This is a genomic window from Streptococcus sp. Marseille-Q6488, from assembly GCF_946902925.1.
Taxonomy (GTDB): Bacteria; Bacillota; Bacilli; order Lactobacillales; family Streptococcaceae; genus Streptococcus.
In genome coordinates, this window is sequence record NZ_CAMPPZ010000006.1 from 1 (window position 1) to 115,343 (window position 115,343).

General features: G+C 39.9%; 92 protein-coding genes, 1 tRNA gene, 4 pseudogenes and 2 riboswitches (1 of these 99 running past the window's edge). Of the genes and pseudogenes, 82 read left to right on the plus strand and 15 right to left on the minus strand.

Annotation, left to right across the window (positions count from 1 at the left end; translation table 11 throughout):
• From OVN23_RS02285 to OVN23_RS02320, 8 genes are all read left to right on the plus strand, one after another.
• Positions 1–2,575 (plus strand): DUF1542 domain-containing protein (locus OVN23_RS02285; protein ID WP_267240333.1); only part of this gene is annotated, 2,575 nt, incomplete at its 5' end.
• Positions 2,576–2,722: 147 nt separating this feature from the next.
• Complete coding sequence (locus OVN23_RS02290) at positions 2,723–4,000, plus strand: ABC transporter permease (protein ID WP_267240334.1); 1,278 nt, start codon at positions 2,723–2,725, stop codon at positions 3,998–4,000.
• A gap of 117 nt (positions 4,001–4,117) precedes the next feature.
• A complete protein-coding gene (gene vex2, locus OVN23_RS02295) occupies positions 4,118–4,765 on the plus strand; it encodes an ABC transporter ATP-binding subunit Vex2 (protein WP_267240335.1) in 648 nt (215 codons plus the stop codon).
• 51 nt (positions 4,766–4,816) lie between these two features.
• Complete coding sequence (gene vex3, locus OVN23_RS02300; RefSeq protein WP_267240336.1) at positions 4,817–6,196, plus strand: ABC transporter permease subunit Vex3; 1,380 nt, start codon at positions 4,817–4,819, stop codon at positions 6,194–6,196.
• A gap of 322 nt (positions 6,197–6,518) precedes the next feature.
• Positions 6,519–10,655 carry a hypothetical protein gene (locus OVN23_RS02305; protein WP_267240337.1) on the plus strand — a complete coding sequence of 1,379 codons (4,137 nt, stop codon included), beginning with the start codon at positions 6,519–6,521 and terminating at the stop codon, positions 10,653–10,655.
• Between the two features lie 161 nt (positions 10,656–10,816).
• Positions 10,817–11,473 (plus strand): response regulator transcription factor VncR, encoded by a 657-nt coding sequence (gene vncR / locus OVN23_RS02310; protein ID WP_261010773.1) that lies wholly within the window; start codon positions 10,817–10,819, stop codon positions 11,471–11,473.
• On the plus strand, positions 11,470–12,798 hold the full coding sequence (gene vncS, locus OVN23_RS02315; protein WP_267240338.1) for a sensor histidine kinase VncS: 1,329 nt from the start codon (positions 11,470–11,472) through the stop codon (positions 12,796–12,798). The genes vncR and vncS overlap by 4 nt, the downstream gene beginning before the upstream one ends.
• 140 nt (positions 12,799–12,938) lie before the next feature.
• Positions 12,939–13,820, plus strand: coding sequence for a class II fructose-bisphosphate aldolase (locus OVN23_RS02320; RefSeq protein ID WP_001019001.1), 882 nt, complete (start codon positions 12,939–12,941; stop codon positions 13,818–13,820).
• A gap of 318 nt (positions 13,821–14,138) precedes the next feature.
• Here the strand turns inward: OVN23_RS02320 and OVN23_RS02325 are convergent, their stop codons facing one another.
• The 5 genes from OVN23_RS02325 to OVN23_RS02345 all read right to left on the minus strand — a co-directional run bounded on the left by OVN23_RS02325 (position 14,139) and on the right by OVN23_RS02345 (position 18,394).
• Positions 14,139–15,329 (minus strand): ferric reductase-like transmembrane domain-containing protein, encoded by a 1,191-nt coding sequence (locus OVN23_RS02325; protein ID WP_173270280.1) that lies wholly within the window; start codon positions 15,327–15,329, stop codon positions 14,139–14,141.
• Positions 15,330–15,471: 142 nt separating this feature from the next.
• The gene (locus OVN23_RS02330) at positions 15,472–16,131 is read right to left on the minus strand and encodes an amino acid ABC transporter permease (RefSeq protein WP_050313389.1); all 660 of its coding nucleotides are present in this window, start codon (positions 16,129–16,131) and stop codon (positions 15,472–15,474) included.
• A gap of 9 nt (positions 16,132–16,140) precedes the next feature.
• Positions 16,141–16,818: an amino acid ABC transporter permease gene (locus OVN23_RS02335; protein WP_000131137.1), complete on the minus strand. Its 678-nt coding sequence runs from the start codon at positions 16,816–16,818 to the stop codon at positions 16,141–16,143.
• A 12-nt stretch (positions 16,819–16,830) separates the two neighbouring features.
• Positions 16,831–17,625 (minus strand): transporter substrate-binding domain-containing protein, encoded by a 795-nt coding sequence (locus tag OVN23_RS02340; protein ID WP_138701764.1) that lies wholly within the window; start codon positions 17,623–17,625, stop codon positions 16,831–16,833.
• A gap of 10 nt (positions 17,626–17,635) precedes the next feature.
• Positions 17,636–18,394, minus strand: coding sequence for an amino acid ABC transporter ATP-binding protein (locus tag OVN23_RS02345; protein WP_138701765.1), 759 nt, complete (start codon positions 18,392–18,394; stop codon positions 17,636–17,638).
• Between the two features lie 176 nt (positions 18,395–18,570).
• Between OVN23_RS02345 and recJ the strand changes: the two genes are divergently transcribed.
• From recJ to OVN23_RS02385, 8 genes are all read left to right on the plus strand, one after another.
• Positions 18,571–20,793, plus strand: a complete 2,223-nt coding sequence (recJ, locus tag OVN23_RS02350) for a single-stranded-DNA-specific exonuclease RecJ (protein WP_267240339.1) — start codon at positions 18,571–18,573, stop codon at positions 20,791–20,793.
• 173 nt (positions 20,794–20,966) lie between these two features.
• Positions 20,967–22,628, plus strand: coding sequence for a ribonuclease J (locus tag OVN23_RS02355; RefSeq protein ID WP_000065626.1), 1,662 nt, complete (start codon positions 20,967–20,969; stop codon positions 22,626–22,628).
• 66 nt (positions 22,629–22,694) lie between these two features.
• Positions 22,695–23,474 carry an alpha/beta hydrolase gene (locus tag OVN23_RS02360; RefSeq protein WP_267240340.1) on the plus strand — a complete coding sequence of 260 codons (780 nt, stop codon included), beginning with the start codon at positions 22,695–22,697 and terminating at the stop codon, positions 23,472–23,474.
• A 111-nt stretch (positions 23,475–23,585) separates the two neighbouring features.
• Positions 23,586–24,806 (plus strand): aminoacyltransferase, encoded by a 1,221-nt coding sequence (locus tag OVN23_RS02365; protein ID WP_267240341.1) that lies wholly within the window; start codon positions 23,586–23,588, stop codon positions 24,804–24,806.
• Positions 24,807–24,810: 4 nt separating this feature from the next.
• Positions 24,811–26,043, plus strand: a complete 1,233-nt coding sequence (gene murN, locus OVN23_RS02370; protein ID WP_267240342.1) for a peptidoglycan bridge formation alanyltransferase MurN — start codon at positions 24,811–24,813, stop codon at positions 26,041–26,043.
• Between the two features lie 78 nt (positions 26,044–26,121).
• Positions 26,122–26,823 (plus strand): M57 family metalloprotease, encoded by a 702-nt coding sequence (locus tag OVN23_RS02375; RefSeq protein WP_267240343.1) that lies wholly within the window; start codon positions 26,122–26,124, stop codon positions 26,821–26,823.
• Positions 26,824–26,861: 38 nt separating this feature from the next.
• Positions 26,862–28,709: an excinuclease ABC subunit UvrC gene (uvrC, locus tag OVN23_RS02380; RefSeq protein WP_267240344.1), complete on the plus strand. Its 1,848-nt coding sequence runs from the start codon at positions 26,862–26,864 to the stop codon at positions 28,707–28,709.
• Complete coding sequence (locus OVN23_RS02385; RefSeq protein ID WP_173220035.1) at positions 28,699–29,532, plus strand: metallophosphoesterase family protein; 834 nt, start codon at positions 28,699–28,701, stop codon at positions 29,530–29,532. The genes uvrC and OVN23_RS02385 overlap by 11 nt, the downstream gene beginning before the upstream one ends.
• Positions 29,533–29,597: 65 nt before the next feature.
• On the opposite strand, the gene OVN23_RS02390 is transcribed toward OVN23_RS02385, so the two are convergent.
• On the minus strand, positions 29,598–30,398 hold the full coding sequence (locus OVN23_RS02390) for an amino acid ABC transporter substrate-binding protein (protein WP_173220038.1): 801 nt from the start codon (positions 30,396–30,398) through the stop codon (positions 29,598–29,600).
• A gap of 171 nt (positions 30,399–30,569) precedes the next feature.
• On the opposite strand from OVN23_RS02390, the gene OVN23_RS02395 reads away from it, so the two are divergent.
• The 12 genes from OVN23_RS02395 (at position 30,570) to OVN23_RS02450 (ending at position 46,317) form a co-directional block, all read left to right on the plus strand.
• Positions 30,570–31,175 carry a nitroreductase family protein gene (locus tag OVN23_RS02395; RefSeq protein ID WP_267240345.1) on the plus strand — a complete coding sequence of 202 codons (606 nt, stop codon included), beginning with the start codon at positions 30,570–30,572 and terminating at the stop codon, positions 31,173–31,175.
• Positions 31,176–31,188: 13 nt separating this feature from the next.
• On the plus strand, positions 31,189–32,589 hold the full coding sequence (gene pepV / locus OVN23_RS02400; protein ID WP_267240346.1) for a dipeptidase PepV: 1,401 nt from the start codon (positions 31,189–31,191) through the stop codon (positions 32,587–32,589).
• 53 nt (positions 32,590–32,642) lie between these two features.
• A complete protein-coding gene (locus OVN23_RS02405) occupies positions 32,643–33,221 on the plus strand; it encodes a uracil-DNA glycosylase family protein (protein ID WP_262081771.1) in 579 nt (192 codons plus the stop codon).
• Between the two features lie 3 nt (positions 33,222–33,224).
• Positions 33,225–33,416: a hypothetical protein gene (locus OVN23_RS02410; RefSeq protein ID WP_101784476.1), complete on the plus strand. Its 192-nt coding sequence runs from the start codon at positions 33,225–33,227 to the stop codon at positions 33,414–33,416.
• Between the two features lie 10 nt (positions 33,417–33,426).
• Positions 33,427–33,714, plus strand: coding sequence for a rhodanese-like domain-containing protein (locus OVN23_RS02415; protein ID WP_267240347.1), 288 nt, complete (start codon positions 33,427–33,429; stop codon positions 33,712–33,714).
• Positions 33,715–33,883: 169 nt separating this feature from the next.
• Positions 33,884–35,209: a branched-chain amino acid transport system II carrier protein gene (gene brnQ, locus OVN23_RS02420; RefSeq protein ID WP_267240348.1), complete on the plus strand. Its 1,326-nt coding sequence runs from the start codon at positions 33,884–33,886 to the stop codon at positions 35,207–35,209.
• 202 nt (positions 35,210–35,411) lie between these two features.
• Positions 35,412–36,449: a M42 family metallopeptidase gene (locus OVN23_RS02425; protein ID WP_267240349.1), complete on the plus strand. Its 1,038-nt coding sequence runs from the start codon at positions 35,412–35,414 to the stop codon at positions 36,447–36,449.
• 1 nt (position 36,450) lies between these two features.
• Positions 36,451–36,921: an HIT family protein gene (locus tag OVN23_RS02430; protein ID WP_175880171.1), complete on the plus strand. Its 471-nt coding sequence runs from the start codon at positions 36,451–36,453 to the stop codon at positions 36,919–36,921.
• A 2-nt stretch (positions 36,922–36,923) separates the two neighbouring features.
• Positions 36,924–37,640, plus strand: coding sequence for an LD-carboxypeptidase LdcB/DacB (gene ldcB / locus OVN23_RS02435; RefSeq protein ID WP_267240350.1), 717 nt, complete (start codon positions 36,924–36,926; stop codon positions 37,638–37,640).
• A 122-nt stretch (positions 37,641–37,762) separates the two neighbouring features.
• On the plus strand, positions 37,763–38,188 hold the full coding sequence (rplK, locus tag OVN23_RS02440) for a 50S ribosomal protein L11 (RefSeq protein WP_001085807.1): 426 nt from the start codon (positions 37,763–37,765) through the stop codon (positions 38,186–38,188).
• Positions 38,189–38,394: 206 nt separating this feature from the next.
• A complete protein-coding gene (gene rplA, locus OVN23_RS02445) occupies positions 38,395–39,084 on the plus strand; it encodes a 50S ribosomal protein L1 (protein WP_001085675.1) in 690 nt (229 codons plus the stop codon).
• A gap of 531 nt (positions 39,085–39,615) precedes the next feature.
• Positions 39,616–46,317: a YSIRK-type signal peptide-containing protein gene (locus tag OVN23_RS02450; protein ID WP_267240362.1), complete on the plus strand. Its 6,702-nt coding sequence runs from the start codon at positions 39,616–39,618 to the stop codon at positions 46,315–46,317.
• 521 nt (positions 46,318–46,838) lie between these two features.
• Here the strand turns inward: OVN23_RS02450 and OVN23_RS02455 are convergent.
• Both OVN23_RS02455 and OVN23_RS02460 read right to left on the minus strand, forming a co-directional pair.
• The gene (locus OVN23_RS02455) at positions 46,839–47,180 is read right to left on the minus strand and encodes a type II toxin-antitoxin system RelE/ParE family toxin (protein ID WP_267240363.1); all 342 of its coding nucleotides are present in this window, start codon (positions 47,178–47,180) and stop codon (positions 46,839–46,841) included.
• The gene (locus tag OVN23_RS02460; RefSeq protein ID WP_262081755.1) at positions 47,170–47,457 is read right to left on the minus strand and encodes a type II toxin-antitoxin system RelB/DinJ family antitoxin; all 288 of its coding nucleotides are present in this window, start codon (positions 47,455–47,457) and stop codon (positions 47,170–47,172) included. Before OVN23_RS02460 ends, OVN23_RS02455 begins: the two co-directional genes overlap by 11 nt.
• 326 nt (positions 47,458–47,783) lie before the next feature.
• On the opposite strand from OVN23_RS02460, the gene OVN23_RS02465 reads away from it, so the two are divergent.
• From OVN23_RS02465 to OVN23_RS02490, 6 genes are all read left to right on the plus strand, one after another.
• The gene (locus tag OVN23_RS02465; RefSeq protein ID WP_173226527.1) at positions 47,784–48,776 is read left to right on the plus strand and encodes an ATP-binding cassette domain-containing protein; all 993 of its coding nucleotides are present in this window, start codon (positions 47,784–47,786) and stop codon (positions 48,774–48,776) included.
• A gap of 1 nt (position 48,777) precedes the next feature.
• Positions 48,778–49,596, plus strand: coding sequence for an ABC transporter permease (locus OVN23_RS02470; protein ID WP_130883045.1), 819 nt, complete (start codon positions 48,778–48,780; stop codon positions 49,594–49,596).
• 1 nt (position 49,597) lies between these two features.
• Positions 49,598–50,383: an ABC transporter permease gene (locus OVN23_RS02475; protein WP_267240364.1), complete on the plus strand. Its 786-nt coding sequence runs from the start codon at positions 49,598–49,600 to the stop codon at positions 50,381–50,383.
• A gap of 100 nt (positions 50,384–50,483) precedes the next feature.
• Positions 50,484–50,556, plus strand: a tRNA-Thr gene (locus tag OVN23_RS02480).
• A gap of 764 nt (positions 50,557–51,320) precedes the next feature.
• Positions 51,321–57,998 carry a S8 family serine peptidase gene (locus OVN23_RS02485; protein WP_267240365.1) on the plus strand — a complete coding sequence of 2,226 codons (6,678 nt, stop codon included), beginning with the start codon at positions 51,321–51,323 and terminating at the stop codon, positions 57,996–57,998.
• A gap of 492 nt (positions 57,999–58,490) precedes the next feature.
• Positions 58,491–58,859: a hypothetical protein gene (locus OVN23_RS02490; RefSeq protein WP_267240366.1), complete on the plus strand. Its 369-nt coding sequence runs from the start codon at positions 58,491–58,493 to the stop codon at positions 58,857–58,859.
• Between the two features lie 176 nt (positions 58,860–59,035).
• On the opposite strand, the gene OVN23_RS02495 is transcribed toward OVN23_RS02490, so the two are convergent.
• Complete coding sequence (locus OVN23_RS02495; RefSeq protein ID WP_173253525.1) at positions 59,036–59,395, minus strand: DUF3397 domain-containing protein; 360 nt, start codon at positions 59,393–59,395, stop codon at positions 59,036–59,038.
• A 91-nt stretch (positions 59,396–59,486) separates the two neighbouring features.
• Here OVN23_RS02495 and OVN23_RS02500 point away from each other — a divergent pair, with 91 nt between their 5' ends.
• The 8 genes from OVN23_RS02500 (at position 59,487) to msrB (ending at position 66,954) form a co-directional block, all read left to right on the plus strand.
• Complete coding sequence (locus OVN23_RS02500) at positions 59,487–60,443, plus strand: TIGR01212 family radical SAM protein (RefSeq protein ID WP_173253526.1); 957 nt, start codon at positions 59,487–59,489, stop codon at positions 60,441–60,443.
• Complete coding sequence (locus OVN23_RS02505; RefSeq protein ID WP_173253527.1) at positions 60,427–60,984, plus strand: tRNA (mnm(5)s(2)U34)-methyltransferase; 558 nt, start codon at positions 60,427–60,429, stop codon at positions 60,982–60,984. The genes OVN23_RS02500 and OVN23_RS02505 overlap by 17 nt, the downstream gene beginning before the upstream one ends.
• The gene (locus OVN23_RS02510; protein WP_000361085.1) at positions 60,977–61,231 is read left to right on the plus strand and encodes a hypothetical protein; all 255 of its coding nucleotides are present in this window, start codon (positions 60,977–60,979) and stop codon (positions 61,229–61,231) included. Before OVN23_RS02505 ends, OVN23_RS02510 begins: the two co-directional genes overlap by 8 nt.
• An 11-nt stretch (positions 61,232–61,242) precedes the next feature.
• Complete coding sequence (locus OVN23_RS02515) at positions 61,243–63,297, plus strand: cation:proton antiporter (RefSeq protein WP_267240367.1); 2,055 nt, start codon at positions 61,243–61,245, stop codon at positions 63,295–63,297.
• A 178-nt stretch (positions 63,298–63,475) separates the two neighbouring features.
• Positions 63,476–64,336: a YihY/virulence factor BrkB family protein gene (locus OVN23_RS02520; protein ID WP_267240368.1), complete on the plus strand. Its 861-nt coding sequence runs from the start codon at positions 63,476–63,478 to the stop codon at positions 64,334–64,336.
• Positions 64,337–64,534: 198 nt separating this feature from the next.
• The gene (ccdA2, locus tag OVN23_RS02525; RefSeq protein ID WP_267240369.1) at positions 64,535–65,245 is read left to right on the plus strand and encodes a thiol-disulfide oxidoreductase-associated membrane protein CcdA2; all 711 of its coding nucleotides are present in this window, start codon (positions 64,535–64,537) and stop codon (positions 65,243–65,245) included.
• 19 nt (positions 65,246–65,264) lie between these two features.
• A complete protein-coding gene (locus tag OVN23_RS02530) occupies positions 65,265–65,831 on the plus strand; it encodes a TlpA family protein disulfide reductase (protein ID WP_173282916.1) in 567 nt (188 codons plus the stop codon).
• Positions 65,832–65,841: 10 nt separating this feature from the next.
• Positions 65,842–66,954, plus strand: coding sequence for a peptide-methionine (R)-S-oxide reductase MsrB (gene msrB / locus OVN23_RS02535; RefSeq protein ID WP_267240371.1), 1,113 nt, complete (start codon positions 65,842–65,844; stop codon positions 66,952–66,954).
• 162 nt (positions 66,955–67,116) lie between these two features.
• Here msrB and OVN23_RS02540 read toward each other — a convergent pair whose 3' ends face one another.
• A complete protein-coding gene (locus tag OVN23_RS02540; RefSeq protein WP_267240372.1) occupies positions 67,117–67,347 on the minus strand; it encodes a hypothetical protein in 231 nt (76 codons plus the stop codon).
• Positions 67,348–67,426: 79 nt separating this feature from the next.
• Here OVN23_RS02540 and OVN23_RS02545 point away from each other — a divergent pair, with 79 nt between their 5' ends.
• From OVN23_RS02545 to OVN23_RS02585, 9 genes are all read left to right on the plus strand, one after another.
• On the plus strand, positions 67,427–68,164 hold the full coding sequence (locus tag OVN23_RS02545) for a response regulator transcription factor (RefSeq protein ID WP_267240373.1): 738 nt from the start codon (positions 67,427–67,429) through the stop codon (positions 68,162–68,164).
• Positions 68,161–69,852, plus strand: a complete 1,692-nt coding sequence (locus OVN23_RS02550; RefSeq protein ID WP_267240374.1) for a sensor histidine kinase — start codon at positions 68,161–68,163, stop codon at positions 69,850–69,852. The genes OVN23_RS02545 and OVN23_RS02550 overlap by 4 nt, the downstream gene beginning before the upstream one ends.
• A gap of 114 nt (positions 69,853–69,966) precedes the next feature.
• Positions 69,967–70,530 (plus strand): TIGR01440 family protein, encoded by a 564-nt coding sequence (locus OVN23_RS02555; protein ID WP_173253336.1) that lies wholly within the window; start codon positions 69,967–69,969, stop codon positions 70,528–70,530.
• A 21-nt stretch (positions 70,531–70,551) separates the two neighbouring features.
• Complete coding sequence (locus tag OVN23_RS02560) at positions 70,552–77,547, plus strand: ZmpA/ZmpB/ZmpC family metallo-endopeptidase (protein WP_267240376.1); 6,996 nt, start codon at positions 70,552–70,554, stop codon at positions 77,545–77,547.
• A 60-nt stretch (positions 77,548–77,607) separates the two neighbouring features.
• Positions 77,608–79,329, plus strand: a complete 1,722-nt coding sequence (gene pabB, locus OVN23_RS02565; protein WP_267240377.1) for an aminodeoxychorismate synthase component I — start codon at positions 77,608–77,610, stop codon at positions 79,327–79,329.
• Positions 79,330–79,947, plus strand: coding sequence for an alpha/beta fold hydrolase (locus OVN23_RS02570; RefSeq protein WP_267240378.1), 618 nt, complete (start codon positions 79,330–79,332; stop codon positions 79,945–79,947).
• 49 nt (positions 79,948–79,996) lie between these two features.
• Positions 79,997–80,689 (plus strand): excalibur calcium-binding domain-containing protein, encoded by a 693-nt coding sequence (locus OVN23_RS02575; protein ID WP_267240379.1) that lies wholly within the window; start codon positions 79,997–79,999, stop codon positions 80,687–80,689.
• 110 nt (positions 80,690–80,799) lie between these two features.
• Positions 80,800–81,759 carry an ROK family glucokinase gene (locus OVN23_RS02580; protein ID WP_262081743.1) on the plus strand — a complete coding sequence of 320 codons (960 nt, stop codon included), beginning with the start codon at positions 80,800–80,802 and terminating at the stop codon, positions 81,757–81,759.
• Between the two features lie 96 nt (positions 81,760–81,855).
• Positions 81,856–82,695 carry a thymidylate synthase gene (locus tag OVN23_RS02585; RefSeq protein WP_262081742.1) on the plus strand — a complete coding sequence of 280 codons (840 nt, stop codon included), beginning with the start codon at positions 81,856–81,858 and terminating at the stop codon, positions 82,693–82,695.
• A 5-nt stretch (positions 82,696–82,700) separates the two neighbouring features.
• Here the strand turns inward: OVN23_RS02585 and OVN23_RS02590 are convergent, their stop codons facing one another.
• Entirely contained in the window at positions 82,701–82,871 is a 171-nt protein-coding gene (locus tag OVN23_RS02590; protein WP_262081741.1) for a hypothetical protein, read from the minus strand.
• Between the two features lie 23 nt (positions 82,872–82,894).
• Positions 82,895–83,065, minus strand: coding sequence for a DUF3042 family protein (locus OVN23_RS02595; protein WP_001051780.1), 171 nt, complete (start codon positions 83,063–83,065; stop codon positions 82,895–82,897).
• A gap of 120 nt (positions 83,066–83,185) precedes the next feature.
• On the opposite strand from OVN23_RS02595, the gene miaA reads away from it, so the two are divergent.
• Genes miaA through OVN23_RS02620 form a run of 5 tightly spaced genes read left to right on the plus strand, consistent with a single transcriptional unit; the run spans position 83,186 to position 87,637 of the window.
• Positions 83,186–84,070: a tRNA (adenosine(37)-N6)-dimethylallyltransferase MiaA gene (gene miaA / locus OVN23_RS02600; RefSeq protein ID WP_262081740.1), complete on the plus strand. Its 885-nt coding sequence runs from the start codon at positions 83,186–83,188 to the stop codon at positions 84,068–84,070.
• Positions 84,063–85,301 (plus strand): GTPase HflX, encoded by a 1,239-nt coding sequence (hflX, locus tag OVN23_RS02605; RefSeq protein ID WP_267240385.1) that lies wholly within the window; start codon positions 84,063–84,065, stop codon positions 85,299–85,301. The genes miaA and hflX overlap by 8 nt, the downstream gene beginning before the upstream one ends.
• On the plus strand, positions 85,294–85,917 hold the full coding sequence (locus OVN23_RS02610; RefSeq protein WP_267240386.1) for a cystathionine beta-lyase: 624 nt from the start codon (positions 85,294–85,296) through the stop codon (positions 85,915–85,917). The genes hflX and OVN23_RS02610 overlap by 8 nt, the downstream gene beginning before the upstream one ends.
• Before the next feature lie 14 nt (positions 85,918–85,931).
• A complete protein-coding gene (gene rnz, locus OVN23_RS02615; RefSeq protein ID WP_023936369.1) occupies positions 85,932–86,861 on the plus strand; it encodes a ribonuclease Z in 930 nt (309 codons plus the stop codon).
• 20 nt (positions 86,862–86,881) lie between these two features.
• The gene (locus OVN23_RS02620; protein ID WP_267240387.1) at positions 86,882–87,637 is read left to right on the plus strand and encodes an SDR family NAD(P)-dependent oxidoreductase; all 756 of its coding nucleotides are present in this window, start codon (positions 86,882–86,884) and stop codon (positions 87,635–87,637) included.
• Positions 87,638–87,690: 53 nt separating this feature from the next.
• Here OVN23_RS02620 and OVN23_RS02625 read toward each other — a convergent pair whose 3' ends face one another.
• Positions 87,691–88,599, minus strand: coding sequence for a LysR family transcriptional regulator (locus OVN23_RS02625; RefSeq protein ID WP_001222592.1), 909 nt, complete (start codon positions 88,597–88,599; stop codon positions 87,691–87,693).
• A 63-nt stretch (positions 88,600–88,662) separates the two neighbouring features.
• Between OVN23_RS02625 and OVN23_RS02630 the strand changes: the two genes are divergently transcribed.
• Together OVN23_RS02630 and OVN23_RS02635 are read left to right on the plus strand one after the other, a co-directional pair.
• Positions 88,663–88,932, plus strand: coding sequence for a YqgQ family protein (locus OVN23_RS02630; RefSeq protein ID WP_049539509.1), 270 nt, complete (start codon positions 88,663–88,665; stop codon positions 88,930–88,932).
• Positions 88,932–89,315, plus strand: a complete 384-nt coding sequence (locus OVN23_RS02635) for a rhodanese-like domain-containing protein (protein ID WP_000259257.1) — start codon at positions 88,932–88,934, stop codon at positions 89,313–89,315. The genes OVN23_RS02630 and OVN23_RS02635 overlap by 1 nt, the downstream gene beginning before the upstream one ends.
• 33 nt (positions 89,316–89,348) lie before the next feature.
• Here OVN23_RS02635 and OVN23_RS02640 read toward each other — a convergent pair whose 3' ends face one another.
• Positions 89,349–90,074: a 16S rRNA pseudouridine(516) synthase gene (locus tag OVN23_RS02640; protein ID WP_267240389.1), complete on the minus strand. Its 726-nt coding sequence runs from the start codon at positions 90,072–90,074 to the stop codon at positions 89,349–89,351.
• A gap of 161 nt (positions 90,075–90,235) precedes the next feature.
• Between OVN23_RS02640 and typA the strand changes: the two genes are divergently transcribed.
• From typA to OVN23_RS02710, 14 genes and pseudogenes are all read left to right on the plus strand, one after another.
• A complete protein-coding gene (gene typA, locus OVN23_RS02645; protein WP_000164111.1) occupies positions 90,236–92,077 on the plus strand; it encodes a translational GTPase TypA in 1,842 nt (613 codons plus the stop codon).
• 19 nt (positions 92,078–92,096) lie between these two features.
• Positions 92,097–92,351, plus strand: coding sequence for a DUF3165 family protein (locus OVN23_RS02650; protein ID WP_000262803.1), 255 nt, complete (start codon positions 92,097–92,099; stop codon positions 92,349–92,351).
• 520 nt (positions 92,352–92,871) lie between these two features.
• Positions 92,872–94,893 (plus strand): bacteriocin-associated integral membrane family protein, encoded by a 2,022-nt coding sequence (locus OVN23_RS02655; protein WP_267240393.1) that lies wholly within the window; start codon positions 92,872–92,874, stop codon positions 94,891–94,893.
• Position 94,894: 1 nt separating this feature from the next.
• Entirely contained in the window at positions 94,895–95,536 is a 642-nt protein-coding gene (locus OVN23_RS02660) for an ABC transporter ATP-binding protein (protein ID WP_000571283.1), read from the plus strand.
• Between the two features lie 20 nt (positions 95,537–95,556).
• Positions 95,557–95,766 carry a hypothetical protein gene (locus tag OVN23_RS02665; protein ID WP_267240395.1) on the plus strand — a complete coding sequence of 70 codons (210 nt, stop codon included), beginning with the start codon at positions 95,557–95,559 and terminating at the stop codon, positions 95,764–95,766.
• Positions 95,767–95,791: 25 nt separating this feature from the next.
• The gene (murD, locus tag OVN23_RS02670) at positions 95,792–97,144 is read left to right on the plus strand and encodes a UDP-N-acetylmuramoyl-L-alanine--D-glutamate ligase (protein WP_267240396.1); all 1,353 of its coding nucleotides are present in this window, start codon (positions 95,792–95,794) and stop codon (positions 97,142–97,144) included.
• A gap of 1 nt (position 97,145) precedes the next feature.
• The gene (locus OVN23_RS02675) at positions 97,146–98,204 is read left to right on the plus strand and encodes a UDP-N-acetylglucosamine--N-acetylmuramyl-(pentapeptide) pyrophosphoryl-undecaprenol N-acetylglucosamine transferase (RefSeq protein ID WP_267240397.1); all 1,059 of its coding nucleotides are present in this window, start codon (positions 97,146–97,148) and stop codon (positions 98,202–98,204) included.
• A gap of 9 nt (positions 98,205–98,213) precedes the next feature.
• Complete coding sequence (locus OVN23_RS02680; RefSeq protein ID WP_267240398.1) at positions 98,214–99,434, plus strand: cell division protein FtsQ/DivIB; 1,221 nt, start codon at positions 98,214–98,216, stop codon at positions 99,432–99,434.
• 131 nt (positions 99,435–99,565) lie between these two features.
• Entirely contained in the window at positions 99,566–99,697 is a 132-nt protein-coding gene (locus tag OVN23_RS02685) for a hypothetical protein (RefSeq protein ID WP_007284949.1), read from the plus strand.
• Between the two features lie 12 nt (positions 99,698–99,709).
• Positions 99,710–99,832, plus strand: a complete 123-nt coding sequence (locus tag OVN23_RS02690) for a hypothetical protein (protein ID WP_267240399.1) — start codon at positions 99,710–99,712, stop codon at positions 99,830–99,832.
• A 409-nt stretch (positions 99,833–100,241) separates the two neighbouring features.
• Positions 100,242–101,015, plus strand: a complete 774-nt coding sequence (locus OVN23_RS02695) for a peptidase M50 family protein (RefSeq protein WP_240148720.1) — start codon at positions 100,242–100,244, stop codon at positions 101,013–101,015.
• Between the two features lie 277 nt (positions 101,016–101,292).
• Positions 101,293–101,997, plus strand: a pseudogene (locus OVN23_RS10390) (HesA/MoeB/ThiF family protein).
• Positions 101,998–102,548: 551 nt separating this feature from the next.
• A pseudogene (locus OVN23_RS02705) lies at positions 102,549–103,382 on the plus strand (ABC transporter ATP-binding protein).
• A pseudogene (locus tag OVN23_RS02710) lies at positions 103,375–104,087 on the plus strand (ABC transporter permease). Before OVN23_RS02705 ends, OVN23_RS02710 begins: the two co-directional pseudogenes overlap by 8 nt.
• A gap of 202 nt (positions 104,088–104,289) precedes the next feature.
• On the opposite strand, the pseudogene OVN23_RS10395 reads toward OVN23_RS02710, so the two are convergent.
• Positions 104,290–104,640: pseudogene (locus tag OVN23_RS10395) on the minus strand (IS30 family transposase); the annotation flags it as partial.
• A gap of 192 nt (positions 104,641–104,832) precedes the next feature.
• Between OVN23_RS10395 and pyrF the strand changes: the two are divergent.
• From pyrF to OVN23_RS02765, 10 genes are all read left to right on the plus strand, one after another.
• Positions 104,833–105,534: an orotidine-5'-phosphate decarboxylase gene (gene pyrF / locus OVN23_RS02720; RefSeq protein WP_001206742.1), complete on the plus strand. Its 702-nt coding sequence runs from the start codon at positions 104,833–104,835 to the stop codon at positions 105,532–105,534.
• A 33-nt stretch (positions 105,535–105,567) separates the two neighbouring features.
• Positions 105,568–106,200, plus strand: coding sequence for an orotate phosphoribosyltransferase (gene pyrE, locus OVN23_RS02725; RefSeq protein WP_054392713.1), 633 nt, complete (start codon positions 105,568–105,570; stop codon positions 106,198–106,200).
• A gap of 372 nt (positions 106,201–106,572) precedes the next feature.
• Positions 106,573–108,063: a lysine--tRNA ligase gene (gene lysS, locus OVN23_RS02730; RefSeq protein WP_267240400.1), complete on the plus strand. Its 1,491-nt coding sequence runs from the start codon at positions 106,573–106,575 to the stop codon at positions 108,061–108,063.
• A gap of 624 nt (positions 108,064–108,687) precedes the next feature.
• Positions 108,688–109,824, plus strand: a complete 1,137-nt coding sequence (gene lctO, locus OVN23_RS02735; RefSeq protein ID WP_049531486.1) for an L-lactate oxidase — start codon at positions 108,688–108,690, stop codon at positions 109,822–109,824.
• Between the two features lie 148 nt (positions 109,825–109,972).
• Positions 109,973–110,061: riboswitch (TPP riboswitch) on the plus strand.
• A gap of 217 nt (positions 110,062–110,278) precedes the next feature.
• Positions 110,279–110,947 (plus strand): TenA family protein, encoded by a 669-nt coding sequence (locus OVN23_RS02740; protein ID WP_267240402.1) that lies wholly within the window; start codon positions 110,279–110,281, stop codon positions 110,945–110,947.
• A 128-nt stretch (positions 110,948–111,075) separates the two neighbouring features.
• Entirely contained in the window at positions 111,076–111,858 is a 783-nt protein-coding gene (gene thiM, locus OVN23_RS02745) for a hydroxyethylthiazole kinase (protein ID WP_050262178.1), read from the plus strand.
• Position 111,859: 1 nt separating this feature from the next.
• Positions 111,860–112,489 carry a thiamine phosphate synthase gene (gene thiE, locus OVN23_RS02750; protein ID WP_173217690.1) on the plus strand — a complete coding sequence of 210 codons (630 nt, stop codon included), beginning with the start codon at positions 111,860–111,862 and terminating at the stop codon, positions 112,487–112,489.
• A 208-nt stretch (positions 112,490–112,697) separates the two neighbouring features.
• A riboswitch (TPP riboswitch) is annotated at positions 112,698–112,786 on the plus strand.
• A gap of 157 nt (positions 112,787–112,943) precedes the next feature.
• Positions 112,944–113,504, plus strand: a complete 561-nt coding sequence (locus tag OVN23_RS02755) for an ECF transporter S component (protein ID WP_173217688.1) — start codon at positions 112,944–112,946, stop codon at positions 113,502–113,504.
• Complete coding sequence (locus OVN23_RS02760; RefSeq protein WP_173217686.1) at positions 113,505–114,890, plus strand: ATP-binding cassette domain-containing protein; 1,386 nt, start codon at positions 113,505–113,507, stop codon at positions 114,888–114,890.
• A 1-nt stretch (position 114,891) separates the two neighbouring features.
• On the plus strand, positions 114,892–115,343 hold the 5' portion of the coding sequence (locus tag OVN23_RS02765) for an energy-coupling factor transporter transmembrane component T (RefSeq protein ID WP_173217684.1). 199 nt of this gene lie beyond the right edge of the window; 452 of the gene's 651 nt are visible here — the first part of the coding sequence; it begins with the start codon at positions 114,892–114,894; its stop codon lies beyond the right edge, outside the window.

The window sequence follows — 115,343 nt, forward strand, 5'->3', positions numbered from 1 at the left end:
TAAGAAAGCTATTGACGACGCGACAACTAACGATAAGGTAGATGAAGCGAAGAATAATGGCAATACAGCTATCGATAACATCAACCCAACTGGCGATAAGAAATCTGACGCTAAGAAAGAAATCGACCAAGCAGCTAAGGCTAAGAAAGAAGAGATTGATAAGCGTACCGACTTGACGAAAGAAGAGAAGGACAAAGCGAAATCTGATGTTGATACAGCAGCAAAAGACGCTAAGAAAGCTATTGACGACGCGACAACTAACGATAAGGTAGATGAAGCGAAGAATAATGGCAATACAGCTATCGATAACATCAACCCAACTGGCGATAAGAAATCTGACGCTAAGAAAGAAATCGACAAAGCGGCTGAAGCTAAGAAAGCTGAGATTGATAAGCGTACCGACTTGACGAAAGAAGAGAAGGACAAAGCGAAATCTGATGTTGATACAGCAGCAAAAGACGCTAAGAAAGCTATTGACGACGCTCCAACTAACGATAAGGTAGATGAAGCGAAGAATAATGGCAATACAGCTATCGATAACATCAATCCAACTGGCGATAAGAAATCTGAAGCTAAGAAGGAAATCGACAAAGCGGCTGAGACTAAGAAAGCTGAGATTGATAAGCGTACCGACTTGACGAAAGAAGAGAAGGACAAAGCGAAATCTGATGTTGATACAGCAGCAAAAGACGCTAAGAAAGCTATTGACGACGCTCCAACTAACGATAAGGTAGATGAAGCGAAGAATAATGGCAATACAGCTATCGATAACATCAACCCAACTGGCGATAAGAAATCTGAAGCTAAGAAGGAAATCGACAAAGCAGCTGAGACTAAGAAAGCTGAGATTGATAAGCGTACCGACTTGACGAAAGAAGAGAAGGACAAAGCGAAAACTGATGTTGATACAGCAGCAAAAGACGCTAAGAAAGCTATTGACGACGCGACAACTAACGATAAGGTAGAAGAAGCGAAGAATAATGGCAATACAGCTATCGATAACATCAACCCAACTGGCGATAAGAAATCTGAAGCTAAGAAGGAAATCGACAAAGCGGCTGAGACTAAGAAATCTGAGATTGATAAGCGTACCGACTTGACGAAAGAAGAGAAGGACAAAGCGAAATCTGATGTTGATACAGCAGCAAAAGACGCTAAGAAAGCTATTGACGACGCTCCAACTAACGATAAGGTAGATGAAGCGAAGAATAATGGCAATACAGCTATCGATAACATCAACCCAACTGGCGATAAGAAATCTGAAGCTAAGAAGGAAATCGACAAAGCAGCTGAGACTAAGAAAGCTGAGATTGATAAGCGTACCGACTTGACGAAAGAAGAGAAGGACAAAGCGAAAACTGATGTTGATACAGCAGCAAAAGACGCTAAGAAAGCTATTGACGACGCGACAACTAACGATAAGGTAGAAGAAGCGAAGAATAATGGCACTACCGCTATCAATAACATCAATCCAACTGGTGATAAGAAAGCAGCAGCTAAGAAAGAAATCGACCAAGCAGCTAAGGCTAAGAAAGCTGAGATTGATAAGCGTACCGACTTGACGAAAGAAGAGAAGGACAAAGCGAAAACTGATGTTGATACAGCAGTAACTGTCGCTAAGAAAGCTATTGACGACGCGACAACTAACGATAAGGTAGATGAAGCGAAGAATAATGGCAAACAAGCTATCGATAACATCAATCCTCAGCCTGCTCCTCGTCCAAATCCAACTCCACGTCCTGACGACAGTGCTAACACCAACAGCGGTACTAATGCCGATAACGGTGCTAACACTAATAACGGCGGTACTACCACCCCTGCTGATAGCAATAGCAATAATGCGACGCCAGATAACAGTGGCAACACTCCAGCCCCTGGTGTGACGACAGACGATAGTAGCAACACCACCCCTGCTACTCCATCATCTACTGTTGGACAGGCTCAAGCAAGTACTCCAGCTCAAGAAACACCAGTTTCTACATCTACTTCAAACAATTCAGGCAATACGGTGACTCCTAGTGAGACTCGTTCTGTTGACAAGTCTGAACTTGCTCGATTGGTTGAAGAACTGGAAACTCGTTTGAAAGACTTGGATGGTATTGATCAATCTGTCATTGACGCTGCGAAGGTCATTCTCGGAGAGGGTCAAGAAGCCCTTAGAAATGCTGACTTGACAGAGGCAGGCTTGAGAGAGGTTACTGCTAAGGTCAAAGAAGCACTCGAATCCTTGAAAGGCAAGCAAGCAACTAAGGATGAAGAAGAAAGGAAAGAAACAAGGAAAGAGCAAGGTCATCTTCCATATGGTACGATGATTGGTAGCCTTCTCGCTCTTCTTGGTCTCCTTCTCTTCCTCATCGCGCGTCGTAAGAAAGAGTCAGAACTCAAGAAATTGACCAAGGAATTAACTAAGGTTCTGCAAGAAAACGACCTTACAAATGTAGATGCGAAAGTCCTCGACCAAGCACGAGAAGCTCTCGCTCAAGCAGTTGCCTTCCTAGCCAATGAGAAAGAGTCTGACCACACAGAAGATGAGTTGATTGAGAAACTCAAAGCTATTCTTGCTCAGTTAAGATAAGTCAAGCTTAGACGAGTCGGAAACCAGCTAGAATAGTACTTGAAAGAGCAACGGTGAAAGCCGTTGCTCTTTTTGATTCTTTTTTTGTATTTCATAAACATTTCATATTTGGGTTTTATAATAGTCTTACAAATATGGAGGTGACAAATGAATCCAATCCAAAGAGCTTGGGCTTATGTCAACAGAAAACGACTGAGAAGTTTTATTTTATTTCTGATTTTATTGGTCCTATTGGCTGGAATTTCAGCCTGTTTGACTCTGATGAAGTCCAACAAAACAGTGGAAACCAATCTTTACAAATCACTTAACACATCTTTTTCTATTAAGAAGATAGAAAATGGTCAGACTTTCAAGTTGTCAGACCTAGCATCTGTAAGCAAGATTAAGGGACTGGAAAATGTTTCTCCTGAACTGGAGACGGTCGCAAAACTAAAAGACAAGGAAGCAGTGAGTGGCGAGCAGAGCGTTGAACGTGATGATTTGTCAGCTGCGGACAAGAACTTGGTTAGCTTAACAGCTCTGGAGGATTCATCCAAGGATGTGACCTTTACCAGTTCGGCTTTCAATCTAAAAGAAGGGAGACATCTTCAAAAAAGGGATTCCAAGAAAATTCTCATCCACGAAGAGTTGGCTAAGAAGAATGGTCTTTCGCTTCATGATAAGATTGCCTTAGATGCTGGTCAGTCCGAAGCTGGTAAAGGACAAACAGTAGAGTTTGAGATTGTCGGCATCTTTTCTGGTAAGAAACAAGAAAAATTCACAGGCTTGTCTTCTGACTTCAGTGAAAATCAAGTCTTTACAGACTATGACAGTAGCCAAACTCTTTTGGGAAATAGTGAACCGCAAGTCAGTGCAGCGCGCTTCTATGTAGAAAATCCTAAGGAAATGGACGGACTCATGGAGCAGGTAGAAAACTTGGCCTTGGAAAATCAAGGCTATCAAGTCGAAAAGGAAAACAAGGCTTTTGAACAAATCAAAGACTCAGTTGCAACCTTCCAAACCTTTCTGACCATCTTCCTTTATGGAATGTTGATAGCAGGAGCCGGAGCCTTAATTCTTGTTTTGTCTCTCTGGTTGAGAGAAAGGGTCTACGAAGTGGGAATTTTACTGGCACTTGGAAAAGGCAAGAGCTCGATCTTCCTACAGTTCTGTTTGGAGGTAGTTTTGGTATCTCTCGGTGCCTTGCTTCCAGCATTTGTTGCAGGAAACGCCATCACATCTTACCTACTCCAAACACTACTAGCAAGTGGAGAACAGGCAAGCTTACAAGACACGCTAGCTAAAGCAAGCAGTTTATCAACCAGCATCCTATCTTTTGCAGAATCCTATGTCTTTCTGTTATTGATTAGTTGCTTATCTGTAGCTCTTTGTTTCCTATTCTTATTTAGAAAATCGCCTAAGGAAATTTTATCATCTATTAGTTAATACTCTTCGAAAATCTCTTTAAACCGTGTCAGCTTCGCCTTGCAGTACTCAAGTACAGCCTGCGGCTAGCTTCCTAGTTTAATCTTTGATTTTCATTGAGTATAAGAAGGAGAAATCATGACTTTATTACAATTACAAGATGTTACATACCGTTATAAGAACACTGCTGAAGCAGTCCTATATCAGATCAATTATCATTTTGAACCCGGGAAATTTTACAGTATTATTGGGGAGTCAGGAGCAGGAAAATCCACTCTCTTGTCTCTACTTGCTGGTCTAGATAGTCCTGTTGAAGGTTCTATCCTTTTCCAAGGCGAGGACATTCGTAAGAAGGGGTATTCCTACCATCGTATGCACCATATTTCCCTGGTTTTTCAAAATTATAACTTGATAGATTATCTTTCTCCACTGGAAAATATCCGCTTGGTCAATAAAAAGGCAAGCAAGGATACACTGCTTGAGCTTGGTTTGGATGAAAGTCAGATCAAGCGGAATGTTCTCCAGTTATCAGGTGGTCAACAGCAACGTGTTGCCATTGCTCGTAGTTTGGTCTCAGAAGCTCCAGTTATTCTTGCTGATGAACCAACAGGAAATATGGACCCTAAAACTGCTGGAGATATTGTCGAACTGCTCAAATCACTTGCCCAGAAAACAGGTAAATGTGTCATCGTCGTAACTCACAGCAAAGAAGTGGCACAAGCGTCAGATATTACACTTGAATTGAAGGATAAGAAACTGACTGAAACTCGCAATACTAGTAAATAATTTGAGCTTATTTTGATAGAATGATTAAAACAAAATCTAGAAAGGGAACCTATGTTACACAACGCATTTGCCTATGTTACAAGGAAGTTTTTCAAATCGATTGTCATCTTCCTGATTATTCTCCTCATGGCGAGCTTGAGTTTGGTCGGCTTGTCGATCAAGGGAGCTACTGCCAAAGCTTCTCAGGAGACTTTTAAAAATATCACCAACAGCTTCTCCATGCAAATCAATCGTCGCGTTAATCAAGGAACGCCACGTGGTGCTGGGAATATTAAGGGTGAGGATATCAAAAAAATCACCGAAAACAAGGCCGTCGAGTCTTATGTGAAACGCATCAACGCTATCGGAGATTTGACTGGCTATGAACTCATCGAAACGCCAGAAACCAAGAAAAATCTGACTCCTGACCGTGCCAAACATTTTGGAAGTAGCTTAATGATTACAGGTGTCAATGACTCCTCTAAAGAAGACAAGTTTGTTTCCGGTTCTTATAAGCTGGTCGAAGGTGAGCACCTAACCAACGATGATAAGAACAAGATCCTCCTGCACAAGGACTTGGCAGCCAAGCACGGCTGGAAAGTCGGGGACAAGGTCAAACTAGACTCTAATATCTACGATGCAGACAATGAAAAAGGTGCCAAGGAAACAGTCGAAGTGACAATCAAGGGACTCTTTGATGGTCACAATAAGTCAGCAGTAACCTACTCACAAGAACTCTATGAAAATACAGCTATCACAGACATCCATACGGCTGCTAAACTTTATGGATACACAGAAGACACAGCTATTTATGGGGACGCAACCTTCTTTGTAACAGCGGACAAGAACTTGGATGATGTTATGAAAGAGTTGAATGGCATAAGTGGTATCAACTGGAAGAGCTACACACTGGTGAAGAGCTCCTCTAACTACCCAGCTCTTGAGCAATCCATCTCTGGTATGTACAAGATGGCCAACCTCCTCTTCTGGGGTAGCTTGAGCTTCTCAGTCCTTCTCCTTGCCCTCTTGCTCAGCCTTTGGATCAACGCCCGTCGCAAGGAAGTGGGAATTCTCCTCTCTATCGGTCTCAAGCAGGCAAGTATCTTGGGTCAATTTATCACTGAATCTATCTTGATTGCTATCCCAGCTCTTGTTTCTGCTTACTTCCTAGCCAATTACACTGCCCGTGCAATTGGAAACACTGTCCTTGCCAATGTGACTTCAGGTGTTGCCAAACAGGCTAGCAAGGCGGCTCAAGCCTCTAACCTTGGTGGTGGTGCAGAAGTAGATGGCTTTAACAAGACCTTGTCAAGCCTAGATATTTCCATTCAGACATCAGACTTTATCATCGTCTTTGTCCTTGCTTTAGTTCTAGTGGTTCTCGTTATGGCGCTTGCATCAAGCAATCTCCTCAGAAAACAACCAAAAGAACTTCTGCTGGATGGTGAATAATACTGATGCTAGACTGAAAAATGTGGCTAGCAACTGAAAGTTCTAAAATGATAAATGAAGTAGAAAGCAATGGTGAAAATCATTGCTTTCAGTTGCTTTCGTTGTACTTTAGTGTTTAAATATGATATACTAAAGCTATGGAATTTATTAGAAAGGAGTTTCGCAACTTATATATGGAATTGTGCATAAAAATCTATAGAAATCTTATCTTGAAAATAGATAGATAAATCTGTAGAAGCCTATCCATATCGCAAACATAGGCTAGTAGACCTAGGCAGGGTCTACCTTGGAAAATATAGAATAGTGAGGAAAAATAAACATTATGAGACAAACAAATGTTAGAGGAAGCTTGTCCCTCCGTGGCTTTAGAAAATTGAGAACTGGTGCAATTGTTGCGACAGGTGTGATTTTGCTAGGTCTGGGCTTTTTAGCCCCAACTGTATCAGCCAGTGAACAAGATGGTGTCTGGGTAGCCAGAACAGTTGAGGAAGTGAAAGCTGACCTTCAAAAAGAAGGTGATTTATTTAAGTATGTCATTAAGTGGGGAGATACATTAAGTGTTATCAGCGAAGCAAGCAATATCCCTGTAGATGTACTCCAAGAAATGAATCAAGCTTCAGGCAAGAATTTATTCTTACCGCACAATGAATTGTACTTTACTGAAGCTGAAACGGTTTCAGATACAGTCACAAAACACAAGATTGTCATCAAAGAAAGTGGTGCAAGTGGCGAAGTTCGCACTTACGAAGTCTTGCTCAAGAAAGATCAGGAAACAAAAGCTGTTACCTTTGAATTAACAGATGTCACTGAGAAAGTTGAAAAAATGGCTGTGAACTATAGCCCAGTCTATCAGCCTGTATCAGCACCAGTAGTGGAAAGAGCGGAAGAATCGGGTGAAGAGCCTGCCTCAGAAACATCAGCAGAGACAAGCCCAGAAGTTAAAGAAGAAACATCAGCTCCAGTAGCGCCAAAAGCAGAAGACGCAGCGACTACACCAGCACCAAAAGAAACAGCACCAGAGGTGGTAACACCAGCGCCGAAAGAAGAGAAGCCAGCGACATCGGCACCGAAAGAAGAGAAACCAGCTATACCAGAAGCAGCAGGAGAAGGAGTAAAACCGACACCTAAAGAAGATGCATCAGAAGGAGCAACAGGAACAGAAGTTAACCCAGCTCCAAATGAAGCAGGAACAACAGAAGAAGGAAAAGAAGCGAAAGAGACTGAAGAATCAGAAGCTAACCCAGCTGAACCAAATGCAGAAACTCCAACGCCGAAAGTTGAAGAGCCAGCAACACCAGCGCCGAAAGAAGAGAAGTCAGCGACTCCAGCGACAAAAGTGGAAGAGCCAACAGAATCATCTGAACCAAAAACAGAAGCACCGACAACTCCGGAAAATAAAGAAGAACAACCGGGTGCAACAGAAGCAACGGAACCAGAAGTAACAGAGTCAGAGGTAGCGAAACCAACTGAATCAAACGCAGAAGCTGCAACAGAATCAACAGAAGCTTCAGGAACTTCAGCAGAAACAACACCTAAAGAAAATGAAACAGAAGGAACTACACCAGGTGCAACAGCAGCGGAAGGAAGTTCAGAAGCGACTCCAGGTTCAACAGAAGAAGCTCCAGAAACAACACCAAAAGCAGAAGAAAAAGAAGAAGCGCCAGTAGACGGTACAACTTCAAGTGAAGTAGGCAATGCAGGTGAAACTTCTGTTGAGGAGACAGGAAAACAAGATAGCACAACAAATGTACCGTCAGAAGAATCATCAGAATCAGAATCGAAAGCAGAAGATGCAGCTGCAGGAGATACAACAGTTACAGAAGAACAGCCAGCTACACAACCAGCTAGAGAAGAAGGTAAATCTGAAAAAGAACCGAAAGTAGAGGAACAACCATCAGCTCCAGAAGTATCGAATGAGGGAGCAGAATCAACAGAGCCAGCGACTGAATCAACAGTTACAGAAGGAACAACAGAAAAAGAAAAATCAGAACAAGCTTCAAACGGAGCAGGAACAACACCAGGAGCTGAAGCAAAAGAAACTGAAGAATCAGAAGCCAACCCAACACCTAAAGAAAATGCAACAGCAGAAACAGGAACAGAAGTAAATCCAACTGCAAAAGAAGATGCACCTGAAGGAACAGTTTCAGAAGGAGCTACACCAGGTGCAACAGCAGAGACAGGCACAACAACAGAAGAAGGAACTTCAGACGTAACTCCAGGAGCAACAGGAGCAACATCAGGAGATGAAGGAAAAGACTCAAAAGTCGGAGATACAGATAAAGAAACAGGTTCAAAAGAAGAAGGTAAATCCGAAACAACGGAAGAAGCTTCAACTACTCCATCTGCAGATGCTACAAATGAGTCAGGTAAGTCAGAGTCATCAAGTCCAGTAGCAGACGATACTACTTCAAACGGAGAAACTTTAGACCAACCTGTAGCTCCATCATCTAATTCCGATGATTCAGCACCAAAAGCAGCAGAAACAGGTGCTTCAGGTGAGACTGGTACTACAGCACAGCCAGTTGGAGAAGCAGGTGAATCAGAAAAAGAACCGAAAGGAACAGAGGCAGAGGCGCCAACAGCAGGAACAGAGACGACAGGAGCTTCTAGTACAACAACAGAAACAAACTCAGGAAATCCAGGAACAGAAGTTGAAGAATCAGGACAATCAACTGAAGAAGTTGTAACACCAACTCCAGTAACAGACAATTCCCCTTCAGATACAGGAACTACAAATCAACCTGTAGCTTCGAATCCAAGTTCAGAAGCGCCAACACCGTCAGCTGAGGATTCAGCTACAGGAGATACAACAGCTCCAGAAACCTCGACAAATACAGAAGAATCTGGCAATCAATCAGTTGATTCATCGCATTCAGGAGCAGAATCAGCAACTGAAGTAACAGAAAAAGCACCTTCAGGAGAAACAGAGGAAAATTCACAAAATACTGAAGCTTCGACTGGAGACGTAAACTCAGAGTTACCTAAATCAGATTCAGAAAAATCTCAAGCTGATGCACCAGCTGAAGAACACGAGGATTCAGAGAAGTCTTTAGAGAAAGAAACTGAAGCACCGTTAGAAACAGCAAAAGAAGAAAATTTAAAAACTATAAATGAAGCAGCAAATAGTAGACTAGAAGAAATAGACAAAGTTGATGATGAGTCTAAAAAAACAGAATTAAAAAATGAAGTAAATCGTCTTAAAGAAGAAGGATTAAAATCTATTCAAAATGCTAAAACTAATGAAGAAGCAGCAGTAAAAGCTGAAGAATATCAAGAAAAAATTTACGCTGTAGAAATTCCGAATGAGGAAGTTTCAAAACCAAATTATAGTAATGAAGGATTAACAAATGGTCGAAATGATGGAACAACTATAGATGAAAATAGTTCTGGTAATATCGGTCATGGAGCTAGTACACCTAATAACTCAGGATTCCGAAGTGCAGGAACTTATCAACCTCGAGTAACTCGTCGTGAAAGAAGTGTTGATGAACCGCAAAATAAAGTTTCCATTTATTATAATTATGATGGTATGAAAGATATTCCAGGCTTCTTTAATGATTTAGATGGTAAAAATGAAGTTGAAGTTCCTCAAAAAGCTCCAGCAGAAGCTTTGAAATCTATTTTAAAATCAAAAATTGATCAGAAGAAAGCAGAGCTTGAAAAAAAGGGGTACAAAATTTCTGATGAGTACTTTGTAGGTATTGATCAAGCAGATGCAACTCATTATGACTACGTAGTCACTTTCACTAAGCAAGCTACAGGAACTACAGGTTTTAGAATTGCACCAAAAGTTCAAGTAAGAGCTAAAAAAGTTGTAAAAAGAGATTTGTCTAATAAAACTAAACACATAAATGTCTACTATAATTTAACATCTCTTAAAGATATAGCTGGAGCATTAGGAGAATTAGGTGGAGAAAATGTGCTTACTTTCTCTGGAGAGACATCTAAAGAGGAATTAAAACGAGCTGTTGAAGAAAAAACAAAAGCCCAAATCGAGAAACTTAAAAAACAAGGCTTTACAGTTACGTCAAAAACAGACTTAGATCAAATCATTGAAGGTGGAGATAGCTATGATTATGTTGTAGAATTCACAAAAGAATCCAAAACACAGCCAGTAGGAACTACAGGTTTCAGAATGGCTCCAGCAGTTCAACCACGCGCTAGCAGAAATCGTAGAAGTTTAGAACAGCCAGCTCCTCAAAAGGTCAAAGTAAATGTATTTTATAACTTTGATAAAATGAAAGATATTGCAGGTTTCCTAGGAGATATCGATGGAACTTCTCTTGAAATCGCGGAAGGTTCAACAAATGAACAGGTGAAAGCAGTGGCAAAGAGCCAAGTTGAAGCTAAGAAAGAAGAGTTGAGCAAACGCGGCTACACTTTCAAAGAGGACTATGTCTATCAAGCTAATGGGAAAGATTATAACTACGTTGTAACATTTTCAAAAGCAACCAAATAATCATTCCACAGGGAGTGAAATGCAAGCAGAGAGAGCGATAGGCTCTCTTTGTTTTATCTCGTGGTCAGTTGCTTACAGACAAAAGGCCAGCAAGAGACCATAATAGAAAATAGAGTAGGTAGTTATTCTAAGAAAAATAAAAAATAGAGAGCAGTTAAAGTATGAAAATTTTAATTGTAGAAGATGAAGAGATGATCCGTGAGGGGATCAGTGACTATTTGACGGATTGTGGTTATGAAACCATTGAGGCGGCGGACGGTCAGGAAGCTCTGGATCAATTTTCTAGCTATGAGGTAGCCTTGGTTTTACTGGATATCCAGATGCCCAAGCTCAATGGTCTAGAAGTTCTGGCTGAGATTCGTAAAACCAGTCAGGTTCCTGTTTTGATGTTGACTGCATTTCAGGATGAGGAATACAAGATGAGTGCCTTTGCTTCGCTAGCAGATGGCTATCTGGAAAAGCCCTTCTCCCTCTCCCTCTTAAAAGTGAGGGTGGACGCGATTTTCAAGCGCTACTACGATACAGGACGAGTCTTCTCCTATAAGGATGCCAAGGTGGACTTTGAAAGCTACAGTGCAAGCCTCGCAGGTCAAGAAGTGGCCATCAATGCCAAAGAGTTGGAAATTCTGGACTATCTGGTGAAAAATGAAGGACGGGCCTTGACTCGGTCTCAGATAATCGATGCCGTCTGGAAAGCGACAGATGAGGTTCCCTTTGACCGTGTCATTGATGTCTATATCAAGGAACTGCGGAAAAAGTTAGACTTGGACTGCATCCTCACTGTGCGCAATGTTGGTTATAAATTGGAGCGAAAATGAAACGAACAGGTTTATTTACAAAGATATTTATCTATACCTTCTCGATATTTAGTGTTCTAGTTATCTGCCTTCATTTAGCCATTTATTTTCTTTTTCCTTCGACTTATCTGAGCCACCGTCAGGAAACCATTGGTCAGAAGGCAACAGCCATTGCTCAGTCACTAGAAGGAAAGGATAAGCAGAGCATCGAGCAAGTGTTAGACTTGTATTCCCAGACTAGTGATATCAAGGGGGCCGTTAAGGGTGAGATGACCGAGGACAAGTTGGAGGTCAAGGAAAGTCTTCCTCTGGACACAGACCGCCAGACTACCTCGCTTTTTATTGAGGAACGGGAGGTGAAAACGCAAGACGGTGGCACCATGACTCTCCAGTTTCTAGCTTCCATGGACTTGCAAAAGGAAGCAGAGCAAATCAGTCTCCAATTTCTTCCCTATACCCTGCTAGCATCCTTTCTAATTTCCCTCTTGGTAGCCTATATCTATGCTCGGACCATTGTTGCTCCAATATTAGAAATCAAGCGAGTGACCCGTCGGATGATGGATCTGGATGCTCAAGTACGTTTGCGCGTGGATTCTAAGGATGAGATTGGTGATCTCAAGGAACAAATCAATAGCCTTTACCAGCATCTCTTGACTGTCATTGCGGACTTGCATGACAAGAATGAAGCCATTCTCCAGCTGGAAAAGATGAAGGTCGAATTCCTACGAGGGGCTTCTCATGAATTGAAAACACCGCTGGCTAGTTTGAAAATCCTGATTGAAAACATGAAAGAAAATGTCGGTCGTTATAAGGATAGAGATCACTATCTGGGAGTTGCCTTGGGGATTGTGGATGAGCTCAATCACCACGTTCTCCAGATACTTTCCCTCTCGTCTGTGCAGGAATTGCGAGATGATAGGGAACAAATTGACCTACACCAGATGACGCAAACTCTAGTCAAGGATTATGCCTTGCTCGCCAAGGAAAGAGAACTCCAGATAGACAATAGTTTAACCAATCAGCAAGCTTATCTAAACCCATCAGTTATGAAGTTGATTCTTTCTAACCTCATTAGCAATGCTATCAAGCACTCTATTCCAGGTGGCTTAGTTCGCATTGGAGAAAGAGAAGGGGAATTTTTTATAGAAAATAGCTGTAGTCCAGAAGAACAAGAAAAACTAGCCCAGTCTTTTTCTGACAATGCTAGTCGCAAGGCCAAGGGGTCTGGGATGGGGCTCTTTGTGGTTAAGAGTTTGTTAGAACATGAAAAATTACCCTATCGTTTTGAAATGAAAGAGAATTGTTTAACCTTCTTCATAGCTTTTCCAAAAGTTGGCAAAGACTAGGGAGAGAAAGGGTTTACATAGATGAAGTTAGAAGAAATTCAATCGAAACTGCGGGAAAAACTAGATTTTTTTGTCAAAAAGTGATAAAATGAACAATGTAAATGGGATGACCCATAAAAATATACAGGAGGCCTGATAAAATGGCAATCGTTTCAGCAGAAAAATTTGTCCAAGCAGCTCGTGACAACGGTTATGCAGTTGGTGGATTTAACACAAACAACCTTGAGTGGACTCAAGCTATCTTGCGCGCAGCAGAAGCTAAAAAAGCTCCAGTTTTGATCCAAACTTCAATGGGTGCTGCTAAATACATGGGTGGTTATAAAGTTGCTCGCAACTTGATCGCTAACCTTGTTGAATCAATGGGTATCACTGTACCAGTAGCTATCCACCTTGACCACGGTCACTACGAAGATGCACTTGAGTGTATCGAAGTTGGTTACACTTCAATCATGTTTGACGGTTCACACCTTCCAGTTGAAGAAAACCTTAAATTGGCTAAAGAAGTTGTTGAAAAGGCACACGCTAAAGGTATCTCAGTAGAAGCTGAAGTTGGTACTATCGGTGGTGAAGAAGACGGAATCATCGGTAAAGGTGAATTGGCTCCAATCGAAGATGCTAAAGCAATGGTTGAAACTGGTATCGACTTCTTGGCAGCTGGTATCGGTAACATCCACGGTCCTTACCCAGCAAACTGGGAAGGTCTTGACCTTGACCACTTGCAAAAATTGACAGAAGCTCTTCCAGGATTCCCAATCGTATTGCACGGTGGTTCAGGTATTCCTGATGAGCAAATCCAAGCAGCTATCAAACTTGGTGTTGCGAAAGTTAACGTTAACACAGAATGCCAAATCGCATTCGCTAACGCAACTCGTAAATTTGCTCGTGACTACGAAGCAAACGAAGCAGAATACGACAAGAAAAAACTCTTCGACCCACGTAAATTCTTGGCTGACGGTGTAAAAGCTATCCAAGCATCAGTTGAAGAACGTATCGACGTATTCGGTTCAGAAGGTAAAGCATAATCTAGCTGAATAATACAGATGAAACCTGCCCATTGGGTGGGTTTTTTGATTTCAAGCTACTCGTTTTAGTATAGTAAACTGAAACTAGACTAGCACAATGCTGCTTCTATAGCATTTTGAAACTGGAATAGGACGCCATGACTGCTAAAAGATTTCTATAAATTCATTTGATTTTCCTAATCAATTTGTTCGTATCCTATTTCATTCCACCATAAAACATTCTTATCAATTGATTTGAATGCCAAAATTGCATCGCTCCGGTCTTATTTCATTTGGCTATAAAAAACTCTCCTAGAATTCTCAGGGGAGTATGAGTGGTTATTTGAACTTAAATCCTTCGTAAATAAGCTCTGTTTTTGGATTTTGTTTCTTAATCTGTTTGGCAAGTGACCTCATCATAGAAAGAGGACCACACATATAGATGCTTGCATGTTCGGGCACTTTTTCTTGATCAAAATTAAGATAGCCGTCTTTCCTACTGTCTACTAGATGGAGTTCAAAATTAGGATTTTTCTGAGCATAGTCACGGAGCAAATCTAGATAAACTGCATTTTCCTCTCCACGGAAGCTATAGTAGAAGTGAACCTGTTTATCTAAAATAGGATGTTCACGGATGTAAGAGATGAAGGGGGTGATCCCGATGCCTCCAGCAATCCAAACCTGATTTTCTCGTCCTTCTTCGATGATCATGTGTCCGTAAGCTCTGTCTACGCTTACTTTGCTGCCGACTTGAAGATTATCATAGATATTCTTGGTATGGTCACCTGAATTTTTGACAGTAAAGTAAAGCGTTTGGCCATGACCTCCTGAGATAGAAAAGGGATGCGGAGCACTTTCAAAGCCTTCTTGGAAAATCTTTAGAAAGGCAAATTGTCCTGATTGATAGTTGAAAGGTCTGCTAAGATGGATTTGAATTTCTCTAGTATCGTGATTTAAGCGTTTGAGATTGGTAATTTTCCCTAGATAGGGAAAGAAAATCTTTTGATAAAGGAAGATGATGTAAAAACCAGCTAGCAAGCCTAAAAGGGCATAGATACCAACAAGAAAACTTAGAAGATTAAATGTGAGGAGGCGATTGCCCATCATCATGTAGACGTGAAAGAGCCCAAAAATATAGGCTAGGTAAACCAGACGATGAATCCATCGCCAAGCTTCGTATTGGATGTATTTGCCTAAATAGGCGACAAGGATGATACTGACAAAGATATAGATGGCAAGGTTGCCAAACTGAGCAGCTAAGCGAGAGCCCCACAAACCGCCCATACTAAAATTATGAAAGATGAGTAGGATGATGGAGAGAAAGGCTGTGAATTTGTGGACAGTATAGACCTTCTCCAAACCGTGAAACCAGCTTTCTAGTAGTGGGAGACGAGTAGCTAGGATAAAAGTCAGAGATAGGCTTGTTAAAGCTAGTCCTGGAATCATAAATTGGGAAGAGGTGCTCATCCAAGTCAAAATAGTCAAGATAAAACTAGCTATGATAAAGAGTAGTCCTTTGATTGATTTCATAGAAAATTCCATTTCATTAAGATTTGATTTGTTGTAAACAAATTTGTTACATTTTATCATAGAAAAAGTATGGTGTCAAATCTAGGTGTGTAAATCTCTGTTCTCATCAAAAAACTCTCCAATTTAACTGGAGAGTGGCTGTTTATTCTGCTGCTTGTTGCCAACGTTTGGCTAGCATATGAGACAGGCTAGAAATGGCTAGGTTAAAGCTGAAGTAGATGAGGGCAATCAGGATATAAAGACTAAACACTTGCTCTGGTTCGAAATAACGGCCCATGAGAATTTGGCTGGCTCCAAAGAGTTCTTGTAGGGCGATAACAGAGTAGAGAAGACTGGTATCCTTAATCACGGTTACAAATTGAGAAATGATGGCTGGCAGCATTTTACGAATGGCTTGTGGGAGAATGATGTAGTAGAGGATTTGGGATGAAGTGAAGCCTTGTGACATTCCTGCTTCGTACTGCCCCTTGTCTACGGCATTGAGACCACCTCGAATAATCTCAGCTAGGGCCGCTGATGTAAAGAGAGTGAAGGCAGTGATTCCTGCTGGTGTGGATTTCATCTTGAAAACCAAAAAGATGGTGAAAATCCAGAGAAGGTTGGGAACGTTACGCACAAACTCGATGTAAATGCTAGAGATGATACGTAAGACAGGATTTTTCCCATTTCTCATGACGGCTAGCACTGTCCCGATAAGGGTAGCGAGGACGATGGCAATCAGAGAAATATAGAGGGTCAAGCCAAATCCTTTAAAGATAAAGACTAGGTTATCTGGGGTCAAAACTTCTAAAATGGATTCCATAGTAACCTCCTAAAGTGAATAGGCTTTTTTGTTGGCTTGCTCCATCTTGCGACCAAACTGGGCAACAGGGAAGCAAAGAGAAAAGTAGAGAAGGGCAGCGCCTAAAAATGCTGGGATGTAATTTCCGTTGAGGGCTGACCAAGACTTGGTTACAAACATCAAGTCCACTCCAGAGATGATAGCAACTGTCGAGGTGTTCTTGATGAGGTTGACGATTTGGTTGGTCAAAGGAGGGAGAATGATACGGAAGGCCTGAGGCAAGATAATCAAGCGCATGGCACTGATATAGGTAAAACCTTGTGACAAGGCTGCCTCCATCTGACCGCTAGGAATAGACTGAATCCCTGAGCGAATAACCTCAGCGATATAGGCACCGTGATAGAGTCCCACGCAGAGAACAGCTGTCCAATAAATCGGAATCATGATGATATGGTCACTGATAAGAGGTAGGCCATAAAAAACGATAACAAACTGCACCAAGAGGGGAGTGTTTTGGTAAAATTCCACAAATATTCGAGCTAAAATGCGCAAAATTGGACGTTTGCTGGTTGACATGGCTCCAAAGAAGATGCCCAAGACCATGGCTAGGATAAAGGATCCAATTGCTAGGGCAAGGGTGAAGAGGAAACCATTGAAAAATTGTCCAAAATCCTGAAAATAGGCTGTCCAAGATGATAAATCTGTCATAGGGTGTCCTCCTTAATCTGCGGTATGGCTAGATGGTTTGAGTTTGTAACGGTCATAAAGTTTCTGCAAACTACCATCCTTGCTCCATTTAGTAACCAAGTTATCAAGATACTTGGTTAGCTCGGTATTTGATTTCTTGGTAACGATACCGTAGTCAGATGGCTTGAAACTATCATCTAGTAGTACTGTGCGCTTGCTGATGTAGCCAGACAGAATCGAGCGGTCAACGGAAAAGGCATCGATACGATGAGCGTGCAGGGAAGTAATCAATTCTGGGTAGGAACCAAGTTCGACGAATTTAAACTTCAGACCTTTCTTTTTACCCAGTTCAGTAATCAGGCGTTGGGTGATGGAACCTTGGGCAACTCCGATGGTTTTGCCGTTTAGGTCCTCAATCTTTTTGATTTTGGCAGACTTATTGACCAAAAATCCAGATGCGTCTGTGTAGTAGGGACTGGTAAAGTTGTAGAGTTTTTTGCGTTCGTCTGTGATGGTGAAGGTTGCAATGTCCATGTCAACCTGTTCATTGTCTAGAAGGGGGCCACGTGTCTGAGCGGTAACAGGCACATAGCGAACCTTGACCTTGAGCTCATCAGCGACCATCTTGGCTAAGTCCGTTTCGATACCAGAATAGGTCCCTGTCTTGGGATCCTTGTAACCGAAATTGGGAACGTCTTGTTTGACACCAACAACCAGCTCGCCTCTTTTTTGAATATCTGCGACACTGGTATCAGCCTGAACTGGTTTTGTAGCAGCAAGGCCCAAAAGGCTAATCAATAATGCTGATAAAAAGAATTTCTTTTTCATAGGCGCCTCCTTATTTGACTTTGTCACTTTCGTGGTTGATGATTTTGCTGAGGAATTGTTGGGCACGAGGTTCGCTTGGATTGTCGAAAAAGTCATCAACATCTGTCGTATCCACCAACACTTCTCCATCAGCCATAAAGATGATGCGGTCCGCAACTTCACGGGCAAAGCCCATTTCATGGGTGACGACAATCATATTCATACCATCGTGGGCCAATTTTTGCATAACTGCCAGAACGTCTCCGATAGTTTCAGGGTCAAGGGCGGATGTTGGTTCATCGAAGAGGAGGAGTTCCGGATGCATAGCGAGTCCACGTGCAATGGCAATCCGTTGCTTTTGTCCACCAGACAGCATGGCTGGATATGAATCTTTCTTGTCCCACATATTTACAAATTCCAGATATTTTTGGGCTGTTTTTTCAGCTTCTTTTTTATCAATTCCTAGAACTTTTATGGGTGCAAGTGTTACGTTTTCTAACACTGTTTTGTGAGGGTAGAGGTTAAAATGCTGGAAAACCATGCCGACTTCCTTACGTAGAGGCACTAAAACTTTCTGGCTGGCACCAGCAACTTGGTGGCCATTGACTAGAAGACTTCCCTTGTCGACAGCCTCCAAACCATTGATGGTGCGGATAAGAGTGGACTTCCCAGAACCAGATGGACCTAGGAGGACAACAACTTGCCCTTTTTCAAAACGGAGATTGATGTCGCGGAGTGCGTGGTAGTCTCCGTAATATTTTTCGACGTGTTCAAATTCTACTAAAGCCATAAGGAATCTCCTTTGTGTTAGATTTTATAACATGATTCTACACCAAAAAATTTGTCTTGTCAAATCATATCTGAAAAAATTCACTAAAATTTTATAAAAAAGCAATCTGGATAGAGAAAACGTCTAAATCATGTTATAATGAAGCAATAGAATTCTTAGAAAGAGTGGATGTCTTTTTGATAACACCTACTTATGAATGGCAGTTTGCCCCGCAGGTTGAAGATGCGGATTTTACAAAGATAGCCAAGAAGGCTGGACTGGGTCCTGAGGTGGCTCGGTTATTATTTGAAAGAGGGATTCAGGACCAAGAAAGTCTGAAAAAGTTTTTAGAGCCTTCCTTGAAGGACTTGCATGATCCTTATCTGCTCCATGATATGGACAAGGCAGTGGAACGAATTCGTCAGGCCATTGAAGAAGGGGAAAGTATTCTCGTTTATGGAGACTACGATGCGGATGGCATGACTTCGGCTTCGATTGTGAAGGAAAGTTTGGAACAGCTTGGTGCTGAGTGCCGTGTTTACTTGCCAAATCGTTTCACTGATGGCTATGGACCTAATGCCAGTGTCTATAAATACTTTATCGAGCAAGAAGGGATTTCCTTAATTGTGACAGTGGACAATGGGGTTGCTGGTCATGAAGCAATTGAATTGGCCCAGTCTATGGGAGTGGATGTCATTGTGACTGACCACCATTCCATGCCTGAAACCTTGCCAGATGCCTATGCCATTGTCCATCCTGAGCATCCAGATGCAGACTATCCTTTCAAATATTTGGCTGGTTGTGGAGTGGCTTTTAAGCTGGCTTGTGCCCTTTTGGAGGAAGTCCAAGTGGAACTGCTTGACTTGGTGGCTATCGGAACTATTGCTGATATGGTGAGTTTGACGGATGAAAACCGTATCTTGGTTCAATATGGTCTGGAAATGTTAGGTCATACCCAGCGCATCGGCCTGCAAGAAATGCTGGATATGGCTGGGATAGCTGCCAACGAAGTAACAGAAGAAACGGTTGGTTTCCAGATTGCCCCTCGTTTGAATGCCTTGGGCCGCTTGGATGATCCCAATCCAGCCATTGATTTGTTGACTGGCTTTGATGATGAGGAGGCGCACGAGATTGCCCTCATGATTCATCAGAAAAACGAAGAGCGCAAGGAAATCGTTCAGTCTATCTATGAAGAAGCTAAGACTATGGTGGATTCTGAGAAGAAGGTCCAAGTCTTGGCCAAGGAAGGTTGGAATCCTGGGGTTCTGGGTATTGTCGCTGGTCGTTTATTGGAAGAACTAGGGCAGACAGTCATCGTTCTCAATATAGAGGACGGTCGTGCCAAGGGTAGTGCCCGTAGTGTGGAAGCGGTCGATATTTTTGAAGCCCTAGATCCCCATCGCGACCTCTTCATCGCCTTTGGTGGCCATGCTGGTGCGTCTGGTATGACGCTGGAAGTTGAGAAACTTTCAGATTTATCTCAGGTTTTGGAAGACTATGTCCGTGAAAAAGGCGCAGATGCTGGTGGCAAGAATAAGTTAAACCTAGATGAAGAGTTGGATTTGGAGACTTTGAGTCTTGAAACAGTCAAGAACTTTGAGCGCTTGGCACCTTTTGGAATGGACAATCAGAAACCTATCTTTTATATCAAGGATTTTCAGGTCGAAAGTGCTCGTACTATGGGAGCAGGAAATGCCCATCTCAAGCTGAAAATTTCCAAGGGTGAGGCGAGTTTTGAAGTGGTGGCCTTTGGCCAAGGCAGATGGGCGACAGAGTTTTCTCAAACCAAAAATCTAGAGTTGGCAGTCAAATTGTCTGTCAATCAATGGAATGGTCAAACTGCCCTGCAGTTGATGATGGTGGATGCGCGTGTGGAAGGTGTTCAACTCTTTAACATTCGTGGGAAAAATGCAGTCTTGCCAGAAGGAGTTCCAGTCTTGGATTTTGCTGGGGAAGTGCCAGATTTAGCGACTAGTAACGCGGTTGTTGTAAAAACCATTCCTGAGGATATTACACTGCTGAAGACCATTTTTCAGGAACAGAATTTCTCTGCTGTCTATTTCAAAAATGACATTGATAAGGCCTATTATCTGACAGGTTATGGGACTAGAGAGCAGTTTGCCAAATTGTACAAGACCATTTACCAGTTCCCAGAGTTTGATATTCGCTATAAGCTCAAGGATTTGGCAGTTTATCTTAATATTCAACAAATCTTGCTGGTCAAGATGATTCAAGTATTTGAAGAGCTAGGCTTTGTGACCATCAAAGATGGTGTCATGACAGTCAATAAAGAAGCGCCAAAGCGAGAGATAGGAGAAAGTCAGATTTATCAAAATCTCAAACAAACCGTCAAAGACCAAGAAATGATGGCGCTGGGTACCGTGCAAGAAATTTATGACTTTTTAATGGAAAAAGAGTAGATCATAGGAAAGAGTTGGGAAACCAGCTCTTTTTTGAAAACAAATCTTCATTTTGAAAATCATCAAAAAAATGGTATAATGGTAGGAAAAGATTCGGCTAACAGTAATAGTGCTTTTAGAATAAGAGGGTAAGCAACCCTATAATCAAGATAAACTAAGATTTTGGAGGAAAAATGAGTAATATTAGTTTAACAACACTTGGTGGTGTACGTGAAAATGGGAAAAATATGTACATTGCTGAAATTGGAGAGTCCATTTTTGTTTTGAATGCAGGGTTAAAATATCCCGAAAATGAACAATTAGGGGTCGATGTGGTGATTCCAAAGATGGACTACCTTTTTGAAAATAAAGATCGAATTGCTGGGGTATTTTTAACTCACGGACATGCAGATGCTATTGGTGCTCTGCCTTATCTCTTGGCTGAAGCCAAGGTACCTGTATTTGGCTCTGAGTTGACCATTGAGTTGGCAAAACTCTTTGTCAAAGGAAATGACGCAGTCAAGAAATTTAATGATTTTCATGTTATTGATGAAGATACGGAGATTGATTTTGGTGGGACAGTGGTTTCCTTCTTCCCTACGACTTACTCCGTTCCAGAGAGCCTGGGAATTGTCTTGAAGACAGCTGAAGGGAGCATCGTTTATACAGGTGACTTCAAATTTGACCAGACAGCTAGTGAATCCTATGCGACAGACTTCGCTCGTTTGGCAGAAATCGGTCGTGACGGCGTCCTGGCTCTCCTCAGTGATTCGGCCAATGCGGACAGCAATATTCAGGTGGCTAGTGAAAGTGAAGTTAGAGATGAAATTACCCAAACCATTGCTGACTGGGAAGGTCGTATCATCGTTGCAGCTGTTTCCAGTAACCTTTCTCGTATCCAGCAGATTTTTGACGCTGCGGATAAAACAGGTCGACGTATCGTCTTGACAGGATTTGATATTGAAAATATCGTCCGCACAGCGATTCGTCTCAAGAAGTTGTCTTTAGCCAACGAAATTCTCTTGATTAAGCCGAAAGATATGTCTCGCTTTGAAGACCATGAGTTGATTATTCTTGAGACAGGTCGTATGGGTGAACCTATCAATGGACTTCGTAAGATGTCGATTGGTCGCCATCGTTATGTAGAAATCAAGGATGGGGACCTGGTCTATATTGCTACGGCTCCGTCTATTGCTAAAGAAGCCTTCGTTGCGCGTGTGGAAAATATGATTTATCAGGCAGGAGGGGTTGTCAAATTGATTACCCAAAGTTTACATGTATCAGGGCACGGAAATGCGCGTGATTTGCAGTTGATGATCAATCTCTTGCAACCTAAGTATCTCTTCCCAATTCAAGGGGAATACCGCGAGTTGGATGCCCATGCTAAGGCTGCTATGGCAGTAGGTATGTTGCCAGAACGCATTTTCATCCCTAAAAAGGGAACCAGCATGGCTTATGAGAATGGGGACTTTGTCCCGGCTGGCGCAGTTTCAGCAGGGGATGTCTTGATTGACGGGAATGCTATCGGTGATGTTGGAAATGTGGTTCTTCGTGATCGTAAGGTCTTGTCAGAAGATGGAATTTTCATCGTCGCAATCACCGTTAACCGTCGTGAGAAGAAAATTGTGGCCAAGGCTCGTGTTCACACGCGTGGATTTGTTTATCTCAAGAAGAGTCGCGATATTCTCCGTGAAAGTTCAGAATTGATTAATCAAACGGTAGAAGACTATCTTCAAGGAGATGACTTTGACTGGGCAGACCTTAAAGGGAAGGTTCGTGATAATCTTACCAAGTATCTCTTTGACCAAACCAAACGTCGTCCAGCTATTTTACCAGTAGTCATGGAAGCAAAATAATCGTTGAAATAAACAGGGAGAAAGTCGAGTTTCGGCTTTTTCTTATAGAAAAATAGAGGAAAAATTATGGCAGTAATGAAAATCGAGTATTACTCACAAGTTTTGGATATGGAGTGGGGAGTGAATGTTCTTTACCCCGATGCCAATCGAGTGGAAGAACCAGATTGTAAAGATATTCCCGTCTTGTACCTCTTGCATGGGATGTCTGGCAACCATAATAGCTGGCTCAAGCGGACCAATGTAGAACGCTTGCTTCGAGGAACCAATCTCATCGTTGTCATGCCTAATACCAGCAACGGTTGGTACACCGATACCCAATATGGTTTTGACTATTACACAGCTCTAGCAGAGGAATTGCCAGAGGTTTTAAAACGCTTCTTCCCTAACATGACTAGCAAGCGTGAAAAGACCTTTATCGCTGGTCTCTCTATGGGAGGCTATGGCTGTTTCAAATTGGCTCTTGCTACAAATTGTTTTTCTCATGCAGCTAGTTTTTCAGGTGCTCTTAGCTTTCAAGATTTTTCTCCTGAAAGCCAAGATTTGGGAACACCGGCTTATTGGAGAGGTGTGTTTGGGGAGATTAAAGATTGGACAGCTAGCCCCTATTCTCTTGAAAGTCTGGCTAAAAAATCGGATAAAAAGACCAAGCTCTGGGCTTGGTGTGGCGAGCAGGATTTCTTGTATGAAGCCAATAATCTCGCAGTGAAAAACCTCAAAAAGCTGGGCTTTGATGTGAGCTATAGCCATAGTGCTGGAAGTCACGAATGGTATTACTGGGAAAAACAATTGGAACGGTTTCTAGCAACCCTACCGATTGATTTCAAATTAGAAGAGAGATTGACTTAGTTTGAACTTCAGTATAGGGGGAGTAGGACTAAAATAAAATATGTTTTCACTAGACTTTTCAAACGAAAGTAGTAGAATAGTAATAAGATACTGGAGGAAAGAGAGTAGGAAATGTACCGTTATCAAATTGGCATTCCCACATTAGAATATGATCAGTTTGTCAAAGAACATGAATTAGCTAATGTATTACAAAGCAGTGCTTGGGAAAAAGTGAAATCTGATTGGAATCATGAGAAATTTGGTGTCTATGAAGAGGGGAAGTTACTGGCTGTGGCTAGTATTCTCATAAAATCTCTGCCTTTAGGCTATAAAATGTTTTATATTCCAAGAGGACCTATATTGGATTACAGGGATATAGAACTTTTAAAGTTTGTCCTGCAGTCTATTAAGTCTTATGCTCGCAGTAAGAGAGCGGTTTTTGTGACTTTCGATCCAAGTATTTGTCTATCTCAATATTTGGTCAATCAAGATAAGATAGAATATCCTGAAAATCTTGCTATTGTTGAGATTTTAGGGCAATTAGGAGTGAAATGGTCTGGGCGGACAACCGAGATGGATGACACCATTCAGCCTCGTATTCAGGCGAAAATATACAAGGAAAATTTTGAAGAAGATAAACTTTCTAAATCAACGAGGCAAGCTATCCGAACAGCACGAAACAAAGGGCTTGAGATTCAATATGGTGGACTGGAACTATTAGATTCATTTTCGGAGTTGATGAAAAAAACTGAGAAGCGAAAAGAGATTCATTTAAGAAACGAAGCCTATTATAAAAAATTATTAGATAACTTCAAAGAAGATTCTTATATCACGCTAACGAGTTTGGATGTTTCTAAGCGTTTAAGAGAATTAGAAGAACAGTTAGCTAAAAACAAAGCGTTGGAAGAGGCGATTACTAAGTCGACTCGAACTTCAAAAGTAGAGGCACAGAAGAAGGAAAAAGAGCGTTTGGTAGAGGAAATAGATTTCTTGCAGGGATATATGAATATGGGAAAATCAAACATTCCCTTAGCGGCTACTTTGAGTTTGGAATTTGGTACTACCTCTGTCAATCTATATGCTGGTATGGATGATGATTTTAAACGTTATAATGCACCAATTTTAACTTGGTATGAAACGGCTCGCTATGCCTTTGAGCGAGGTATGTTGTGGCAAAATTTAGGTGGTGTTGAAAACTCTCTCAATGGTGGACTTTATCATTTTAAGGAAAAATTTAATCCAACGATTGAAGAATATTTGGGAGAATTTACAATGCCTACCCATCCTCTCTATCCTCTGTTAAGACTTGCTCTTGATTTCCGTAAAACATTAAGAAAAAAACATAGAAAGTAAGTATATGGCACTAATTACACTCACGAAAGAAGAGTTTCAGGCTTATTCTGATCAGGTTTCTTCTCGTTCCTTTATGCAATCTGTTCAGATGGGGGACTTGTTAGAAAAAAGAGGGGCTCGAATTGTTTATCTAGCTTTGAAACAAGAAGGAGAAATTCAAGTTGCAGCTCTGGTTTATAGCTTGCCCATGCTGGGTGGTCTGCATATGGAGATCAATTCGGGGCCGATTTATACCCAACAAGATGCTCTTCCAGTTTTTTATGCGGAGTTAAAAGAATATGCCAAGCAAAATGGTGTATTAGAGTTGCTTGTAAAACCTTATGAAACTTATCAAACTTTTGATAGTGAAGGTAATCCAATAGATACTGAGAAAAAAAGTATCATTCAAGCTTTAACTGATTTAGGTTATCAATTTGATGGATTGACAAGAGGTTATCCAGGTGGAGAACCAGATTGGTTATACTATAAAGATTTGACTGAATTAACTGAAAAGAATTTGCTTAAAAGTTTTAGCAAAAAGGGTAAACCCTTGGTGAAAAAGGCTGAAACGTTTGGCATTCGGTTGAAAAAGTTACAACGTGAAGAACTATCGATTTTTAAGAATATAACAAAAGAAACCTCTGAACGTAGAGAATACAGTGATAAAAGTTTAGAATATTATGAGCACTTTTATGATTCATTTGGAGAACAAGCGGAGTTTCTCATAGCAACCTTGAATTTTTCGGACTATATGAGCAAATTGCAAGGTGAACAAAGTAAACTAGAAGAAATCTTGGGCAAGTTGCGACTTGATTTGAGTAAAAATCCTCATTCTGAGAAAAAACAAAATCAGCTGAGAGAATATTCTAGTCAATTTGAAACGTTTGAAGTTCGAAAAGCAGAAGCGCGAGACTTGATTGAAAAATATGGAGAAGAAGATATTGTTTTAGCCGGGAGTTTATTTGTTTATATGCCTCAGGAAACGACTTATCTCTTTAGTGGTTCTTACACTGAGTTTAATAAGTTCTATGCGCCTGCACTGCTTCAAAAATATGTTATGTTGGAAAGTATAAAACGTGGAATACCTAAATACAACTTCCTAGGGATTCAAGGGATTTTTGATGGAAGTGATGGTGTTTTGCGTTTTAAACAGAATTTTAATGGCTATATTGTACGCAAAGCAGGTACTTTCCGCTACCATCCATCGCCTTTAAAATACAAAGCTATCCAGTTACTCAAAAAAATAGTAGGACGTTAAGATGAAAAAGTCAGTATTTAGCTTTCTTTCAGCTTCTTTTAGTAAAATAGACTTTATTTACTAGAAAGGTGGAAGGATATGCGCTGGCTTTTTCGTTTGATAGGGGCTTTCTTTTCTTTTGTGTGGCGTTTGTTTTGGCGCCTGGTTTGGATAGTTGTACTCTTATGTGCTCTTGCTTTTGGATTTCTCTGGTATCTGAACGGGGATTTCCAAGGAGCGCTAAAGCAAGCAGAACGGTCAGTAAAAATTGGTCAACAAAGTATTGACCAATGGGAAAGAATAGGGCAACTGCCTAAGTTGAACCAGACAGATAGCCACCAACACTCTGAAGGAAGGTGGCCGCAGGCTTCTGCTCGTATTTACTTGGATCCCCAGATGGATTCACGCTTTCAAGAAGCTTATGTAGAAGCAATCCAGAATTGGAATCAAACTGATGCTTTTAACTTTGAAATTGTGACTGAGTCCAGCAAGGCGGATATCTTGGCTACGGAGATGAACGATGGAAGCACTCCTGTGGCAGGAGAGGCGGAAAGTCAAACTAATCTCTTGACGGGTCAATTCTTGTCTGTAACGGTGCGTCTGAATCATTATTATTTGTCCAATCCAGACTATGGCTATTCCTATGAGCGCATTGTCCATACGGTAGAACATGAGTTGGGGCATGCGATTGGCTTGGACCATACAGATGAGAAGTCTGTGATGCAACCAGCAGGTTCTTTTTATGGTATCCAGGAAGAGGATGTTGAAAGACTTCGAAAATTATATGAGACCAATGAGTAGGGGACTATCTTTCCCTACTTTTTTGCTATAATGGAATTATGAACAACTTGATTAAATCAAAACTAGAGCTCTTGCCGACCAGCCCTGGTTGCTACATTCACAAGGATAAAAACGGCACCATTATCTATGTAGGAAAGGCTAAAAATCTGCGTAACCGCGTGCGGTCTTATTTCCGTGGGAGTCACGATACCAAGACAGAAGCCTTGGTGTCTGAAATTGTGGATTTTGAATTTATCGTTACGGAGTCTAATATTGAGGCACTTCTCCTAGAAATCAACCTAATCAAGGAAAACAAGCCCAAGTACAATATCATGCTCAAGGATGATAAGTTCTATCCCTTCATCAAAATTACCAATGAGCGCTATCCTCGCTTGATTATCACCCGACAGGTCAAAAAGGACGGAGCTCTCTACTTTGGACCTTATCCAGATGTGGGAGCAGCCAATGAAATCAAGAGGTTGCTAGATCGGATTTTTCCTTTTCGTAAGTGTACAAACCCACCGTCTAAGGTCTGTTTTTACTACCATATCGGTCAATGTATGGCCCATACCATCTGTAAGAAGGATGAGGCCTACTTCAAGTCTATGGCTCAGGAGGTTTCTGATTTTCTGAAAGGGCAGGATGATCAAATTATCGATGACCTCAAGGGCAAGATGGCAAGTGCTGCCCAGACTATGGAATTTGAACGTGCGGCGGAATACCGTGACCTAATTCAGGCCATTGGAACGCTTCGAACCAAGCAGCGGGTCATGGCTAAGGATCTCCAAAATCGGGATGTCTTTGGCTACTATGTCGATAAGGGCTGGATGTGTGTTCAGGTTTTCTTTGTTCGTCAGGGCAAGTTAATTGAACGTGACGTCAATCTTTTTCCCTATTACAATGATCCGGATGAGGATTTTCTAACCTATGTGGGACAATTCTATCAAGAAAAATCTCACTTGGTTCCCAATGAGGTATTGATTCCACAGGATATTGACGAAGAAGCTGTCAAGGCTTTGGTGGATACCAAGATTCTCAAACCCCAGCGTGGAGAGAAAAAGCAACTGGTCAATCTGGCTATAAAGAATGCTCGAGTCAGCCTAGAGCAGAAATTTAACCTGCTAGAGAAATCTGTCGAAAAGACCCAAGGGGCTATTGAAAATCTAGGACGCTTGCTCCAGATCCCGACCCCAGTCCGCATCGAATCCTTCGATAACTCCAATATCATGGGAACTAGTCCTGTTTCAGCCATGGTGGTCTTTGTCAACGGCAAACCAAGTAAGAAGGATTATCGTAAGTACAAGATAAAAACGGTTGTCGGTCCAGACGATTATGCTAGTATGCGAGAGGTCATTCGCAGGCGTTATGGTCGAGTTCAACGTGACGGCTTGACTCCGCCAGATTTGATTGTGATTGATGGGGGACAAGGTCAGGTCAATATCGCCAAGCAAGTCATACAAGAGGAACTGGGTTTGGATATTCCCATTGCAGGTCTGCAAAAGAATGACAAGCACCAAACCCATGAATTGCTCTTTGGAGATCCGCTTGAGGTGGTGGAGTTGTCTCGCAATTCTCAGGAATTTTTCCTCCTCCAACGTATTCAGGATGAGGTCCACCGCTTTGCTATCACTTTCCATCGCCAACTGCGCTCCAAAAATTCCTTTTCATCACAATTGGATGGCATTGACGGCCTGGGACCTAAACGCAAGCAAAATCTCATGAAGCATTTCAAGTCTTTGATCAAAATCAAGGAAGCCAGTGTGGATGAGATTGTCGAAGTTGGGGTACCAAGAGCAGTTGCAGAAGCTGTGCAGAGGAAGTTGAACCCGCAGGAAGAAGTGGAATTGGCTCAGGTAGCGGAAGAAAGAGTAGATTATCAAACGGAAGGAAACCACAATGAACCATAAAATCGCAATTTTATCAGATATTCATGGCAATGCGACGGCGCTAGAAGCAGTGATTGCAGATGCTAAAAATCAAGGAGTCAGTGAATACTGGCTTCTGGGAGATATTTTTCTTCCTGGTCCAGGCGCAAATGACTTAGTCGCCCTGCTAAAGGACCTTCCTATCACAGCAAGTGTTCGAGGCAATTGGGATGATCGTGTCCTGGAGGTCTTGGATGGCGAATATGGTTTGGAAGATCCGAAAGAAATTCAGTCAATGCGCATGACCCAGTTTTTGATGGAGCGAATGGATCCTGCAACGATTGTCTGGCTACGAAGCTTGCCTTTGCTGGAAAAGAAAGAAATTGACGGATTGCGCTTTTCTATCTCTCATAATTTGCCAAATAAGAACTATGGTGGTGACTTGCTAGTTGAGAATGATACAGAGAAATTTGACCAACTACTAGATGAGGAAGCGGACGTGGCAGTCTATGGTCATGTCCACAAGCAGTTGCTTCGTTATGGAAGTCAAGGGCAACAAATCATCAATCCAGGGTCGATTGGCATGCCCTATTTTAATTGGTATGCGTTAAAAAATCACCGTGCCCAGTATGCCGTGATAGAGGTTGAAGATGGGGAATTGGTAAATATCCTATTTCGTAAAGTTGCTTATGACTACGAAGCGGAGTTGGGATTGGCTAAGTCTCAGGGTCTTCCCTTTATCGAAATGTATGAAGAACTACGAAGAGAAGATAACTATCAGGGGCACAATCTGGAACTCTTAGCCAGCTTAATAGAAAAGCATGGGTATGTAGAGGATGTGAAGAATTTTTTTGATTTTTTGTAAGAGTTTCCTAAAATAACCAATGCAAACTAAAAACGATTGGCTGGTCCAATCGTTTTTAATATATCTTATTGTAACTGAGATTTATCTGGGAGATAAGAACCACCTAGATAGGTATTGCTGAGTTTTTCAAGGGTTCCATCTTGGTAGAGTTCTTTGAGTGCTTTATCAAATTGCTCTTTAAACTCTTTTTGATCACTTGAGAAAACGATATAATTGCTAGGACTATTAGTAGAAGACAAGTCAACCACAGAAAGGTCTAAGCCACGGTCCTTGATAATCTTTTGAACGGATACCTTGTCAAAAACGAGGAAATCAAATTCGCCGTTAGAGAGGTCTAGGATTCGTTTACCAATATCCTCGCCAGAAAAATCGATGGTAGCAGGATTGTCAGTGTGTTTCTGATTCCAGTTATTGATGAATTGAGCGTTTGAAGTTCCAGTATCCTCCTGTGTTGTTTTACCAGCAATTTGGTCAAGTGAAGTCAAAGGATTTTTCTTGTTGCTGACGAGGACGAGGGGATTGTTTGAAATGGGAAGTGAGTAGAGGTATTTTTCAGCACGCTCTTTTGTGTAACTCAAGTTATTTGCTGCAGCCTGATAGTGACCAGAATCAAGCCCTGGGAAGATGCTCTCCCAAGCAGTTCTTTGGAATTGAATCTCGTAGTCGCTGAGTTTTTCATCTACTGCTTTTAGGACTTCAATATCGAAACCTGTCAAATTGCCCTTGTCTTCGTAGTCAAATGGCGGCACATCGCCGGCTGTAGCAACGACGATTGTCTTTTGAGTGCTGGTCTCTTTGGGTGTGGATTGATTTCCACAGGCAACCAAAAATGGTAGGGTAGCTAGTAATAGGCTAAATTTTTTCATAATGTCTCCATTCAAATGTAAAGTACTTGCTAGTTTATCAGAAACTTTCCTGATAAACCAATATATATCTTTTATGTCTGTGATAGAAAAAACTTAATCATGAAAAATCCCTGCAAGCTCTTTCAAATTATGGTAGAATGGAAGCAGTAGAATTAGAAAAGGAAATCGATTATGAAATTTCTTGAATTAAATAAAAAACGTCATGCGACTAAGCATTTCACTGATAAGCCAGTTGATTCAAAAGATGTGCGTACGGCTATCGAAATTGCAACCTTGGCTCCAAGCGCCCACAACAGCCAGCCTTGGAAATTTGTAGTGGTGCGTGAGAAAAATGCTGAACTAGCAAAATTGGCTTACGGTTCCAACTTTGAGCAGGTATCATCAGCGCCTGTAACCATTGCCCTGTTTACGGATACAGACCTTGCCAAACGTGCCCGCAAGATTGCCCGTGTCGGTGGCGCAAAGAATTTCTCAGAAGAACAACTTCAATATTTCATGAAGAACTTGCCTGCGGAATTTGCCCGTTACAATGAACAACAGGTCAGTGACTACCTAGCCCTCAATGCAGGTTTGGTTGCTATGAACTTGGTTCTGGCTCTTACAGACCAAGGAATCGGATCAAATCTGATTCTTGGATTTGACAAATCAAAAGTCAATGAGGTTTTAGAAATCGAAGACCGTTTCCGCCCAGAATTTTTGATTACAGTGGGTTACACGGACGAAAAATTGGAACCAAGCTACCGCTTGCCAGTAGATGAAATCATTGAGAAAAGATAGAAAGAAGAAAAAAATGACAGTAATTGATTTTACAGCAGAAGTAGAAAAACGCAAAGAAGACCTCTTGGCTGACTTGTTTAGCCTTTTGGAAATCAACTCAGAACGTGATGATAGCAAGGTTGATGCTGAGCATCCATTTGGGCCTGGTCCAGTAAAAGCCTTGGAAAAATTCCTTGAAATCGCAGACCGCGATGGCTACCCAACTAAGAATGTCGATAACTACGCAGGACATTTCGAGTTTGGTGATGGAGAAGAAGTTCTCGGCATCTTTGCCCATATGGATGTGGTTCCTGCTGGTAGCGGTTGGGATACAGATCCTTACACACCGACTATCAAAGACGGTCGCCTTTATGCGCGTGGGGCTTCGGACGACAAGGGCCCTACAACAGCTTGTTACTATGGTTTGAAAATCATCAAAGAATTGGGTCTTCCAACTTCTAAGAAAGTCCGCTTCATCGTTGGAACAGATGAAGAATCAGGCTGGGCAGACATGGACTACTATTTCGAGCACGTAGGACTTGCAAAACCAGACTTCGGTTTCTCTCCTGATGCTGAGTTCCCTATCATCAATGGTGAAAAAGGAAATATCACGGAATACCTCCACTTTGCAGGAGAAAATACAGGCGCTGCCCGTCTTCACAGCTTCACAGGTGGTTTGCGTGAAAACATGGTACCAGAATCAGCAACAGCAGTTATTTCAGGTGATTTGGCTAACTTGCAAGCTAAACTAGATGCCTTTGTTGCAGAACATAAACTTAGAGGAGAACTCCAAGAAGAAGCTGGCCAATACAAGGTGACCATCATTGGTAAATCAGCCCACGGTGCTATGCCTGCTTCAGGTGTCAATGGTGCGACTTACCTAGCCCTCTTCCTTAGCCAGTTTGACTTTGCTGGTCCAGCCAAAGACTACCTTGACATCGCTGGTAAAATTCTTTTGAACGATCATGAGGGTGAAAATCTCAAGATTACTCATGTGGATGAAAAGATGGGTGCTCTTTCTATGAATGCCGGTGTCTTCCGCTTTGATGAAACAAGCGCTGATAATACCATTGCCCTCAACATCCGCTATCCAAAAGGAACAAGTCCAGAGCAAATCAAGTCAATTCTTGAAAACTTGCCAGTTGCTTCTGTTAGCCTTTCTGAACACGGTCACACGCCTCACTATGTGCCAATGGAAGATCCACTTGTCCAAACTTTGTTGAATGTTTATGAAAAACAAACTGGACTTAAAGGTCATGAGCAAGTTATCGGTGGTGGTACTTTTGGTCGCTTGCTCGAACGTGGGGTTGCCTACGGAGCCATGTTCCCAGACTCAATTGACACCATGCACCAAGCCAATGAATTTATCGCCTTGGACGATCTTTTCCGAGCAGCAGCAATCTATGCCGAAGCTATTTATGAATTGATCAAATAAAACGATAGAAGTCTGAGATTGTATGCTTAGACTTCTTTTTGGAGGGAAAGTAGATGTCTCAAATTGAAAGAATCAAGCAGGCTATTATGTCAGATCCACAAAATGCCAGCTATACAGAACGCGGAATCGAACCTCTCTTTGCAGCGCCAAAGACTGCTCGCATCAATATCATCGGTCAAGCACCGGGGCTTAAAACGCAGGAGGCAGGACTTTACTGGAAGGACAAAAGTGGTGATCGTTTGCGGGACTGGCTAGGTGTGGATGAAGATACCTTTTACAATTCAGGTTATTTTGCTGTTCTGCCCATGGATTTCTACTTTCCAGGGCATGGTAAGTCAGGTGACTTGCCACCGAGAACAGGCTTTGCTGAAAAATGGCATCCACAGCTCTTGCAAGAATTACCAGATATTCAATTGACCCTCTTGATTGGGCAATATGCCCAGGCCTACTATTTAAAGGAGAAAATCAGTGGCAAGGTGACAGAACGGGTAAAACACTACCAGAACTACTTGCCAACCTATTTTCCACTAGTTCACCCCTCACCGCGAAATCAAATCTGGATGGTCAAAAATCCTTGGTTTGAGGCAGAAGTGGTGCCGGATTTGAAAAAAAGAATTAAAACTATTTTATAGTCAATGAAAATCAAAGAGCAAACTAGGAAGCTAGCCGCAGGCTGCTCAAAGTACAGCTTTGAGGTTGCAGATAAAACTGACGAAGTCAGCTCAAAACACTGTTTTGAGGTTGTGGATAGAACTGACGAAGTCAGTAACCATACCTACGGTAAGGCGACGCTGACGTGGTTTGAAGAGATTTTCGAAGAGTATTAGGAGAAAAAGAATGAAAGAAATAACCTTTGACGCATTTTACCAGCTTTATCAAAACAATCAACTTTCTCTAGTGGACGTGAGAGAAGTGGATGAGTTTGAAGCTCTTCATTTAGAAGGCGCCTACAACTTACCGCTTAGTCAATTGGCTGATACTTATGCTCAGTTGGACAAGGACCAGTTACATTATGTTATTTGTAAATCTGGAATGAGATCGGCGCGTGCTTGCCAATTCCTATCAGAACAAGGTTATGAGGTTATCAATGTACAAGGTGGCATGTTAGCCTTTGAAGAACTGTAAACATTAGAATTTCTCTTACTTGGTGTGGACTGGGTAGGGGATTTTATTTTTAGACAATTCTCATTTTTGAGAATCTTGAAAACATTCAATATTTACTTCGTGATACTTTTTTCATACTCTTATTCATGATATACTAGGTCAGTATTTTATAAATATGAAGGAGATTTTCATGGCTAAAAAAGGTGCCCTAACAGGTTTACTCCTGTTTGGAATATTTTTTGGTGCGGGGAACTTGATTTTTCCGCCTTCTCTAGGTGCTCTATCTGGAGAACATTTTCTTCCTGCCATCGCAGGTTTTGTCTTTTCAGGTGTCGGTATCGCCGTCTTGACTCTTATTATTGGAACGCTAAATCCTAAAGGATATATTTACGAGATTTCAACAAAGATAGCGCCTTGGTTTGCGACTCTTTACCTCTCAGTTCTTTACTTGTCAATCGGTCCATTCTTTGCCATCCCACGTACAGCTACAACAGCTTACGAAGTAGGGATTAGCCCCCTTTTGTCGGATGCAAATAAAGGACTTGGCTTGATTGTATTTACGGTTCTGTATTTTGCGGCAGCCTATTTGATTTCGCTTAATCCATCAAAAATCTTAGACCGTATCGGCCGTATTTTAACACCAGTCTTTGCGATTTTGATTGTTATCTTGGTTGTTCTGGGAGCTTTCAAATACGGTGGAACAAGTCCTCAAGCTGCTTCAGCTGCTTATCAAGATTCTGCCTTTGGTACAGGTTTCCTAGAAGGTTACAATACCTTGGATGCCCTTGCTTCAGTTGCCTTTAGCGTAATCGCAGTTCAAACCTTGAAACAACTTGGCTTCTCAAGTAAGAAAGAATACATTTCGACTATTTGGGTGGTTGGTATCGTTGTTGCCCTTGCTTTCAGCGCTCTTTACATCGGTTTAGGTTTCCTTGGAAATCATTTTCCAGTACCAGCTGAAGCGATGAAGGGTGGAACACCAGGTGTTTACATCTTGTCACAAGCTACTCAAGAAATCTTTGGTTCAACAGCTCAACTCTTCCTTGCAGCTATGGTTACTGTAACCTGCTTCACAACAACAGTTGGTTTGATTGTGTCAACAGCTGAGTTCTTTAATGAACGCTTCCCACAAATCAGCTATAAGGTTTATGCGACAGCCTTTACCTTGATTGGATTTGCCATTGCTAATTTGGGTCTTGATGCGATTATCAAGTACTCCATTCCAGTACTGGTTATCTTGTACCCAATCACGATTGCCATCGTTATGATTGTCATTGTCAACAAATTTGTAGCTCTTTCAAAACCAGGTATGCAGTTGACAATTGCTGTTGTTACAGCTATTGCTATTGCAAGCGTACTAGGAAGCTCATTTAAAGTTGAGTTTCTTGCAAGTCTTGTCAATGCTCTTCCTTTTGCCAAGGCATCTCTCCCATGGTTGGTACCAGCCGTTGTCGGAATCTTGCTCTCATTGGTTCTACCAAATAAGCAAGAAAGTGATGTTTTTGAAATGGAATAATCACTAATACTCTTCGAAAATCTCTTCAAACTGCTTCAACGTCGCCTTGTCGTACTCAAGTACAGCCTGCGACTAGTTTCCTAGTTTGCTCTTTGATTTTCATTGACTATAAAATCACTTTTGTAGCCAAGTCTACAGGAGTGATTTTCTTTTTTTATCCGATGATAAATGTGTTATAATAGGTAGCAAAAGAGGTGAAGAAATGAATCAAACAGTAGAATATATCAAAGAACTGACAGCCATCGCATCGCCAACTGGCTTCACTCGGGAGATTGCGGACTATTTAGTCAAGACTCTAGAAGGTTTTGGTTACCAGCCGGTTCGCACAGCCAAGGGGGGTGTCAATGTAACTATTAAAGGTCAAAATGATGAAGAGCATCGCTATGTGACTGCTCATGTGGATACGCTGGGTGCCATTGTCCGTGCTGTCAAACCAGACGGCCGTCTCAAAATGGACCGTATCGGTGGTTTCCCTTGGAACATGATTGAAGGAGAAAACTGTACCGTTCATGTAGCTAGCACAGGTCAAAAGCTATCAGGAACCATCCTCATCCACCAAACTTCTTGCCATGTCTATAAGGATGCAGGAACTGCAGAACGCATGCAGGACAATATGGAAGTGCGTTTGGACGCCAAAGTAACAAATGAAAAAGAAACTCGTGCCTTGGGGATTGAGGTCGGTGATTTTATCAGTTTTGACCCACGAACTGTCGTGACAGAGACAGGTTTTATCAAGTCTCGTCATTTGGACGATAAGGTCAGCGCAGCGATTTTGCTTAACCTGCTTCGTATTTATAAGGAAGAGAAGATTGAATTGCCCGTAACAACCCATTTTGCTTTTTCAGTTTTTGAAGAAGTAGGCCACGGTGCTAACTCTAATATTCCTGCTCAAGTAGTCGAATATCTGGCTGTGGACATGGGAGCCATGGGAGATGACCAGCAGACAGACGAATATACAGTGTCTATCTGTGTCAAGGATGCTTCAGGTCCTTATCACTATGACTTCCGTCAACATTTGGTTGCTTTGGCTAAAGAGCAAGGTATTCCATTTAAGCTCGATATCTATCCATTTTATGGTTCAGACGCTTCAGCGGCTATGTCTGCAGGGGCAGAAGTCAAACACGCCCTTCTCGGTGCTGGTATCGAGTCTAGTCATTCTTATGAGCGTACTCATATTGACTCGGTGGTCGCAACAGAACGAATGGTCGATGCTTATCTTAAGAGCGCATTGGTAGACTAATATGTGTTTGATTTGCCAGAGAATTGAGCTCATCAAGAAGGGAGAAAATCCCTATTTTGTCAAAGAGTTGGAAACAGGCTATCTTGTGGTTGGAGACCACCAGTATTTTGCAGGCTATAGTCTCTTTCTAGCCAAGGAACATGTCACCGAATTGCACCATTTGAAAAAGGAAACAAGACTCCGTTTTCTCGAAGAAATGAGTCTAGTCCAAGAGGCAGTTGCCAAGGCATTTGCTGCTGAGAAAATGAATATCGAACTGCTAGGAAATGGCGATGCCCATCTTCATTGGCATCTGTTTCCACGACGGACAGGTGATATGAATGGCCACGGTCTTAAAGGTCGTGGTCCAGTCTGGTGGGTTCCCTTTGAAGAAATGACAGCAGAAACATACCAAGTAAAAACGGATGAGATTAAAAGATTAGTCGAATGTTTATCGTCAGAAGTAGATAACCTATTAGAAATAAAGGAGTAGAAATGAAAAAAAGATACCTTATCTTGACAGCCTTGCTAGCCTTGAGTCTAGCAGCTTGTTCACAAGAAAAAGCAAAAAATGAAGATGGAGCAGCTAAAACAGAACAAACTGCTAAAGTTGATGGAACAGTTGGAAGTAAGTCTCAAGGAGCTGCCCAGAAAAAAGCAGAAGTGGTTAACAAAGGAGACTATTACAGCATTCAAGGGAAATACGATGAAATCATCGTAGCCAACAAACACTATCCATTGTCTAAAGACTATAATCCAGGGGAAAATCCAACAGCCAAGGCTGAGTTGGTTAAACTCATCAAAGCGATGCAAGAGGCAGGTTTCCCCATTAGCGACCATTACAGTGGCTTTAGAAGTTATGAAACTCAGACCAAGCTCTATCAAGATTATGTCAATCAAGATGGGAAAGAAGCTGCCGACCGTTATTCTGCTCGACCTGGTTATAGCGAACACCAAACAGGCTTGGCCTTTGATGTGATTGGGACTGATGGTGATTTGGTGACAGAAGAAAAAGCAGCCCAATGGCTCTTGGACCATGCTGCTGATTATGGCTTTGTTGTCCGTTATCTCAAAGGCAAGGAAAAGGAAACAGGCTATATGGCTGAGGAATGGCACCTGCGTTATGTCGGAAAAGAAGCAAAAGAAATTGCTGAGAGTGGTCTCAGTTTGGAAGAATACTATGGCTTTGAAGGCGGAGATTACGTCGATTAAAAAATAAACTTTTCTCTTGCAATTCCAGATAAATAGTGTATAATAGATGGGTATGTGAAAAACATACTTGTGGGAGGTAAAAATCTCTAATTACCGCCAAAACCACAAAGGAGGATTTAAAAATGGCTAAAAAAGTCGAAAAACTTGTAAAATTGCAAATCCCTGCTGGTAAAGCTACACCAGCTCCACCGGTTGGACCTGCTCTTGGTCAAGCTGGTATCAACATCATGGGATTCACAAAAGAGTTCAACGCTCGTACAGCTGACCAAGCTGGTATGATCATTCCAGTTGTTATCTCAGTTTACGAAGATAAATCATTTACTTTCATCACTAAAACACCACCAGCTGCTGTTCTTTTGAAAAAAGCTGCAGGTGTTGAAAAAGGATCAGGTACACCTAACAAAACTAAAGTTGCTACAGTTACTCGTGCGCAAGTACAAGAAATTGCAGAAACTAAGATGCCAGATTTGAACGCAGCAAACGTAGAGTCTGCAATGCGTATGATCGAAGGTACTGCTCGTTCTATGGGATTCACTGTTGTTGACTAATCAATAACACAGTAGAAAATCTCACAGCAGTCTATTAGTTGCTTTTCATACTAGGCAAGTGACTGATGCTTGTACTTGGGTACAGCAAGGGAGCTTAACGAAGTAGGAAAAGAATCTCATAGACTGATAACCCGCAAGACTTCATCATTTCGAGAAGTGACGTGGGAGATGAAAATCGATTGAACCACTTACAAGGAGAATAGAAAATGGCTAAAAAAAGCAAACAACTTCGTGCTGCTCTTGAGAAAATCGACAGCACAAAAGCATACAGCGTAGAAGAAGCTGTAGCACTTGCAAAAGAAACTAACTTTGCAAAATTTGACGCAACTGTAGAAGTTGCTTACAACTTGAACATCGACGTTAAAAAAGCTGACCAACAAATCCGTGGAGCAATGGTATTGCCAAACGGTACTGGTAAAACTTCACGCGTTCTTGTTTTCGCACGTGGTGCAAAAGCTGAAGAAGCAAAAGCTGCTGGTGCAGACTTTGTTGGTGAAGATGACCTTGTTGCTAAAATCAACGACGGTTGGTTGGACTTCGACGTAGTTATCGCTACACCTGACATGATGGCTCTTGTTGGACGTCTTGGACGTGTCCTTGGACCACGTAACTTGATGCCAAACCCTAAAACTGGTACTGTAACAATGGATGTTGCTAAAGCAGTTGAAGAGTCTAAAGGTGGTAAAATCACTTACCGTGCTGACCGTGCAGGTAACGTTCAAGCAATCATCGGTAAAGTATCATTTGAAGCTGAAAAATTGGTTGAAAACTTCAAAGCTTTCAACGAAACAATCCAAAAAGCAAAACCAGCTACAGCTAAAGGAACTTACGTAACAAACTTGACTATCACAACTACTCAAGGTGTTGGTATCAAAGTTGACGTAAACTCACTTTAATCAGTAGTTAAAGTAATGTAAAAAAGTTGAAGACGCTATGTCTCAACTTTTTTTGATTTCAAAATATCTTCTTGTAAGGTAATACTCAATGAAAATCAAAGAGCAAACTAGGAAGCTAGCCGCAGGCTGTACTTGAGTACGGCAAGGTGAAGCTGACGTGGTTTGAAGAGATTTTCGAAGAGTATAAATTTAAGTTACTGCTGTTATTCTTAGGGTCACGTGTTTCAATACAATACTCTTTAAGCGTATGTAAATTGGTTTTATATTAAAGCATTGATCATCGTTAATGAAAAATAGAAAGATCTCTAATAAAATTAAAAAACACTCATTCAAACTCAATAATTACCAGTTAGAATACTTGAATGCTACAAATATAAATGCTATAATGAACTGAAGCATGTACAATTATTTAGCAATCTTTTTTAAGATGTTCTTCTCTTAATATTACTAAAAAATTTAAGGGGGGGGCTTTTTATTTGCCCTAATGCTTTAAATCAACACGAATAAAATAAATCAAGGAGGTTGAATCTCATGAAGAGAGGTCAACAAGATTTTAGAACTGAAAGATACCTTCGGTATGGTATTCGTAAGTATAGTTTTGGGGCAGCATCAGTGGCGATTGCGGCTGGTTTGATGTTTCTTGGAGCTGGTGCGGTATCAGCAACAGAAGTAGAAGGAGTTAATGAACCATCTTCAACAACGACTCCAACACCGACCATAGGCGATGAAGGTGCTAATCAAGGTGCTAACTCATCTAAACCCACTACTTATGACGCAGAGCCAGTCCTAACTAGGGACGGCGGTGAAGATACTTCCTCATCCCAAGCTAGCGATGAGAATACCGAAGCAGCGGCAACTAGCTCCTCTACAGAAACAGTTGCAGATAAGACGGAACTACAATCGAAAATTTTGACCTTACGTACTGCAATCCAGTCGGCTACTAAGGGGACAGACAGTCTAGCTCTTGACTTTGCTAATCAAACATTGACAAGTGCGCAAGCAGTTTTAGAAGCTAAACCAAGTCAAGAAGAGGTCGCTCAGCAAGTCCAAGCCCTAACAAATGCTATTACTGTAATCGCAGAGGCGTCTAGTCAAGCACAAGCTAATCAAGTCGATACAGCAGAAACAAATCAATCATCTGAAAAAGTAGAGTTAGAAAAGCGAGTGTCAGAGGCGGATGTAACCAATCGTTTAGCAAATAGTTTTTTGGAAAAAGAAGCAAATGATTCAAGCCTTTCTGAAGATGTCAAGAGTGCTATTAGAGCTGCCATAGCCAGCAATGCTGCTAAAATTACAGAAGCAAAGGCTGCTTTAGCAAATGGTGATGCGAGTGCCCAAGCCCTTAACCAATCGATGGCAGAATTGAAGTCATCTATTGAAGCTGTCTATGTTACTCTCCGTAAAGCAGGCAAAGAAGAATTTTCTGTTTCCTTGGCTGATACGCCTCCTGCCGGTGGTGTAATTGTACAACCAAATGCCAAAGATTATATATCCATTCCGCAGGGAGGTGGTACTTATAAGATAGTTTCAACAGATATAACAGAAGCCTCTGCAACAGGTAAGGATATCTATACCTTTGGTGCAACTGCCGCTACAAGAGGAGATGTCTCAACGGATAGAATCAGTGGAGATATTACGACTCTGGAAGCAGTCGTGTACTCTCACCAACGGACAGGTACCGACACGAATCCTGGCAACTCAGGTCAAGGAAATAATAATAAAGGTCGAGTGGATTTTCCTCTAACCAAGGAACAAGCAGAAGCCTTGGCTGCAGAAGCTCCCCTCTGGAAAGGAAAACTCCGTGCAGATGGGTCAACAATTTCAACAGGTAGTAATGTAGTTTTTGGTGCAGGAGGAGGATATGAATACCTTGCAACCCATATCTATCATTATGTTTATGAGCAAGGTACTGACCGTGTCTATATCGAAAAGATTAAGGGACGATTTAGTGTGACAGAGAAAGCAGCCACAGCCGGCTGGGTGGTCTCAAAGGTAGAGCCGACAAACTTACCAACAGGTTTAACCTATAATGCAGCTACAGATACTATTCAGGGGAAGATTGTGACAGATGGTCTGGCAAATGGGGTATATGATACGCGGATGTATGTGACCTATACCAATAAACAGACCAATGCTACTGTGCGTGCAGTGTACCGAAATCTTCGTGGGGGTTGGATTGGTTGGCAAGACACAACTCCACCAAACATTGGAACCAATGGAGAGGTCTTTGAAGGAAAGGTTGGTGAAAGTAGCTTTACCAATGAACAAGGTGACTCTACAAATAGTATTGATATCCACTACTCAGATACTTCAGGTTCTCGTGCCATGTCTGGCGGTGCTAATGTTACCTATACGCTAGCAGATGGGACGAATGTTACAGTCCGTAATCAATACGGGCCAAGTACTACAGGAATCTCGGGTAATATTGTGACAGCTACTGGAACAGCTCGTGCCGTGGATACAGAGATTCCGGGATTGACCTATGCCTTAGATGGTAGTAAAACCCTAACTAGTCCTGATGGCGTGACTACGGGTTATACAGGGAAGGCCTTGATTAGTGGGACTCCAACGGAAGCTGGTATTTATTATGTTACAGCCTATGCTAAGGACTGGAACCAGCCAACAGGTGCAAATGGTTGGACAACCCAGGGGCAAGAAACCCATGCAGGTATCACAGTTAAGGTAGCACCGAAAATTGATGTCCTCAACATTGCTGCATATGGAACAGAAGTCCCAGTGACTATCTCTAAAGGAGCTACCTATGCCAAGGTAACCATGCCTGATGGAAGTGTCACAGCACTTGAAAATAGAGAAGGCAAGTGGTATGTTGCCGCGGAGGGAACTACAAATACAGCAGTGACAGCTGGTGAATTAGTCGGAACAGTTGGTGAACAATTTAAATTAAAAGTTACAAGTGAAATGACAGCAACAGCTGGTGTAAATAAGATATCTGTTTATGCTAAAACAGAAGCTGTTACAGCATCCTTGATGCGTTCATCTGTCACACTCCAAGATAATGATAACTCGTCACATGTTGCAACCTTGAATAAAACAAGTGGACGTTGGGAACTACCAGCTGAATATGCGACTGTTAGAACCGATCACAGAGATGGTACTTATGATGTAACGAATAGAGAAGTTTACACCTCTGTGCAAGCGGATGGCTCTATCAAGTTCTATATTTATGCCTATAACCGTAGTTATGATGCTACAGGAAAGGTTACAGCAGTTAATGATGTGACTCGTAAAGAAACAGTTTATGCGAGAGAAAATACCTTAGCTACAAGAGTTGGGAATGGAACCTATGTAACAGTTTCTTACGATAAAGCTACGAACACATGGTCGTCATCGGATCAGTCAGTAGTGACAGCTAGAAAGACAGATGCTGATCATTGGGAAGTATCTACTTCATCAGGATTTTCTGGTGTGGTTAAGGCTACTACAGCAGAATCAACGGACGAAGCTACGATTATCAATAGAAAACCAACTGTTACTTCGACTTCTTATACAACTAAGATGAATACAACTGTAGACTTAGTAGATCGCAGTTTGGACGGAGTAAGTACGGTAACAACTAATGCTCATGTGACAGTAGCTGATGCAGAAGATGACTCACTTCCATCTACAAGTGATGCTGAGAAAACTTTCAAGACTAGTCACAATACCAAGATAACAACTATTACAGTAACTGATCCAAATGGTGGGGTGGTTGCATCTTACACAAAGACTGGTGATGCTCATAATTACCCAGATGCAACAAGCTTAAAATTGACAGAAGTTGGTGTTTATACGGTTACAGTAGATGTTATGGATAGTAATACTAACCTAGTTGATGAGACAAACGTTGGTGAGACAACAGCAGGGACAGATCATGGTGCAAACACATCCACGGCAAGAACAGTCTACACTATTACTGTTACTCCTCTGGATATAGAGGGTCAACCTACGAAATCATTGGCTATTCAAGGACGTCCACAATCAGGTAACCCAACATTTGAGTTTAAAACAGATACCGAAACTGAGACTGAGAAAGAGACAGAGATTGATCAGGGAACAAAACTCTATAGCCTTGAAGGAGCGATAGATGGCTCTGTAACGGCTACAAAAGATGGTAAGACAATAGGTACTTACAAGATTGATAAAGATACAGGATTGGTCACTTTCACTCCTGAAAAAGACTTTACAGGGGAAGCACCAGCAGTTACAGTACGTTTGACAGTAACATTTGCTAATGATACTACTGGCAACCCACTCACTGCAACTGCGACAGCTACCTACACCCCAACAGTTATTCCAGTAACTCCAAGCTCTGAAGCTTCTAAGACAACTGGGCCGCAAGGACAAGCCCAGACTTCAGTTATTAAGTATGACACTGCAGATACAGACGCTAGCACTGTGAACTTTACTAAAGGTAGTGCTCTGGTTGAAACTGTTGAGAAGTCTGTCGATCTAGATAAAGGAACGGTAACGCTTCTTGATGCCAATGGAGCAGAAACTACAACTGTCACAGTGGCCAATCAAGGTACCTATAGTCTAAACAAAGACACCAACACCATCACCTTCCAACCTCTTTCAAGTTTCGTAGGAAAGGCAACTCCAGTAACAGTTCAAGTGAAGGATGACAACGGAACAGCGACAACAACGACTTACACTCCAACGGTAACAGCTGTGACCATGACATCTGAAGATGCTACATCGACTGGTATTCAAGGGGCTACTCAAAGTGGAACTCCAGAATTTGAAACATCAGATCCATCAGTAACGATTGCAACACGTCAGTTGCTTGATCCATCAACGATGCAACCAACTACTAGTGTTACAATTGCAAATGAAGGAACATACACAATTGAACCAACAACAGGTCTTGTGACCTTCGTACCAGATCCATCATACAAAAAGAAGGGGACAGGTGTTACTGTTCAAGCAACGGACTCAAATGGTGAAACCTCAACCGCTACCTACACTCCGACAGTTACTCCAGTTTCTCTAACGTCGACTGATGTGACATCGAAAGATATTCAAGGGGCAGAACAAGAAGGAACTCCAACCTTTGCCTTGTCAAATGGAGCAGAAGCAACAACGACTATCACAGGCTATAAGCTTGTGGATCCAACTACAGGCCAAGCGACAGATGAAACATCTGTAGTTGTTCAATCAGTTGGTAAGTATACAATTGATTCAACGACAGGTAAAGTAACCTTCCAACCAGATGGTGCGTATAAGGGGACACCAGATGCCATCAAAGTTGAAGCAACTGCGACTGTTAAAAATGCCAAGAATGAAACTGCAAGCATTACGAAAGAAGCTACCTACACCCCAACAGTTATTCCAGTAACACCAAGCTCTGAAGCTTCAGAGACAACTGGACCGCAAGGACAAGCCCAGACTTCAGTTATTAAGTATGACACTGCAGATACAGACGCTAGCACTGTGAACTTTACTAAAGGTAGTGCTATGGTTGAAACTGTTGAGAAGTCTGTCGAGCTAGATAAGGGAACGGTAACGCTTCTTGATGCCGATGGAGCAGAAACTACAACTGTCACAGTGGCAAATCAAGGTACCTACAGTCTAAACAAAGACACCAACACCATCACCTTCCAACCTCTTTCAAGTTTCGTAGGAAAGGCAACTCCAGTAACAGTTCAAGTGAAGGATGCCAACGGAACAATTACAACAACGACTTACACTCCAACGGTAACAGCTGTAACTCCAACAGGTGCTTCATCGGTTACTGAAGGAGCTCGTGGAACTATTCAAACATCTCCTGTAGTATTTGATACGCCAGATCAAGATAATACAACAGTAAACTTTAATAAAGGTCATGAAAAAGTTGAACTTGATAAGTCTACTCTAACATTAGTTGATAAAACTGGTAAAGAAGTGAAAGAAGTTGTAGTTCCAGGAGAAGGAACATATGTACTCAAGGATGGAGTCGTTGAATTTACACCAGAAAAAGATTTTGTAGGGAAAACTTCTGGAGTAACAGTTCAAGTGAAAGACGTCAATGGTAAGGTAGTTTCTGAAACTTATACTCCAACTGTGCGTCCTGTAACGGAGTTTAAAGATACAGATGGGAATGTTGTTTCAGGAAGTACTACAGAAGATGGCAAAGTTGATAAGAAGGACTTCCCAGGTTATAGATTTGTTGAAACTAAAGTTGATAACAAGGGTAATACTACTCATATCTATGAAAAAGTAACAACAACATTCAAGGATAAGGAAGGCAATCTTATTACTGTTGATAAAGACAACAACCCTGTGAAATCAACAGAAGAAGGAGAAACTCCGGCTAAAACGATTCCAGGTTATAAATTCGTAGAGACTAAGAAACTTCCAAACGGAGATATCGAACACATCTACGAAAAAGTAAGTACCTTCTTCAAAGATAAAGAAGGCAAAGAGATTCCAAACTATCCAAGTGAGCCAGGTACAGTCGATAAGAAAGACATCCCAGAATACAGATTCGTAGAAACGAAGAAACTGTCAAATGGAGATACTGTTCATGTTTATGAAAAAGTAAGTACCTTCTTCAAAGATAAAGAAGGCAAAGAGATTCCAAACTATCCAAGTGAGCCAGGTACAGTCGATAAGAAAGATATTCCAGAATACAGATTCGTAGAGACTAAGAAATTACCAAATGGTGATACTGAACATATCTACGAAAAAGTAAGTACCTTCTTCAAAGATAAAGAAGGAAACGAAATTCCTAACTATCCAAGTGAAGCAGGAACAGTAGATAAGAAAGACATCCCAGGCTACCGCTTCGTTGAGACTAAGAAACTGTCAAATGGAGATACTGTTCATGTTTATGAAAAAGTAACACCACCAGCTCCAACACCTTCACCTGTTCCTCAACCAAATCCAGGTAAGCAAAATACAACTACTTGGACTGATGAGGGTGGAAATCCATTGAAACCAACTGAGCCAGGTTCTAAAGAACCGGGAACAATTCCAGGTTACGAATATGTGAAGACTGTGACAGATTCAAATGGAAATATCAGACATATCTTCCGCAAAGTTGAGATGCCAACTCCAACACCGGTTGAACCGACTCAACCAGCACAACCGGTAGAGCCAGCTAAACCTCAAATGCCAGCAACACCTAAATATGTTGATGGTCAAAAAGAATTACCTAACACAGGTACAGAAGCTAATGCTAGTCTAGCTGCACTTGGACTCCTTGGAGCTTTGAGTGGATTTGGATTTCTTGCTCGCAAGAAAAAAGAAGACTAATCTTTCTAATGGGTATAATTTGTTTGCAATGAACAGATTGTCCTTAATGAGGATGGGCAAAAACTTCATTTCAGGATAAAATGAAGTAAATATTCCCACAATAAAACGCATAGTATCAAGTTTTTCAAGACCTGATATTATGCGTTTTTAATTTTAAAGACTTTTTTCAGTCTCACTTATTGTATAGTGAAATGAGATAAAAAATGGACAAATTGATTGGGGGATTTAAACCAATTTCTAACAATGTTTTAGAAAACTCGGCGGACTATTCCAGATTCAATCAACTATAATGTTAAAAGTTATTGGATCTGTAGAGGTCCACAATTTCGTCATTTTGAGTCTAAAAAGAGAATGGTTTCCATGCTTTGATTACTGTTCTCTACAAACGTGAGCTTGTGCATGAGTAGAACGTTGGGGAGCTCCTCGATATGTTAGAGGATTGGGAGTTTTAAAAAATCCTTGTTTATGCTTTTTCATATGCAATTGATTTACAGTAGATAAAAAGACTGAGAGATTACTTCTCAGTCTTGGATATATTGAAAGAGGTGGTCGAGTTGGTTTAGGTAGTCGGTGCGTGAGTTGATAATTCTCAGGATATGGACTTCTTTTTCATGAATGAGGTAAAAGAGTAGGTATTGTTTAGAGACAATCATTCTGAGCATATTTTCTGGATAGAGGGAGTATCCGATTTTATGGTCAAAGTTAATACCGCCCTCTGGTGAGAAGGTGAGTAGGTTGGTAATTTGTTGGAGACGAGTGAAGACTTTCTTGGCTATGTTTTCACTGAAGTCTGTGGAGTAGTAGATGAAAATAGCGTCCAAGTCTTGTCTGGCTTGTTCTGTAAAGCGTACTTTATAGTCCATACTTTGAAAAGACCTCGTCTGCGTCGTAGAGACGTCCCTCGATGATGTCTTGGTAGCCTTTATCTAGTTCTGCTTTGAGTTCTCCTAGGAAGATTTCTGCTTTGAGTTGGTCGGCTGTTTTAATTGGTAGCCCTTTTTCAAGGACGATTTGTTCTACAAAGAGGTTGAGGGCATCTGAAAGGCTGATGTTTTGGCTTTCTAGGATGGTTTTTGCTTCTTCAAATAGTTGAGTATTGACGCGGAAGTTATAAACTCGGTCTCGTGTAAGTCTTGACATGGCATTTCTCCTTGTAATGATATTGTATTACATATACATTACAAAAAAAGATCGAGAAAGTCAAGGGCTGTTTTAGTAGTGGAGGGTGGTAGGTTGGTAATTCAAATTATTAAACAGAATTTTTGATTAAAAGTATTATTTTAAGAGAAAAATTTTCAATTTCATAAATTTTAGGCAAACGCTTGCATTCTAGTTTTTATTGGACTATAATAGGTTGGTATAAAGCTTTCTGTAATAATAAAATGTAGAAGGTGTAGAAAGTAAGGATTTAGAATACTTGTATTGGAAAATACAATGTTGCTATTCCTTGCGATAGGGAGATAGATATGGCAATGATAGAAGTGGAACATCTTCAGAAAAATTTTGTAAAGACTGTTAAGGAACCGGGCTTGAAGGGGGCATTACGCTCCTTCATTCATCCTGAAAAGCAGACCTTTGAAGCGGTCAAGGATTTGACTTTTGAGGTCCCAAAAGGACAAATTTTAGGCTTTATCGGGGCCAATGGTGCTGGGAAGTCGACAACCATTAAAATGCTGACAGGGATTTTAAAACCGACATCTGGTTTTTGTCGGATTAACGGCAAGATTCCGCAGGATAATCGCCAAGATTATGTCAAGGATATTGGGGTGGTCTTTGGACAACGTACCCAGCTATGGTGGGATTTGGCTCTGCAAGAGACCTATACGGTCTTGAAGGAGATTTACGATGTGCCAGATTCGCTCTTCCATAAGCGTATGGACTTTTTGAATGAAGTCTTGGATTTGAAGGACTTTATCAAGGATCCTGTGCGGACTCTTTCACTGGGACAGCGCATGCGGGCGGACATTGCAGCTTCCTTGCTTCACAATCCCAAGGTTCTCTTTTTAGATGAGCCGACCATTGGTTTGGATGTGTCGGTCAAGGATAACATTCGTCGGGCTATTACACAAATCAATCAAGAGGAAGAGACAACTATTCTTTTGACCACTCACGATCTGAGTGATATTGAGCAACTCTGTGATCGGATTTTTATGATAGATAAGGGGCAGGAGATTTTTGATGGAACGGTGAGCCAACTTAAGGAGACCTTTGGTAAGATGAAGACACTCTCCTTTGAACTGCTACCAGGTCAAAGTCATCTCCTTTCTCACTATGAAGGCTTTTCGGATATGACAATTGATAGACAAGGAAATAGCCTCAATATTGAATTTGACAGTTCCCGCTACCAGTCAGCTGACATTATTAAGCAAACCCTGTCTGATTTTGAAGTCCGTGATTTGAAGATGGTGGATACGGATATTGAGGATATTATCCGTCGCTTCTATCGAAAGGAGCTCTAAGATGGTCAAATTGTGGAGACGTTATAAACCCTTTATCAATGCAGGTGTTCAGGAATTGATCACCTATCGAGTCAACTTTATTCTGTATCGGATTGGGGATGTCATGGGGGCTTTTGTGGCCTTTTATCTCTGGAAGGCTGTCTTTGATTCCTCACAGGAGTCTTTGATTCAGGGCTTTAGTATGGCAGATATCACCCTCTACATCATCATGAGTTTTGTGACCAATCTGTTGACCAGGTCTGATAGCTCCTTTATGATTGGGGAGGAGGTCAAGGATGGTTCCATCATCATGCGATTGTTGAGACCAGTGCATTTTGCGGCCTCTTATCTTTTCACTGAGCTTGGTTCCAAGTGGTTGATTTTTATCTCTGTTGGCCTTCCATTTTTAAGTGTCATTGTTTTGATGAAAATCTTATCTGGGCAAGGCGTTGTTGAAGTGTTGGGTTTAACTGTCCTTTATCTCTTTAGTCTAACGCTAGCTTATCTGATTAACTTTTTCTTTAATATCTGCTTTGGATTTTCTGCCTTTGTGTTTAAAAATCTATGGGGTTCCAATTTACTTAAGACTTCCATAGTGGCTTTTATGTCTGGAAGTTTGATTCCCTTGGCTTTCTTTCCAAAGCTTGTTTCAGATATTCTGTCTTTCCTGCCTTTTTCATCCTTGATTTACACTCCGGTCATGATTATCGTTGGGAAATACGATGCCAATCAGATTCTTCAGGCGCTCGCTTTGCAGTTTTTCTGGCTCTTAGTGATGGTGGGCTTGTCTCAGTTGATTTGGAAACGGGTCCAGTCCTTTATCACCATTCAAGGAGGTTAGTATGAAAAAATATCAACGCATGCATCTGATTTTTATCAGACAGTACATCAAACAAATTATGGAATACAAGGTGGATTTTGTAGTTGGTGTTCTGGGAGTTTTTTTAACTCAAGGTTTAAATCTCTTGTTTCTCAATGTCATCTTTCAACACATACCATCCCTAGAAGGTTGGACTTTTCAAGAGATTGCTTTTATCTATGGATTTTCCTTGATTCCCAAGGGGCTGGACCATCTCTTTTTTGATAATCTCTGGGCTCTGGGACAGCGTTTGGTGAGAAAAGGGGAGTTTGACAAGTATTTGACTCGTCCTATCAATCCTCTCTTTCACATCCTAGTTGAGACCTTTCAGATTGATGCCTTGGGCGAGCTCTTGGTCGGTGGTATTTTATTGGGAACAACAGTGACCAGCATTGCTTGGACTCTTCCAAAATTCCTGCTTTTCCTAGTTTGTATTCCTTTTGCGACCTTGATTTATACTTCTCTTAAAATCGCGACAGCTAGTATCGCTTTTTGGACCAAACAGTCAGGCGCCATGATTTACATCTTCTATATGTTCAATGATTTTGCCAAGTACCCGATTTCGATTTACAATTCTCTTCTTCGGTGGTTAATCAGTTTTATTGTACCTTTTGCCTTTACGGCCTACTATCCTGCCAGCTATTTCTTGCAGGACAAGGGTGTAATCTTTAACATCGGAGGTTTGATGTTGATTTCCCTCGCTTTCTTTGCTATTTCCTTGAAACTATGGGACAGGGGCTTGGATTCTTACGAAAGTGCTGGGTCCTAAGATGAAGAAACTCAAAGCCTTGTCTCAAGACAGGCTTTTTCTAATAGAGATGAAAATTCCTTGACATCTATTCTCAGAGTGCTATACTGTAAGTGTAATAGCCGATTTAGCTCAGTTGGTAGAGCAAGGCACTCGTAAAGCCTAGGTCACAGGTTCGATCCCTGCAATCGGCAAAGTGAAGAAGTCTCATCAGGCTTCTTTTTCTTTTTAAAGAAAATCAGACCACTTAGACTGATATAGAGACCAGATAGGCAAAAGAACTTGTTCTTGAGAAACTCCTCTGCTATAATGATTGTTGTAAGGGACGTGAGTATTCATACTCTTCGAAAATCTCTTCAAACAAAGTCAGCTTCACCTTGCCGTTTATATGTGACTGACTTCGTCAGTCTTATCTGCAACCTCAAAACAGTGTTTTGAGCAGCCTACGGCTAGTTTCCTAGTTTGCTTTTTGATTTTCATTGAGTATTAGTTGCTAGAGCAAGGCACTCGTAAAGCCTAGGTCACAGGTGAACATATGACTGAAGATTTGAAAAAATAGATATGTATAAATAACCGTTAAGCCTTATTCTTAGCGGTTATTTATATTGTTTAATAGCGCTGATATTTCATCAATGATGTTTGACTTTGTGATTTTGGTAGTGGTTCAATTTGATTGCTACTATTTTTGATGGTATGAATGTGCTTATAATGTATCCCCGTTAAGTACGAAACTTTTGCATCATTTATTAACATGCGTTAAAAATAAAATTAACCAGCCTTAATTTTTCTTGACTTAAATTTTTAAAATGATATACTATTTTTATGGAGAGCTAACAATTATATATAAATGTACTACTCTATTTCCTAGATAATACTTAGTAAAACTTTTTATAACAAAGGCTAGCAAAGTTAAAGTTTTCTATCTATTGGAAGTTAAATAAATATGTAAGGAATTAAAATGAAAAAAAGTACAGTATTGTCATTAACCACAGCTGCAGTTATTTTAGCAGCCTATGCCCCTAATGAGGTAGTCTTAGCAGACACATCTAGCTCTGAAGATGCTTTAACTATCTCTGATACAGAAAAAGTAGTAGTAGATAAGGAAGCAGAAAATAAAGAAAAACATGAAAATATTCATAATGATATAGAAACTTCCAAGGATACTGAAGAGAAGAAAACAACGGTTATTGAGGAAAAAGAAGTTGTTAGTAAAGAATCTGTGATAGATAACAAAACTAGCAATGAAGAAGAAAAAATCAAAGAAGATTCCAATCAATCCAAAGAAGATAAAGCGGACTCGTCTGCAAGTAAAGACCCAGAAAGTCCCAAAAAAGAGGATAAACTTGTCTATATTGCTGAATTTAAAGATAAAGAATCTGGAGAAAAAGCAATCAAGGAATTATCCAATCTTAAGGATACAAACGTTTTATATACCTATAATACGATTTTTAATGGTGTTTCAATAGAAACAACTCCAGATAATCTGGATAAAATTAAACTAATAGAAGGTATTTCATCGGTTGAACGGTCACAAAAACTCCAACCCATGATGAATCATGCCCGAAAGGAAATTGGAGTTGAGGAGGCTATCGATTACCTAAAGGCCATTAATGCTCAATTTGGGAAAAACTTTGATGGTAGAGGTATGGTCATTTCAAATATCGATACCGGGACAGATTATAGGCATAAGGCCATGAGGATTGATGATGATGCCAAAGACTCAATGAGATTTAAAAAAGAAGACTTAAAAGGTACTGATAAAAATTTCTGGTTGAGTGATAAGATTCCTCATGCTTTCAATTATTATAATGGTGGTAAAATAACTGTAGAAAAAGCTGATGATGGAAGTGATTATTTTGATCCACATGGAATGCATATTGCAGGGATTCTTGCGGGAAATGATACTGAAAAAGACATCAAGAACTTTAATGGAATAGATGGAATTGCTCCTAATGCACAGATCTTCTCTTATAAAATGTACTCTGACGCAGGATCTGGGTTCGCAGGGGATGAAACAATGTTTCATGCTATTGAAGATTCCATCAAACACAACGTTGATGTTGTTTCTGTATCATCTGGTTTTACAGGAACAGGTCTTGTAGGTGAGAAATATTGGCAAGCTATTAGAGCATTAAGAAAAGCAGGCATTCCAATGGTTGTCGCTACGGGTAACTATGCGACTTCTGCTTCAAGTTCTTCTTGGGATTTAGTGGCAAATAATCATCTGAAAATGACCGACACTGGAAATGTAACGCGAACAGCAGCACATGAAGATGCGATAGCGGTTGCATCTGCTAAAAATCAAACAGTTGAATTTGATAAAGTTAAGATTGGAGGAAAAAGTTTTAAATACAGAAATATAGGAGCCTTTTTCGATAAGAATAAAATCACAACAAATGAAGATGGTTCAAAAGCTCCTGATAAATTGAAATTTGTATATATAGGCAAAGGCCAAGACCAAGAGTTGATAGGTTTGGATCTTAAGGGCAAAATTGCAGTAATGGATAGAATTTATACAAAGGATTTAAAAAATGCTTTTAAAAAAGCTACGGATAAGGGTGCACGCGCCATTATGGTTGTAAATACTGTAAATTACTACAATAGAGATAATTGGACAGAGCTTCCAGCTATGGGATATGAAGCGGATGAAGGTACTAAAAGTCAAGTGTTTTCAATTTCAGGAGATGATGGTGTAAAGCTATGGAACATGATTAATCCTGATAAAAAAACTGAAGTCAAAAGAAATAATAAAGAAGATTTTAAAGATAAATTGGAGCAATACTATCCAATTGATATGGAAAGTTTTAATTCCAACAAACCGAATGTAGGTGACGAAAAAGAGATTGACTTTAAGTTTGCACCTGACACAGACAAAGAACTCTATAAAGAAGATATCATCGTTCCAGCAGGATCCACATCTTGGGGGCCAAGAATAGATTTACTTTTAAAACCCGATGTTTCGGCACCTGGTAAAAACATTAAATCTACTCTCAATGTCATTAATGGGAAATCAACTTATGGCTATATGTCAGGAACTAGTATGGCAACTCCAATCGTAGCAGCTTCTACTGTTTTGATTAGACCGAAGTTAAAGGAAATGCTTGAAAGACCTGTATTGAAAAATCTTGAGGGAGATGACAAAATAGACCTTACAAGTCTTACAAAAATTGCTTTACAAAATACTGCGCGACCTATGATGGACGCAACGTCTTGGAAAGAAAAAAGCCAATACTTTGCATCACCTAGACAACAGGGAGCAGGGCTAATTAATGTTGCCAATGCTTTGAGAAATGAAGTTGTAGCGACTTTCAAAAACAAGGATTCTAAAGGTTTGGTAAACTCTTATGGTTCTATTTCTCTTAAAGAAATAAAAGGAGAAGAAAAATATTTTACAGTTAAGCTTCACAATACATCAGACAGACCTTTAACCTTTAAAGTTTCAGCATCAGCGATAACTACAGATTCTCTAACTGACAGATTAAAACTGGATGAAACATATAAAGATGAAAAATCTCCAGATGGGAAGCAAATTGTTCCAGAAATCCATCCAGAAAAAATCAAAGGAGCAAATATCACATTTGAGCATGATACTTTCACTATAGGCGCAAATTCTAGCTTTGATTTGAATGCGGTTATAAATGTTGGAGAGGCTAAAGACAAAAATAAATTTGTAGAATCATTTATTCATTTTGAGTCAGTGGAAGAAATGGAAGCTCTAAACTCTAACGGGAAGAAAATAAACTTCCAACCTTCTTTGTCGATGCCTCTAATGGGATTTGCTGGGAATTGGAACCACGAACCAATCCTTGATAAATGGGCCTGGGAAGAGGGTTCAAAATCAAAAACAATGGAAGGTTATGATGATGATGGTAAACCGAAAATTCCTGGAACCTTGAACAAGGGTATTGGTGGAGAACATGGTATAGATAAATTTAATCCAGCAGCTATTATTCAAAACAGAAAAGATAAAAATATTACATCACTAGACCAAGACCCAGACTTATTTGCCTTTAACAACCAAGGTATTCATGCAGAATCCACTAGTGGATCTAATGTTGCTAGGGTATATCCACTTGACTCAAAGGGAGAACCACAAAGTGTTTCACTAGAAAGAGGATTAACCCCTTCTCCACTTGTATTAAGAAGTGCAGAAGAAGGATTGATTTCAATAGTAAATACAAATAAAGAGGGAGAAAATCAAAGAGACTTAAAAGTCATTTCGAGAGAACACTTTATTAGAGGAATTTTAAATTCTAAAAGCAATGATGCAAAGGGAATCAAATCATCTAAACTAAAAGTTTGGGGTGATTTGAAGTGGGATGGACTCATCTATAACCCTAGAGGTAGAGAAGAAAATGAACCAGAAAGTAAGGATAACCAAGATCCAGCTACTAGGATAAGAGGACAATTTGAATCAATAGCTGAGGGTCAATACTTCTACAAATTCAAATATAGATTAACCAAGGATTATCCATGGCAAGTTTCTTATATACCAGTAAAAATTGATAATACAGCTCCAAAAATTATTTCAATTGATTTTTCTAATCCAGATAAAATTAAATTGATCGCAAAAGATACCTACCACAAGGTAAAGGATGAGTACAAACACGAAACCTTGTTTGCTAGAGACCAAAAAGAACATCCTGAGAAATTTGAAGAAGTAGCCAACGAAGTATGGTACGCAGGTGCAGCTCTTGTCGATAAGTATGGAGATGTTGAGAAAAGTCTTGATGTAACTTACGCCGGAGAGGGTGAGGGAAGAAATAGGAAGCTTGATAAAGATGGAAATACTATCTACGAAATTAGCGGAGCAGGAGATTTAAGAGGAAAAATCATCGAAGTAATCGCCCTAGATGGTGCAAGCAACTTCACCAAAATCCATAGAATTAAATTTGATGACCAAGCTGATGAAAAAGGAATGATTTCTTATTACCTAGTAGATCCTGACAAAGATGCTTCTAAATATGAAAAACTAGGTGAAATTTCTGAAGAAAAACTCAAAAATGCAAAGAGCCCAGAGGAAAATACCAATAATAATCAAGCTAAGGATGAAGATTCAAAACCAGCTGAAGAAAGTTCAGTTGAGGGAGAAGCTAGCCTTGAAATAAATAAAACTATTTCAACAATTAGAAACTTTGAAAATAAAGACCTAAAGAAACTCATTAAAAAGAAATATAGGGAAGAATATGACTTTGTAACTGGTGGAAAAAGAACAGTAGAGCTTGATTATCAATATGACGATGAAGGAAATATAACTGCCTATGAAGATAAGAGTGCTCTAGAATATGAAACTGAGAAACTTGATGATGTTAAATCAAAACTTGGTGGAGTATTAAGCCCATCAAAGGATGGACATTTTGAAATTCTTGGAAAAGTAAGTAATGTATCCAAAAATGCTAAGGCTTACTATGGCAATGACTTCAAATTAATAGAAATTAAGGCAAGTAAATACGACCCACAAACTAAAACTCTAACCTTTGACTTATTTGCAAACACAAATGATGTAGTCGATGGTCTATCCTTTACGGGTGATATGAATATCCTTGTAAAAGATAAGGGTGAAACAAAAGCTAAAACTAAAATTAGAATGCCTGAAAAAAATAAGGAAACTAAAACAGAATATCCCTATGCATCAAGTTATGGGAATGTAATCGAATTAGGAGAAGGAGATCTTTCAAAGAACAAACCAAACAATTTAACTGAAATGGAATCTGGTAAAATCTATTCTGATTCAGAAAAACAACAATATCTGTTAAAGGATAACATCATTCTAAGAAAAGGCTATGCACTAAAAGTGACTACCTATAATCCTGGAAAAACGGATATGTTAGCAGGGAATGGAGTTTATAGCAAGGAAGATATAGCAAAAATACAAAAGACCAATCCTAATCTAAGAGTCCTTTCAGAAACAACAATTTATGCTGATAGTAGAAATGTTAAAGATGGAAGAAGCACTCAATCAGTATTAATGTCGGCTTTGGACGGCTTTAACATTGTAAGATATCAAGTGTTTACCTTTAACATGAATGATAAAGGGGAAGCAATCGATAAAGATGGAAATCTTGTGACAGATTCCTCTAAACTTGTATTATTTGGTAAAGATAATAAAGAGTATCATGGGGAGGAATATTCTAATGTAGAAGCTATAAAAGAAGATGGCTCCATGTTATTTATTGATACCAAACCAGTAAACCTTTCAATGGATAAGAACTACTTTAATCCATCTAAATCTAATAAAATTTATGTACGAAATCCAGAATTTTATTTAAGAGGTAAGATTTCTGATAAGGGTGGTTTTAACTGGGAATTGAGAGTTAATGAATCGGTTGTAGATAATTATTTAATCTACGGAGATTTACACATTGATAACACTAGAGATTTTAACGTTAAGCTTAATGTTAAAGACGGTGACATCATGGACTGGGGAATGAAAGACTATAAAGCAAACGGATTTCCAGATAAGGTAACAGATATGGATGGAAATGTTTATCTTCAAACTGGCTATAGCGATTTGAATGCGAAAGCAGTTGGAGTCCACTATCAGTTTTTATATGATAATGTTAAACCCGAAGTAAACATTGATCCTAAGGGAAATACTAGTATCGAATATGCTGATGGAAAATCTGTAGTCTTTAATATCAATGATAAAAGAGATAATGGATTCAATGGTGAGATTCAAGACAAACATATTTATGTAAATGGAAAAGAATACACATCATTTGATGATATTAAACAACTAACAGATAAGACACTAAACATTAAGATTCTTGTAAAAGATTTTGCAAGAAATACAACTGTAAAAGAATTCATTTTAAACAAAGATACGGGAGAGGTAAGAGAACTAAAACCTCATACGGTAACTGTGACCATGCAAAATGGAAAAGAAATGAGTTCTAAGATAGTGTCGGAAGAAGATTTCATTTTACCTGTCTATGAGGGTGAATTAGAAAAAGGATATCAATTTGATGGCTGGGAAATTTCTGGTTTCGAAGGGAAAAAAGATGCTGGCTATGTTCTTAATTTATCAAAAGATACCTTTATAAAACCTGTATTCAAGAAAATAGAGGAGAAAAAGGAGGAAGAAAATAAACCTACTTTTGATGTATCCAAAAAGAAAAATAAGGTGCAAGTAAATCATAATCAATTAGATGAAAGTCACAGAAAAGAGGATTTACAAAGGGAAAATCATCCCCATAAATCTGATTCAACTGAAGGTGTCAAAGCTACAGTTCCTGTACAAGTAAATCATAATCAATTAGATGAAAGTCACAGAAAAGAGGATTTCCAAAGAGAAAATCATTCACACAAATCTGATTCAACTGAGGGTGTCACAGCTACAGTTCCTGTACAAGTAAATTATAGTCAATTAGATGAAAGTCAAAGATCTGATTTAACTAAGGATGTCAAAGCTACAGTTCCTGGTAGAAATGATAAAAACTTTGAAAATAAGACTGAAGTTTATCCTAATGAACCAGAGAACATAGCCAATAAAGACACCAATATCGATAGCAAATTAACTACTAACAATCTTAATAAGTCACCAAAAACCGGAACAGTTAGCGGAGTCTTTACATTATTCGTTGCTGGAATACTGTTTACCGTAGGCACATTTCTTGGATTAAAGAAAAAAGATTAAGATGAAGACAAAAGCTATAGATGAAAAAATGGTTTATGTACTGAGATAGTGTGATGATGAAACAGTTTTGTGAAAATAGCCATTTATAACTCAATTATTTAGTTTACTTTACTATTGATACTCTTTTTGGATTTATTAATAGACTTAGTTTCGACAACTAATGAATTGATTGAAAGGGTTAGTATTGACAATATTGGTCACATTGATTAGAAAATAGAGTCTATCAAAATTTAAAGGCTAATAGAGGTGATGAGATAATTTCAAGGAATTAAGTAGCGTTTGGTTGCTTAATTCCTTTTTATTTGGAAGGAAGTTTTTCACCTGCTTCCTTATTTTATCGCCATTATTTAACCACTTAGACTGATATAGAGACCAGATAGGCAAAAGAACTTGTTCTTGAAGCTGACCTCTGCTATAATGATTTTTGTAAGGGACGGGAGGCATCACTATCAGAGAACTCAAGTTCTTAAAAAAGAAATTGGAGATAAAGAAATGAAAAAATTATTAGGGATTGTATTTTTAGTAGCAGCAGCGACAGTAGTGTATTTTGGTTCTGTTGGCTGGCCTAGTTTAGATGTCAACCTCTGGTTATTGATTCCGGTAGGCCTGTTCCTCTATTTTGCCCTAGATAATCTTTTGAAAAAAGACTACAAGGCTAGTCTGATGTGTTTAATTATTGCCTTTATCGTCGCAAATGCAATTTTGGACCTGTTACCAATTTTAAGTGGCTGGGTAATTGGAGCAGGTGTGCTGGCTTGTGTAGGTATTGGTTATCTATTTCCTGATAAAGAGAGTAATACTCTTCGAAAATCTCTTCAAACCACGTCAGCTTCCATCTGCAACCTCAAAACAGTGTTTTGAGCTGACTTCGTCAGTTCTATCTACAACCTAAAAGCAGTGCTTTTAGCAACCTGCGGCTAGCTTCCTAGTTTGCTTTTTGATTTTCATTGAGTATAAGAATTATTAAAAAAGATATAAAGAAAAAACACTTCAATCACTGTATTTCAGCTTGATTGAGGTGTTTTCGATTTAAGATTTTATTTTTGAACTAAAAGCTCAGTAATCATTTCTATATACATGATAAGGGTTAATAAGAATCCTGCACGCCAGAAGAATTTGATAAATTTAGGATAGTAAAAGCTGCGTTTTTTCAAAAGGAAGAAAAAGACGAGAATAATGGCTAGGATCGAGAGGGCTAGCCCCAGTCTAGGGAGGAAATTATGGGTAAAGGTTTTAGCTGTAATCAAGTAATACTCAAATACCAAGACTGGAAAAGCCAAATCCGCAAAGTTTCGTCCTAGTTTTTTTAATCTAAAAAGTTTGGTTAGGATAATGCAGACGACTAAGGTCAGTATCAATAATAAAATAGACGCTAATTTCATTAAAATCATACCCATATTGTATCATAAAAAATGGCTAATGAAAACGAGAAACAGAGGAATTTATAGGAAAGTCAGGCTTTTGAGATTGTGGGTGATTTTTGTTATAATGAAAGTTATGAAATCTTATAATACCTTGAATGATTATTATCGAAAACTCTTTGGAGAAAAGACCTTTAAAGTCCCTATTGATGCGGGATTTGACTGTCCCAATCGTGATGGGACTGTAGCTCATGGAGGTTGTACTTTTTGTACGGTTTCAGGTTCTGGAGATGCTATTGTAGCACCAGATGCGCCTATCCGTGAGCAATTTTATAAGGAAATTGACTTTATGCATCGTAAATGGCCAGATGTTCAGAAGTATCTGGTTTATTTTCAAAATTTTACCAACACCCATGAAAAGGTGGAAGTCATCCGAGAGCGCTATGAGCAGGCTATCAATGAGCCAGGTGTAGTAGGAATCAATATTGGAACGCGCCCAGACTGTTTACCCGACGAAACCATCGAATATTTGGCTGAGTTGTCGAAACGCATGCATGTGACGGTTGAATTGGGCTTGCAGACCACTTATGAGGCAACCTCTGATCTGATTAACCGTGCCCACTCCTATGAATTGTACGTGGAGACGGTTAAGCGTTTGAGAAAGTATCCCAAGATTGAGATTGTTTCCCATCTGATCAATGGACTTCCTGGTGAAACCCATGAGATGATGATTGAAAATGTCCGCCGCTGTGTCACGGATAACGATATTCAAGGGATTAAACTGCACTTGCTCCATCTTATGACAAATACGCGTATGCAACGAGATTACCACGAGGGACGTTTACAGTTGATGAGTCAGGACGAGTATGTCAAGGTCATCTGTGACCAACTGGAAATCATTCCCAAACATATCGTCATCCATCGAATCACGGGAGATGCACCTAGGGATATGCTGATTGGGCCTATGTGGAGCCTCAATAAATGGGAAGTGCTAAATGCTATTGAAACTGAAATGCGACGTCGTGGAAGTGTTCAAGGATGCAAGGCTGTAAAGCAGGAGTTTGAAAATGAAAAGACCACTTGAGATGGCACATGATTTTTTGGCTGAAATAGTGACAAAAGAGGATATCGTAGTGGATGCGACTATGGGAAATGGTCATGACACGCTTTTTTTAGCCAAACTAGCCAAGAAAGTCTATGCCTTTGATATTCAGGAACAAGCCTTGGAAAAGACGCAAGAGCGTTTGGACCAGGCTGGTTACACAAATGCCCAGTTAATCTTGCAAGGCCATGAGACACTGGACCAGTTTGTGACAGAAGCCAAGGCAGGGATTTTTAATCTGGGCTATTTGCCGTCAGCTGATAAGTCTGTCATCACCCGACCCCGGACAACGATTGAGGCACTAGAAAAGCTATGTCATTTGCTGGTCAAAGGTGGACGGATTGCCATTATGATCTACTATGGTCATGAAGGAGGCGACCTCGAGAGAGATGCTGTCTTGGATTTTGTTAGCCAGTTGAACCAACAAGAGTACACAGCTGCCATTTACCGAACTTTAAACCAAGTCAACAACCCACCATTTTTAGTAATGATTGAAAAATTAGAGAGATATAGACATGGATAAACAATACCTACGTGAAAAGCTGGATGCCATGCGCCAGAATTTTGTTGAATCAACCCACCACGAACGAGCAGTGGGAGTGCTAGACCAAGCGCATATGAGCAAAAAAATGCTTAAAATCAAGAAAAAATTAGTTGCTCTTGAAATGGAACGGTGCCAGAGAAAAATTGAGCACAAGGATTGTTCCAAGATTGACCAAAAAATCAAAGAGCAGAAGGAGATTTTTGAATCCTGTTGTAAAAAAGATTAAGGAGGACGTGCGTGGAATTACTGATTTACCTCATCCTGTTTTTACTGGTCTTGATTGTTTCAAGTACAACCAATAAGCTCCTGCCCTTTTTGCCTCTCCCTTTGGTGCAAATTCTTTTGGGAATTGTGATTGGTCTCTTTTTACCCAATACCGACTTTCACCTCAATACGGAGTTGTTTTTGGCACTGGTTATCGGGCCCTTGCTTTTCCGAGAGTCCGAAGAAGCGGATATTACAGCTATTTTAAAACACTGGCGAATTATTATCTATCTCATATTTCCAGTGATTTTTATCTCGACTCTGAGTTTGGGTGGCTTGGCCCACCTTCTTTGGTTCAGCCTTCCTTTGGCAGCTTGTTTGGCTGTTGGGGCGGCCCTTGGCCCTACGGACTTGGTTGCCTTTGCCTCTCTTTCTGAGCGCTTTAGCTTTCCTAAGCGCGTGTCCAATATTCTTAAAGGTGAAGGACTCTTGAATGATGCTTCTGGTTTGGTGGCTTTTCAGGTAGCTTTGACAGCTTGGACAACTGGAGCTTTTTCTCTTGGGCAAGCTAGTAGTTCGCTCATCTTTTCAATCCTAGGTGGTTTTTTAATTGGATTTTTAACAGCCATGACCAACCGTTTCCTCCATAGCTTCTTGCTAAGTGTGCGCGCAACGGATATTGCTAGTGAGCTTTTATTAGAATTGAGTTTGCCTCTGGTGACCTTCTTCCTGGCAGAAGAAGTCCATGTTTCAGGGATTATTGCCGTCGTAGTTGCTGGGATTTTAAAGGCAAGCCGTTTTAAGAAAATTACGCTCCTCGAAGCCCAAGTGGATACGGTGACCGAGACGGTCTGGCACACAGTCAACTTTATGCTCAACGGTTCTGTCTTTATGATTTTAGGGATGGAGCTGGAAATGATAGCAGAGCCTATCTTAACCAATCCAATCTATAATCCCTTACTTTTATTGGGATCTCTTGTCGCCCTGACCTTTGTCCTCTTTGCTATTCGTTTTGTCATGATCTATGGCTATTATGCCTATAGGACTAGACGTCTCAAGAAAAAGCTAAATAAGTATATGAAGGACATGCTTCTCTTGACCTTCTCAGGTGTCAAGGGAACGGTGTCGATTGCTACGATTCTTCTGATACCAAGTAATTTAGAGCAGGAGTATCCTCTCTTGCTTTTCCTTGTTGCAGGTGTGACGCTTGTCAGCTTTTTAACAGGCCTCGTGGTCTTGCCTCATCTTTCTGATGAACAGGAGGAAAGCAAGGATTATCTCATGCATATCGCCATTTTGAATGAAGTAACGCTAGAGTTGGAAAAAGAGTTGGAAGATACCAGAAATAAGCTTCCTCTCTATGCAGCCATTGACAATTACCATGGACGTATTGAAAATCTCATCCTGAGTCAAGAAAATAAGGGAGCTCAAGAAGACTGGGCTGCTTTGAAACTCTTGATTCTTAGTATTGAAAGTGATGGATTGGAACAGGCCTATGAAGAGGGAAACATTAGCAATCGTGCTTACCGAGTTTACCAACGTTATCTGAAAAATATAGAACGAGGCATCAATCGTAAATTTGCATCACGATTGACCTATTATTTCCTTGTTTCTTTGCGGATTTTACGTTTTCTCCTTCATGAAGTTTTTACTCTCGGAAAGACCTTCCGTAGCTGGAAGGACAAGGAGAAAAGCCGTCTCCGTGCTCTTGATTATGACCAAATTGCAGAGCTCTATCTTGCCAATACAGAGATGATTATTGAAAGTTTGGAAAACCTGAAGGGAGTATATAGACGCTCTTTGATTAGTTTTATGCAGGAGTCTCGTCTTCGTGAAACAGCTATTATCAGCAGTGGTGCCTTTGTCGAACGGGTTATCAATCGCGTTAAGCCCAACAATATCGATGAAATGCTGAGAGGCTATTATCTGGAGCGCAAGTTGATTTTCGAATACGAAGAAAAACGATTGATCACGACCAAGTATGCCAAGAAGTTACGACAAAATGTCAATAACTTAGAGAACTATTCCTTGAAGGAAGCTGCCAATACCCTGCCTTATGATATGATGGAATTGGTAAGAAGAAATTAGTTAATACTCTTCGAAAATCTCTTCAAACCACGTCAGCGTCGCCTTGGATTATATATGTGACTGACTTCGTCAGTTTCATCTACAACCTCAAAGCAGGGCTTTGAGCAACCTGCGGCTAGCTTCCTAGTTTGCTATTTGATTTTCATTGAGTATAAGATTATAAGTGAAGGAGTGTGACATGAAAAAGTGGTGGAAAGAGCTGATAGACAAGCCTTTATTAAAAGCCTTTTTGCATTATTATCAAGCATCAGATAGTGAGTTGACCAGTGTAGCAGTAGCCTACTATTGGTTGATTTCGATTTTCCCCCTGCTTTTGGTGGTGGTCAATATCCTGCCTTATTTTCAGATTCCTGTGGGAGAATTTCTGGGCTTTGTGAAAGACGTCCTGCCCCCAAGCCTCTATGAAGGTGTGGAAAAAATAGCCAGAGAAGTCTTGACCCAACCTTCAACAGGTTTATTGAGTTTTTCTGTCTTGTCGGCGCTATGGAGTTTTTCAAAATCTATGAATTTCTTGCAAAAAGCTTTTAACAAGGCTTATGGTGTTGAAAAGAGTCGTGGACTTATTTCCCATCAGATGGTGAGTCTCCTAGTCAGTTTTGGCTTGCAGCTCCTCTTTGCGTTTGCCTTGTTTTTGAGCTTATTTGGACAGATGATTTTGGATTTACTTGCTCATTATTGGATAAAAGATGGCATTATCTATCAGGCTTTACAAGGTTTGGCAGGTCCTCTGACTTACGCCCTCCTCTTTGCTATCTTGGTCATGCTTTATTATTTTCTTCCCAATCTATCTAACAGGAAACTTAGTTATACCCTACCAGGCAGTGCCTTTGTTCTCTTAGTGATTTTAGGTTTACTAACTCTGTTCTCTAGTTATCTCAATTACTATGTCCATCATTTAGTGGACGTCCGAATTTTAGGTTCAGTTCTTCTTGTTGTTATGATGTTTTGGTTTATCTTGATTGCTAAAATTGTTATCCTAGGCGCGGTGATCAATGCCAGTGTGCAGAGTTTGAAAGATCCGACCTTTAAAAAAGACTAACTATTTATCCATTACAAAAGCGCATAGTATCAAGGTTCTATAAAGCCTTGATACTATGCGCTTTTGTGCTTTGACAGTTTTTGTACAAGATTTCTAAATCATCTGATTAAATTCCTATTTTTCCCTATCATTGTCCCTGTTTTTTCGAAAATGGAAGGAGTATAATAAATCTATCAACAAAATGATAGGAGGAACTTTATGGGTCATATTTTCTTTTTTCTAAGTGTCTTTTTGGCAGGGATTCTATCCTTCTTTTCTCCTTGTATCTTACCCTTGTTACCGGTCTATGCAGGGGTATTACTAGATGATAAGGATGGTGCTCAGGCTTCTAGTGGAAAATATTCAATCTCAGTTACTAGTTTATTGCGAACGCTGGCATTTATAGCAGGAATTTCCTTTATCTTTATTTTGTTGGGCTATGGAGCTGGTTTTTTAGGCGATTTGCTTTATGCATCTTGGTTTCAATATGTGACGGGTGCGGTTATCATTCTCTTAGGCTTGCACCAGATGGAGATTCTACGCTTTAAGGGGCTTTATAAGGAAAAGAGGTTACAACTGCAAGGACAGGGAAAAAACGCCAACGGCTATAGTCAGGCATTTTTACTGGGGTTGACTTTTAGTTTTGCTTGGACGCCTTGTGTGGGGCCAGTTCTGGGATCTGTTTTGGCCTTGGCGGCTTCAGGTGGTTCAGGTGCTTGGCAGGGAGCTGGTCTCATGTTGGTGTATACGCTGGGCTTGGCGCTACCATTCTTACTTCTAGCTCTGGCCTCTAGTTATATTTTGAAACATTTTCGAAAACTCCATCCCTATCTCGGAACCCTCAAAAAAGTGGGTGGTTTCCTCATTATCCTGATGGGAATCTTGGTTCTGTTTGGAAATGCTTCAATTTTAAGTCAACTATTTGAATAAAATGGAAAGGAATATTAGTATGAAAAAATGGCAAACATGTGTTCTTGGAGCAGGTTCGCTCCTTTGTTTGACGGCTTGTTCAGGCAAGTCCATGACTAGTGAACACCAAATGAAAGATGAAATGAAGATGGAGCAGACAGCTAGTAAAACAAGCGCAGCTAAAGGGAAAGAAGTTGCAGATTTTGAACTGACGGGAGTAGATGGCAAGACCTACCGCTTATCTGATTACAAGGGCAAGAAAGTCTATCTCAAATTCTGGGCTTCTTGGTGTTCCATCTGTCTGGCTAGTCTTCCAGACACGGATGAAATTGCTAAAGAAGCTGGCGATGACTATGTAGTTTTGACGGTAGTGTCACCAGGACATAAGGGAGAGCAATCTGAAGCGGACTTTAAGAATTGGTACAAGGGCTTGGATTATAAAAATTTCCCAGTCCTAGTTGACCCGTCAGGTAAGCTCTTGGAAAGTTATGGTGTTCGTTCTTACCCAACTCAAGCCTTTATAGATGGTGAAGGAAAATTGGTCAAAACCCAACCAGGATTCATGGAAAAAGATGCGATTTTGCAAACTTTAAAGGAATTAGCCTAGGAGGTGTTCTATGAATGATAAGCTAAAAATCATCTTGTTGCTAGGAGTATTTTTCCTAGCCATAACTGGTTTCTATTTTCTATTGATGCGAAATGCAGGGCAGACAGATGCCTCGCAAATTGAGAAAGCGTCAGTTAGCCAAGGAGGAAAAACAGTGAAAAAAACAGAAGTTAGTAAAGATGCAGACTTGCACGAAATTTATCTAGCTGGGGGATGTTTCTGGGGAGTGGAGGAATATTTCTCACGCGTTCCCGGGGTGACAGATGCCGTTTCAGGCTATGCAAATGGTAGAGGGGAAACAACCAAGTACGAATTGATCAACCAAACAGGACATGCGGAAACCGTCCACGTCACTTACGACGCCAATCAAATTTCCCTCAAGGAAATCTTGCTTCATTATTTCCGTATTATCAATCCAACCAGCAAAAATAAACAAGGAAATGACGTGGGGACCCAGTACCGTACTGGTGTTTATTACACAGATGACAAGGATTTAGAGGTAATCAACCAAGTCTTTGATGAGGTGGCTAAGAAATACGACCAACCTCTAGCAGTTGAAAAGGAGACCTTGAAAAATTTTGTAGTGGCTGAAGATTACCACCAAGACTATCTCAAGAAAAATCCAAATGGCTACTGCCATATCAATGTTAATCAGGCAGCCTACCCCGTCATTGATGCCAGCAAATATCCAAAACCAAGTGATGAGGAATTGAAAAAGGCCTTGTCACCTGAGGAGTATGCAGTTACCCAGAAAAATCAAACAGAACGTGCTTTCTCAAACCGCTACTGGGATAAATTTGAATCTGGTATCTATGTGGATGTAGCAACTGGCGAACCCCTCTTTTCATCAAAGGATAAGTTTGAGTCTGGTTGTGGCTGGCCTAGTTTCACCCAACCCATCAGTCCAGATGTTGCTACTTACAAAGAAGATAAGTCTTACAATATGACACGCATGGAAGTGCGGAGCCGAGTTGGAGATTCTCACCTTGGCCATGTCTTTACGGATGGACCACAGGACAAGGGCGGCTTGCGCTACTGTATCAATAGTCTTTCCATCCGCTTTATTCCCAAAGACCAAATGGAAGAAAAAGGCTATGCTTATTTACTAGATTATGTTGATTAAGACTCTTCGAAAATCGCTTTAAACCACGTCAGCATCGCCTTACCGTGGGTAGTGTTGAGACTGGGCAAAAACTCAATTTGAGGAGAGAATAAAGCAAATTTTCTAACAATAAAGCACATAATATCAAGAATTTTTAACACCTGATACTATGCGTTTTCTAATTTAAAAGACTTTTTGCCCAGTCTCTCTATCCACAACCTCAAAGCCGTGCTTTGAGCTGACTTCGTCAATTCTATCCACAACCTCAAAGCCGTATTTTGAGCTGACTTCGTCAATTCTATCCACAACCTCAAAGCCGTACTTTGAGCTGACTTTGTCAGTTTCCTCTACAACCTCAAAGCTGTACTTTGAGCAACCTGTGGCTAGCTTCCTAATTTGCTCTTTGATTTTCATTGAGTCTAAGAAGTATTTCCTAAGCAGTTAGAGGAGAATTTTGCTATACTGATACTAGTAAGTGACAAAGGAGAGAAGCATGACCTACACAATCTTAATCGTAGAAGATGAATATCTGGTAAGACAAGGCTTGACCAAGTTGGTCAATGTAGCAGCCTACGATATGGAAATCATCGGTCAGGCTGAAAATGGAAGGCAGGCTTGGGAATTGATTCAAAAGCAGGTGCCAGACATCATTTTAACCGATATCAACATGCCTCAGCTAAATGGCATCCAGTTGGCCAGTCTGGTACGAGAAACCTATCCTCAGGTTCATCTAGTTTTTTTGACAGGCTACGATGATTTTGATTATGCCTTGTCTGCTGTCAAACTCGGTGTGGATGACTACCTGCTTAAGCCCTTTTCTCGTCAGGATATTGAGGAAATGTTGAGGAAAATCAAGCAAAAGTTGGACAAGGAAGAGAAAGAAGAGCAGTTACAAGATTTACTGACCGATAAGTTTGAAGGAAACATGGCCCAGAAAATCCAGTCCCATCTGGCTGATAGCCAGTTTAGTTTAAAGTCTTTGGCCAGTGACTTGGGATTTAGTCCGACTTATCTGAGTTCTTTGATTAAGAAAGAGTTGGGTCTGCCTTTTCAGGATTATCTGGTGAGAGAACGTGTCAAACAAGCCAAGCTTTTGCTTTTGACCACGGATTTAAAGATTTATGAGATCGCAGAGAAGGTTGGTTTTGAAGATATGAACTATTTTACCCAACGCTTTAAGCAGATTGCGGGTGTGACACCTCGTCAGTTTAAGAAGGGAGAAGGCCGATGAAGCGTTCTTCTCTCCTAGTCAGAATGGTTATTTCCATCTTTCTGGTCTTTCTCATTCTCCTAGCTCTGGTTGGGACTTTCTACTATCAATCTAGTTCTTCAGCCATTGAGGCTAGCATTGAGGGCAATAGCCAGACGACTATCAGCCAGACTAGCCACTTTATCCAGTCTTATATCAAAAAATTAGAAACCACCTCGACTAGTTTGACCCAGCAGGCAGATGTCCTGACCTATGCTGAGAATCCCAGTCAAGACAAGGTCAAGGGAATCCGAAATCTATTTTTGACTATCTTGAAGGCAGACCAAGATTTGAAAGCTGTTGTACTGGTCACCAAATCAGGTCAGGTCATTTCTACAGATGACAGTGTGCAGATGAAAACATCCTCTGATATGATGGCTGAAGATTGGTATCAAAAGGCTATTCATCGGGGAGCCATGCCAGTTTTGAACCCAGCTCGTAAATCGGACAGTCAGTGGGTCATTTCTGTCACTCAAGAACTTGTTGATGCAAAGGGAGCCAATCTGGGCGTGCTTCGTTTGGATATTTCCTACGAAACTCTGGAAGCCTATCTCAACCAGCTTCAGTTGGGTCAGCAGGGATTTGCTTTCATTATCAATGAAAAACATGAATTTGTTTATCATCCTCAACACACAGTTTATAGTTCGTCTAGCGAAATGGAGGCCATGAAATCCTACATTGAGACGGGTCAGGGCTATACTTCTGGTCACAAATCCTACGTCAGTCAAGAAAAGATTGCAGGAACTGATTGGACGGTACTTGGCGTATCTTCGCTGGAGAAGTTAGATCAGGTTAGGAATCAACTCTTGTGGACCTTGCTTGGGGCTAGTATCACATCTCTTCTTGTCTGTCTCTGCTTGGTGTGGTTCAGTCTCAAACGCTGGATTGCTCCTTTAAGTGACTTAAGAGAAACCATGCTGGAAATTGCTTCTGGTGGTCAGAATCTTCGTGCCAAGGAAACTGGTGCCTATGAACTGAGAGAAGTGACTCGCCAATTTAATGCCATGTTGGATCGGATTGATCAGCTGATGGCAGATATTCGTAGCCAGGAAGAAACGACCCGTCAGTACCAACTTCAAGCCCTATCAAGTCAGATTAACCCTCATTTCCTCTATAACACCTTGGACACCATCATCTGGATGGCTGAATTTCAGGATAGTCAGCGTGTGGTTCAGGTGACCAAGTCCTTGGCAACCTATTTCCGCTTGGCACTCAATCAAGGCAAGGATTTGATTTGCCTGTCTGATGAAATCAATCATGTTCGCCAGTATCTCTTTATCCAGAAACAACGGTATGGAGATAAGCTGGAATACGAGATTGAGGAAAATCCTACCTTTGATCATCTAGTCTTGCCCAAGTTGGTGTTACAACCTCTGGTGGAAAATGCTCTTTACCATGGCATTAAGGAGAAGGAAAGTCAGGGACATATTAAACTTTCTGTCCAGAAACAGGATTCGGGCTTGGTCATCCGCATTGAGGATGATGGCGTTGGCTTCCAAGCTGCTGGCGATAGTAGTCAAAGTAACCTCAAACGTGGAGGAGTTGGTCTGCAAAATGTCGACCAACGGCTCAAACTTCATTTTGGAGAATATTACCAGATGAAGATTGATTCTAGGCCCCAAAAAGGGACGAAAGTGGAAATATACATAAATAGAATAGAAACTAGCTAACTCCCAGTCAATTCTGGGAGTTTTATGCGTAATTGGGCAAGCTTTCTAGGTTGTCTATCTTGCTAAAAACAAGAAAAAACGGTATGATAGATAGTGACAAAAGAGGTGGCAGAGATGAACGAGACACAGATTCAAAGAGAAACACGTCAGGTATTAGAAGATGTTTTAGAAAAGGCCAATTTGAAGCAGGGTGCCCTTTTTGTTTTAGGTCTATCTTCTAGTGAGGTGATAGGTGGTCAGATTGGGAAACAATCCAGTCAAGAGATTGGTGAGCTGATAGTGGAGACTATCTTGGGTATTCTAGGTAGTAGAGGTATCCATTTAGCAGTTCAAGGCTGTGAGCATGTCAATCGTGCCCTCGTTGTTGAACGTCAGGTGGCAGAGCAGTTTGGTCTGGAAATTGTCAATGTCCTTCCTACCCTTCATGCAGGAGGTTCAGGTCAGTTGGCAGCCTTCAAGTTTATGCAAGATCCAGTTGAGGTTGAATTTATCAAGGCTCATGCTGGATTGGATATCGGAGACACTGCAATTGGCATGCATGTTAAGCATGTTCAGGTTCCGATTCGTCCTCTTTTGAGAGAGATTGGTCATGCCCACGTAACGGCGCTGGCTAGTCGTCCAAAATTAGTCGGAGGTGCGCGTGCGCACTATCCGCGAGATTCTATTAGAAAGTCGTGAGAATGAATAAAGGAGATGAAAGTGTTTAAAAAAGACCGTTTTTCAATTCGTAAGATTAAGGGAGTTGTAGGTTCTGTATTTCTTGGAAGCCTTTTGATGGCTCCTTCTGTAGTGGACGCAGCCACCTATCACTATGTAGATAAAGAGGTTATTTCACAAGAAGCTAAAGATTTAATCCAGACAGGAAAGCCTGATGGAAATGAAGTTGTCTATGGTTTGGTATATCAAAAAGACCAGCTGCCACAAACAGGGACAGAAGCATCTGTTTTGACAGCTTTTGGTTTGCTGACTGTTGGGAGCTTGCTTTTAATCTACAAGAGAAAGAAAATTGCCAGCGTCTTTCTAGTTGGAGCTATGGGATTGGTAGTTCTTCCTAGTGCAGGAGCTGTAGACCCAGTTGCGACCCTAGCACCGGCTAGTCGAGAGGGTGTTGTTGAAATGGAGGGTTATCGCTATGTTGGTTATCTATCAGGTGACATCCTCAAAACGCTTGGCTTGGATACTGTTTTAGAAGAAGCCTCAGCTAAACCTGGAGAGGTGACTGTAGTCGAAGTTGAGAATCCCCAAGTAACAAGTAGTCAAGCACAACCTAGGGTAGAAACCCAAGCAGGAGTAGAGGAAGTTTCAGTAGAAGAAGCTCCTAAAATAGAAGAAGATCCAAAGGAAGAACCAAAATCGGAAGTAAAACCTACTGACGACACCCTTCCTAAAGTAGAAGAGGGGAAAGAAGATTCAGTAGAATCAGCTCCAGTTGAAGAAGTAAGTGGAGTAGTTGATTCAAAAACAGATGAACAAGCACCAGTCAAGCCAGAAAGTCAAGCACCAGTCAAGCCAGAAAGTCAACCATCAGACAAACCAGCTGAGGAATCAAACGTTGAACCACCAGTAGAACAACCAAAAGTCCCAGAACAACCCGTGCAACCTACACAACCTGAGCAACCAAGGATACCAAAAGAATCATCACAACCAGAAGATCCTAAAGAGGATAAGGTATCGGAAGAGACACCGAAACAAGAAGATGCACAGCCAGAAGTAGTAAAAACAAAAGATGAGGCTGCTAATCAACCTGTTGAAGAACCAAAAGTTGAAACGCCTGCTGTAGAAAAACAAACGGAATCAACAGAGGAACCAAAAGTTGAACAAGCAGGTGAACCAGTCGCACCAAGTGAAGGCGAAAAGGCATCAATGGCACCAGTCGAGCCAGAAAAGCAACCAGAAGCTCCTGAAGAAGAGAAAGCTGTAGAAGAAACCCCGAAACAAGAAGAGTCAACTCCAGATGCCAAGGTTGAAGAAACCGTAGAACATAAGGACGAAGCACCAAAAGTAGAACATAAAACAACTCCTGAAGAAGGTGTGTTAAATGTAATAGAGGTTAAACCTGAAGTTATAGTAACTAAAGAGTCTGTGCCTTTTAAGACAATTGAGCAAGACGATGAGAATCTCACTAAGGGAGAAACAAAAGTTATTCGAGAAGGTGTGGCAGGTGAACGCACTATTTTAACTGAAGTCACTACTATTGGTGGAAAACAGTCTAGTAAAGTATTAGAGGAAACAATAACAACCAAGCCAGTAGATGAAATAAAAGGTATTGGTACTAAAGAACCAGTTGATAAAAGTGAGTTAAAGAATCAAATTGATAAAGCTAGTTCAGTTTCTCCTACTGATTATTCTACAGCAAGTTACAATGCTCTTGGATCTGTTTTAGAAGCTGCAAAAACAACCTACTCTTCAGAATCAGTTAAACAAGAACAAGTAGATTCTGAAACTGATAAGTTAAAAACAGCTATTGAAGCTCTTACTGTTGATAAGACAGAATTAAATAGCACGATTACAGATGCAAAAACAAAGACAAAAGAACATTATAGTGATACAAGTTGGCAAAACCTTCAAACTGAAGTCACAGAAGCTGAAAAAGTTGCAGCTAATACGGATGCTAAACAAAGTGAAGTAGATTCTGAGACTGCAAGTCTTAAAACAGCAATTTCTGGATTAAATACAGATAAAGCTGAACTCGAAAATCAACTTAAGATTGCACAGGGGAAAACTGAAACTGATTTCAGCATGGGATCTTGGACGGTTTTGAGTACAGCTCAAAATAAAGCTCAGGAAGTAAAAGATAACGGCACAGCGACCCAAGACCAAATCAACGATGCTACTAAAAAACTTAAATCTGCTATCGCTGCTCTAAGCGTTGATAAAATTGAATTAAACAAAACTATTGCTGACGCGAAATCAAAAACTAAAGATCACTACAGTGATGCAACTTGGGCAAATCTTCAAACTGTTTTAGCCGATGCTGAAAATGTTACAAACAATACAGCAGCAAAACAAAGTGAAATTAATCACATTAATGAAAAACTTAAATCCGCTATCGTTGGTTTGAATACTGATAAGACTGAACTTGAAAAACAACTTCACCTTGCAAACGAAAAAACTCAAACTGACTACAGTGCTACATCTTGGAACGCTTTAGAAGAAGCTAAAACTGACGCTCAAGCTGTAAAAGACAACGACAAAGCTACTCAAGCTCAAATCAAGGATGCAACTGATAAACTTAAAGTTACTATCGATTCTCTTAATGTTGATAAAACGAAATTACAGGAACAATTAACAGTTGCTGAACAAAAACAACAAGCTGACTATAGCACTAAAACTTGGAACGAATTCAAAAATGCTGAACTTAAAGCTAAAGAAATCAACAACCAAACTACTTCACTTCCTAAACAAAGTGAAATAGATGCAGCTACTAAAGCTCTTCAAGATGCTCTTCAAGCTCTTGCTGTAGATAAAACTGTATTACAAAACGCTATTAACACAGCTAACAGCAAACGTAAAGAAGAATACACTACTCAAACATGGAAAGCTTTAGAAGATACTCTTACAGAAGTAACTCCTGTAAACGCAGATGAAACTGCTACTCAAAGCAAAGTAGACGAAGCTACTAGAAGTGTAGAAGAAGCTATCAATAACCTAGTTCTATTAACTGAAAAACCGGTATTAACATTTATTGAGACTGATAAGAAAGTATTAGAACGTGAAGCAGTTGCTAAGTATTCTCTAGAAAACCAAAATAAAACAAAAATTAAATCAATCACAGCTACTCTGAAAAAAGGAGAAACAGTTGTTAGCACTGTAGAGCTTACAGGCGATGATGTAACTAATGAAACTATAAGCGCTGCATTTAAGAACCTAGAGTACTACAAAGAATATACCCTATCTACAACGATGGTTTACGATAGAGGTGACGGTGATGTAACAGAAATCTTAGATAATCAACCAATACAACTAGACCTTAAAAAAGTTGAGATTAAAGATATTAAACGTACAGATTTAATCAAATACGAAAATGGAAAAGAAACTAATGAATCATTAATAACAACTATTCCTGATGATAAGAGTAATTATTATTTAAAAATAACTTCAAATAATCAAAAAACTACATTACTAGCGGTTCAAAATATAGAAGAGACTACAGTTAACGGAACATCTGTATATAAAGTTACGGCAATCGCAGACAATTTAGTCTCTAGAACTGCTGATAATAAATTTGAAGAAGAATACGTTCACTATATTGAAAAACCTAAAGCCCACGAAGATAATGTATATTATAACTTCAAAGAATTAATAGAAGCTATTGAAAACGATCCTTCAAAAGAATATCGTCTGGGACAATCAATGAGTGCTAGAAATGTTGTTCCTAATGGAAAATCATATATCACTAAAGAATTTACAGGAAAACTTTTAAGTTCTGAAGGAAAACAATTTGCTATTACTGAGTTGGAACATCCATTGTTCGACAAGATTAAAGCTGGAACTGTTAAAAATATAAATTTTGAAAATATTGATATTAATGTATCTAATCAAGATAATATCGCGACAATTGCGAATGAGATCAACGGAGCTACACGTATAGAAAACATCAAAGCAACTGGAACGATAACAGCTAGAAATAACGTTGCTGGATTTGTAAACAATATCAAAGAAAATGCTGCTCTAGAAAACGTAGCATTTATAGGTAATATCAACTCTGTTGGTAACAATTCTACAGTCGGAGGAATTGCTGGTTCGAACTACATGGGATTTGTTAATAAAGCTTATGTTGAGGCTAACATTACTGCCACTAACGCAAGCGCAAGTATGCTAGTTCCTTTTGTTACATATATGTTAAATAGCTATCAGTCTGGAACTAAGTCAAAAGTTACCAATTCTGTTGCTAAAGGAACTTTAGATGTTAAAAATACTCGTTTTGTTGGTGGTGTTGTTGCTAAAACTTGGCCTTGGGGAGTTATAAAAGATATTGTTACCTATGCTAGAGTAATTAAAGGTGAAGAAGTATATGGTTCAAACGAAATTAATGATGGAGATGCACGCCAATTCTTATTTGATATTTATAGAGTCAACGGCGCTAGCAGCGGATCTAATAACTTCACTAATCCGCAAAAAATAAAACAATTAACTAGAGAACAGGCTGATGCTAAAGTTGCTACTTTCAATATTACTGCTGATAAATTAGAAAGTGAGCTATCTCCCCTTGCAAAACTTAATGAAGAAAAAGCTTATTCTAGTATTCAAGATTACAAGGCTGAATATAACCAAGCCTATAAAAACCTTGAAAAATTAATACCATTCTACAATAAAGATTATATTGTATACCAAGGTAATAAATTAAATAAAGAACACCCTCTAAATACTAAAGAAGTTCTTTCTGTTACAGCGATGAACAACAATGAGTTTATCACTAACCTAGATGAAGCTAATAAAATTATTGTTCACTATGCGGACGGTACAAAAGATTACTTTAACTTATCTTCTAGTAGCGAAGGTTTAAGTAATGTAAAAGAATATACTATAACTGACTTAGGAATTAAATATACACCTAATATCGTTCAAAAAGATAACACTACTCTTGTTAATGATATAAAATCTATTTTAGAATCAGTAGAGCTTCAGTCTCAACCGATGTATCAACATCTAAATCGATTAGGTGACTATAGAGTTAATGCAATCAAAGATTTATATTTAGAAGAAAGCTTCACAGCTGTTAAAGAAAACTTAACAAACCTAATCACAAAATTAGTTCAAAATGAAGAACACCAGTTAAATGATTCTCCAGCTGCTCGTCAAATGCTTCGTGATAAAGTCGAGAAAAACAAAGCTGCCATATTATTAGGTTTAACATACTTAAACCGTTACTACGGTGTTAAATTCGGTGACGTTAATATTAAAGAATTAATGCTGTTCAAACCAGACTTTTATGGGAAAGAGGTTGATGTTTTAGACAGGCTTATTGAAATCGGTTCAAGAGAAGATAATATAAAAGGTCATCGGACATATGATGCTTTCAGCGAGATTATTTCTAAGACAACCTTATCAGAAAATTTGGTAAACTTTTTAAATTATAATCGTCGACTATTTACTGCAGATGTAAATATTTATGATTGGTTTAAGAAAGCTACAGAAGGGAATGTCTATATAGCGGAGCGTGCTTCGGAAGTCGATGAAATTAAAGCAGCGAAATACAAAGTTTGGGATAATTTACAGTCTGCTACTCATCGGAAGATGATACTCCCATTATTAAATCTAAATAAATCACATGTGTATTTAATCTCGAATTATAGTGCAATGGCTGTTGGAACAGCAGAAAAGTTAGGGCATAGCTCCTTCGATGGAATAAAAAATCAGATCGAAAAAGCAGCGGACAGTTATCGAAATTACTTTGATTTTTGGTATAGATTATCTTTAGATAAGGTTAAGAATATGCTAGTCAAAAATACAGTAACTCCTCTTTGGGAAGGTTATCAAGCACCTGGTGGATGGCCTGATAAGTATGGTAAGAGGAATAATAAAGAAGACTATGCCCCATTGAGAGAATTGTTTGGACCTATTGGTAAGTATTATGGTAACAATGGAACAGGTGCTTATGCAGTTATTTGGGATAATCCTTTGGATACGCGAACAGAAGTAAATTATATTGCATTAAGTATGATTGATGAGTTTGGAATCTCTGTGTATACACATGAAACTACTCATGTTAATGATCGTGCAATCTATTTAGGAGGATATGGACGTCGCTCAGGGACTCATGCAGAAGCCTATGCACAAGGAATGTTACAAACACCAGTACCAAGTACATGGTTTGATGAATACGGTGCTTTGGGAATTAATATGACTTTCTATCGTCCAAATGATGGAAATCAGTGGTATATTACCGATCCGAAGACTCTTAAAACAAGAGAAGACATTGATAATTATATGAAAGGTTATATAGATACCTTGTCTCTTCTTGATTATGTTGAAGGTGATGCAGTCATTAGTAAACATGATGATAAATTAAATCAACTGTGGTTTAAGAAAGTTGATCCTATTGAACGCACTGTAGGGTCAAAAGATCAATATGACAAGGTTCGAAATATGAGTTCTGATGATTGGAAAGGAATAACATTAAACAGTGTTAATGACTTAGTTGATAATAATCTGATGACTAATCGTATGATGAATAATAATATCTATAAGCCAGAAGTATTTGATCCAGGTATTGCCTATGTAGGAATTAAAATGATGAATAGTATCTATGCAGGTAACACAAGTGAGGGTGCACCTGGTGCTGTTACATTTAAGAATAATGCATTTAGACTCTGGGGATATTATGGCTATGATAAAGGATTCTTAGGATATGCTTCAGATAAATTAAAATCTCAAGCTAATAAAGAAGGGAAACAATTTGGAGATCAATATATTATACAAAAAATATCTGACGGCAGATTCCAATCATTTGCTGATTTTAAGAAAGAATATTATAAAGAATTGTTAGAAAAAGCCAACGCTGGTTTTAATCCTTTTACTATTGATGGTGAGACTATTCATAACTATGATGAATTAAAATCATTATTTGCCAAAGCTCTTGAAGAAGATATGGTTACTAATAAAGTTAATGGTAAACTTGTGCAAGTAAAAGAAAAAGTTTATAAAAAACTTCTTCAACAAACAAATAGCTTTAAAACTTCAATCTTTAAATAATTGAAATCTCTCATCTGCTTTACGGATGAGGGTTTTCTTATTTTATGCTATACTTAAGGTATGCATAGAAAAACAGTGATTGATTTTAGGGCTTTAGGGGAGAGATACATCTTTACCCAGCCTATCAAAGAGTTAAAAACCAGAGATTTAGCGGAAGTAACAGCCTTGCTGGCACAAGTGGAAAGCTACCAAGAGCAAGGCTATTATGTGGTGGGGTATGTCAGCTACGAGGCTGCACCTGCTTTTGAGGAAAAATTAGCAGTTCACAAGGCACCTTTATTGGACGAGTATTTACTTTACTTTACTGTTCACGATAGGGTGGAGACCTCCCCTATTCCTCTGACTTATGATGAGGTTGATTTGCCTTCAAATTGGCAGGAAGTAACGCCTGCAGAGGACTATGAAAAGGCGATTGCTCAAATTCACCATCATTTGCGGCAGGGGGACACCTATCAGGTCAACTACACCGTCCAACTCAAACAAGATTTAAGCGCCAATCCTTTTGCTATCTATAATCGTATGGTAGTAGAGCAGGAAGCAGGCTATAATGCCTATGTGGAACATGACGAGATGGCAGTGATTTCCATGAGCCCAGAGCTCTTTTTTGAGCAAAATGACCGCGAGTTGACAACGCGACCAATGAAGGGAACGACTCAGCGTGGCATGACTGACCAAGAAGACTTGGAGGAGGCAGCTTGGTTGGAACAGGACCCCAAAAATCGCTCTGAAAATATGATGATCGTGGACCTCTTGCGCAATGATATGAACCGTATTTCTGAGGTGGGGAGTGAGCACGTGAAGCGTCTGTGTCAGGTAGAGCAGTATTCAACTGTTTGGCAGATGACTTCGACCATCAAGAGTCGGTTGCGAGCAGATGTTGATTTAGTTACAATTTTTCGCTCTCTCTTTCCTTGTGGATCCATAACGGGAGCTCCCAAAATTGCGACTATGGAGATTATCAAGGACTTGGAGCCACAACCGCGTGGAGTCTACTGTGGAACGATTGGTCTCTTGCTTCCAAATGGACGACGGATTTTTAATGTGGCCATTCGTACCATTCAACTTCACAAAGGTCAAGCCATTTATGGAGTTGGCGGAGGCATTACTTGGGATAGCACTTGGGAATATGAATATCGAGAGGTTCATCAAAAGGCAGCTGTTCTCTATCGTAAACAAGCTCGTTTCAAACTGATTACTACAGGGAAAATCAGCCAGAAGTGCTTGCTGTTTGAAGAACAACATTTGGAAAGACTGAGAAAAGCTAGTCGATATTTTGCTTATCCTTTTGACCCAGAAATTTTGAGACAAAGGATTGAAGCAGAGTGTCAGACTTGTGATGCTAATCAAGATTACTGCTTGCGAATTAGCCTTAGCAAGTCTGGAGAGATAGAAGTCGATCGTCAAGTATTGGAACCTCTCAGTCCGACCTTCTGCAAAGCCAAACTTTGCCTTCAGGAAGCTAATTTGCAACATGCCTTTACCTACTTCAAAACAAGCCACAGACCTCACTTGAGCCTAGGGAAACAAGAGAAAATTTATCACAATAAGTCAGGAGAACTACTTGAAACCTCTATAGGAAATTTGGTTTTGAAAATCACTGGAAAACTTTATACACCGCCAGTCCGATTTGGAATCTTGCCAGGAATTTACCGTCAGTATTTACTAGAAACAGGACAAGTAGAAGAGAAAGTCTTGACCTTGACAGACTTAGCCCAAGTTGAGGCTATATATGGCTGTAATGCAGTGAGAGGCTTGTATGAATTAAGCCTAGAGGAGAATTAGATGAAACTGATATTTTTGCATGGGTTAGGGCAGTCAGCAGAGTCTTGGAAAGAAGTTCGGAATCTACTGACAGATTATCCTTCTGAGGCTATCGAGTTATTTCCTTCTGGAGTTAGCAGCTATCAAAAAGCTAAGGAGCGAGTTTATCAACACCTAGCTCAAGAGACAGAACCTTTTGTTTTGATTGGATTGTCCTTAGGTGCTGCCCTGGCATTAGAACTATCTAGTTACGATTTACCAAATCTTCGAGCTTTGGTTCTATCAGGATGTCCACTTAAACTGTCCGGTAATATCTTATTTTATCTTCAGTTGCTGATTTTTAAACTACTTCCCAAAAGGGTATTTGAAAAACAGGGAGCAGACAAAGCTCTTATGGTCGGAGTTTCTGAGGAATTGAAGACACTTGATTTAACTGATATATCAAGAACTTGTCCTTATCCAACCTTACTAATTTGTGGCAGCAAAGATAAACCGAATCTCAGTTCTATGAGAAGTCTTCATAAACTAATATCAGAATCTCAATTTCAGATTATACCAGATGGACCTCATGTCTTGAATAAGGAAAAACCAAAGGAGTTTGTAGAAAATACCAGAAGTTTCCTTGAATTGCTGAAATAAGTTTGATAAAATAATAGTGAAATCGATAACATCGTTAGAGGAGAACCAAATGGACAAACGTCTATTTTTAAAAATGAGTCTGGCTACCTTGCCAGTTTTAGCCTTGTTTTCACAACCTGTGTTAGCAGAGGAAAACATTCATTTTTCGAGTTGTAAGGAAGCTTGGGCGAATGGATATGCAGATATTCATGAGGGAGAGCCCGGTTATTCTGCCAAGTTAGACCGCGATCATGATGGTGTGGCTTGCGAATTGAAAAATGCTCCTAAGGGTGCCTTTAAAGCAAAACAAGAGACTACAACTCAAACTGATACAAGTTCATCAACAACAAGTGGCTGGGTTAAGCAGGATGGTACTTGGTATTACTTTGATGGAAATGGCAATCCAGTGAAAAATGCATGGCAGGGAAGCTATTACCTGAAAGAAGATGGTCAAATGGCCCAGAGCGAATGGATTTATGATGATTCTTATCAGGCTTGGTATTATTTGAAAGCAGATGGTTCTTATGCAAAAAATGCATGGCAAGGAGCTTACTACCTTAAGTCAAACGGTAAAATGGCACAAGGTGAGTGGGTTTATGACTCTTCTTACCAAGCCTGGTATTACTTGAAATCAGATGGTTCTTATGCTCGCAATGCATGGCAAGGAAACTACTATTTGAAATCAGATGGCAAAATGGCTAAGAATGAGCGAGTTGATGATGGACGTTACTACGTAGATGCTTCAGGTCTCTGGAAACCATAAATCAGATAAAATTTAGAAAGTTAATGCAAACCTTTGCATAAGTAAATGAATTTTGTTATACTAGTGCTGTAAGCATTTTCAATTACTATACAATGAAAAAGGAGAATATGATGAGTCAAAAGATTATTGGGATTGACCTTGGTGGAACTTCTATCAAATTTGCAATCTTAACAACAGCAGGAGAAATCCAAGAAAAATGGTCTATCAAGACCAACATTTTGGATGAGGGAAGTCATATCGTTGATGATATGATTGAATCTATTCAGCATCGTTTGAACTTGCTTGGATTGGCAGCAGCGGACTTCCAAGGAATTGGGATGGGATCACCAGGTGTGGTTGACCGCGAAAAAGGAACTGTTATTGGTGCCTACAACTTGAACTGGAAAACCCTTCAACCAATTAAAGAAAAAATTGAAAAAGCCTTGGGTATTCCATTCTTCATTGATAATGATGCCAACGTGGCAGCTCTTGGTGAGCGCTGGATGGGGGCTGGTGATAACCAACCAGATGTTGTCTTTATGACACTTGGTACTGGTGTTGGTGGTGGTATCGTCGCAGAAGGCAAATTGCTTCACGGTGTTGCTGGTGCAGCAGGTGAGCTTGGCCACATCACTGTTGACTTTGACCAACCAATCGCATGTACCTGCGGTAAGAAAGGCTGCCTTGAGACAGTCGCTTCAGCAACAGGGATTGTCAACTTAACTCGTCGCTATGCCGATGAATACGAAGGTGATGCAGCATTGAAACGCTTGATTGATAACGGAGAAGAAGTAACTGCTAAGACTGTCTTTGACCTCGCAAAAGAAGGAGACGACCTCGCCTTGATCGTTTACCGTAACTTCTCACGTTACTTGGGAATCGCTTGTGCCAACATCGGTTCAATCCTCAACCCATCAACAATCGTAATTGGTGGTGGTGTGTCAGCTGCGGGAGAATTCCTTCTACAAGGTGTTCAAAAAGTCTACGACGAAAATAGCTTCCCACAAGTACGCACATCAACAAAATTGGCTCTTGCAACTCTAGGAAATGACGCTGGAGTTATCGGAGCAGCATCACTTGTATTGCAATAAGATAATGAGAGAGGAAAAATGCTAACCTAGAGTTAGTAATGTTCCTCTTTTCTTTTTTATGCTATACTAGTTAGGAAATAAATGAGGTGAGAGTAAATGACAAAAGCAGATACGATTTTTAAAGAGAATATTGAACGCATTCTAAAGGAAGGTGTTTTCTCAGAGCAGGCTCGTCCTAAGTACAAGGATGGGACTGTTGCCAACTCCAAGTATGTAACGGGTGCATTTGCCGAGTATGACTTGGCTAAGGGCGAATTTCCCATCACAACCTTGCGTCCCATTGCAATTAAATCCGCCATCAAGGAAGTACTTTGGATTTACCAAGACCAGTCTAATAGCCTAGAAGTGCTTAATGATAAGTACAATGTTCACTATTGGAATGACTGGGAAGTGGGAGATACAGGAACCATTGGTGAGCGCTATGGTGCTGTTGTTAAGAAACACGACATCATCAATAAGATTCTCAAGCAGTTAGAAGCCAACCCTTGGAACCGTCGAAACATTATCTCCCTTTGGGATTACCAAGCTTTCGAAGAAACAGATGGGTTGCTCCCATGTGCCTTTCAGACTATGTTTGATGTCCGCCGTGTAGATGGAGAAATCTATCTGGATGCGACCTTGACCCAGCGCTCCAATGATATGCTAGTGGCCCACCACATCAATGCTATGCAGTATGTGGCTCTTCAAATGATGATTGCCAAGCATTTTGGCTGGAAGGTTGGTAAGTTCTTCTACTTCATCAACAACCTCCATATCTATGACAATCAATTTGAACAAGCTCAGGAATTGCTTCGTCGTGAGCCGTCAAACTGTCAACCACGTTTGGTCTTGAATGTTCCAGATGGGACCAATTTCTTTGATATCAAAGCAGAAGATTTTGAGTTGGTGGATTATGCCCCTGTCAAGCCACAGTTGAAGTTTGACCTAGCTATTTAATACTCTTAGAAAATCTCTTCAAACCACGTCAGCGTCGCTTCATCAACAACCTCAAAACCATGTTTTGAGCTGATTTCGTCAGTCTTATCTACAACCTCAAAGCAGTACTTTGAGCAATCTGCGGCTAGCTTCTTAGTTTGCTCAGTATAGAAGAATAGAAAAAGAAGTTGAGACAATAAATCCCAACTTCTTTTGTTTCTTAACGTGATACGCGGCGGCGAGCTGCTTTTTTACGGTTTTCTTCGATGAAAGCTGCTTTTTGCTCTTCTGGTTCGATTACTTTCTTTTTAAATGCGTATACTGCACCTGCAACGGCAGCGACAGTTCCTGCGACACCTGTTACAAGACCTTTAGCGAATCCTTTAGCCATGAGTCTTCCTCCTTTATCTTCTTAATCAGCCAGTCTCCTCAAGAGGTCACATTTTTCTGACTGACCTTTTTGTGTTATAATAATAGTAACGAAAAAATGGGAATTTTTCAAGGAAAAAAGATGAAAACAAAAATAATTGTGATTGTTGGGCCGACTGCTGTTGGAAAAACAGACCTTGCTATTGAAGTTGCAAAGTGTTTTAATGGCGAAGTGGTTAGTGGAGATAGCCAGCAAGTCTATCGAGGACTTGATATTGGAACGGCTAAGGCTAGTCCAGAAGAGCAGGCAGCTGTTCCTCATCATTTAATCGATGTTAGAGAGGTAACCGAGTCTTACTCGGCTTTTGATTTTGTTTCAGAAGCTAAGATGGCTATTGAGGATATTCACAGCCGTAGCAAGCTGGCCATTATCGCTGGTGGGACTGGACTTTATATCCAGAGCTTGCTAGAAGGTTACCACCTAGGTGGGGAGACTCCCCATGAGGAGATTTTGGCCTATCGGGCTAGCTTGGAGCCTTATACAGATGAGGAATTAGCTCATCTGGTGGAGCAAGCAGACCTTAAAATTCCTCAGTTTAATCGTCGTCGTGCGATGCGTGCCTTGGAAATTGCCCATTTTGGTCAGGAATTGGAAAATCAAGAGACTTTGTATGAACCATTGATTATCTGCTTGGATGATGAGCGCAGTCAATTATATGAACGTATCAATCGCCGCGTGGATTTGATGTTTGAGGCTGGGCTTTTGGATGAGGCTAAGTGGCTCTTTGACCATTACCCTGATGTGCAGGCCGCTAAAGGAATTGGCTACAAGGAACTTTTTCCTTACTTCCGTGGAGAGCAGACCTTGGAGGAAGCTAGTGAGAGTCTCAAACAGGCTACTCGTCGTTTTGCCAAGCGTCAGTTGACCTGGTTCCGTAATCGCATGCAGGTCACCTTTTATCAGATTGGAGAAGCTGGTGTGCAAGACCGCATTTTAAGCCAGATAGAGGAGTTTTTAGATGATTGATACGGAAAAAAAAGAGGAGCGAGTCCTGCTCATAGGTGTGGAATTGCAGGGCATGGACAATTTTGACCTCTCCATGGAAGAATTGGCCAGTTTAGCTAAGACAGCTGGGGCAATCGTTGTAGATAGCTACAGACAAAAACGTGAAAAATATGATTCTAAGACCTTCGTCGGCTCTGGTAAGTTGGAAGAGATTGCGCTTATGGTGGATGCAGAAGAAATCACCACTGTCATTGTCAACAACCGTCTGACGCCAAGGCAAAATGTCAATTTAGAAGAAGTTCTGGGTGTTAAGGTTATTGATCGTATGCAGTTGATTTTGGATATCTTTGCCATGCGAGCTCGAAGCCATGAAGGGAAGCTCCAAGTTCACCTAGCCCAGCTCAAATATCTCTTGCCTCGTTTGGTTGGTCAGGGAATTATGCTCAGCCGTCAGGCAGGGGGAATTGGTTCCCGTGGACCTGGTGAAAGCCAGCTGGAGCTGAACCGTCGTAGTGTTCGCAACCAAATCACGGATATCGAGCGCCAACTCAAGGTGGTTGAGAAAAATCGGGCGACTGTCAGAGAAAAACGTTTGGAGTCCAGCATCTTTAAGATTGGTTTGATTGGTTACACCAATGCTGGGAAATCAACCATCATGAACACCTTGACAAGTAAGACTCAGTATGAAGCGGACGAGCTATTTGCGACTCTGGATGCGACGACTAAGAGTATCCATCTGGGAGGCAATCTCCAAGTAACTTTGACAGATACCGTGGGATTTATCCAAGATTTGCCGACAGAGCTGGTATCCAGTTTTAAGTCAACCTTGGAAGAAAGCAAGCATGTGGATCTTCTGGTTCATGTTATCGATGCTAGCAATCCTTACCATGAGGAGCATGAAAAAACAGTTCTGTCCATCATGAAAGACCTGGACATGGAAGATATTCCTCGTCTGACACTTTATAATAAAGCGGATTTGGTGGAGGATTTCACGCCTACTCAAACGCCATACGCTCTCATTTCTGCTAAGTCTGAGGATAGTCGTGAGAATTTGCAGGCTTTGTTTTTAGAGAAAATCAAGGATATTTTCGAACCCTTTACCCTGCGAGTGCCTTTTTCTAAGTCCTATAAGATTCATGATTTAGAAAGTGTGGCGATTCTGGAAGAACGTGATTATCAGGATGACGGCGAAGTGATTACAGGCTACATTTCTGAGAAAAACAAATGGAGGTTAGAGGAATTTTATGACTGATATTAAAACGTTGGCTCTAAAATATGGGGGCTATACAAGTCTGGATAAGGTCTATCTGGATCAACTTCTAGCTGGTAAAACAGAGCAGGAGCAGTTGGCACTGATCACTCCTCCGCCTAGCGTGGTCAATGCTTACTTTGCAGAGCTATACCAGAAAAAAAGTCCTGAGGCTGCGACGGATTATTTTGCGGAACTCAGTCAGGAACTGAATCTCTACAATGCTGAACCTAGTTTCACTCTAGAAAACAAGCCCTTTATTCGCCTTAACCTGTCTGGTAAATCCTTTGGTTTTTGTTATGAGAGTGAGGGTCTGGGTCGGATTTTCTCTGAAAAGAAAGAGGTTATTTCAGAAGACTTGCTCTTTGAAATTGCACAAATTTTTCCCCATCAACTAGTCTTTGAGGAGTCTGGTAAGATTTACATGAAGGCTGTTGGAGATGAGGAAGTTGTTAGTGTGGAAAATCTCACAGCTTTGACTGATTTGGAAAGCTTGGCTGATGGTCGCAAGCGTCTTAAAGGATACAGCCAAGAGGAGCTATTACAAGAAGCTACTGCTTTTTCTGGCAAGCGCTATTTCCGATCGGAAAACCGCACAGCCATGTTATATATTGATTAATTAGAAAGTATCGAATGGATATTCAATTTTTAGGAACGGGGGCTGGTCAGCCCTCTAAAGCCCGCAACGTTTCAAGTCTCGCCCTGAAACTCTTGGACGAGATTAACGAAGTTTGGCTCTTTGACTGTGGAGAAGGTACGCAGAATCGTATTCTTGAAACCACAATTCGACCACGTAAGGTCAGTAAAATCTTTATTACCCACCTGCATGGAGACCACATTTTTGGCTTGCCAGGATTCCTTTCTAGTCGTGCTTTTCAGGCCAATGAAGAGCAGACAGATTTGGAAATCTATGGACCGCAAGGTATCAAGTCATTTGTTTTAACCAGTCTTCGTGTGTCGGGTTCTCGTTTGCCCTACCGCATTCATTTTCATGAGTTTGACCAAGATTCTTTAGGAAAAATCCTTGAGACCGATAAATTTACGGTGTATGCAGAGGAGCTGGATCATACTATTTTCTGTGTTGGCTATCGTGTCATTCAAAAGGACTTGGAAGGAACGCTGGATGCTGAAAAACTCAAGGCTGCTGGTGTCCCATTTGGCCCGCTTTTTGGTAAAATCAAAAACGGTCAAGACGTAGTTCTTGAAGACGGTACTGAAATCAAGGCAGCTGACTATATCTCAGCTCCACGTCCAGGTAAGATTATCACTATTCTTGGTGACACTCGAAAAACGGATGCCAGTGTGCGTCTGGCTGTCAATGCAGATGTCCTAGTTCATGAGTCCACTTATGGCAAGGGTGATGAAAAAATTGCTCGTAACCATGGTCACTCAACTAATATGCAAGCTGCACAAGTAGCGGTAGAAGCAGGTGCCAAACGCCTCCTACTCAACCATATCAGTGCCCGTTTCCTCTCAAAAGATATAAGCAAACTCAAGAAAGACGCTGCCACAATTTTTGAAAATGTCCATGTGGTCAAAGACTTGGAAGAAGTGGAAATCTAGCAGTCACAGAAAGGATAAGTATGCCTACTATTCTCATTACCGGAGCTAGCGGTGGTCTAGCTCAAGAAATGGTCAAACTCCTGCCCAATGACCAACTCATCTTGCTTGGTAGAAATAAGGAAAAATTAGCCCAACTCTACGGAAATTATTCCCATGCAGAATTGATTGAAATTGATATTACCGACGATTCAGCCCTAGAAGCTCTGGTAACTGATCTTTATCTCCGCTATGGCAAGATTGATGTCTTGATTAACAACGCTGGTTACGGGATTTTTGAGGGATTTGACCAGATTTCTGACCAAGATATTCATCAGATGTTTGAGGTCAATACCTTTGCCCTGATGAATCTATCTCGTCGCCTTGCGGCTCGAATGAAGGAAAGTCGAAAAGGCCATATCATCAATATTGTTAGCATGGCAGGTTTGATTGCTACTGGCAAGTCCAGTCTCTACTCAGCGACCAAGTTTGCGGCTATTGGTTTTTCAAATGCTCTGCGCCTCGAACTCATGCCCTATGGAGTCTATGTGACGACAGTCAATCCAGGACCAATCCGCACAGGATTTTTTGACCAAGCCGACCCAGATGGCACCTATCTCAAGTCGGTTGAACGCTTCCTGCTAGAACCAGATGCAGTGGCTAAAAAGATTGTCAAGATTATAGGGAAAAACAAACGGGAACTCAATCTCCCAGTTTTGTTGAACCTAGCCCATAAGTTTTATACTCTCTTTCCTAAGCTAGCTGATAAGCTGGCAGGGGAAACTTTTAATTATAAGTAAAAAGAACCAATATGCAGGTTGTTGCTAGCCTACATATTGGTTCTTATCATTTCTCAACTATCAAACTGGACTTCTTCTAGGAGATAGTCGATAAAGCGTTCGCCCATCTTAGATAGGCTGGTTTTTTCATGCTGGATATAGACCAGCTCGATAGGGTCATCAATATCCAGTGGGATAGAAACGATATTGTCTCCGTTGAGGTTGCTGTTCAAAATCCCTGTTGCGATCGTATATCCATCCAGACCAATCAAGAGATTAAAGAGGGTAGCACGGTCGCTGACTACGATGGATTTCTTGTGGTGTTCTTGAGAAAGAATTTCTTCTGAAAAGTAGAAGGAGTTGTGAGTTCCTTGGTCATAGCTGAGATAAGGGAAGTTTTCCAAATCAGATAGTTTGACCTTATCTTTCTTTGCCAGAGGATTGGTCTTGCTGACAAAAATATGCGGTTGCGCTGTGAAGAGATGGTGAGCCAGCAGGTGATTGTCATCCAGCATTTTCGTTAAAACATCACGGTTGTAGCTGTTCAAAAATAGGACACCGACCTCACTACGGAAGTTCTTGACGTCATCGATAATCTCCCAAGTCCGCGTTTCACGAAGAAAAAGCTCGTATTTTTCCATATCGCTTTTCTTGAGCAAAGAGACAAAGGCATTGACTACAAAGGCATAGTGTTGAGACGAAACGCTAAAGAGTTCGCGGTGGGCGACAGGATTTTTATAGCGTTCTTCCAGAAGCTGAGTCTGCTCGACAACCTGACGGGCATAAGAGAGAAACTCCATCCCATCACGGGTCAAGGTGATACCCTTGGGATTTCGGATAAAAATCTCAATCCCCATCTCATTTTCCAAATCTCTCACAGCATTGGAAAGACTTGGCTGGGTGATAAAGAGTTGCTTGGCTGCCTCATTCATGGAGCCAGTTTCGACGATTTTGATAATATAGTGTAATTGTTGAATTCTCATGTTTTTATTGTACCACACTTGCGTCAGAATCGCCAAAGAAGATAGGAAAATCAGGGGCATTGTGTGGGTCTCTTCTTGAAAAAAACACAAAATTTTGCTAGAATGAGTCTTATGAAAACATTCTATGATGTGCAGCAATTCCTCAAACGATTTGGTATTATTGTTTACATGGGAAAACGCTTATATGATATTGAACTGATGAAGTTGGAGCTCTCTCGAATTTACGATGCAGGGTTGATGGACAAATTAGACTATCTAGAGGCAGAAGCAGTTCTTCGCAGAGAGCACAAGGTAGAATTGGATTATATTGAGAAAAATGGAGAAAAGAACTAATGGTTACTTGGATTTTGTGGGCACTTATACTGGCAATGTTGGCATGGATGGGCTTTAACTATCTTCGTATTCGACGTGCAGCTAAAATCGTGGACAATGAGGAGTTTGAAGCCTTGATTCGTACGGGTCAATTGATTGATTTGCGCGACCCAGCAGAATTCCACAGAAAACATATTCTTGGGGCTCGCAATATTCCTTCAAGTCAGTTGAAGACTAGTCTTGCAGCCCTTCGTAAGGATAAACCTGTCCTTCTCTACGAAAACCAACGTGCGCAACGAGTTACAAATGCAGCCCTTTACTTGAAAAAACAAGGTTTTTCTGAGATTTATATCCTTTCTTATGGCTTGGATTCTTGGAAAGGGAAAGTCAAAGTTGAGAAATAAGAAAACGAGCTTGGATGTTTCCGAGCTCATTTTTTAACCACTTTTTCTGAGAAATTCACGAATACTTGTCAGCTCTTTTGAGTTGAGGGGGCGATAGTCTCCCTCTTGAAGATTATCATCCAAACTCCAAGGGCCAAAATGGGTACGTTTGAGGGAGGTTACCTTGACACCAACTGAGAGGAACATTTTCTTGACCTGATGAAATTTTCCTTCTGAAATGGTGATGGAGGCTTGACTGAGGAAAGGACTTGCAGATAGAATTTCTAGTCTTGCAGGTTTGCAGATAGTACCATCTAAAAAGACAATTCCCTTTTGAAAGGCTTGGATATGGTCAGGTGTTAGAAGTCCATTAACCTCAACTTGATAAGTTTTATCGACATGATATTGGGGATGGAGGAGTTGGAAGCCCAAGGGACCGTTATCGGTCAAGAGAAGGAGTCCTGTCGTATCTCGGTCCAGTCGGCCGACAGCATAGAGCTTGTCAGACTGAATATTAGGTGGAAGCAGGTCCATGACGGTTGGAAGTTTCTTGTCTTTGTTGGCTGTAACGACACCAGCTGGCTTATGAAGCATAAGATAGGTGTGCTCATAGCCTTGAATGATTTGGCCCTGAAAGAGGAGTTCCTGCAGTCCTGTATCGATATTCTGGGCTAGGGAGCGGGTTGGGCGACCATCGACTAGAATTTCTCCTTTGAGTAAGGCTTGTTTCATGGCCTTTCGGCTGATTTTTTCTTGGGCTAATAAATTATCTAAACGCATACTGTGCTTATCTTATCATAAGTCGCTTGCTTTGAAAAGGCTTGATGTGAAAAGAAAAGCAGAGTGAAAACATTTACACTTGCTTGAGTTATGTTATTTACTTGAAATTATGGTATAATCGTTCAGTTAGAAAATAAATTTTGAATATTATAGAGGAAATCATGACAAAATTAAGAGAAGATATCCGTAACATTGCGATTATCGCCCACGTTGACCACGGTAAAACAACCCTCGTTGACGAATTATTGAAACAATCAGAAACGCTTGATGCACGTACTGAATTGGCTGAGCGTGCTATGGACTCAAACGATATCGAAAAAGAGCGTGGAATTACCATTCTTGCTAAAAATACAGCCGTTGCCTATAACGGAACTCGTATCAATATCATGGACACACCAGGACACGCGGACTTCGGTGGAGAAGTTGAGCGTATCATGAAAATGGTTGACGGTGTTGTCTTGGTCGTAGATGCCTACGAAGGAACAATGCCACAAACTCGTTTCGTATTGAAAAAAGCCTTGGAACAAGATCTTGTCCCAATCGTGGTTGTTAACAAAATCGACAAACCATCAGCTCGCCCAGCTGAAGTAGTGGATGAAGTATTGGAACTTTTCATCGAGCTTGGTGCAGATGACGACCAGCTTGATTTCCCAGTGGTGTATGCTTCAGCGATCAACGGAACTTCTTCATTGTCAGATGATCCAGCTGACCAAGAAGCGACTATGGCACCAATCTTTGACACGATTATCGACCATATCCCAGCTCCAGTAGATAACTCAGATGAGCCTTTGCAGTTCCAAGTGTCACTTTTGGACTACAACGACTTCGTTGGACGTATCGGTATCGGTCGTGTCTTCCGTGGTACTGTTAAAGTTGGTGACCAAGTTACCCTTTCTAAACTTGACGGCACAACTAAAAACTTCCGTGTTACAAAACTCTTCGGTTTCTTTGGTTTGGAACGTCGTGAAATCCAAGAAGCAAAAGCAGGTGACTTGATTGCCGTTTCAGGTATGGAAGATATCTTTGTCGGTGAAACAATTACTCCGACAGATGCAGTTGAAGCTCTTCCAATCCTACACATCGATGAACCAACTCTTCAAATGACTTTCTTGGTTAACAACTCACCATTTGCTGGTAAAGAAGGTAAATGGGTAACTTCTCGTAAGGTAGAAGAACGCCTGCAGGCAGAATTGCAAACAGACGTTTCCCTTCGTGTTGACCCAACTGATTCACCAGATAAATGGACTGTTTCAGGACGTGGAGAATTGCACTTGTCAATCCTTATCGAAACAATGCGTCGTGAGGGATATGAACTTCAAGTATCTCGTCCAGAAGTTATCGTAAAAGAAATCGACGGTGTTAAATGTGAGCCATTTGAACGTGTTCAAATCGACACTCCAGAAGAATACCAAGGATCTGTTATCCAAAGCCTTTCTGAACGTAAGGGTGAAATGTTGGATATGATTTCAACTGGTAATGGTCAAACTCGTTTGGTCTTCCTTGTTCCTGCGCGTGGTTTGATCGGATACTCAACTGAGTTCTTGTCAATGACTCGTGGTTACGGTATCATGAACCATACCTTCGACCAATACTTGCCATTGATTCCAGGGGAAATTGGTGGTCGTCACCGTGGTGCCCTTGTTTCTATCGATGCTGGTAAGGCTACAACTTACTCAATCATGTCTATCGAAGAACGTGGTACGATTTTTGTCAACCCAGGTACTGAGGTTTACGAAGGAATGATCATCGGTGAAAACTCTCGTGAAAATGACTTGACAGTTAACATCACTAAGGCGAAACAAATGACCAACGTCCGTTCAGCTACTAAGGACCAAACAGCTGTTATCAAGACACCTCGTATCTTGACGCTTGAAGAGTCTCTTGAGTTCTTGAACGACGATGAGTACATGGAAGTAACGCCTGAGTCTATCCGTTTGCGTAAACAAATCCTTAACAAAGCAGAGCGTGAGAAAGCTAACAAGAAGAAAAAATCAGCTGAATAAGAGCTAGAAAGAGAGAAAGATGGTTTATTTAGTCCTAGGAATTTTACTGCTTCTACTCTATGTATTTGCGACACCAGAAAGCATTAAAGGGACAGTCAATATCGTCGCTATGGTATGTATTTTAGTGGCACTTTTGGTTTTGTTGGCTCTATCTTTTCTGAAAATTTTTCAATTACCAACAGAAATATTCCTAGCAATAGCCATGTTAATCCTAGCTTACTTTAGTGTGAGAGACATCACACTCATGCCAGTTAAAAAAAGTAAAAGAAGATAAAAAAGAGAGTTTCGGCTCTCTTTTTTGCTAGGAATTTTACAATATTTCGATTTGTTTTTGAGTTATCACCATCTCTTTTGCTTGGATAATATGAATGGGAAAAACTGGAATAAAATTCGTTAATGACATCTATTTTTTGGGGAACTGTAAAATTCTATTACTAATAATATTTTAGTAAAATATGTTGATAAATTATATAGAAAGTGATATACTTAAGTTATAAGAAATCGTTTTCAAAATAAGAAAGGATTAAATTTATACTCAATGAAAATCAAAGAGCAAACTAGGAAACTAGCCGCAGGTTGCTCAAAGCACTGCTTTGAGGTTGTAGATAAGACTGACGAAGTCAGTCACATATATAATCCAAGGCGACGTTGACGCGGTTTGAAGAAATTTTTGAAGAGTATTATTGTCTTGTTGTTCAGGGTGTGATGGATTAAACTAGGAAAATAATTCTAAGAATTTATAAAAGATAAAATCTTTGTTCTATAGGGTTATTCTCTTATACAAGGAGTCTACTATGAAGAAACTATTCATATTATTATCAACTTTTTTTCTCAGCTTCTTCTTTGTTTGGATTATTGTCTTACGTGCTCCACAATATTTGTATGCAAGCTATGATTCCGTTTCCTTACTTCGTGTCAAAAAAGATACTCAGGAACCGACGCGTAAGGTATTTGAAAAGGAATTAGAGAATTTTGTAAACTCAGAACAGAGTTTAATAGCTAGAAGAATCGTAGAGCCGAGTAAGGATGGGACGACTCACTTTACTTATGCAACTTATGGTCAGGGAACTTTACCAAAAGAATTCCAAGAAGCTAGCCAAGAAAGTCGTGAACGTAGTGATCCGCTAAATAGTTATCTCCTTTTGTCAGGCTCCTTGACGAAAGAAAAGCTTGCCGATAAATTAGGAGATTTGGGTTATAAAGCAATTGCTGACCGAAAGACACCTCCCTATTCTCTTGCTTTTCGAATGTTACTAAATCCACTTATTTTAATTAGTTTAGCAATATTTGGCTTATCTTTCTTTGCTTTAGTGATTATCACTCGGATTAAGGAAATGAGAGCAGCAGGTATAAAACTCTTTTCTGGTCAGACTCTCTTATCCATTATGGGGCATTCTTTATCGACTGATATCAAGTGGCTCCTTCTATCAGCCCTCCTTTCCTTCCTAGGTGGGGGAGTCGTTCTTTTTAGTCAAGGTTTGTTTTATCCTATCTTGTTAGCCACCTATGGTTTTGGGATTACTTTCTATCTGTTGTTTTTATTGGCGATTTCAATTTTACTAATGCTTCTTTATCTAATGAGTTTGAGTTACAAAGCATTAGTTCCTGTTATTAAGGGGAGATTACCCCTTAAACGCTTGATGGCTTTAACCCTATTGTGTCAGTTAGTAGCTGTTTTTACAGTGGGATACGCTGTTAAGACAGGCTTGACGTCTTACCAACGATTGAAAGAACTTGAAATTTCAAAACAAGCGTGGAAGGACAGAGCAGACTATTATCAAATTTCTTTTGGCTTAGGTGATAGAGGAAAAGATACAGAAAATCAGAGCAAGTGGTATGAATTTTCCAAAGAAGCAGTTGAACAAGAACAGGCTCTATTTGTAAAAGATAATCTCATTCATTTTGCAAATCCTCAAGGAAAAAATGAACAGGGAGAGACACTGGATACCTATAGTCCAGATGCTAATGTTCTCTATGTCAGCCCAAGTTATTTGGACAAGGAAAAGGTCGTGGTAGATGCTGAGACCAAACAGAAGTTAGTCCATCTTCAAAAAGGGGAATTTGGACTCTTACTACCAGAATCTCTTCGTTCACAGGAAGCAGAACTTAAGAAAGCTTTTGAAGAACGTTTGAACTATTACGGGCAATCAAGTGAGGAGGCAAGTGCTCCTTTAGAGTATGAAATGAGAGCGATTGTTAGCTATCTTCCAACTGGAGAAAAGCGATTTGTTTATAATAACGGTGAAAGCCCAGTATCCATTCGGTACTTAACCGATCCGATTTTAGTTGTATTTACTCCAACATCTACAGGTGATAGTTTCATTTCAAAATATGTTTGGTCTATCAATGCTGGAAAACAACTTTTTATCAAAGGATATGAGAGTGGGCTAGAACTCTTGAAGAAAGCTGGAATTTATGAGCAAGTATCCTATCTTAAAGAAGGAAGAAGTGTTTATCTAACTCGTTATAATGAAGTTCAAACTGAAACAGCAACTTTAATCTTAGGAGCTATTGTGGGGATAGCTAGTTCCTTGTTACTCTTTTATTCTGTCAATCTTCTATATTTCGAGCAATTCCGCCGAGATATCTTGATTAAACGAATTTCAGGTTTACAATTTTTTGAAACACATGCTCAGTATATGGTTAGCCAATTTGCCAGTTTTATATTTGGTGCTAGTCTCTTTATTTTAAGCAGTCGAGACTTGGTGATTGGCTTACTCACTTTATTAGTCTTTCTAGCTAGTGCAGTTTTGACGCTTTACCGTCAAGCACAGAAAGAATCTCGTGTTTCTATGACAATTATGAAAGGAAAATAGGATGATTGAACTAAAGAATATATCTAAAAAATTTGGAAGCCGTCAGCTATTTTCAGATACGAATCTTCATTTTGAAGGTGGGAAAATTTATGCCTTAATTGGTACAAGTGGCTGTGGTAAGACAACGCTCTTGAATATGATTGGACGATTAGAGCCATATGACAAAGGACAAATCATCTATGATGGCACTTCTCTTAAGGACATCAAGCCTTCTGTTTTCTTTAGAGATTACTTAGGATACCTATTTCAAGATTTTGGTTTAATTGAAAGCCAAACCGTCAAAGAGAACCTCAATCTGGGTTTAGTTGGTAAAAAGTTGAAAGAAAAAGAGAAAATCTCTTTGATGAAACAAGCCCTAAACCGTGTTAACCTCTCTTATTTAGATTTAAAGCAACCTATCTTTGAATTATCAGGAGGAGAAGCACAACGTGTTGCACTAGCGAAGATAATTTTAAAGGATCCACCTTTGATTCTCGCAGATGAACCAACCGCTTCACTAGACCCCAAAAACTCTGAGGAATTACTCTCTATCCTAGAATCTTTAAAAAATCCGAATCGAACCATTATTATTGCAACCCACAATCCTCTCATTTGGGAGCAAGTGGACCAAGTCATTCGAGTTACCGATTTATCACATAGATGATATGGTAAGATTCATACTCAATGAAAATCAAAAAGCAAACTAGGAAGCTAGCCGCAGGCTGCTCAAAGCACTGCTTTGAGGTTGTAGATAAAACTGACGAAGTCAGTAACCATATATACGGCAAGGCGAAGCTGACGTGGTTTGAAGAGATTTTCGAAGAGTATCAGTTAGAAGAAAGAGTCACAAACACACTTTGTGACTTTTTTATTTCCATAAAAATGGTAAAATAGTAGGAGTAGAAATGGAGTTCGAGACATGAAAGTAATAGATCAATTTAAAAATAAGAAAGTACTTGTTTTAGGTTTGGCCAAGTCTGGTGAATCTGCAGCTCGTTTGTTGGACAAGCTAGGCGCTATTGTGACAGTAAATGACGGGAAACCTTTTGAGGACAATCCAGCTGCCCAAAGTTTGCTGGAAGAAGGGATCAAGGTTATCACAGGTGGCCATCCTTTGGAACTCTTGGATGAAGAGTTTGCCCTTATGGTGAAAAATCCAGGTATTCCATACAATAATCCTATGATTGAAAAGGCTTTGGCCAAGGGAATTCCAGTCTTGACTGAGGTGGAATTGGCTTACTTGATTTCTGAAGCACCGATTGTTGGTATTACTGGTTCAAATGGAAAAACAACTACAACGACCATGATTGGGGAAGTTTTGACTGCTGCTGGGCAACATAGTCTTTTATCAGGAAATATCGGCTATCCAGCCAGTCAAGTGGCTCAAACTGCGACAGATAAGGACACGCTTGTCATGGAACTTTCTTCTTTCCAACTCATGGGCGTCCAAGAATTCCATCCTGAGATTGCAGTTATTACCAACCTCATGCCAACTCATATCGATTATCATGGATCATTTGAGGAATATGTAGCAGCCAAGTGGAATATCCAGAACAAGATGACAGCGGATGATTTTCTTGTTTTGAACTTTAACCAAGACTTGGCAAAAGAATTGGCTAGCAAAACACAGGCTACTGTAGTTCCATTTTCAACACAGGAAAAGGTTGATGGAGCTTATTTGGAAGATGGTCAGCTCTACTTCCGTGGAGAAGTGGTCATGGCAGCTAGCGAAATCGGAGTTCCAGGTAGCCACAATGTAGAAAATGCCCTTGCGACGATTGCTGTAGCCAAGCTTCGTGGTGTAGACAACCAAACCATCAAAGAAACTCTTTCAGCCTTTGGTGGTGTCAAACACCGTCTACAATTTGTGGATGAAATCAAGGGTGTCAAGTTCTATAATGATAGCAAATCAACCAATATCTTGGCTACTCAAAAAGCATTGTCAGGATTTGACAACAGCAAGGTTGTCTTGATTGCAGGTGGTTTGGACCGTGGCAATGAGTTTGACGAACTGGTTCCAGATATTACTGGACTCAAGAAGATGGTCATCCTTGGTCAGTCTGCAGAACGTGTCAAACGGGCAGCAGACAAGGCTGGTGTGTCTTATGTGGATGCGACTGATATTGCTGATGCGACCCGCAAGGCCTATGAACTTGCGACTCAAGGAGACGTGGTTCTTCTCAGTCCTGCCAATGCCAGCTGGGATATGTATGCTAACTTTGAAGTACGTGGCGACCTCTTTATCGACACAGTAGCGGAGTTAAAGGAATAATATGAAAAAAATTGTCTTTACAGGTGGGGGGACGGTTGGACACGTCACCCTCAATCTTTTGTTAATGCCCAAGTTCATCGAAGATGGTTGGGAAGTCCACTATATCGGGGACAAGCGTGGTATTGAACACCAAGAAATCCTCAAGTCGGGCTTGGATGTCACCTTCCATTCCATTGCAACTGGAAAATTGCGTCGCTATTTCTCTTGGCAAAATATGCTGGACGTCTTCAAAGTTGGCTGGGGAATTGTCCAATCGCTCTTTATCATGTTGCGACTTCGTCCACAAGCTCTTTTTTCAAAGGGAGGATTTGTCTCAGTGCCGCCTGTTATCGCAGCGCGTGTGTCAGGAGTGCCAGTCTTTATTCACGAATCGGACCTGTCTATGGGATTGGCCAATAAAATCGCCTATAAATTTGCGACGAAGATGTATTCAACCTTCGAACAAGCTTCAAGTTTGTCTAAGGTCGAGCATGTGGGAGCAGTTACCAAGGTTTCAGACCAAAAAAATCCAGAACCAGATGAATTGGTGGATATTCAAACCCACTTTAATCCTAAATTGCCAACTGTATTGTTTGTCGGTGGTTCTGCGGGCGCTCGTGTCTTTAACCAATTGGTGACAGACCATAAGAAAGAACTGACAGAACGCTACAATATTATCAATCTAACTGGAGATTCTAGTCTGAACGAGTTGAGCCAAAATCTCTTTCGTGTTGACTATGTAACCAATCTCTATCAACCCTTGATGGAATTGGCTGATATTGTTGTGACACGTGGTGGTGCCAATACGATTTTTGAGCTCTTGGCCATGGCAAAATTACATGTTATTGTGCCACTTGGTCGTGAAGCTAGTCGTGGTGACCAGATTGAAAATGCAGCTTACTTTGTAAAAAAAGGCTATGCAGAAGAGCTTCAAGAAAGCGATTTGACCTTGGATAGTTTGGAAGAGAAGATTTCTCATTTACTAAGCCACAAGGAAGAATACAAAGCTAAGATGAAGGCTTCTAAGGAATTGAAATCTCTAGCAGATTTTTATCAATTGTTGAAAAAAGATTTATCATAAGGAAAGTAAATGTCAAAAGATAAGAAAAATGAGGGCAAAGAAATCCTCGAAGAATTGAAAGAGTTATCAGAATGGCAGAAACGAAACCAAGAATATCTAAAAAAGAAGGCTGAAGAAGAGGCGGCCCTAGCTGAGGAGAAGGAAAAGGAAAGACAAGCTCGAATGGCTTCAAAATCTGAAAAGTTAGATGCAACTGAGGAGCAAGAGAGTGAATCTGATCCAAAAGACCCAAAATCAGCTAAGGACGAGTCTGAAGAAAAAGTAGAATCCTCAGAGGGTGACAAAGAGGAAGAAGAGATAGAAGAATCAGGGTCTAAAGAGAAGGAGGAACAGGATAAAAATCTTGCTAAAAAGGCTCCAAAGGAAAAAGCAGCCAAAGCAAAGATTCCTGGCCTCCATATCTTGCGAGCTCTAACGATTTTATTTCCAAGTCTGCTTTTATTGATTATCTCTGCCTACTTACTCAGTCCTTATGCGACCATGAAGGATATCCGTGTTGAGGGAACGGTGCAAACTACGGCTGATGATATTCGACAGGCTTCAGGCATTCAGGATTCGGATTATACGATTAACCTTCTGCTAGACAAGGCAAAATATGAAGAGCAAATTAAGTCTAACTATTGGGTTGACTCAGCTCAGCTTGTTTATCAATTTCCAACCAAGTTCACTATCAAGATCAAGGAATACGATATTGTTGCTTACTATGTTTCTGGTGAAAATCATTATCCAATCCTTTCAAGCGGTCAGCTTGAGACCAGTTCTGTGAGCTTGGTCAGTTTACCAGAAACTTATATATCAGTTCTCTTTAATGATAGTGAACAAATCAAGGCTTTTGTCTCAGAACTTTCTCAAATTAGCCCAGAACTCAAGGCTGCGATCCAGAAGGTGGAATTAGCCCCAAGCAAGGTAACTTCAGATTTAATTCGATTGACCATGAATGATTCGGACGAAGTCTTGGTTCCCCTTTCTGAAATGAGTAAGAAACTGCCTTATTACAGTAAGATTAAGCCACAATTGTCAGAACCGAGTGTGATTGACATGGAAGCTGGAATTTATAGTTACACTGTGGCGGATAAATTGATTATGGAAGCTGAGGAAAAAGCCAAACAAGAGGCTAAGGAAGCCGAGAAAAAACAGGAAGAAGAGAAGAAAAAACAGGAAGAAGAGAAGAAAAAACAAGAGGAAGAGAGCAATCGAAACCAAACGACCCAGCGCTCATCGCGTCGCTAGGCTTGATTTTTTCTCTCATAGTTCTTTAGTGACTAGTTTTTACGTTTAATATTTGACATCTGTTTTTCTTTATGTTACATTATGCAGTGTAATCGATTGCAAAATAATTTTTTATGAAGAAGGTAACACATATGTCAGATGAAGTATTCTTATTTGAAGAAATTGAAGAAATCGTAGCCTCTACAGATGGTGAATTTTGGGGGAGTTTTACTTGGAACTGGGGTAGTTCTCTTAATTGGAGTAGCCTATTGTTAAAAAGATAGGGAGTGATAATCATGCAAGATAACTTTTTATTTGAGGAAATTGAAAAAATTTCAGTACCAGTTAGTGATTTTTCAGCTGGACTTGCAACAGGTATCGAATTTGGTTTAGCAATCCTTGCTCTTGCTGGTTGTTGAAGTTTGTTCATTTACTAACATTAAGCTTTTTCAATTTCATTTTAGACAGTCATTTGAATTTTCCGTATTAGTCTTGCAGCAAGAGATTAATAGAATTAGTCATTATTTTATTGATTGCGGACTGAGGGACTAGAGTATGTTTTACTTAGCCCCTCTTTTATTTATTAAAGGTTAGGTTTGTTATGAGAATTGTTGATAAGATTAAGATATTACCTACTCCTTATGAGGGACAGTATCATCTATATATACCATCCAGTAAGAAACATGTATTAGTTGGGAAACAGGAAAAAAATGGTTAGAGCAACTAATAGGTCAAGAATTTACCATATCGGACTTATTAGTGTTAGTAGGGAAGAAATATTATTTAAGATTTTATATTGTTCTTAGTAAAATGGGACTTATAGATTCTATGAAATCACGAAAAAAGATAAATATTTTTAAAATATCTTGGGACTTTAATATAACATTATCTGAAAAATTAAACTATAAAAGATTTAATAAGAATTTTGAAAAAATCCTATTTGGTATTTTCCCATTGGCTCTTATTTTGCAATGTTTTATTATGTATATTTATAGGGCGGATATTTTGACTAATTTCCAAAACTTTCCAATAACGCTAAACATTCTTTTATTTTGGTTGCTTGTTGTTATTATGTCTGCAACGATACATGAATTTAGTCATGCAATAATTGCTAATAATTATCAAATTGAGATTCCAAATTGTGGAATAATGCTACTTTTGTTTAATTTGGCTTTTTTTGTAGATTTAAGTGGGGTGCAATTCTTAAAAAATAAAAAACAATTTTTGAAAATTATGTTAGCAGGAATTGCTTCAAATTCGATTTTATCACTTACAGGTTTACTTGTTTTATTGTTCACATCGTATAAATTGCTTGGACTCTTATTTTTTATCATTAACTTAGGTATGATTTTTATTAATTCAATTCCTTTTTTTCAGTATGATAGTGGTATTATTTTAAGATACTTGAATTCTAACAATAATAACTTGAATTTTCAATATATAGTTCAACTTTTAATAGCATTTGTTATTATTTATTTCCCTTTGAGTCAACTATTACAGTTTTTGACACCTAATATTATTGTTCGTAGTATAGGAGGGGTGGTTGTTTCTATACTGCTTTCTATATTATATGAGAGGAAGGACGAAATATGTTCTACGTAAATAGTTATGTTTTTGCTTATAAAAAAGAAGGTATAATGTATTTGCGTGGTCGGAGTATGCGGGAAATAGCTATAGAACCTCAAATTTCGCAAGAATTTATCAACGATCTATTTAATAGTTGTAAGGAACTATTAGAGATAGAAGAAGTATTAGGCAGTAAACTAACATTTGAACTATAAATGAACAAATTTTAGTTTCGGATGAGATAGATATTGATAGGAGATATTCTAGAACTAAAGGTTACTGTTCGTTATTTTATAATGAAGAGTATAATAAAATACAGAATAAAACAGTATTAGTATTAGGAGCAGGAGCCTTAGGATGTTATATATCTCTAAGTCTAAGTATGTATGGAGTGAGGAAACTTATTGTCGCTGATTACGATATAATAGAACCATCAAATTTAAATAGGCAAATTCTTTATACAGAGTCGGATGTTGGTAAGGAGAAGATTAATGTTCTTTCTGAAAAAATACACAAGTATAATTCAGATGTTCAGGTAGTACCTATTTCTATTAAAGTTTCTTCAGTAGAAGAATGAGAAAACATTGTTGCGGAATATGGGAGTATAGATTTTATCGTTAAAGCAATTGATACGCCCATTGATATTATAAAAATTGTCAATCAATTTGCTGTATCGCATAAGATATCCTACATATCAGGAGGGTTTAATGGATGCTATCTTATTATTGATAATATATATATCCCTACCATCGGTTCTTGCTTTGGTTGTCGGAATATAAACAAAGATATAAATAAGTACACTTTATCTGATAAGACAAAGTGGCCGACTACACCAGAGATGCCTGCTATTTTGGGAGGGATAATGACTAATTTAATAATTAAAATATTTCTGGGATGTTATAATGAAATCCTAATAGATAACGCTTACGTTTATAATATGAGAAATCATGCTCTAAGTCAAGAAAAATATGTTCTGGAAAACGGAGAATGTCCAATTTGTAAAAAAATAATAAAGTGAAAGATAACAATATTAGAGCGAAAACATTTATTCGTTCAGTTTGTTTTTGCTTATTATCAGGAGGAGTAGCTTTTTTATCTGCTATTGGGCAGTTCACTGTTATAGAAACACAATTAATAGTATTGTTCTTGGGTATTATTTTTGCCATCATTGGAAAATATAGTATGGCTTTTTTCATCGTTTGAGATTTTATTTTTGCTTGTTAATTTTAGAACATTTATTCAGTTACCAGTGGATATTTTTATTGGTATGATAACATTTTTAATGCTGTGGATATTTATTATGTTAGGTATAGTGTGTCTTAGTTATTATATAACTTTATTATTTAGCAAGGAGGCTTAGTATGTTTAAAAAAATAGGTATAATGAGTATTTGCATATATATAATTATTTTATACTGCTTGAGAATGTATCGTATTATCAATAATATTGAAACAATCTTGCTAACGGTTATATGCTTAATGTTATTGTTTTTTTTAAGACGTTTATTTGATAAAGATAAGTAAATAGATGTTAAGTAAAAATGTAGAATATAAAGGAGGTGCAATGAGTATGATTGAAGTTAGCCATTTATCAAAAAGTTTTGGTGATAAAATAGCTTTAAATAATATAAGCTTCACTGTTAAAGAAGGTTAGATTTTTGGATTTTTAGGACCATCTGGTTCTGGAAAGACCACAACGATTAATATTCTGACTGGGCAGTTCCTTGCCGATAAAGGACAATCTATTATTTTGGGACAAAAATCTCAAAATTTAACAAGCGGTGAATTAAAGAGAATTGGATTGGTTGGCGATACAAGTGGATTTTATGAGAAAATGTCTCTGTATAACAATCTTCTTTTTTATAGTAAATTTTATAATATTAGTAAATCACGTGTTGATAATTTGTTAAAGCGAGTAGAATTATATGATAGTCGCAAGATGGTAGCAGGAAAATTATCCACTGGAATGAGGCAACGAATGCTTTTAGCACGAGCTCTTATCAACAACCCCGCTGTACTCTTTCTGGATGAACCGACCTCAGGTCTAGATCCCACAACTTCTCGAACAATTCATGAGTTAATTTTAGAATTGAAAACAGCAGGGACAACGATTTTTCTAACGACTCATGATATGAATGAAGCAACTCTTTTATGTGATTATGTTGCCTTATTAAATAAAGGGAAATTAGTTGAGCAAGGAGCTCCTTCTGAACTCATTCAAAGATATAATAAAGATAAAAAGATTAAGTTTACAGATTATAATGGGAATCAGATAACTTTTGATTTTACATCACTAGAACAGGTATCTCAGGCTGATCTGGAAAATATTTTTTCAATTCATTCATGTGAGCCTACTTTAGAAGATATTTTTATCACATTAACAGAAGGAAAGCTAAATGCTTAAACGGTTTCTGGCTTTGGTATGGTTGCGTTGTCAAATTATCCTTTCCAATAAGAGTATTTTATTGCAAGTTTTAGTGCCTTTTGCTTTCACATATTTTTATAAATATCTTATGGAAACACAGGGGAAGGTCAACGATCAACAGGCATTAGTTCTTTTGATGATGTGTTTACCTTTTTCTTTGGCTTTGGCTGTTGGAAGTCCTATAACTATTATCTTGTCTGAAGAAAAAGAAAAGTACAATTTACAAACTCTTCTGTTGAGTGGTGTTAAAGGCTCCGAATACATTTTATCAACTATGTTTCTTCTTTTTTGCTAACTTTTGTGATTATGGGAACTACTCCTCTTATTTTAGGAGTTACAATTGTACATACTTTTAATTATATTACAATCGTTCTTCTAACCTCTTTATCCATCATTTTATTCTATTTATTGATAGGTTTAACCGCGAAGAGCCAAGTAGTAGCTCAGGTTATCAGTCTTCCTGCTATGATTTTAGTTGCTTTCTTACCGATGCTATCTGGTTTGGATAAGACAGTTGCGAAGATAACAGATTATAGTTTTATGGGACTGTTTACTAAGTTTTTCACAAAATGGGAGGAATTTTCATGGAATAAAACTCTAATTCCTAATCTAACACTACTTATTTGGATTGTTGTTCTATTAACTTTAATTACGCTAACTATTAGGAAAAAGAAAATTTCTTAATTGAGTTATTTTAATGATTATAAACACAAGTGGGAAGGAAAAAATGAACTGATCTTTTTGACAGCAATTCTACAGAATAGTCTTATTGCTATATTTTGATTTGAGTGTACGAAAAAAGAAAAATAACAATAGTGCTCATACTAATTGCAGAAGTTTTGGGTGATAAGATAACTGATAAATTGCAATAAAAAATGCAACATTTTTAAATCTCCTCTATAAGTGCTTCAAAAAGTGCTTCAAAACCTGTCTTGTAATCCAAGTATTTTTGGGGACGGTGATTAATAAGCTAGCAAAGCATCATTAAGGATTTTTTCGGTAATTGTTGCCAAATCGGTTTAAGAAAATACCCACGAAGAAGTCCATTCGCATTCTCATTACTTCCCCTTTGCCAAGATGAATAGGCATCCGCAAAATAAAACAGAATTCCCATTTGTTCAATTAAAGGGTAACAAGCAAACTCTTTTTCTCTGTCCGAAGTGAAAGTCTTTAACTATTCTTTTGGAAAGAGTCTTGTGAGGTGTTCAATAGCAGTCAACATGGATTTAGCTGTTTTTACTTGACAAGTGCTAGTAGAAATAATAGAATAGTAAAAAACCTTTAAAGCAGTCCAGAGAGGCAGCTAAGGTTAGACGGTGAAAGGGTGGAGACTACCCATTTTTCGTGGAACCTTGCTGTTGGCAGGTTCCTTTTTTCGTGGCTTCTGTTGCCCAGACTCTCTCACTAGCAAAGGTAAAAGGAGAAACCTATGCGAGAACATCGTCCAGTCATTGCTCTTGATTTTCCTAGTTTTGAGGCAGTCAAGGAATTCTTAGCTCTTTTTCCAGAGGAAGAAAGCCTTTATCTAAAGGTAGGGATGGAGCTTTATTACGCAACAGGGCCTGAGATTGTGTCCTATTTAAAAGGTTTGGGTCATAGTGTCTTTTTGGATCTTAAGCTGCATGACATTCCCAATACAGTCAAGTCAGCCATGAAGGTCTTGTCTCAGCTTGGAGTGGATATGACTAATGTTCATGCTGCTGGCGGTGTAGAGATGATGAAGGCTGCGCGTGAAGGTCTGGGGACACAAGCCAAATTGATCGCTGTAACGCAGCTCACATCAACGTCAGAAGCCCAGATGCAGGAGTTTCAAAATATCCAAACTAGCCTGCAAGAGTCTGTCATTCATTATGCTAAGAAAACAGCTGAAGCGGGATTAGATGGTGTTGTTTGCTCGGCTCAGGAAGTGGAAGTCATCAAGCAGGCTACCAATCCAGATTTTATCTGTCTGACACCGGGCATTCGTCCGGCCGGAGCTGCTGTTGGAGACCAAAAACGCGTGATGACGCCAGCAGATGCCTATCAAATCGGTAGTGACTATATCGTAGTGGGACGTCCCATTACTCAAGCTGAGGATCCTGTTGCAGCTTATCATGCTATCAAGGATGAATGGACACAGGACTGGAATTAAAGAACTAGATTAGAAAAATAAAAGGAGAAGACCATGACACTTGCTAAAGATATCGCTAGCCACCTTTTGAAAATCCAAGCAGTTTATCTCAAACCAGAGGAGCCTTTCACTTGGGCATCTGGTATCAAGTCGCCTATTTACACGGATAACCGTGTGACACTAGCCTATCCAGAAACTCGTACGCTCATTGAAAATGGTTTTGTGGAAGCCATCAAAGAAGCCTTTCCTGAGGTAGAAGTGATTGCAGGAACTGCGACAGCAGGGATTCCACACGGAGCTATCATTGCTGATAAGATGGACTTGCCTTTTGCCTACATCCGTAGCAAACCAAAAGACCACGGAGCTGGTAATCAAATTGAAGGTCGCGTAGCTCAAGGTCAAAAAATGGTAGTGGTTGAAGATCTCATTTCAACTGGTGGTTCTGTTCTTGAAGCCGTAGCCGCAGCTAAGCGAGAAGGAGCAGATGTGCTTGGAGTTGTAGCGATTTTCAGCTACCAATTGCCAAAAGCAGATAAGAACTTTGCGGATGCTGGTGTGAAATTGGTAACACTTTCAAACTATAGCGAGCTTATCCATCTAGCCCAAGAAGAAGGCTATATCACCCCAGAAGGCTTGGATCTCCTAAAACGCTTTAAAGAAGACCAAGAAAATTGGCAAGAAGTGTAAAAAATCAAAAGACTAAAAGGTTAAAAATTATACTATTCTGTCATATCAGGTATATGAATGACAAGATTGAAGTTGTTAATGTTTTTTACGTCAATTGTTTCAGTTTTAGATTTGCTTGGCTTGCTCTTATATAAAAAGTAGCACACGTCATGAAAGTTACAAGGGTTAAAGTATAATCCATAAACATGGTCAGATCCCTTTTCTGAGATGTTGAAATTTCTTGCTTATCCCAGTTTTTTCAGTGATTTTAGCGTCAAGTTCTTTTTAGTTTTGAAAGATTATCCGTGAATTTCTTGGTTATTTATGATAAAATGGGAGTATCGCAAAAAATGACTCATCGTATTCAATTTTGAGTAAAACTAGGAGGATCCCATGTCAACAGAACATATGGAAGAACTAAATGACCAGCAGATCGTTCGCCGTGAAAAAATGGCTGCGCTCCGTGAACAAGGAATCGATCCTTTCGGAAAACGCTTTGAACGTACTGCAAATTCACAAGAATTAAAAGATAAATATGCCGACCTCGATAAAGAACAATTACATGATAAAAACGAAACAGCTACTATCGCAGGACGCTTGGTAACCAAACGTGGTAAAGGAAAAGTTGGCTTTGCCCACCTTCAAGACCGCGAAGGTCAAATCCAAATCTACGTTCGTAAGGATGCTGTCGGTGAAGAAAACTACGAAATCTTCAAAAAAGCAGACCTTGGTGACTTCCTTGGTGTCGAAGGTGAAGTGATGCGTACGGATATGGGAGAACTCTCTATCAAGGCTACTCACATCACACACTTGTCTAAGGCTCTTCGTCCTCTTCCTGAGAAATTCCACGGTTTGACAGACGTTGAAACAATTTACCGTAAACGTTACCTTGACTTGATTTCTAACCGTGAAAGCTTTGAACGCTTTGTCACTCGTTCAAAAATCATCTCTGAAATCCGTCGTTATCTTGACCAAAAAGGTTTCCTTGAAGTGGAAACGCCTGTTCTTCATAACGAAGCTGGTGGTGCTTCTGCCCGTCCATTTATCACCCACCACAATGCCCAAAACATTGACATGGTACTTCGTATCGCGACTGAGCTTCACTTGAAACGCCTTATCGTGGGTGGTATGGAACGCGTCTATGAAATTGGCCGTATCTTCCGTAACGAAGGAATGGACGCTACTCATAACCCTGAGTTTACTTCTATCGAAGTCTACCAAGCTTATGCTGACTTCCAAGACATCATGGACTTGACGGAAGGCATTATCCAACATGCTGCTAAATCAGTTAAGGGCGATAGTCCAGTCAACTACCAAGGTACTGAAATCAAAATCAATGAACCATTTAAACGTGTTCACATGGTGGATGCTATCAAAGAAATTACTGGTGTCGATTTCTGGCAAGACATGACTTTGGAAGAAGCCAAAGCTATCGCTGCTGAGAAGAAAGTTCCAGTTGAGAAACACTATACTGAAGTTGGTCACATTATCAATGCCTTCTTTGAAGAGTTTGTTGAAGAAACCTTGATCCAACCAACCTTTGTCTATGGACATCCAGTAGCTGTATCTCCACTGGCTAAGAAAAATCCTGAAGACCAACGCTTTACTGACCGTTTCGAACTCTTCATCATGACCAAGGAGTACGGTAATGCCTTTACTGAGCTCAACGATCCAATCGACCAGCTTAGCCGTTTCGAAGCTCAAGCAAAAGCAAAAGAACTTGGTGACGATGAAGCGACAGGTATCGACTATGACTACATCGAAGCCCTTGAATACGGTATGCCACCAACAGGTGGTTTGGGAATCGGTATCGACCGTCTCTGCATGCTCCTCACGGATACAACCACTATCCGTGATGTATTGCTCTTCCCAACAATGAAATAAGCTCTTATCCTCTGGTACTTGTCAGAGGATTTTTTTGATGCAAAAAGAGACTGAATTTAAGGAGAAAATGAAGTATAATGTGTTGAAGTTGAAATAGTACACTTTGATTTCTAAGACATTGTTAGAAATTGGTTTAAATTCCCTAATCAATTTGCGCATGTTTTATTTCATTTTACGATAGTACGCTGAAACTTTTCAAAAAGTACTAGAAATTGACTTGGATTCTCCAATTGATTTGTTCAGATTCACTATAAATAAAAAATTAATAAGTGGGATAGGAAGTTAGCGTCAACTAGGATAGTATCTTGCTTAAACAGTATATATGGGACTGATATAAGTCCATAGTCCCTATTAGAGGATGTTCTGGTGTCTTATTCACTTGTTTTTTATAGCATTAGTAGATAGAATCAGCAAATAAAAAAGTAGTTCAAATGCCTGGCAGCAAAAAATCTTAACGATTCACTTAATATAGACTAAAGTTTAGAGTTTAAGGAAAGTAGGGATAGTATATTGTATGAAAAAATAAGATGGTTTTTAAGCAAAACTCTTGAAAATGATTGAAAAAAGAGTTATTATAGTTGTATAGTAAAAAGCAAACGCTTACTTAATCAAGGAGGACAGTTTATGTCATACAAAACAAGCAATGCAGAAGGTCATGTAGATTTCATCAATACCTATGATTTGGAGCCCATGGCGCAACAAGTGATCCCTAAAGCAGCATTTGGTTATATCGCTAGTGGAGCGGAAGATACTTTCACTTTGCGTGAGAATATTCGTGCCTTTAACCACAAACTCATCGTTCCGCATACACTTTGTAATGTAGAAAATCCAAGTACAGAGATTGAATTTGCAGGCGAAAAATTGTCTTCACCAATCATTATGGCACCTGTTGCAGCTCATAAATTGGCAAATGAACAGGGTGAAGTGGCGACTGCGCGTGGTGTGCATGAGTTTGGGTCCCTCTATACAACCAGCTCTTACTCTACTGTCGACCTTCCAGAGATTTCTGAAGCCCTTCAAGGAACACCTCATTGGTTTCAATTTTACTTTAGTAAAGATGACGGCATTAACCGCCACATCATGGACCGTGTGAAGGCTGAAGGTTATAAAGCGATTGTCTTGACGGCAGATGCTACGGTAGGGGGCAATCGTGAGGTTGATAAGCGTAATGGTTTTGTCTTCCCAGTTGGCATGCCGATTGTTGAAGAATACCTGCCAGAAGGTGCTGGTAAATCAATGGACTTTGTTTACAAATCAGCTAAACAACGCTTGTCTCCACGCGATGTAGAATTTATCGCTGAATACTCTGGTCTTCCTGTGTATGTCAAGGGACCACAATGCCGTGAGGACGTTGAACGTTCGCTTGCTGCAGGAGCTTCTGGTATCTGGGTAACCAACCACGGTGGTCGTCAAATCGACGGTGGACCAGCTGCCTTCGACTCACTTCAAGAAGTAGCAGAAGCAGTTGACAAACGTGTGCCGATTGTCTTTGACTCTGGTGTTCGCCGTGGTCAACACGTCTTTAAAGCCTTGGCTTCAGGAGCAGACTTAGTAGCTATTGGTCGCCCGGTTATCTATGGCTTGGCTCTCGGCGGTAGTGTTGGTGTGCGTCAAGTCTTTGAACACTTGAATGCGGAATTGAAGACAGTCATGCAGTTGTCTGGAACTCAGACTATTGAAGATGTCAAACACTTCAAGCTCCGTCACAATCCATACAACCCAACCTTCCCAGTTGACCCACGTGACTTAAAATTGTATTGATAAAAGAGATTGCCTCCACTGAATGTGGAGGTTTTTCTTCGTGTATTGGAAGAATAAATCGCTATCAAAAACTATATAAAGATATTTTTCGGTCAAATATCTTGCTAGGGCTTTCATTTTTTGCTATACTGGTGCAGTAATTAAATAATAAAGACATTTGGGGTGCTTTAAGCTGAGATGATACCCATTGAACCTGATACAGTTAAGACTGGCGAAGGGAAATGTGAACAGTTTTTTTCGTATGGCGAAATGAACAATCTAATCTTGTAAGTCAACTCTAATTCTTGATTGTAATTGGAGTTTTTTTGTTTATATAAAACTGGGTAGGCCTGTTTGGGTAGCTCTCTGCAAATGCTCTCGATGTTCTTTAAAAGTATCAAGTAAAACTAGGATTTTGCTTGGTATCTCTTGGTATTTTATTGATTACTAAGGAGTAAAGAGAGGAAAAATAAATATGGAAACACAGGTTTATGCATTTCAGCCAGGTTTGACTGTTGGAGAATTATTAAAAAGCAGTCAGAAGGATTGGCAGGCTGCAATCAATCATCGTTTTGTTAAGGAACTTTTTACGGGGACAATTGAGAATAAGGTCTTAAAGGATTACTTGATTCAAGATTATCACTTCTTTGATGCCTTCTTATCCATGCTAGGTGCTTGCGTAGCCCACGCAGACCAGCTTGAATCCAAGCTCCGTTTTGCCAAGCAACTAGGCTTTCTTGAAGCAGATGAAGATGGTTATTTCCAAAAGGCTTTCAAAGACTTAAAAGTATCTGAGAATGACTATCTGGAAGTGACCTTGCACCCTGTAACAAAAGCCTTTCAGGATCTGATGTATTCGGCAGTGGCTTCATCAGACTATGCCCATCTTTTGGTCATGCTGGTCATTGCAGAAGGACTCTATTTAGACTGGGGTTCTAAAGATTTGGCTCTACCTGAAGCCTACATTCATTCGGAATGGATCAATCTCCACAGAGGTCCTTTCTTTGCAGAGTGGGTTCAATTTCTGGTTGACGAACTCAATCGTGTCGGAAAAGGTCGAGAAGATTTGACAGAACTTCAGCAACGCTGGAATCAAGCGGTCGCTTTAGAATTAGCCTTTTTTGATATTGGTTATGATGCCTAGAGAAAGTTCAGGATACTGACAAATTTGACGAGGTAAATCATTCAATGTAACTGAAAAAAATTCTCAACTAAAGATAGAGATAAATCGAAATCAATAGATCGTATAAAGTGAAAAGAAAGGAATTCAATATGACAAGTTTAAAATTATTAAAAGAAAAAGCACCTTTGGTCATTTGCATAACCAATGATGTAGTAAAAAATTTCACAGCAAATGGATTAGTAGCACTGGGTGCCTCACCAGCTATGAGCGAGTACCCAGCAGACTTAGAAGATTTATTAAAATATGCTGGAGGATTATTGATTAACATTGGGACTTTAACGGATGATAATTGGAAATTATACCAAGCTGCTCTGAAAATTGCAGAGAAATATAATGTCCCAGCAGTTTTAGATCCTGTAGCCTGTGGAGCAGGAGAATATAGAAAAAAAGTAGCAGATGATTTAATCAACAATTACAAACTAGCTGCGATTAGGGGGAATGCTGGAGAGATTGCTTCTTTAGTAGGTATAAATGTGGCATCTAAAGGAGTAGATAGTGCTGGTGTGGATAATATTGATGAGATTGCTCTAGCAGCCAACGCTAAGTTTCATATTCCAATAGTAGTGACTGGAGAAGTTGATGCGATTGCTGTTAATGGAGAAGTGGTAACGATTCATAATGGTAGTGCCATGATGCCAAAAGTCATTGGGACAGGATGTTTATTAGGGGCAGTGGTAGCAAGCTTTATCGGACTAGAAAAAGGTCAAGAATTGAAATCATTAGAAACAGCAATGTTGGTTTACAATATCGCTGGAGAAATGGCAGAAAAACGTCCAAATGGACATCTTCCTGGAACATTTAAAGTTGAATTTATGAATGCCTTATACGAGATTTCAGATGAAGATGTAAAGGAATTCAAAAGAGTGAAGTAAAATGTTTCATAAAGAATTACTAAAACTATATTTTATTTGTGGAACGACTACTTGCCAAGGAAAAGATCTATATAGAGTCGTTGAGGAAGCCTTAAAAGGTGGTATAACCTTATTTCAATTTCGTGAAAAAGGGGAGGGAGCCTTAGAAGGTAAAGAAAAAGTCGAATTAGCAATTAAACTACAGGATCTTTGTAAAAAATACAATGTTCCATTTATCGTTAATGATGATATTGAGTTAGCATTGGAAATAGATGCTGATGGCGTACATGTAGGACAAGATGACCTTGGAGTTGATGAAATTAGAAAATTGATGCCAGATAAAATAATTGGTCTTTCTATAAAAAATGAGGAAGAATTTCAACAATCAAAAGTTGAATATGTAGATTATGTCGGTGTTGGTCCTGTATTTGATACCCAGTCAAAGGATGATGCTGGTGGTGCTATAGGTTATGAAGGTCTTAAATTGATAAGAAAACTATTGCCACAAATGCCCTTAGTTGCAATTGGTGGGATACAGACGCAACATATTAAAGACATTATACAGACCAATATAGATGGTGTTTCAATCATTTCAGCAATATCGTATGCAAAAAATATAGAAAAAACTGTTCGAGAAATGAGTGAACAATAGGTATCAATCTATCCTTGGATTCTGAGTAGGATTTTCCTTTTTTAAAAAGCTATGTTCAGATTCAGCTTGAATGGCTAATTCATCAAACAGGTCATTTGTTTTTTGCAAAAGAAAGATCTGCTGTATTTATGAGTGCAAGGCTGTATTTCCAGTTCAATTTCTTGAACTAGTATAAAATGTGTGTTATAATAATCACATAATTAAATAATAAAGACATTTGGGGTGCTTTAGGCTGAGATGATACCCATTGAACCTGATACAGTTAATACTGGCGAAGGGAAATGTGAAATGTTTTTTTCGTATGTCGAAAAGAACGGTCTAATCTTGTAAGCTGAACTCTAATTCGTATCTGTAATTAGAGTTTTTTCTTTTACGAAACTGGATGAAGGTGATATAAATCCTTTTGGTAGCTCACCTTGAGTGCCCCAATTTTCTTTAAAAAAAGGAGTTTTTTATGTTGAAAAAATGGCAGTTAAAAGATGTTATTTTGCTTGCTTTCTTGTCTATCTTTTTTGGTGGCGTTTTCGTTGGTTCAGGATATGTGTATAATATTCTCAGCCTACTCTTAACACCTCTTGGTTTACAGGCTTTTGCCAATGAAATCCTCTTTGGACTCTGGTGTATGGCTGCGCCCATTGCTGCCATCTTTGTTCCGAGAGTCGGAAGTGCAACGATTGGAGAAGTGCTAGCTGCGCTTGCTGAAGTCCTTTATGGTAGCCAATTCGGTCTAGGTGCCCTTTTGTCTGGCTTGGTTCAAGGTTTGGGAAGTGAACTTGGTTTTATCGTAACCAAGAATCGCTATGAAAGTTGGCTCTCTCTAACTGCTAGTAGTATTGGGATTACGCTTGTTAGCTTTGTCTATGAATACATTAAGTTAGGTTACTACGCCTTCTCTCTTCCTTTTGTCCTTTCCTTGCTTGTGGTGCGTTTTATTTCTGTTTATTTCTTCTGTACCATTTTGGTTCGTGCCATTGTCAAACTCTATCATCAGTTTGCAACTGGAGGAAAGGCATAGATGGGGCTGGAATTACGGGAGATTCAGGCCCCAATTTTTTCGGAACCGCTTGATTTTACTTTTCATGAGCAAGCTTTTACCTTGTTAGTTGGGAGTAGTGGGTCTGGAAAATCGAGCCTCTTTCAAGTTATTGCCCAAGTTAGTTCTCTTCCCTATAGCGGTCAAGTCCTGATAGATGAGAGCGAGGTCAGTCAGCTTTCTATCATCGAACGTGTCCAAACGGTTGGTATTCTCTTTCAAAATCCCAATCATCAATTTACCATGGAGAACTTGTTTGAGGAGCTGATTTTTACCTTGGAGAATATCGGCTATCCCGTTCAGGAAATTGATTCTAAAATAGCAGAGGTTGTCCAGCAATGTCGTTGCAAGGACATCTTGCACCGTCCCATCCATCACTTATCAGGTGGAGAAAAGCAAAAGGCTGCTTTGGCTGTTCTCTTTGCTATGAATCCTAGGGTCTATCTATTAGATGAGCCCTTTGCTTCCATTGATCGCAAGAGTAGGATAGAGATATTGGAGATTCTAAAAGAGTTGGTCTCTAATGGGAAGACAGTTATTTTGTGCGACCATGATTTATCTGATTATGAAGCCTATATCGACCATATGGTGGGGCTAAGAGTTGGACAACTAAGGGAAGTGTTTCAAATCCCTGCCTCTGAAATGACACAGGCTGTTTCAAAGGAGGTTGCTTCTAGCCCAGAACTATTCCATATGGATCGAACGACTTGTGAGCTTGGTAACCGCCCCCTCTTTTCGATTGCTGATTTCACATTTTACCAAGGAATTTCCTGTATTTTGGGTGACAATGGTGTCGGGAAATCAACCCTCTTTCGGTCTATTCTTCAATTTCAAAAGTATAAGGGGCGCATTACCTGGAGGGGGACAGTCCTGAAAAAGAAAAAGAGTTTGTATCGTGACCTGACGGGTGTTGTTCAGGAAGCTGAGAAACAGTTTATCCGAGTCAGTCTGCGAGAAGAGCTTCAATTAGATGGACCTGATTCTGAAAGAAATCAACGAATTTTCCAAGCTTTACGATATTTTGATCTGGAGCAGGCTCTTGATAAGAGTCCCTATCAATTAAGTGGTGGTCAGCAAAAAATTCTTCAGCTCTTGACCATCTTGACCAGTAAGGCTTCAGTGATCTTGCTAGATGAACCTTTTGCAGGTTTGGATGATAGAGCTTGCCATTATTTTTGCAAGTGGATTGTGGAGGAGAGAAATCAAGGAAGAAGTTTTCTGATCATTAGCCATCGTTTAGATCCCTTGATCTCTGTGGTTGATTATTGGATTGAGATGACTAGTCAGGGTCTTCGTCATGTGAAATCAGTGACAATTACCAAACCACTTACGTCTCAGAGTAGCAATATCCAAGGGGAGGTGAGATAGTATGGTCAAAGTAGCAACCCAGACACCGATTATCAGTCTCTTCTTGCTGATTTTATCCTTGGAAACATCTTTCATTCCTTCGATTGCTCTGAATCTTTCGGTAGTCGCATTCTGTATTCTCTTTATGCTCTATTACCGTCGATTTAAAGTATTGGCTTGGATGATTCTGCTCGCCATTTTGCCATCCTTTGCCAACTACTGGGCAGTTCAGTTACATGGAGATGCTTCGCAGGCAGTCATGCTTGGAACGAGGGCCTTTGTGACCGTTTGTATTGGTCTTGTTTTTGTTTCCTCTATTTCCCTAAAAGAGCTTCTCTTGTACTTGGCCCAAAAGGGGTTATCACGCTCTTGGGCCTATGCCTTGATTGTGGTATTTAATTCCTTCCCCCTCATTCAGCAAGAAATCAAGTCCCTAAAAGAAGCTTGCCTATTACGTGGTCAAGAACTGCATTT

Bases quoted from the DNA above. Each gene is read 5' to 3' on its own strand.
- OVN23_RS02405 (WP_262081771.1), top strand. From the start codon at position 32,643: ATGTCTCAAATTGAAAGAATCAAGCAGGCTATTATGTCAGATCCACAA.
- OVN23_RS02325 (WP_173270280.1), bottom strand. From the start codon at position 15,329: ATGAAATCAATCAAAGGACTACTCTTTATCATAGCTAGTTTTATCTTG.
- vex2 (WP_267240335.1), top strand. From the start codon at position 4,118: ATGACTTTATTACAATTACAAGATGTTACATACCGTTATAAGAACACT.
- pyrF (WP_001206742.1), top strand. From the start codon at position 104,833: ATGCGAGAACATCGTCCAGTCATTGCTCTTGATTTTCCTAGTTTTGAG.
- OVN23_RS02675 (WP_267240397.1), top strand. From the start codon at position 97,146: ATGAAAAAAATTGTCTTTACAGGTGGGGGGACGGTTGGACACGTCACC.
- murN (WP_267240342.1), top strand. From the start codon at position 24,811: ATGGCACTAATTACACTCACGAAAGAAGAGTTTCAGGCTTATTCTGAT.
- OVN23_RS02385 (WP_173220035.1), top strand. From the start codon at position 28,699: ATGAACCATAAAATCGCAATTTTATCAGATATTCATGGCAATGCGACG.
- OVN23_RS02610 (WP_267240386.1), top strand. From the start codon at position 85,294: ATGACTGATATTAAAACGTTGGCTCTAAAATATGGGGGCTATACAAGT.
- OVN23_RS02650 (WP_000262803.1), top strand. From the start codon at position 92,097: ATGGTTTATTTAGTCCTAGGAATTTTACTGCTTCTACTCTATGTATTT.
- lctO (WP_049531486.1), top strand. From the start codon at position 108,688: ATGTCATACAAAACAAGCAATGCAGAAGGTCATGTAGATTTCATCAAT.
- ldcB (WP_267240350.1), top strand. From the start codon at position 36,924: ATGAAAAAAAGATACCTTATCTTGACAGCCTTGCTAGCCTTGAGTCTA.
- OVN23_RS02520 (WP_267240368.1), top strand. From the start codon at position 63,476: ATGAAAAAGTGGTGGAAAGAGCTGATAGACAAGCCTTTATTAAAAGCC.
- typA (WP_000164111.1), top strand. From the start codon at position 90,236: ATGACAAAATTAAGAGAAGATATCCGTAACATTGCGATTATCGCCCAC.
- OVN23_RS02490 (WP_267240366.1), top strand. From the start codon at position 58,491: ATGAAAAAATTATTAGGGATTGTATTTTTAGTAGCAGCAGCGACAGTA.
- OVN23_RS02570 (WP_267240378.1), top strand. From the start codon at position 79,330: ATGAAACTGATATTTTTGCATGGGTTAGGGCAGTCAGCAGAGTCTTGG.
- OVN23_RS02475 (WP_267240364.1), top strand. From the start codon at position 49,598: ATGAAAAAATATCAACGCATGCATCTGATTTTTATCAGACAGTACATC.
- thiM (WP_050262178.1), top strand. From the start codon at position 111,076: ATGACAAGTTTAAAATTATTAAAAGAAAAAGCACCTTTGGTCATTTGC.
- OVN23_RS02290 (WP_267240334.1), top strand. From the start codon at position 2,723: ATGAATCCAATCCAAAGAGCTTGGGCTTATGTCAACAGAAAACGACTG.
- msrB (WP_267240371.1), top strand. From the start codon at position 65,842: ATGAATGATAAGCTAAAAATCATCTTGTTGCTAGGAGTATTTTTCCTA.
- OVN23_RS02450 (WP_267240362.1), top strand. From the start codon at position 39,616: ATGAAGAGAGGTCAACAAGATTTTAGAACTGAAAGATACCTTCGGTAT.
- OVN23_RS02355 (WP_000065626.1), top strand. From the start codon at position 20,967: ATGAGTAATATTAGTTTAACAACACTTGGTGGTGTACGTGAAAATGGG.
- OVN23_RS02555 (WP_173253336.1), top strand. From the start codon at position 69,967: ATGAACGAGACACAGATTCAAAGAGAAACACGTCAGGTATTAGAAGAT.
- vncS (WP_267240338.1), top strand. From the start codon at position 11,470: ATGAAACGAACAGGTTTATTTACAAAGATATTTATCTATACCTTCTCG.
- OVN23_RS02425 (WP_267240349.1), top strand. From the start codon at position 35,412: ATGAATCAAACAGTAGAATATATCAAAGAACTGACAGCCATCGCATCG.
- OVN23_RS02330 (WP_050313389.1), bottom strand. From the start codon at position 16,131: ATGGAATCCATTTTAGAAGTTTTGACCCCAGATAACCTAGTCTTTATC.
- OVN23_RS02360 (WP_267240340.1), top strand. From the start codon at position 22,695: ATGGCAGTAATGAAAATCGAGTATTACTCACAAGTTTTGGATATGGAG.
- OVN23_RS02495 (WP_173253525.1), bottom strand. From the start codon at position 59,395: ATGGGTATGATTTTAATGAAATTAGCGTCTATTTTATTATTGATACTG.
- OVN23_RS02640 (WP_267240389.1), bottom strand. From the start codon at position 90,074: ATGCGTTTAGATAATTTATTAGCCCAAGAAAAAATCAGCCGAAAGGCC.
- OVN23_RS02500 (WP_173253526.1), top strand. From the start codon at position 59,487: ATGAAAGTTATGAAATCTTATAATACCTTGAATGATTATTATCGAAAA.
- OVN23_RS02760 (WP_173217686.1), top strand. From the start codon at position 113,505: ATGGGGCTGGAATTACGGGAGATTCAGGCCCCAATTTTTTCGGAACCG.
- OVN23_RS02665 (WP_267240395.1), top strand. From the start codon at position 95,557: ATGAAAATCAAAAAGCAAACTAGGAAGCTAGCCGCAGGCTGCTCAAAG.
- OVN23_RS02375 (WP_267240343.1), top strand. From the start codon at position 26,122: ATGCGCTGGCTTTTTCGTTTGATAGGGGCTTTCTTTTCTTTTGTGTGG.
- pyrE (WP_054392713.1), top strand. From the start codon at position 105,568: ATGACACTTGCTAAAGATATCGCTAGCCACCTTTTGAAAATCCAAGCA.
- OVN23_RS02660 (WP_000571283.1), top strand. From the start codon at position 94,895: ATGATTGAACTAAAGAATATATCTAAAAAATTTGGAAGCCGTCAGCTA.
- OVN23_RS02340 (WP_138701764.1), bottom strand. From the start codon at position 17,625: ATGAAAAAGAAATTCTTTTTATCAGCATTATTGATTAGCCTTTTGGGC.
- OVN23_RS02740 (WP_267240402.1), top strand. From the start codon at position 110,279: ATGGAAACACAGGTTTATGCATTTCAGCCAGGTTTGACTGTTGGAGAA.
- OVN23_RS02335 (WP_000131137.1), bottom strand. From the start codon at position 16,818: ATGACAGATTTATCATCTTGGACAGCCTATTTTCAGGATTTTGGACAA.
- OVN23_RS02390 (WP_173220038.1), bottom strand. From the start codon at position 30,398: ATGAAAAAATTTAGCCTATTACTAGCTACCCTACCATTTTTGGTTGCC.
- OVN23_RS02530 (WP_173282916.1), top strand. From the start codon at position 65,265: ATGAAAAAATGGCAAACATGTGTTCTTGGAGCAGGTTCGCTCCTTTGT.
- brnQ (WP_267240348.1), top strand. From the start codon at position 33,884: ATGGCTAAAAAAGGTGCCCTAACAGGTTTACTCCTGTTTGGAATATTT.
- murD (WP_267240396.1), top strand. From the start codon at position 95,792: ATGAAAGTAATAGATCAATTTAAAAATAAGAAAGTACTTGTTTTAGGT.
- pepV (WP_267240346.1), top strand. From the start codon at position 31,189: ATGACAGTAATTGATTTTACAGCAGAAGTAGAAAAACGCAAAGAAGAC.
- OVN23_RS02510 (WP_000361085.1), top strand. From the start codon at position 60,977: ATGGATAAACAATACCTACGTGAAAAGCTGGATGCCATGCGCCAGAAT.
- vncR (WP_261010773.1), top strand. From the start codon at position 10,817: ATGAAAATTTTAATTGTAGAAGATGAAGAGATGATCCGTGAGGGGATC.
- thiE (WP_173217690.1), top strand. From the start codon at position 111,860: ATGTTTCATAAAGAATTACTAAAACTATATTTTATTTGTGGAACGACT.
- OVN23_RS02595 (WP_001051780.1), bottom strand. From the start codon at position 83,065: ATGGCTAAAGGATTCGCTAAAGGTCTTGTAACAGGTGTCGCAGGAACT.
- OVN23_RS02415 (WP_267240347.1), top strand. From the start codon at position 33,427: ATGAAAGAAATAACCTTTGACGCATTTTACCAGCTTTATCAAAACAAT.
- OVN23_RS02485 (WP_267240365.1), top strand. From the start codon at position 51,321: ATGAAAAAAAGTACAGTATTGTCATTAACCACAGCTGCAGTTATTTTA.
- OVN23_RS02625 (WP_001222592.1), bottom strand. From the start codon at position 88,599: ATGAGAATTCAACAATTACACTATATTATCAAAATCGTCGAAACTGGC.
- pabB (WP_267240377.1), top strand. From the start codon at position 77,608: ATGCATAGAAAAACAGTGATTGATTTTAGGGCTTTAGGGGAGAGATAC.
- OVN23_RS02575 (WP_267240379.1), top strand. From the start codon at position 79,997: ATGGACAAACGTCTATTTTTAAAAATGAGTCTGGCTACCTTGCCAGTT.
- hflX (WP_267240385.1), top strand. From the start codon at position 84,063: ATGATTGATACGGAAAAAAAAGAGGAGCGAGTCCTGCTCATAGGTGTG.
- OVN23_RS02550 (WP_267240374.1), top strand. From the start codon at position 68,161: ATGAAGCGTTCTTCTCTCCTAGTCAGAATGGTTATTTCCATCTTTCTG.
- OVN23_RS02460 (WP_262081755.1), bottom strand. From the start codon at position 47,457: ATGTCAAGACTTACACGAGACCGAGTTTATAACTTCCGCGTCAATACT.
- OVN23_RS02430 (WP_175880171.1), top strand. From the start codon at position 36,451: ATGTGTTTGATTTGCCAGAGAATTGAGCTCATCAAGAAGGGAGAAAAT.
- OVN23_RS02680 (WP_267240398.1), top strand. From the start codon at position 98,214: ATGTCAAAAGATAAGAAAAATGAGGGCAAAGAAATCCTCGAAGAATTG.
- OVN23_RS02305 (WP_267240337.1), top strand. From the start codon at position 6,519: ATGAGACAAACAAATGTTAGAGGAAGCTTGTCCCTCCGTGGCTTTAGA.
- OVN23_RS02410 (WP_101784476.1), top strand. From the start codon at position 33,225: ATGAAAATCAAAGAGCAAACTAGGAAGCTAGCCGCAGGCTGCTCAAAG.
- vex3 (WP_267240336.1), top strand. From the start codon at position 4,817: ATGTTACACAACGCATTTGCCTATGTTACAAGGAAGTTTTTCAAATCG.
- OVN23_RS02585 (WP_262081742.1), top strand. From the start codon at position 81,856: ATGACAAAAGCAGATACGATTTTTAAAGAGAATATTGAACGCATTCTA.
- rnz (WP_023936369.1), top strand. From the start codon at position 85,932: ATGGATATTCAATTTTTAGGAACGGGGGCTGGTCAGCCCTCTAAAGCC.
- OVN23_RS02695 (WP_240148720.1), top strand. From the start codon at position 100,242: ATGAAATCACGAAAAAAGATAAATATTTTTAAAATATCTTGGGACTTT.
- OVN23_RS02580 (WP_262081743.1), top strand. From the start codon at position 80,800: ATGAGTCAAAAGATTATTGGGATTGACCTTGGTGGAACTTCTATCAAA.
- OVN23_RS02540 (WP_267240372.1), bottom strand. From the start codon at position 67,347: ATGAAAATCAAAGAGCAAATTAGGAAGCTAGCCACAGGTTGCTCAAAG.
- OVN23_RS02755 (WP_173217688.1), top strand. From the start codon at position 112,944: ATGTTGAAAAAATGGCAGTTAAAAGATGTTATTTTGCTTGCTTTCTTG.
- OVN23_RS02635 (WP_000259257.1), top strand. From the start codon at position 88,932: ATGGTTACTTGGATTTTGTGGGCACTTATACTGGCAATGTTGGCATGG.
- OVN23_RS02685 (WP_007284949.1), top strand. From the start codon at position 99,566: ATGTCAGATGAAGTATTCTTATTTGAAGAAATTGAAGAAATCGTAGCC.
- OVN23_RS02455 (WP_267240363.1), bottom strand. From the start codon at position 47,180: ATGGACTATAAAGTACGCTTTACAGAACAAGCCAGACAAGACTTGGAC.
- rplK (WP_001085807.1), top strand. From the start codon at position 37,763: ATGGCTAAAAAAGTCGAAAAACTTGTAAAATTGCAAATCCCTGCTGGT.
- OVN23_RS02345 (WP_138701765.1), bottom strand. From the start codon at position 18,394: ATGGCTTTAGTAGAATTTGAACACGTCGAAAAATATTACGGAGACTAC.
- OVN23_RS02320 (WP_001019001.1), top strand. From the start codon at position 12,939: ATGGCAATCGTTTCAGCAGAAAAATTTGTCCAAGCAGCTCGTGACAAC.
- miaA (WP_262081740.1), top strand. From the start codon at position 83,186: ATGAAAACAAAAATAATTGTGATTGTTGGGCCGACTGCTGTTGGAAAA.
- OVN23_RS02655 (WP_267240393.1), top strand. From the start codon at position 92,872: ATGAAGAAACTATTCATATTATTATCAACTTTTTTTCTCAGCTTCTTC.
- OVN23_RS02395 (WP_267240345.1), top strand. From the start codon at position 30,570: ATGAAATTTCTTGAATTAAATAAAAAACGTCATGCGACTAAGCATTTC.
- ccdA2 (WP_267240369.1), top strand. From the start codon at position 64,535: ATGGGTCATATTTTCTTTTTTCTAAGTGTCTTTTTGGCAGGGATTCTA.
- lysS (WP_267240400.1), top strand. From the start codon at position 106,573: ATGTCAACAGAACATATGGAAGAACTAAATGACCAGCAGATCGTTCGC.
- OVN23_RS02365 (WP_267240341.1), top strand. From the start codon at position 23,586: ATGTACCGTTATCAAATTGGCATTCCCACATTAGAATATGATCAGTTT.
- OVN23_RS02470 (WP_130883045.1), top strand. From the start codon at position 48,778: ATGGTCAAATTGTGGAGACGTTATAAACCCTTTATCAATGCAGGTGTT.
- OVN23_RS02545 (WP_267240373.1), top strand. From the start codon at position 67,427: ATGACCTACACAATCTTAATCGTAGAAGATGAATATCTGGTAAGACAA.
- OVN23_RS02620 (WP_267240387.1), top strand. From the start codon at position 86,882: ATGCCTACTATTCTCATTACCGGAGCTAGCGGTGGTCTAGCTCAAGAA.
- rplA (WP_001085675.1), top strand. From the start codon at position 38,395: ATGGCTAAAAAAAGCAAACAACTTCGTGCTGCTCTTGAGAAAATCGAC.
- OVN23_RS02505 (WP_173253527.1), top strand. From the start codon at position 60,427: ATGAAAAGACCACTTGAGATGGCACATGATTTTTTGGCTGAAATAGTG.
- OVN23_RS02465 (WP_173226527.1), top strand. From the start codon at position 47,784: ATGGCAATGATAGAAGTGGAACATCTTCAGAAAAATTTTGTAAAGACT.
- uvrC (WP_267240344.1), top strand. From the start codon at position 26,862: ATGAACAACTTGATTAAATCAAAACTAGAGCTCTTGCCGACCAGCCCT.
- OVN23_RS02690 (WP_267240399.1), top strand. From the start codon at position 99,710: ATGCAAGATAACTTTTTATTTGAGGAAATTGAAAAAATTTCAGTACCA.